Here is a 114967-nt window from a genome sequence, read left to right as displayed (position 1 = left end):
AGTCGACCTGGGTCAGGCCGTGGCTCCGGTTGGTGCCGCCGAGGACGGTCCCGACCGTGGCGGTGCCGGACTGGGTGGTCTTGTCCAGGCCGAGCTGCACCTTGCCCAGGTGCCGAGCCGCCGTCGCCGCGCTCCCGGTCACCTTCGCGAACGGAAGTGCGGTGGTGGGCGCGGAGACCTGCTGCACGAGGTAGGTCTTGCCCTTCTTCACCGGAACGGTGAGGATGCCCTGGCTGCCGGCGGCCGCCTTGTGCCCGTTCTTGCCGTCGACGACCTCCACCTGCTGACCCGGCCAGGGGTTCTTGACCCGCAGCGTGCCGGTGGCCCCGGCCTCGATCGCGGCGGTGACGAGACGGCCGTCCTGCACCTGGACGTCGACCTTGCCGTTGTCCCGGATGTAGACGCTGCCGCTGACGTTCCAGTCGCTCGGCCATGCCGGCGCGAAGCGGATGATGCCGTCGTAGTCCTGCGCGAGCGCCTCGTTGACCGCGGTCGCGACGCCGGACGCCTGCTCGATGTAGGGCTGGTAGCCGACGCTGTTGCCGAGGTCGGCGAACCCGTTCGGGTAGACCTGGTGGCCCTCGGTGATCGAGATCAGGTTGCTGCGCACCTCGGCGGGGTTCTGGAGCCGCGCCGCGTGGATCGCGTCCATCGTCCAGTCGTTGCCGCCCTTGTTGGGCCGGTGGGCGTAGCTGCGCTGCTCCAGCGCGAAGAGGTTCGCGTCCTGGTCGCTGATCGTGTTCCACGGCCACAGCGGCTCAAGCTCGATGTTCTCGCCGTTCCTGCGCGCCGCCGCGGGCTCGTAGGAGATCGCGATCATGTCGGTGCCGGTCGCGTCCGCGGCGGCCGTCTCGGCCGCGGTGTAGTGCGGGTTGAGCAGCTGCGTACGGGTGGCCTGGTCGGTCCGCGGGTACGGCGGGATCTGGGTGAGGGCCTTGCCGACCTGCTGCACGAGGGCGGCGTCGGCCTTCTTGTCGGTGCCGAGCTCCTTCGCGGCCTGCTGGATGATCGGGAAGAGCACGAGGTCGGCCGCGATGTCGGTGGTCGGGTCGTTGACCGACCACTGGGTCTCGTGCGCGTTGGCGTTCGCGTGCAGCAGGCCGTCCGCGCCCACCTTCTGGTACGCCAGCTGGAAGACCGCCGTGGACTTGATGAAGGGCCAGTACTTCTTCAGCATCTTGCGGTCGCCGGTGGCCTGGTACTGCTGCCACATGTACATCGCCACTTCGGGCCCGCTGGTGATGTTCAGCGCGTTCCAGTTCGGTGCGCTCGCCTGGCTGCAGCTGCCGTTGCCGTTGATCTCGATGCCGTTGCCGTTGAAGCGCATGGTCTCCGACACGCAGGAGCCGGGAAGCCCGCCCATCGCGAGCTTGGTCCACGCCTCGATGTCGGCCAGGTCGTCGGAGTACATGTCGAAGATCGGCGTGTTCAGCTGGTAGTTCCCCGAGCTCATGTTCGCCGAGATCTGGGTGCGCAGGTTCCACAGCCAGTACGCCGACGGCGTCCAGGTCTGGGTGTCCTTGTTCCAGGCGAACATGTCGGCCTCACCGGCCTGGCTGCCGGGGTAGATGCCCTCCTTCATGGACGCCGCCTCCTCGTAGAGGTAGAGCGTGCGCAGGTTCTCGATGTAGGCGGCGCTGCCGTCGGCCGAGTCCATCGTGACCAGGCCGGTGTGCTTCCAGAAGCGGTCCCACCACCGGTCCTGGGCCTTCATCAGCTTCGCCTCGCGCACGGTGGCGTCCTCGCCGATCAGCTCGGCCGCGGTCGCGGCGGCGTCGCCGCCGGTCCACCCGGGCGAGGCCACGACCACGCGGAACGTGCCGTCGGCGTGCGGCTTGAAGTTGACCTTCACCTGCGTGGGACTTGCGACCGTGGCCGTCACGTCCCGGCCGCCCGCGGTGATGGCGGCCAGCGAGCCGAACGTCTTCCCGCTGCCGATCGAGGGGTTTCCGTCCACCCAGGTCTCGGCGAGGGTGCCGATGCCACCGGACACCGCGGCGGCCGGCTTGCGGCCGGACCACAGGTTGATGGTGGCCGTCTGGGCGATGTCGGGGTTCGCGCCGGAGACCTCGACGATCAGCTCGTCCTTCTCCGCCGCCACCCACGCCTTCATCGACATGCCGCCGCCGGACTCGCGCAGCACGCCGTTTGTCAGGTCGAGCAGCCCGCTGAAGTCGGCGGCGTGCGTGATCACGGAAAGGCCCGGAATGTTGACCTGGCCGGGAGACTTGCGGTCCGGCATGGTGTCCGACCGGTTGAGCTGCGCGGTGAAACCGCCCGCCGCCCACGCGGCCGCGCCCAGCGAGCCGTTGCCCAGCGGCATGGACGCGATGGGGTCGGTGTTCGGCGATCCGAGCACGATGTCGGAACGGCTGACGACCCCGGCCGGGTCGAGCTGGAACTCCCCGTGCTGCCAGGCCGTGGTCGCCCCGGTCGCCGCCTCGGCCGTACCGGAGTTCACGGTGACGAGCCCCGCGAGCGCGGCGAGCATCGCCGACCAGAGCGAGAGGATGCGCCGGAGCGGGATGCGCCGGCGGCGGGGGGTGATCTGCACGATGCCCTCCAGGGCTGTACGAGCTTTTGAGCAGTGATCCGATGACTGGGTCGGATCTCGCGCGCTGCGGACTGACAAGTAGCCGGTTCTGGCTCGAGAAGCTCACCTAACATCGGACGAATGTCGTTCTAATCCATCCACAGAGCCGATGTAAAGACCCACGACACACAAACGTTTCAATTCGGGAACTCAGCCGTCACACGGACAAAGCACCCGCCCAGGTCAGCGCCCTCGGCGACCGATTCCCGATGTGGACGCGCAGTGCGCCGCCAAGCGTGATCATCCGTACACGTGGTGTGAGCGGGAGCTCCGGCGCGCCCCGGCGGCGGTCGCGACGCCGCCACTGGCGGTCACCGGTCGCGGCGCCGCCTCCATCGGCGACACCCGCTCGACTTCTGGGCGAAATCGGGCGATTCGGAGCAACGCCGTTCCCCAGCCGGAACCCGCCCGATATTGGAGTAAAAAACCTTTACAAATATCTTGTCACTAGCCGCGTGCGCGGGACCTGTTTCTACGTCCTGTTTCTACGTCCTGGCATTCGGGGCCGATTTAAAGGCCGATTTCGGGGCCGATTTTCGAGTTCCATGAGACCGACGCGCTGAGCACGGTCTGCGATTGCGGACGTCGACGCTCCTTTCCGGACCGCCCGCGTGGCATGAAACTCATCGCCGAAAGTCGAAATGCGAGAATCCGGGGCTCGTCCTCGCACGAAAGCCGAACATGCACGGCTTCTTTTCGAGATCCACGTTGCCGGAGGCCTCTCCCCGGATTTCACCGAACCGGCCCCACTCAAAGCGCATCTAATGAATATCTGCGCACACGAGCGTTCGTGGCGATCCCCGCAGGCGCGGCCATACACCTCCGCGGCTCCACTCGGACGGCCTGGACTGGGAGATCGGCGTAGTAATGGCGTAAAGATCGCAACTTTCGTGCGATCTCCGCCGTACGGTCGATGCGCCGCTTCTCTACGCCCGCGCCACTCCGACCGGTCCTAGCCCTGCGGCGGAAGGATCCCCCATGGGCAGCTACATCCCGCTCGCGATCGTCGGGGTCGTCGTGATCTGGCTCGTCACCGGCGTTCGGGTCATCAACCAGGCCGAGCGCGGCATCGTCTTCCGCTTCGGCAAGACGTTGCCGAAGGTGCGGCGGCCGGGGCTCACCCTCCTCGAGCCCCTGGCCGACGGTCTGCGACAGCTTCTACACGCCCAGGAGCCGGTGGAACGCGACTGATCCATGGCCGGGCCTTCCTTCGCCTCAGCGACGGCTCGCCCGGTGAAGTCGCAGGCAGTCAGGCCAGATCTTGCACGTCACGGAGGCCTTGCGCCGGCCGCACTATATGAGCGTATAGTGAGCTATCCGGTCAGGTAGCTGGCGATATATTTGTATAAGGAGGTCGAGTGGTGGGAGGCCCGATTGGCGATCCGGCGTTCGAGGACCTGACGGCTCGAGCGCGGATCAGGGACGCCGCGATCCGCCTGTTCGCCGAGCGAGGCATCGACGGCACGACGGTCCGCGACATCGCCCAGGAGGCAGGCGTGTCACCGGGCCTGCTTCGGCACCACTTCGGGTCCAAGGAGGCGTTGCGCGAGGTCTGCGACGCCTACGCGCTGGATCGGCTCGTCAAGATCAAGGAAGATCTGGTCTTCGAGGGCAAGGTGGCCACTCCGGGCTTCCTGCCGTCGGTCCATCCGACGATCGTGCTGCTGTACAGGTACCTCACCCGCGCCCTGCTCGACGGCTCGTCGGGCGCCGCGGCGATGTTCGACGACATGGTGACGCTGAGCGAGCAGTGGATCAGCAAGCACGCGCCGACCGTCACCGAGGACTACCGGGCCTACGCCGCGGTGTTCGTCGGCATGCAGTCCGGGATGCTCGCGATGCACGAGCACGTGTCCCGCGCGCTGGGCGTCGACATCTTCACCACTGAAGGGCACCTGCGCATGGCCGGCGCCCTGGCCGACTTCTACTCCCACCCGCTGCTCGATCCCGGGTTCGTCACGAAAGCCCGCGCGGCGATGGAGCCACTGCGGGCACCCAACCCCCCTACCGCCACGGGGACCGACCCCGGGGCCGAAGGAGCATGAGGACCATGGCCGAGGCGATCCACGTAGACGCACTGGTCAAAACATTCGGGCCCACCCGTGCACTCGATGGGCTCGACCTGGCCGTACGGACCGGGGAAGTGCACGGCTTCCTCGGTCCCAACGGCGCGGGGAAGTCCACCACCATCCGGATCCTGCTCGGACTGCTGCGCGCCGACTCCGGCTCGGCCCGGCTGCTCGGCGGCGATCCGCGGCGCGACGCCACGGAACTGCACCGCCGCCTCGCGTACGTGCCCGGCGACGTCACCCTCTGGCCCAACCTGTCCGGCGGCGAGGTCATCGACCTCCTCGGCCGGCTACGCGGCGGCCTCAACGTCAAGCGCCGAGACGAGCTGCTGGAGCGCTTCGACCTCGACCCGCGCAAAAAGGGCCGGGCCTACTCGAAGGGCAACCGGCAGAAGGTCGCCCTCGTCGCCGCCCTCGCCTCGGACGTCGACCTGCTCATTCTCGACGAGCCCACCTCCGGCCTCGACCCACTCATGGAAGAGGTCTTCCGCCAGGTGATCCGCGAGGAGCAGCAGCGCGACGGCCGCACCGTCCTGCTGTCCAGCCACATCCTCGCCGAGGTCGAAGCGCTCTGCGACCGGCTCACCATCATCCGCGACGGGCGGGCGGTCGAGACCGGCACGCTCGCCGACATGCGCCACCTGACTCGCACCTCGATCGAGGTCGACCTCGCCGGGCCCGCGCCCGGCTTGGACACGCTACCCGGCGTGCACGACCTGCGGACCCACAACGGGACCGTGCGCTTCGACGTCGACACCAGTGCTCTCGACGCGGTGCTGCGGCAGCTCACCACGGTGGGCATCCTGAGCCTGACCAGCCAGCCGCCGACCCTCGAGGAGCTGTTCCTGCGCCACTACGACCGGACTCAGGCCGACGGAAAGCCACAGACGAAGGTGACCCGATGAACTCGCTGACCGGCACGCGCGCCCTGGCGCGGCTGGCGCTGCGGCTCGACCGCGTCCGGCTGACCGTGTGGGTGCTCGGGCTCGCGGTGATGCCGATGGGGACCGCGGCCAATTACTTGAGCCTGTACCCGACCGACCAGGACCTGCGTGCGGTGAGTGCCGTGCTCGCCAACCCGTCGCTCGTCGCGCTGAGCGGCCCGCTGTTCGGCGTGTCGATCGGTGGGCTCACCGTGTGGAAGATCGGCGTGACCGAGTTCATCCTGGTCGGTCTGATGAGTCTGCTCACGGTCGTACGGCACACCCGGACCGAGGAGGAGTCCGGCCGGCTGGAGCTCATCGGCGCCACCGTGGTCGGTCGATATGCGCCGCTCACCGCCGCCCTGCTCGTCACCACCCTGGCGAACCTGGCCATCGCGGTGCTGATCGCCCTCGGGCTGCTGGCGACCGGGCTGCCGGCCGCCGGATCGCTCGCGTTCGGCCTCGCCACCGGCCTTGCCGGGATGCTGTTCGCCGCGGTCGCGGCCGCGAGCGCGCAGCTCACCCAGAGCGCCCGGGCGGCCAGCGCCCTCGCCGGCGCCGTCCTTGGCGGGACCTACCTGCTGCGTGCAGTGGGCGACACCGGGCCGACCTGGCTGAGCTGGCTGTCCCCGACCGGCTGGGCACTGCACCTGCGCCCGTACGCCGGAGAACGTTGGTGGGTGGCCGGGCTGTTCGTCGGTATCGCGGCCGTCTTCGCCACCGCCGGATACGCGCTCGTCGCGCGCCGGGACGTGGGCGCCGGTCTGCTACCGCAGCGGCTCGGGCCCGCCGAGTCCTCGCCCGCCCTGCGCAGCCCGCTCGCCCTGGCCTGGCGGCTGCATCGCGGCCTGCTCCTCGGCTGGACCATCGGGCTCGCGCTGACCGGGGCCGTCATGGGTGGCGCCGCCGCCGGCATCGGGGACCTGCAGTCGCCGAACCAGCAGCTGACCGACATCCTGACCCGGATGGGCGGGAACAGCGGCCTCACCGACGCGTTCCTGGCCGCGATCTTCGGCATCACCGGCATGGTCGCCGCCGCCTACACGGTGCAGGCGACACTGCGGCTGCGCCAAGAGGAGAGCAGCGGGCGGGTCGAGGCGCTGCTGGCCACGCCGGTCGGCCGGGTCCGCTGGGCGGCGAGCCACCTGACGTTCGCGCTCCTGGGCACGGCCCTGCTGCTGGCCGTGGCAGGCGTCGCCGGCGGTGTCGGGTACGGCATGCAGATCCACGACGTCGGCGGTCAGATCGGACGGCTGCTCGGCGCCGCGCTGGTGCAACTGCCGGCCACCTGGGTGCTGGCCGGGTTCGGCACCGCCCTGATCGGCCTGGCACCGAGGTTCAGCGCGCTGGCCTGGGCCGCGCTCATCGTGTCCGTCCTGCTCGTCGAGCTCGGCGCACTGTTCGGGCTGAGCCGGTGGATCGTCGACGCCACCCCGTTCGCGCACGTGCCGAAGCTGCCCGGCTCCGCGTTCACCGTGACGCCGATGTTGTGGCTCACCGCCGTCGCGCTCGCCCTGGGCGCGGTCGGCCTCGCGGGCCTGCACCGGAGGGACATGCCTGTGGCGTAAGCACGCCCAAGTCGAGGGCCGCGCGAGCTCGACCCGCGCGGCCCTCGAGCTGTGGCCGAGACGCCGCCTTCTTCACCGTCGGCGCTCAACTCGCCCAAGTCACCGGCACGACCGTCACGTACGTGCAGAATGGCACCCCGTGGTCATCGAATGCGCCTCGAGTCCCGGTCCCCGCACCTCAGGTGTTGATAACGACTCTTGGCGCAGGGGACGAACTCGCGGTCAGTGTTGGCATTGCTGTGGACCCGACTCCGGCCGTCACCCGCTTCACCAACTCCGCCAGCCTGCCGATACAGACGCTACTCACCCTCATGCCAGCCGAAGGCGCCCACGACCAGTCCGTTGCCGGTCCGGGGCAAGCCGTCGCTTACGCACAAGCACTACGCAACGCCGTGCGCGAGCAACTCGAAATGACGCCTGCCGACCACGTCCACCTCTTCCTTGCAGGCCCCGGCGGCCTCGCCCTGCTCCGTGGCCACCGATGGAACCGAGTCGCCCCAACCGTGGTTGACGAAGACCTCGGCCCCGGACGCGGCTATGTCGCCGCCTTCGCAGTCGCTGCATAGTTAGATTCGGTGTATGAGTGGCGATATCCCCGCACTGGTCGGTCAGGCCTGGCCGTACGTGAGTGCTGCCATCACCGCCTACGGGGCGGCGGTGCTGGCCAAGGCGCAAGACGAGGCGGTGGACGCCACGGTCGGATGGGGCCGCAGGATCCTGCGGCGCATCTTCGGGGCGGCGGAAGACGACTCCGGCGACGCGGAGCCACCGCGTCCCCTGACCGCGCTTGCGGCCGACCCGGACGACGGTGACTTGCAGGCCGCGTTACGGGTCGAGATCCGCAACGCCCTGGCGGCGGATCTGGTGCTGGCCGAGGAGATCCGCGCCATGCTCGCCCAGGCGGGCTCGACCACCACCACGACGGTGCGGGCGAGCCACGGAGGTGTGGCCGCCGGTCGGGACATCACCGGGCCGTTCACCACCGGGCCCAACTCGCCGATCACCATCACGCGGATTCACACGGAGGTCAGACCGGCCGGCGACGTCGACGGAGGAGAGACCCGCCCTTTTGAGCTTCCCCGGTCGGCGAAGTTCGTCGGCCGGGAGGATCAACTGTCGCGGATGGCGGACCTGCTCGACGCACCCGGCTTCGCGGATCCGGCCGCCGCACCGGTGATTCGTCTGGTGGTCCAGGGGATGGGCGGCATCGGCAAGTCCGAGCTGGTCCGCGTGTACGGCGCCCGGCATCGTGACCGCTATCGCCTGATGTGGTGGATCACCGCGGACGGCCCGGACGCCATCACGCGCGGGCTCGCCGCTCTGGCGGCGGCGCTTCATCCTCCGATCGCCCTGGTGCAGGACCTGGCGGAGCAGGCGCGATGGGCCGCCGCCTGGCTGCGGACGCATGACCGCTGGCTGCTCGCCTTCGACAACGTCGACGATCCCGGCAACGTGCGGGAGTGGGTGGACCTGCTGGCGCGGCCGGGCGGGCACATCGTGATCACGACCCGGCGTGACGTGTACTGGCCGGGCGCGCACGTCATCACGCTGAACGTGCTGAGCGAGGAAGCCGCCGCGGACCTGCTCATGACGGTCAGCGGGCGCACCGGTCCGGCTGACGCCGAGCACGCGGCGGAGATCGTCCGGGAGCTGGGCCGCCTGCCGGTGGCGGTCGAGCAGGCCGCCGCGTTCATTCGGATGGAGCGCACGACCAGCCTGGGCCGCTACCTGGCCGGGCTGCACGATCACCCCGAGGAGCACTATCGCAAACGCGAGGAAGGCACCACCGAGCAGCGGACGATGGCCCGTCTGTGGGATGCCCACCTCGCCGCCCTCCGCCGGCACGACCAGGATCGCGGCCTCGGCAGCGAGCATCTGCTGCGCGTGCTGGCCCACCTGGCGCCGGACAACGTGCCGTGGGCCGTCCTCGTCCAGCCCCCGGTGAACGACCTCGACGGCTCGTTGCGGCTGCTGGCCTCGTACAGCATGATCACACGATCCGGGGAGGACGCGGCCGAGACGGTGAGCACGCACCGGCTCTTCCAGTCGGTTATCCGAACCGGCCTGGACTACGACGACCCGCGCCGGCGGGCCGCCCGTGACGACGCGGTGGCCGCGGTGCTCTCGGCGGCGCCGCCTTACCCTGACACCGACCCAGGCGGGTGGCCGGCGTGGCGTGATCTCCTGCTGCACATCGACGCGCTCGAAGCCCATCACCCGCCAGATACGGAATCCGAGAACCTGAGCGCCCTGCTCAACATGGCCGCGCTCTACGCGTTCACGCAGGGCATGGTGGAGCTCGGCCATCGATACGCGCGGCGGGCGCTGTCCATCGCCGAGGTCGTGTACGGGCCGGACCACCCGACGCTCGCAGTCCGGCTGGGGAACCTGGCGATGAGCCTGTACGGCTTGGATCGATCGGCTGAGGCGGTGCCCCTGTTCGAACGCGCGCTGTCCATCACCGAGGCAGCCCTTGGGCCGGACCATCCGGACGTGGCGATCCGGCTGAGCAACCTGGCCGCGTGCTTCCTGGCACTGGACCGGCCGGACGAGGCGGTGCCCCTGTTCAAGCGTGCGATGACCATCACCGCGGCCGCGCAAGGGCTGGAGCACCCGATCATGGCGACCTTGCTGTCGAACCTGGCCTCCTGTTACCTGAGGCTGGACCGGCCCGCTGAGGCGGTACCCCTGCTGGAACTGGCGCTGGAGATCACCGAGATCTCCCTCGGGCCGGACCATCCGACCGTGGCGACGTCGCTGACGAACCTGGCGTCGAGTTTCCGGGCCCTGGACAGACCGGCCGAGGCGGTGCCGTTGGACGAGCGTGCGCTGGCTGTCACCGAGGCCGCGTACGGGCCCCACCATCCGTTCATGACGACCTCGCTGCTGAATCTCGCAAAGAGCCTGCACGCGCTGGACCGCTCCGACGAGGCGATCCCGCTGGAGGAGAAGGCCCTGGCGATCACCGAGGCCGCGCATGGGCCGGACCATCCCGATGTGGCGATCCGGTTGGGTGACCTGGCGTCGAGCTTGCTGGCGCTGGATCGGCCGGACGAGGCGATGCCCCTGTTCGAGCGGGCTCTGGCCATCACCGAGGCCGCGCATGGGCCGGACCATCCGGACGTGGCGATCTCGCTGGGCGAACTCGCGGCGTGCCAGCTCGCGCTGGACCGTCCGGCCGAGGCGATACCCCTGTTCGAGCGGGCCCTGGCCATCACCGAGGCCGCGCATGGGCCGGACCATCCGGACACCGTCTATCTGAGCGAGGAACTGCGGCGGTTGAAGCCGCACGATTAGCGCGGTGCTCCGCCGCCAGACCGCGGTGCTGCGCCCGGGCGGAATCGTGGCGCCGATCGAGTTCGACCTGTCGCGCGACCGGCTACTGGCCCACCACGCCGCTGGCCGCGCAGGTGATGGACTGTTCGCCGTCTTCGACCGGACAGGCACGCGGGGAGCGCAGCTCACTAACGCCACTGGCCGTTCGGTTGCTGCTCGACCCCCTACTACTGAGGGCGCTCTCGGGCCGCTAGTCCTCGACACCATCGACGAACCACCAACTGGCACGTTGCACCAGCTCCACTACCGCGGAGCGTTGAGGACCGTTGGCCCTTACCCGGAAGTGAATTTTGCGGGCTGCGCGAGCCACCCGCCCAAGAGAGCGCCGACTCAGTACCTGAAACGTTAAGCACGTTGCGTGCATCTGGTCACGGCCTCGGGTTGATGGGCGACGTGATCATTTCGGAGTCGTGCCGGGGGTGCAACTCGCGGCAAAATGGTGCGCCTTGTGCCAATGGTTTGACTCTTGAACGGATACGGCATGGCATCCACCGACGGAGCACGCTCTGTAGAACAGTGGCGGCGCTATCTCGTCGAGTACAGCGCCGACGTGTTGGGTGTCTCCGCTGACGACGAACTGCGCGAGGTCTCCGATCTGCAGCGGGCCGCCGGCTGGCTGGGCTTCGACGGCGCCGACGAGGGCCGGCTCGCCGCGGTCGAGCAGCATCTTGGCACTCGCCTGCCGCCCAGCTATCGGTCGTTCCTTGCTGCCTCAGACGGGTGGCTGCACATCGGTCCGTTCATGTGGGCGATGCGCCCGTCTCGTGACGTCGGCTGGCTGCGTGATGCCGATGCCGGACTGTGGGAGATTCTGCGGGAGCATGGGACGGATGAGGAGATCGCCCTCGTGGACCGCGCGTTGCTGGTCTCCGGGGATGGTGACGCCCAGTACTGGCTGCTCGATCCCGGCGATGTGTCCACCGGCGGCGAGTGGGCGGCCTACGTGTGGGCCAGTTGGTACCCCGGTTTTGGGGACCGGCATGAGTCGTTCGCCGTGCTGGTCGACGCCGAACGTCGGTCCTTTGAGATGCTCAGTGGCCGCGAGGGTCGTGCGGTGCATCCGGACGGTGCGGATGAGCTGATGGCCGCGGGCCGCGCGAGTGCCCTGCGGGGCGACCTCCACGCCGCCGCGGACGCTTTCGCGCGCGCCACCGTCAAAGGCTCGGGTGCCGGTGCGTACCTCTCCGTCATCCTGAACGCGTTCCTCGATCTGAACCACACTCACCACAAGATCCGCAACGACATCCTCGGCCACCCGCACGTGATCGAGGCGGTCGGTCTCGAACAGGTGCGCGCCGAGGCCGTGCCGCTGTTTCTCTACGGGCTGGCCCGCAGCGGATCCTCGGTTGCCCCGTATCTCCGGCTCCTCACCGGGATCCTGACCGACGGGGAGATCGAGCGCATCGGCGCGTTCGTCCCACCGCAGCTGCCCGAGCCACCAGATTTCCAGACGGCGCTGAACCAAGCCCGCACGCTCGCACGAGATGGCGCCACCGACCGGGCTTGGGCCGTCCTGGAAAGCGCCCTACCCCAGTGGCGCTCCGACTCCCCCTTCCGCATTGCCCCAGTCGTGCTGCTCACCGACCCGACACTGCGCGAACTGGTTACGCCCGAACGAGCCCGAACCATCGTCACCGTACCGCGCAGCAACGAAGCCTCCTGACCACTCTCGCTCGGCACGGTGGCTGGCGCACGGCTCGCGGCCGATCCGGATGCCGAGCAGGTCAGTGCCGCTTGGAAAGTATGTGCTCGGCAAGGCAGACGGGCCTTCTCGGTGAGTGGTCGGTCAAGGCAGAATCTCGACGTACCCGTCGCTTCCGTGCACGCGGATCCGCTGCCCATCGGGAATCAGCCGGGTGGCGTCCACCACACTGACGACAGCCGGCAGGCCGTACTCCCGTGCGATCACCGCGCCGTGTGTCATCAATCCTCCGACCTCCGTCACCAGGCCTGCGATGGCGACGAAGAGGGGCGTCCAGCTCGGGTCCGTGTGGGCCGTGACGAGGATGTCACCCGGTTCGAGGTCAGCCTGGGCCATGTCCAGGATGACGCGGGCGCGCCCTTCGATGGTCCCGGCGGAGACCGGTAGGCCGATCAGGGCGCCGGCCGGCACGTCGTCGCGTCGGTACGCCCCGGCTATGACCTCGCCGTCCGATGTCAGCACCCGGGGCGGCGTGAGCGCGTGGTACGACCGGAACGCGTCCTTGCGCTGCTGGATGAGCTGGTCATCCACCTGGTTCGAGCGCGCGACGTCGTGGAACTCCTGGAATGTGAGGTAGAAGACGTCCTCCTTCTCGAGGAGCACGTTGGCCTGCACGAGGCGCTCGGCCTCTTCCAGCAAGGCCTGCTTGTAGACGAAGTAGCGGCTGACGATGCTGTACTTCGGGTACTCCCGGTAGCCGATGAAGGTCCGGACCCGGTCGATCATCCGCTTGGTCTCGTCGGCCTTCTGCTCCCCGTCCGGTAGTACCCGCAGGCGTTCGAGCACCTCCTGCGCCTTCTTCTGCGCCTCCTGCCGTCCTTGCTCGAAGCGCCGCTTGGCGGCGCCCGGCTCGAAATTCCTGACGTTGTCGAGGATCACGGGCACGAGCGTGGTGGGGCGTTCGCGCCAACGCGGCCTCGTGATGTCGATCTCGCCGACGCAGCGCATGCCGTACCGGTCGAGGTAGGCCTCGATGGCGTCACGCGCTTCGGTCCCGCCCGCGAACTTCGGCAGCTCGTCCAGGAAGCCGTCGTCCTCGACGCCTTGCAGGAACGCCACCACCTCCGGATGCGGGCGGATCACGTCGGCGACGTCGAGCAGCGCCAGTCCCATCTCCGACGTGACGTTGCCGGGGGCGGACAGCGTGAGGGTGTCGGCCGCGTTCTTCTCGCCCAGCCATTCCTGCAGCCGGTCGTTGAGCCACCAGGTGGCCTCCATCCCCGCCATGATCGCCTGCATGCTCAATGGATCACCGAGGGCCCGCTTGTGCTCCTGGAAGGCCTCCAGCAGGAAGTCGAACAGCGCCGGTCCGGTCTTCGTCCGGATGTCGCGCCGCAGGGCGGCGATGGACACCTGGCTGCGCTCGATCAGCTCGGTGACGATGGCCGGATCGGTCTCGATCGGGGCGGACGCGCCGCCGACCGGCGGCCCGCCAGGGCCGGCCTCCGGGAGCGCCGGGACGAAGTCGTGGCGGTCGAGGACGGTCTCCAGCGCGTCCCTGGTCAGCGGATCGGATCTCCCCACCATCTCCAGGAAGCCGGCGCGGCCCGCGGGCGAGGCCAGGCGCGGGGTGGCGTCGACGAACAGCCTCCCGCCGGCCTCGTGCATCGGCGCCATGGCCGTCAGTTGCCACATGGAGAGCCCCAGTGGCTTCATGGGGTCGGTCATCATCTGCTGGTGACCGACGGAGAGGTAGATGTGGTTCTCCCGGTCGCGGGCCGCGGGGATGGGGAAAAGCGTGGTGATCGGCCGGCTCTGCACGATCTGGAAGTCATCGTCGGCCAGGCACCACTCGATGTCCTGCGGGCGGCCGAAATGCGCTTCGATCCGCCGCCCGAACTGCACGAGCCGCACGACCTGCGCATCCGTCAGCGCCGGCTGCTCCTGCCGCCGCGGGTCGATCGCCACTTCCCGCGTCCCGCCAGCCGGCAGGGCGTGGACGGCACGCTGTTTGGCGGCGACCGCCTTGGCGACGATTTCGCCGTCGCGCACCTTGAAGACGTCCGGGTTCACCTGGCCGGAGACCAGGGCCTCGCCGAGGCCGAAGCCGGCGTCCACGGTGGCGACCTTCCGGTTGCCCGTGACGGGGTCGGCCGTGAACAGGATGCCGGCCGCATCCGGGAAGACCATCTGCTGTACGACCACGGCCATGTGGACCGTACGGTGGTCGATGCCGTTCCGCAGGCGGTAGGTCACGGCCCGCTCGGTGAACAGCGACGCCCAGCACCGGCTGACGTGCTGGAGGATCGCCGCCGGCCCCACGACGTTCAGGTACGTGTCCTGCTGGCCGGCGAAGGACGCCATCGGCAGGTCCTCTGCCGTCGCGCTGGATCGCACGGCGTAGGCGGCTTGCTCGCCGAGCGCGCGGGTGATCGCCGCCGCCAGATCGCCCGGGATGGCGATCCCTTCAATGGTCTGGCGGATCTCCGCGCTGAGCGTGCGGATCGCCTCCCGGTCATCCGGGTTCAGGCGCCACAGCTGATCGAGCCGATCGTCGATCGACGGCGCCTCCGCCATGATCCGCCGGAAGGCGGCCGTCGTCACGCAAAAGCCGGCCGGCACGTGGATGCCTTCGATCCGCGAGAGCCCGCCCAGGTGCGCGGCCTTGCCGCCGACGACCGCGACCTGCGTCTCGTCAACCTCTTGAAAATCCAACACGTACTGCTCGATCATCGCGACACCTCCGAGGCGGCCGTGCTCCGTCGCCGCTGCACCTGGTCGTGCGGCGCGCACCCCCGGACCTTCGCGTCAAGCGTCCGCAACTGCACCGCCGATCTCATCGGCGGTTCGAGGTCGCCGCGTCCCCCCGACAACACACCCACGTCGTGGCCCCCGTTTCCTCGTCGGTGCCGTGTCCGGCCGCTGATTCTGCGGCAAGACCCGGGTCTTGCCGCAAGCCCCCCTGTGCGCTATACGTTGGAAGTGGTGAGGGGTGAGATCTCCTCGCCTTTGCTTTTGTCGTCCGCCGCGGGCTGAGATCCCCGGTCCTGCCGCTCACGCTCGGCCTGTACACCATCCTCGGGCCGATCCCGGTGATGATCGCCTCGGGCGGCTCGCCAGCCCTCCGATAGGAGCCGGCAGAACAGTCAAGAGCTAAGATTTCGGCGTCTCAGCTTCCATGATTGCCGAGGAGACACGTGACGAGCGTGGGCAGACGATCGGCGCTCTGGGCAATCTTCACGCTGGTTGTCGCGATGGCTGGAGCCGTCGTGCTGGTGCCGCGATTGTTGGGACCGGATTACGCGGGCACCGCCGACGAAGAGGTCATCTCGGTCGACGCTTCGACGCGTTCGGCACTCATGGAGGCGGCCGACCGCTTTCTTGAGGCGGACCCCCGCCTCAACGAGGGCGACCTTCTGGCCACTGATGAGCCCGGCTTGAATCCCCGGGTGTTCTGCCATGAGGACCTCATTGAGGTCCGCCGGAAAGATCCTCGGCTGTTGGTCGGCGTCATGACCTGGTGCGAGGAACTCGCCCGCCGCGGGAACAGGCTCGTCAGCGGTACCGGCTACGGCGTACCGCAACTCTTGACCATGGAATCGGTGAACGGACGCTTCATCGTGCAGGACGTCGACGAGCCAACCGACGGCGCATCGAACATATCCACCACCCGCGCGATGTTCTCGCCGGAAGGCGCGCCCCGGGCAATCGAGTTGGCGGGCGCCGGGTGGGACTCGGAAAACGGAATCTACGAGGAGGCGCGCAGAACTTTCGGCTTGCCGCCGGACGCCGAAGTCGTGAACCCCTGACCTGGCGTCGGTGAATTGCCGCAGGTTCGTCATGGCGCCGATCTCCGGCGAGATCCGCACCAGGTTGCTGGTCGATCGGTACGGAGCTCGTGGCAGTCCGCAGCGAAACCTCGATTATGCCGGTTGTGTTAATGGAGGCGAAGATTATCTTCTTGGAGAATGAGAAGCAGAGTTCCTGACGAGTGGGTTCGACAGGCCGAGGGGAACGCCGAGGGCGCGACGCGCGCCTTCGAGGAAGGCCGATTCGAACAAGCTCTTCGAATGGCCGACGAGGCGGTGCGGCTCTCTCAGAAGATCTGCAAACGCCAGCCCGGCATCGGCCTGTGGATCGACCAGCTCACCTCACGCCTGCGTACACGGGCCGAGGTCCGGGAGGCGCTCGGTCACCACCGCGCCGCCCTGTCGGACGCCCATGAGGCGATCGCGGCGCATGAAGCGGGCGGCAACCCGAAGTACCACCTGTTCGTGCCCGACCTGCACATCCTGCTCGCCGAACTGCACGCTGCCCTCGGCGAGCGGGAGCCTGCGCTCCGCCACAGCGGGGTGATCGAGCAGTTCCGCCAGGCGCTCGACTCCGGCGACGAGAACACCCATCTGATCACGGCCCGCACCCTGAACCGGTACGCCGCCGTCATGCTCCTTCTCGGCGATCACGAGCGCGCCGACGACGCCGCGCGGGAGTGCGTCGAGATACTGCGACCGCGCATCGGTCAGATCCGCCGGATCAGCGACATCGTCATCTTCGGCCGCATGGTCTACCACCTCGCGCAGAACACCGATCCGCTGGACGCCGAGGCCGCGGTGAAGCTGATACCGCTGCTGCAAGACGGGATCGACCAGATGGCCATGACCGTCTCCGTGTCTCCGCTGGCGTACGGCGACCCCGAACAGCGAGACCGCGGGTTGGCCGTACTCAACCTGCTGGAACGCCAGAGTCAGTTGCTCACCGTGTTGGGCGCACCGGGAGCCGCGGCCGTTTTCGAGCATCACTCCTACCACCTGATCGACGAGCCGGTGAGGACGTGGCCGGAGACACTTGCCGCGCTCCGAGCGGTCACGGACGAGGCGGTGCGCCTTCGCGCCGATCCGCCCGTGCTCGGTTCCTGACGGGCACCGACGGTGCCGCGCCAGAGCCGACGCCGCGCCCGAGCCACAGCCCGGAGGTGCTCCGAGGCGTACCGGTCACCGGTTGCTGACGGCCAGCCAGCCCAGCTTGGCCAGCCCGTCCGCGGACGGGCTGCCGGGCTCGGCCTGACCGACGACCAGAACATGACCGGGGGCACTGTTGATCGCGAACCCTTCGAAGTGAAGGGCGAGGTCGCCGACATCGTGGTGGTGCAGACGAATGGACTCATGTGTCCTGACATGGACGTCATGACGGGCCCACAGCTGTCGGAAGGTCGCGCTTCCACGTGACAGCTCCTCGACCAGTTCGAGCAGGAACGGATCGTCGCCACCCGCTCCCACCATGGCGCGAAGATGGGCCGCGTAGGCGTAGGCCTCCCGTTCCCAGTCGGCGGGGAAGAACTCCTGTGCCGCGGGGTTGAGGAACACCAGCCGCATCATGTTGTCGCTGTTCTCGAGCCACCCGCAGACAGCGGCGGACAGCGTGTTCCTGGCGAGCACGTCCCACCGGCGGTTCACGATGAACGCCGGCGTGTGCTCCCACCTGTCGACAAGTTGGAGCAAGTGGGAGCTGAGTTGGTCGGCCTGTCCCACCCGGTTGTGCCGGGACCTCCGGGCGCGAGCGAGTTCGTGCAGGTGATCGGTGGCGTCCGGGTCGAGTAGGAGGGCCTCGGCCAGGGCGTCGAGCACCTGATCCGACGGATGTCGTTCTCTGCCCTGCTCCAGCCGGGTGTAGTAGTCGGTGCTGACGCCGGCCAGCATCGCGACCTCGTCGCGGCGTAGCCCAGGCGTCCGGCGATGGTCCCCGACCTCCGGCAGGCCCACCTGATCGACGGTGGTGACCCGGCGCCGGGCACGGAGGAACTCGCCAAGGGAACTCCTCATGTTGGACACAGTAGGAAATCCCAGGTCAATGCCGAGCAAATGATGGCTCAGCCTTTGCGTATTTACGGGGCGCTCTCCGGCGTCGACGAACGGTCCGAACGGACCGCGATCACGGCGTCATGGCAGGCCAGCCGGAAACGACCGGGCGACGACGGCCGCGGCTTCGGCGAGCATCGACTCGACACATGCGATGGCCTCCTCGGAGGCGAGTCCCACGATCGCGGCGCGAGCCTCGGGCGAGGTCGCCAGCCGGACGATGCCGACGAGTTGGATCGCGTGCATGCGTTGCCGCGGTGTCGCCTCCGCACCGGCCTCGCGGGCCAGCTCCTCGGTGATCCGGTCCTCGAAGTCGGCCCACATCCGAAGCAGGCCCGACTGGAGCGCCACCGACCGGCCGTAGCCGCGGTGGAAGCCTTCCAGGCCCGGGGTGCCATCGCTGTCGCCGAGCGCCGCGATCAGCACTCCGGCCACCACGTCCGCCGCCGCCGTACCGGCCGGGCGGTTCGCCAGGCCTTCGAGGAGGGCTTCGATGAGCCGTTCGTCGGCGAAGGCGAGGTCCTCCTTCGACCGGAAGTAGACGAAGAGCGTCTTCACCGACACGTTCGCCGCGTCCGCGATCTCCGCCACCGTCACCGCGTCGAAACCGCGCTCCTCGAACAACCGCTCCGCGGCGTCGATCAACGACTGACGGGTCATCGCCTTCTTGCGTTCTCGCAGCGGCGGTTTCGTGTCGGTGGTCATCGCCACAGTCTATGACTGAAACACAGCTAGTTACGTTCCTCAGTCATGGTGATACTGGATTGACACCATTTAGGTGAGTGACTTACCTTTCACATCTACTCACCTGCATGGAGGACCCCACTGTGCCACCCCTGCTCACCCATCGCGCGATCATGGCGATCCTCGTCCCGCTGATGCTCGTGCTGTTCATCTCGAACCTTGACCAGACGATCGTCGCGACCGCCCTGCCGACCATCGGCAAGGAACTCGGCGGCACCGACCAGATCTCCTGGGTGGCGTCCGCGTATCTGCTCACCAGCGCCGTCACGACGCTGCTGTTCGGCAAGCTCGGCGACATGTTCGGCCGGAAGCGGATCTTCCTCGTCTCGATCGTGATCTTCCTGATCGGCTCGATCCTGGCCGCGGCCTCACGGAACATACTCTGGCTGATCATCTTCCGCGCCTTCCAGGGCATCGGCGGAGGAGGCCTGAACTCCCTGGTGATGGCGATCGTCGGCGACATCGTGCCGGCCCGGCAACGCTCCCGCTACCAGGCCTACACGGGCATCGTCGCCACTCTCGCGCTGATCGCCGGCCCGTTCCTCGGCGGCCTGTTCGCGGACGCGGTCTCCTGGCGGTGGATCTTCTACATCAACGTCCCGATCGGAGCATTCGCGATCATCATGATCGCCCTCCGCGTCCACCTGCCTCGGCGCACCGGCCCACGCGGCCGCGTAGACGTCGCGGGCGGCCTGCTCGCCGCGTTGGTGACCACAACGGTCCTGTTGTTCACCACCCTCGGCGGCCCCGGCCATTCCTTCGACTCGCCCGTGATCCTCAGCCTCGCCGGCGTCGGCGTCGCGGGCCTCGCCGCCTACCTCCTCGTCGAACGGCGGGCGTCGGAACCGATCACACCGCTCAGCCTGTTCCGATCGGGCATCTTCACCATCTCCTCGATCCAGTTCGGATTCGCCTCCCTGGTCCTGTTCGTCGCGATGCTGTACGTCCCGCTGTTCCTGCAGACCGTGCAGGGATATTCCGCGTTCGTGGCGGGCCTGTTCCTGATCCCGATGCTCCTCGGCCTCGTCGTCGCGACCGCGATCGCCGGGCCGTTCATCGCGAGAACCGGCCGATACAAGATCTTCCCGGTGATCGGGTCCGCGCTGGCGGGCGTGTCCATGTGGGCGGTCAGTCTCGGGGCTCAGGAAACCCCGGCGTGGGCGATCATCGTGCCGCTGACCCTCGCCGGCGCCGGAATGGGATTCATGATCCAGGTCGCCCTCCTCGCCGGGCAGAACGCCGTCGAGTATCGGCACCTGGGCACCGCGACCGGGGCGCTGAACTTCTTCAAGAGCATCGGCGGCGCGTTCGGCGCGGCGATCTTCGGCGCCATCCTCACAACCGCCATGGGCTCGCACCCCACTCCCCTGACGACCCTGCACGCGTTCCAGACGGTGTTCTTCTGGTCCGCCCCCTTCATGATCGCCTCCTTCGTCCTGGCCCTCGTCATGCCGGAGAAGCCGCTGTCGGAGGAAATGATCGAGGTCGCCGAGGGCAAGGTCGAGGTCCCCGAATACTGACCCACGTCGCCGGTCAGCGGCTCCCCAGTCGGTTACGAACCCCATCGGAAGGACTCCACCATGCCCACCGCACAAGCTCTGAACCAGCTCGAGATCGTCATCCTCGGCGCCGGCCCCGCCGGTCTCGCCGTCGCCCGGCTCCTGCACGTGCGGGGCGTGCGGACCCGGGTGCTCGAGCGAGACGCGGACCGGCTCGCGCGGACCCAGGGCGGGTCGCTGGACCTCGGCGAAGACAACGGGCTGCGGGCCCTCGCCGCCGCCGGGCTGACCGACGAGTTCGACAAGGCCGCCCGCCCGCAAGGGCAGCACACCAACTACTTCGACATCGAGGGGACGCTGCTGCTGTCGACCGACGAGTCCGACGAGGACGAGGCGCGGCCGGAGATCGACCGGCTCGAACTGCGCTCCCTACTCCTCGACTCGCTCCCGAGCGGAACGGTCGACTGGGGCGCGAACGTCACCTCCGTGGAGAAGACCGGGGAGCGCTGGCGGATCGTCCTCGAAAGCGGCGACACGATCGGCGCGGACCTGGTGATCGGCGCCGACGGCGTCAACTCCAGGGCCCGCCCGGCCATCACGGACGAGGCGCCCGCCTATACCGGTGTCGCCTTCATCGCCGGAGAGATCACCCGTCCGCTGCCCGGGTCCTACGCCGCCGAGGTCGTCGGAGAGGGCTCCGGCCTCGTCCTCGGATACGACAAGGCGTTCCTCTGCCAGCGCAACGGTGACGGCTCGATCCGCGTCTACTTCGCCCACCGGCGTACAGAGGACCCGAACCGCACCGCCGGAGCCGCGTTCAAGGATCCCGGCTTCATCCGCGGTGAACTGGACCGCGAATTCCAGCAGTGGTCCCCGCGAATGCGCGGCATCCTCGACGAGGTGGAGACCACGTTCATCTGGTGGCCCCTTTACACCGTTCCCGCGCGGCAGCGCTGGCGGCAGCACACGGGCCTGACCCTTATCGGCGACGCCGCGCACGTGATGCCTCCGTTCACGGGACAGGGCGTCAACATGGGCCTGCTCGACGCCCTCGAACTCGCCACGGCGCTCACCTCCGCCGAGCACGTCGACGTGGACGCGGCGATCAGCGCGTACGAGGGCTCGATGCTGGCCCGGATGGAAGAGGCGATCACCGCCACCAAGGCGGCCCAGGACATCCTGCTCTCTCCCGAAGGCCCAGGAGCTCTGCTCGCGATGGCCTCCGGTGGGGGCGACGGATGACGAGAGCCCCTTTCCAGTGCGGCACGCGACGCCTCTGGCCGCTTCATGCCTGCCTATTCTGATCGAAGTAGGACATCGAGATGGGAGCGCACTGATGGAATACGTTCGTTTGGGAACCTCGGGGCTGGAGGTTTCACAGGTGGTGCTCGGATGCATGAGCTTCGGCGATCCGGATCGGGGCACCCACAGCTGGTCATTCGGCCTCGACGAGGCCAGGCCCTTCGTCCAGCGGGCGATCGAGGCCGGCATCACCACCTTTGACACCGCCAACGTCTACTCGGCGGGGGCCAGTGAGGAGATCACCGGACGCCTGCTGGGTGAATTCGCCAAGCGCGACGAGGTGGTCATCGCCACGAAGGTCCACGGCCGGATGGGGCCTGGGCCGAAGGGCCGCGGCCTGTCGCGGGCCGCGATCCTCACCCAGGTCGACGAGAGCCTGCGGCGGCTGAACACGGACTACATCGATCTTTACCAGATCCACCGGTACGACCCGAATGTGCCGATCGAGGAGACGATGGAGGCGCTGCACGACCTCATCCGAGCCGGCAAGGTCCGCTACATCGGCGCCTCGTCGATGTGGACCTGGCAGTTCGCGCAGGCGCAGTACATCGCCGACCTCAACGGCTGGACCCGGTTCGTGTCGATGCAGGACCAGTACAACCTGCTCATGCGAGAAGAGGAGCGGGAGATGCTTCCGTTCTGTCTCGATCAGGGCGTCGGAGTGCTGCCGTGGAGCCCGCTGGCACGGGGACGTCTCACCCGTGACTGGGACGCCACGACGAATCGGAGCCAGAACGACGCGTTCGGCGGCAGGCTGTACCGGCAGGCGGAGGAGTCCGACCGGAGAATCGCCGACGCGGTCGGCGCCGTCGCCAAGGAGCGGGGAGTTCCCCGCGCCCAGGTCGCGCTGGCCTGGCTGCACCATCAACCGTCGGTCACGGCCCCCATCGTCGGCGTGACGAAGATCGAGCATCTCACCGATGCGATCGCCTCGGTCGACCTGCGGCTCGACGCCGACGAACTCGGCCGGCTCGAGGAGCACTACGTGCCCCACGCCCCTGAGGGCTTCTGACCTCATCCGAGCCTCCGCACGTCCGGTACGGCGAGCACGGCCAGGCCGGTGGTGATCTGCCAGATCGCCCCGAACCCCAGCACGGCCGCCGTCCCGGCCAGGGTGGCCACCGGCCCCGCCGCGGCCAGGCCGAGCGGCCCGAGGGCGAACGCCCCCACGGTGGTGAGGGAGGTGATCCGGGCCATGACCTCGGCCGGCATGTGCCGCTGGTTGGTGGTCGCGTAGAGCATCCCGCAGACCGCCGAGCCGATCCCGGCGCCGAACGCGGCACCGGCCACGGGCATCACCGGGAGGCCTGCGGCGATGGCGCCCGAGGGTAACGCCCAGCCCGCCGTGGCGATCGTCGCGACGACGAGCGGCCGGCGCGGGGTCCGGCCGCCCAGCGACGCCAGGCCGCCCACGACCGCGCCCGAGCCGTAGAACGCCATGATCAGCCCCCAGTCACGGGCGCCGCCGAGACGCTCGTGCGCCACGACCGGTCCGAGCACGAGGAACGGCGCCCACACGAGCAGGTTGAACAGCGTGAACTGCAACGTCGTCACCCACAACCAGGTCCTCGACCGGAACTGCGCCCAGCCTTCGAGCAACGCCGCCCCTCCCCCGCGCCCCGCCGGCCGGGAGGGCCGGTCCTGGACGCGCAGGGCGAGGAGAGCGACGGCGCTGACCACGTAGGTGAGCGCGTCGACCGCGACGACCGCGCCGGATCCGGCCGCCGCCACGGCGATCCCGGCGAGCGCCGGCCCCGCGACGGACGCCAGCGACCCGGCCATGCCGGCCAGCGCGTTGGCGTCGCGCAGCTTGCCCTCGTACGGCTCGCCCCCGGCCGCGATCTCCGGGATGAGCGCGCCGCGCGCGGGGGCGTAGAACGACTCGCCCGCTCCCCACATCGCGAGCAGCGCCACGAACGTCCAGACGGCGGGCCGTCCGGTCAGGAGCAGCACGGCCAGTACGGCCTGCACGGCGCAGCGCAGCACGTCGGAGGCGACCATGACCCGGCGGGGGCCGAACCGGTCGGCGACCGCGCCGCCCACGAGCATCAGGACCACCATGGGCACGATCCGCGCCGCCATCACGTAGCCGAGATCCGCCCCGGTCCCTCCACCGTCGAGCACGGCGAAGGTCACCGCGACCGTCGCCATCGACGATCCCAGCAACGACGCCGACTCCCCGATGAAGAACAGCCTCAGGTCGTGATGCGCCAGAGCGGCCAGCCGCCGTGTCCTCGCCATGTCTCATCACCCTGCGGGGTCGCGGGCGATCGTTCAAGATTTTCGGCTCAACAAGGTTGAGTCCCTTTACTGCATAGGGCTGTGGGCGCCTGAATGGCCGGTGGGAACTGGGGAGTTATACTCACCACGACTCCGCCGAGCTCGGCTGTTTACTGCGGAAAGAGTCACGGATGACGTCGCCCCCGGCCCCCGTCGAATACGCGGTGGCGGTCGAGCACTACCTCGCTGCGCTGCGCCTGAGTGAGGCGTCCCGCCGCGTCTACCGCATCGCCCTGGCCACGTGGGCGTGGGCGCTCGTCGCGAGAACGCCGCCGAACGGGAGGGCGCGCCGGGGGGCCGTCGCGCCGATCGTGCCCATGGCCCTGCTCGACGCCTCCGGCGCCGCGGGGCGGCTGGAAGACGCCCTCGTACGGCGGGCCGCCACGGCCGACCCGCGCACCGTCAGCAGGGAGTTGTCCATCCTGCGCGGCGCGATCTCCTGGTGGCGGACGCGCGGCTGGATCGACGCGGACCCGCTGGACGGGCTCCGCCCGCCTGCCATGCCGTCTTCCGCGCCCTCCACACTGACGCCGGAGCAGGTGGCAGAGGTCTTCGCCCTCCCGGCGCCGCTCCGCGAGCAGACATGCCGGCGCCTGCTGTACGAGACGACGGCCCCCATCGAGCGTGTGCTCGCCCTGAACGCCGACGACCTCGACCTGATCAGACGACGGGTGCGCAAAGAGCCGGGCATCCGCTGGCGAGCCGGCTCGGCCCGCTTGCTCCCCCTGCTCCTGGCGGGCCGTACGACGGGGCCGGTGTTCCTGGCGAGCCGGCGGGCGGCGGCGGGGACGGCGGCCCGCGACCGCTGCCCCGTCACCGGGCGGGGGCGGCTGTCCTACCGCCAGGCGGCCGAGCTCTTCGCCGAGGCCACCAGGCATCTCGACCCGGCGGGCCGCGGCTGGACCCTGCGGCGGCTCAGGGCGGCCGGCGCGTCGGCATAGCCGCACGTCAGATCCGTGGACTTCTTAACAGTGAGAGCCATTCTCAGACCCGGCTGTGAGCGCCGCCTGCCGCCTCCGCGCCCCAGGTGGTTCGAACAACCACGTCGCGTGTATCGCCACGAGTCCGTGGTGGATCGCAAGGCTCAGGCTCATCACCACGGCGGTCAGCACGATCGGGTAGCCCGCCGCCATGAACGCCTGGCCGTCTCCGCCCAGGCCCGACATCGGGCCGACGAGGAACCGGTGCAACAGAGCCAGCAGCGGCATGTGGATGACGTAGATCGGCAACGTTCGGCGTCCGAGGGCGGCGAGCGCGTCACCCACCGCCCGCCACCGGCTCAGTCGCGCGGCGGCGGTGATGCCGAAGGCCACCGCCGTGACGGACACGACCAGCCACACCCCGGCCCAGCGCTGGGCACCGGCTGCGGCCATGGCCGTCAGAGCCGCGGCGTACACGACGAAGGTCAGAATCAGGCGGCGGTTCGTCGCGGTCGCCGCCCACCGCTCGACGTAGGGCTTGAGGTACAGACCGCCGAGGAAGAACACCAGGTTCTGGTAGAAACCGCCACGGTCGCCCGGGGTGGCGAGCACGCCCGCCGCCGTGATCACGGACAGGACCGCGGCGGCGGCGAGTATCACCGGCCGCGGCACCTGTCGTACGGCCTTGGCGAACGCGAAATAGAGCGCGAGAGCATACAGGTACCACAGGTTGGAGGGGGTGATCGTGAGCTGTTCCACCAGATCGAGCACAGAATCGGCGTGGTCGGTGCGGAAATCCGGGACCGCGGCCAGGATCGCGGTATGGATGAGCAACCAGACGGCGTACAGGTAGGAGAATTCGGCGATCCGGGACCTGCCGAGCACCCGCCACGGTCGTTTCACAGCGTTCGCCGCGAATACTCCGGAGATGGTGAAGAACACCGGCATTCGGAGCGGCAGGAGTTGCTCGCCCAGCGTTCCCCACGCGCTGGGGACGGGCACCCCGATATGCCAGCTGATCTGCAGGTAGTGCTTGACGACGACGTGCCACAAAACCACGAGGACGATGCATACGCCCTTGGTGGCATCCGCCCACTGCCCGCGTTACCGGGTCGCATCTGCGCCGCGCCGCGCGCCACCGCGCCACGAGGGCAGCACCGGTACGGTCTGATCGGCCTGGCCGAGCGGGTCAGGACCCTCGGCGGCCGGATCGACGCCGGGCCCGGGATCGATCGCGGCTGGGTGGTCGACGCGGCGCTGCCGCTCAATCAGGAGGTGGCGCGGTGATTCGCGTGATGGTCGCCGACGATCAGGCGATGGTCCGGACCGGCTTCGGAATGATCATCGACAGCCAGCCGGACATGAAACTGGTCGGCGAGGCGGCGGACGGCGTGGCAGCGGTCGCCCTGGCCCGGCGACTCCGGCCGGACGTGGCGCTGCTGGACATCCGCATGCCCCGGATGGACGGTCTGGAGGCGCTCCGGCTGCTGGCGGGCAAGGGCGTCGCCGATCCGATCAAGGTGGTCGTGGTGACCACCTTCGACCTGGACGAATACGTGCACACAGCGCTGAGCACCGGTGCGTGCGGGTTCCTGCTGAAGGACTCCGGCCCGGCGTTGCTGGTGGAGGCGGTGCGGGCCGCGGTGTCCGGCGACGCCCTGATCAGTCCCTCGATCACGGTACGGCTGCTGCAGCACCTCAGTCCCCCCGCCCCGGCGCGCGACGACGCGGGCCTGTCGCCACGAGAGCTCGACGTGGTGAAGCTGGCCGCCCGGGGCCTGACCAACGCCGAGATCGCCGAGCGGCTGTTCATCGCCGTCGGCACCGTGAAGACGCATCTGGGCAGCGTGCACATGAAGCTGGGCGCCCGCAACCGGGTGGAGATCGCGGCGTGGGCGTGGGAGCGCCGACTCATCGACTGAGATCGCCCCGGTTGGAGTGCCTGCGCATGCGCGGATCGCACGGCATGGAGATCTCGCCATCGTGGGAGCGGGCCGTGCATTCATTGACATCACGAATATCAAAGTGATATCACTTTTTTGAACCCCGGTGCGGGCCCGTCGACGAAAGGGCGGCACACATGGACGACCAGGACCACGGCAGGGGCGGCCCAGCGCTGTCCGTCCACGGTCTGAGCAAGCGCTTCGGGAACCGCGTCGCCTTCGAGGACGTGTCGTTCGAGGTCGGCCGCGGCGAGGTCTTCGGGTTCCTCGGGCCCAACGGCGCGGGGAAAACGACGACGGTACGGACGCTCGGCACGCTCATCACGCCGACGTCGGGGTCGGCGGAGATCGCCGGCATCCCGCTCGTGCCGCAGAACGCGGAGCGGATCCGCCGGCGAATTTCGATCATGCCCGAGTCGCCGGGCCTGTACCTGCGCCTGAGCGTGGCGGAAAACCTCGAGTGTTTCGCCGACCTCTACCGGACACCCGACCCGCGCGAACGCATCGCGCGCGCACTCCGGACCGTCGACCTGGCCGATCGGGCAGATGACGTCTGCGCCTCGTTGTCCAAGGGCCTGCGTCAGCGTGTCGCATTGGCCAGGGCGCTGCTCAGCGACCCGCAGATACTCTTCCTCGACGAGCCGACCGCGGGCCTGGATCCGGTCGCCACCCGAGCCGTCCACGAGCTGATCGACCGGCTCCGCCGGCGGGGCGTGACCATCTTCCTCACCACGCATCGCCTGGAGGAGGCCGAGCGACTCTGCGACCGCGTCGCAATCTTGAACACCACGCTGCGGACGATCGGCCGGCCCGGCGAGTTGCGCGATCAACTGTTCGCCAAGTCCCTCACGGTCACCACCCTTGCCCCGCTGCCCGACCCCGATCACATCTTCGCCGACCTCCCGGCCGTCGACGGCTGGCACCCGGACGGCAGCTGCGGCTACATATTGGCGGTCAGCGACCCGGCGGTCGCCGCGCCGGCCGCCACCCGCGCCCTGGTGGGCGCCGGCGCCGACGTTCTGTCGATCAGCTCGTTGCACCACTCGCTCCAGGACGTCTACCTCGAACTGGTCGGCACCGACACCCCCGCCGACGAACAGGCGGGGCGCAGATGAGCATGAGCAGCAGGCGCATCCGGGCCATCGTCCGCAAAGAGCTGCGAGAGTACCGCCGCACGCCCTCCATCGTCGTGACGATGGCGATCATTCCACTGATCTTCCTCGTCCAGCCGCTCGTCGTGGTCTTAGGCCTGACCGCCTCTTCCGCAGGCCCGCTGGCGCACGAGCATGTCCTGCTGTATCTGCTGGGCATCCCGGCGCTCGTGCCCGTGCTGATCGCCGCGTACGCGGTGGCAGGCGAGCGCCAGCAGGGCACCCTCGAGCCGCTGCTCACCACACCGATACGCCGCGAGGAGCTTCTGCTGGGCAAGGCGCTGGCCTCGCTCCTCCCGTCGGCCGCGGTGGCGTACGCGGTCTATGCGGTCTTCATCGCCTGCGTCGAGCTCTTCGCGGATCCGGCCGTGGCCTCAGCGCTGCTGCAGTGGCCGCAGATCCTCGCTCAGGTGCTCTTCACGCCGCTGATCGCCACCTGGTCGATCTGGGCCGGCATGGGCATCTCCGCGAAGTTCACCGACGTCAGGGTCTCCCAGCAACTCGGCCTGCTCGCCGGTCTCCCGACGGTCGCGCTGACATCCCTCATCGCGTTCGACGTGATCCACCCGACGCCCGGCCGTGCCCTCGCCCTCGTGGCGGCGCTGCTGTTGCTCGACGGCCTCGGCTGGCGGATCGTCTCCGCGGTGTTCGACCGCGAACGGCTCATCACCGGCACCCGCTGACCGACAGGCCGGTCATCCGGGGGCCGCGCGATCAGCTCGCGGAGCCGCCGAGGGCCCGCAACGCGGCGGCGAGCAACTGGGAGCGGTCCGCCGCCGGCAGGCTGCCCCCGTTCGACGTGAGCAGGGCCAGCGTTCCGTTCTTCACGACCGCGTAGGCCGCCTGCGCCCGGACCTCACCCGGACGGCCCGGCCCGTCGCCTGCCAGGACGACGACGATTGCCTCGTTGATCTCACGCGAGCGGGTCACGAGGGCGCCACGGGCGGACTGCAACGAGGGGTCGTTGCCGATCACGTCCACCAGCCCGTGCAGCTCCACGGTCGTGTCGACCACCGCCGCGAGCAATTCAGCCGCCGGACGGTCCGCGCTGTCAGGACCGGCCAGCCGGGCGTACGCGTCGAGCGGCTCGGCCAGCAGCGCCTCGACGATCGCCGACTTCGACGGGGTCCGGTCCAGCGTGTACGCCTCACCCGACCGGCGGGAACCGGCCGTCCTGATGGAGATGATGCGCGTCGCCGACGGCAGGATCGCCGAACTCTGGGGCGTCACCACCCTGAAGTGGCGCTGAATCGGCCGCGCCGAACCCCTCGGGCCGATCAGCGCGCGGGGAGATCGGACATAAGCGCCATACCCCCCATACAGGTTGCCTCAGGCATTCACATATAGTTGCCCTCGGCAACCAGATGAAACCCACCCCATTGGCGTCTGAGAGCTGCCGACAGCTGTTTTCCCCGTACCGCCTCGCCGAGCCCCTCGATGACCCGACGAGGAGATCGCCGAACTCCCCGCCGCGCGCGCCTCCCGCACCCCACCGCGCGGCTCGGACAGTGAAAGGACTTAGATGACAACCGCAGTACCGGCCGAGGCGCGGGATCTGCATTCTGCTCCGATGTCGCACCGGCAGATCCTGGAGGCGCTGTCGGGACTGCTGCTCGGCCTGTTCGTGGCGATCCTGGCAGCGACCGTCGTGTCGAACGCACTGCCCACGATCATCGCCGATCTGCACGCGAGTGAGACCACCTACACCTGGGTGATCACCACGGACCTGCTCGCGACCACGATCTCCACGCCTCTGTGGGGCAAGCTCGCCGACCTGATCAGCAAGAAGTTACTCGTCCAGCTGAGCCTGATCATCTTCGTGGTCGGCTCGGCGATCGCGGGGCTCTCACAGGACCCCGGGATGCTCTTGGCGGCCCGGGTCGTCCAGGGCATCGGCGCCGGCGGTCTCACCGCCCTCACTCAGGTGATCATGGCGGTGATGATCTCGCCGCGTGAACGCGGCCGCTACTCGGGCTACCTCGGCGCGGTCTTCGCCCTCGCCACCATCGGCGGCCCGCTCATCGGCGGCGTGATCGTGGACACCTCCTGGCTGGGCTGGCGGTGGTGCTTCTACGTCGGCGTGCCGTTCGCCATCGTCGCGCTGATCGTCCTGCAGAGGACGCTCCGCCTCCCCGTGCACAAGCGGGAGGTCAAGATCGACTGGACCGGCGCGGTGCTGATCGTCGCCTCGGTGTCCCTGCTCCTGATCTGGGTCTCCTTCGCCGGGAACAAGTACGACTGGCTGTCCTGGCAGTCCGGCGTGATGGTCGGCGGCGCAGTGGTGCTGGCGCTGCTCTTCCTGCTCGTGGAGAGGAAGGCCCGAGAGCCGGTCGTGCCGCTGCGGCTGTTCCGCAAGAGCGCGATCAGCCTGGCCGTCGTGTCCAGCCTGCTGGTCGGTGTCGCCCTGTTCGGTGCGACCACCTTCCTCAGCCAGTACTTCCAGCTGGCGCGTGGTGAGACGCCGACGAAGGCGGGGCTCATGACCCTGCCGCTGATCCTCGGTCTTGCCGTGTCGTCGACCGCAGCCGGGCAGATCATCACCCGCACCGGCCGCTGGAAGATCTTCCTGGTCATCGGCGGCCTGTTCCTCACCGCCGGATTCGGGCTCATGGGAACGTTGCGGTACGACACCGACTACTGGCTCCTGGCCGTCTACATGGTCGCCATCGGCATCGGCGTCGGCCTGACCATGCAGAACCTCGTCCTGTCCGTCCAGAACCAGGTGAGCTCCGCGGACCTCGGGGCGGCCAGTTCGGTCGTCGCGTTCTTCCGTACGCTCGGCGGCGCGATCGGCGTCTCGGCTCTCGGAGCCGTGCTGGGCCACCGGATCACGGACTACCTGAACGAGGGCCTCACAAGGTTGGGGATCCACAACACTCTGAGCGAGGGTGCCGTTCCCCGGCTGTCCGCGCTGCCCGCCCCCATCCGGGCGGTGGTCCAGAGCGCGTACGGCCACGGCGTCGGCGACGTGTTCCTGTACGCGGCGCCGAGCGCGCTGCTGGCGCTGATCGCCATCCTCTTCATCAAGGAGGTCCCCCTCCGTAGCTCCGGTTCCGAGCAACTTCCCGCGGGCGCGGGCGCGGACGCGCCGGCGGCGAACGGCTCGGCGCCCGGCCGGCACGCGCACCGCGACACGCAGGAACTGGTGTCCGTCGGCGCCGGCGCCCAGGGAGGGCCCAACGGCCTGGCCGGCGCACCGGCAGAGGCCCGGACAGCGGCACAGCACGCGGCGTACGCCTCGGCGGGCGCCGGCGAAACCGGGGCCGGCAGCGGAATCCGCGGCTTCGTCCGCGGCGCGGACGGCACGCCGATGAGCCACGCCACCCTCACTCTGATCGATGTGCGGGGTCACCAACTCGGGCGCGCGGTCACCACGCCGGACGGCGGGTACAGCATGTGGACGCCCGGCAGTGGCACGTACGTCCTGATCGCCTCCGCCAGCGATTACGACCCTCAGGTCGCGACCGTCGTCGTGGGCGACCAGCCGCTGGACTTCGACCTGGTGCTCGCGGGCTCGGGGAAGCTCTCCGGGACCGTGCGCGACGCGGAGGGCGCGCCGGTGGCCCAGGCGATGGTCATCGTGACGGACGTGCGCGGCGAGGTGGTCACCACGGCGGTGACCGACTCGGACGGCGCCTTCGGCTTCGTGGGAGTCGTCGCGGGGACCTACACGCTCGCGGTCAGCGCCGCCGCGCACCGTCCGGCCGCGGTGCCGGTCGAGGTCGGGACCGGCCAGACGAGGCAGGACATCGAACTGCGGCCCGGCGCCCACGTCCGGGGCACGGTCCGGGGCAAGGGCGGCGGCGGCCCACTCGCCGACGCCAGGGTCACGCTGCTCGACTCCGGGGGCAACGTCGTCGGCACGGCGACGACCGGTGAGGACGGAGAGTACGCCTTCGCCGACCTCACGGATGGTCAGTACACCCTCATCGCCACCGGGTACCCGCCCGTGGCGAGCGCCCTCAACCTGACCGGGCAGGGCGACGACGAACACGATCTCGTGCTCGGACACCCCGAGTGACGCCGGGGCCGCGTCCCCGGAGAGGGAGCGGCCCTGCGGGGCCCTACGCCGCCACGGCCGGGAACGGAGCCTGGCGGCGAGGGGCGAGGAGAAGACCGGCCGGGCCCTCGACGGGCCGGCGAGGGGGGATGCCGGGCGGCCTCGGAAGAGGCGCCCGGCATGGCGGACGCCGCCCGACGAGCAGTGAAAGCAGGAACAGCATGTACACCAGCCCGCAGACCTCCGAGAGCGCGGGGCGGCGCGGCCTGCACGCCCTCTTGCGGACGAAAGACGGCTGGGCGGTACAGCACGCGGTCGTCACCGTGACCGACATGTCCGGCCATCAGGTCGTACGTGCCGAGGCGGACGACGACGGGGCGGTGCTGACCGGCCCTCTCGCGGCCGGCGTCTACACCGTCGTCGTCACCGCGGTCGGGTACTCCCCCATCGCCTCGACGGCGATCGCGACCGCCTCCGGCACCGCCGAGCTGGGCACCCTCGTACTCACGCGGCAGGGCGGCGTGGAGCTCCCGCCGCCCGGGGTGTGGACCATCGACCCGGCCCACTCCAAGGTGGCGGCGACCGCGCAACACCTCGGGCTGTCCAGCGTGCAGGGCCGGTTCGCCGACTTCTCCGGCCGGATCGACATCGGCCCGAGCGCCGACACGTCCAGCGTCGTGGCCGAGATCGACGCCGCGTCGATCAACACGGGCAACGGCACGCGTGACGACCACCTGCGCTCGGCGGACTTCCTCGACGTCGGGCCGCATCCGACGATCTCCTACCGGAGCACCGGGCTGTCCCCCGCGGGCCCGGATCGGTGGACGCTGCATGGTGTCCTGAACATGAGCGGCATCACCCGGCCGGTCGACCTCGATCTGAGCTACCTCGGCACGAGCCCCGATCCGTGGGGTGGCCTGCGAGCCGCGTTCCGTGCCGTCACCGAGTTGCGCCGCGAGGATTTCGCGATGAATTACAACCAGGTGGTGCAGGCGGGGATCTCACTGATCGGAGCCACTCTGAAGGTCGAGTTGGACATCCAGGCGGTCCAGGGGGAACTCCAGCCGCAGGCCTGATCGGTTCCGCGCCACGGGAACACGCCGGGTGCCCTGATACTGCTGAAGAAAGGCGGGTGACAGCGAGATGACCAAGACGACAGCGGTGGTCCCCGTCGAGGGGCGTGAAGCGTACTCGGCGGTCGAGCACCAGCTCGGCGTCCTGTTCCGGCGATCTCGCGCCCTGTCCGCCGAGATGAGGCGCGCGGTGCACCCCGAACTGGACGCCGGCGCGTACGGGCTGCTCGTCCGCATCCACGAGGCCGCTCCGGCACGTCCCAGCGACCTGGCCGCCTACTACGGCATCGGCAAGGCCACCATCAGCCGCCAGCTGAAGGTCCTCGAGATGCTCGGGCTGATCGAGCGCGCCCCCGATCCCGTCGACGGCCGCGCCCACTTCCTCGAACTCACCGACGAAGGACAGCAGAGACTCGACCGCGCGCGGAGGGCCCGCCAGGAGCGTTTCCGCGCGCTGCTCGACACCTGGCCGGAGGACGAGGTCCGGCTGCTGGCCGACATGTTGTCCCGTTTCAACGCCCTCACCGAAACCTTCTGAGACCGTCCGCCCGGAAAGCCGCGCCGCCGTCACCCGTTGTAGGCCGCGACGGCGCTGAAGAAGACGACCAGGGTCGCGCCCGTGGCCCCGCCGCCGGTCAGGACCGCACGAGCCCAGCCCGCGCCGGTACGCAGCGTGATGAACGCGGCCACACAGCCGAAGTTGACCGCGACCGACATTGCCAGAAGCAATACGAATACCTGAAGCACACTCACTGCCGGCGACCTCTCCTCGTCCGCATTTCCCCGCCTTGGGGTGACGCAGTCGAGCGTGGCCGTCCAACCCGGTGTCCAGCACCCCTTTGATGGGCTTTGGACAGCTTGCCCGCATCCGGCCAGGTCGTCGTCTTATCCTGCATGAGCGAAATGCCCGTCTGGACAGACGACAGGAGCGGCGATGGCCGGCGGTCCGTTCTTCGATGCCCTGCGGGCGGCCGGTGGAATTCGCGACGGGAAGCTGGAAGGCGAGCCCGCGGACAGGGAGCTGGCCCGGCGGGCGAAGGTCTCGCCGACCACGATCGGCCATTGGCTGGCCGGCCGACATTTCCCGCAACGATTCGACGTCCTCCGGAAGGTCATCGAGGGGCTCCGTTCCGAGGCCCACCGCCGAGGCGTGCTCGACGACGAGGTGGCGGACCTGCTGAACGTCGACCACTTGCACGACCTGCATGAAGTGGAGGCTCGGCGGCGAGCCGCCCTCACCGGCGAAAAGGTCACTGGGGCGCAGGCCCGTTCCATCCTCTCGGGGCAGGACGGCCGATCCCGCTCGCCGTGGCCTCATGGCGGTCTGCCGGACAAGGACGGAGATCTCGTAGGCCGGGAGCGGGAGGTCGGCGAACTCCTGAGCGTGCTGGACCCGGCCGGCGGCGGCCCTCCAGTGGCACTCGTCGCCGGGATGGCCGGGGTGGGCAAAAGCGCTCTGGTGACGGAAGTGGCGCACACGGCCGTGGCTAACGGCTGGTTCCCCGGCGGGACGCTGTTCGTGGACCTGTGCGGCTACGACCCCGACGAGTCGATGGACGGCGACCAGGCCGTCCGGATGGTGCTGCGTGACCTCAATGTGCCCGAGCAGGACACGCATCCCACTGCGAAAGCACGCCAGGCGCAGTATCGCTCGCGGCTGGCCGAGCGCGGCGGCCCCGTGCTCGTCGTGCTGGACGGCGCATCCTCCGACGGACAGGTACTGCCGCTGCTCCCAGGGCCGGGGGGCCACCGGGTGCTGGTGACCTCCAGGCACACGCTCGACAATCCGCGCAACGCCCTGCACGTCGATCTCGACGTACTGACCACCGCGGCCGCGGTGGAGCTCCTCGGCGGACCCGGCGCCGGCGACCGGGAGCAGGAGCGCCGGTTGGCCGAGCTCTGCGGGCACCTGCCGCTCGCCCTTCAGATCGTGGCGGCGTTGCTGAGATTCGACCGATCCCGCCCTCTGGCCGACCTGGCACGACAGCTCGCCGACGAGCACCGGCGCCTGGACACCCTGGAGTACCGCGACTCCCTGGTGCGCGGCGTCCGGGCCGCTCTCGCGTTGTCCTACGCGAAGCTGACGGACCCGCAGAAGCGCCTGCTGCGCCTGCTGGCGGTCAATCCCCGCCATTCGGTCGGCGAGATGAGGCGGTTCATCCCCGCCAACCCATATTTGTCCACCCCCGCGGTCATGGCGTTGGCCGCCGCCCCGCATCCAGAAGTCCGGGAAACGCTGCTCGCACTCAGGAGAGCGCACCTGCTCCAGCAGGTGGTGCGGGATCGTTCCCTGGAACGGGAGCACTGGCGCTTGCACGACCTGGTGCACCTGTTCACCGGAGAACAGGACATGGCGGGGGACGAACCAGACGCGGCAATCCTGCGACTCGGACGGTACTTCCTGTCTCATGAGTTCGTCCGCGGCATCGGGGCCCGGGTCCTGGTCGACGGCCGGCCTGCGGCCCGCGTCGAATGGGTGGACGAACTGGGTGACTACGCGATCTCCGGCGACGTACCAGCCGACCACGTTCCGCCGGGCTTCGAGTGGAACGCCGAACACCGCGTATGGGCGAACCACGACGGAGCCACCGCGTTACGCAAGGCATGGGCGATAGAAGAGGCCAAGGCGATCGGCGACCGGCAGGCCGAAGGCGTCGCCCTCGCCGAGTATGGGGTGCTGGTACTCCAGGAGGGAAGACTGGACACGGCCATCGACGCCCTCCAACGGTCGGTGAAGGCCCTGGGCGATACCGGCGATCAGAGTGGCGCACGAGACCGGGCCCTCATCGACCTCGCCATCGCCTTGGCCTCCAGCGGGCGATGGGAAGACGCTCAGATGCCCGTCCTCGCGATCGTCACGTCATCCGAGAGGACCGATGAACTGCGCGACCGCGCCGAGGCCGTCATCCAGGAGACCGGCGACCGCCACACCCAGGGCGCGATCCGCGCGGGCCTGGCGAACATACTGAGAATGAAGAAGCGTCCCGACGAGGCCATCCACGGACTGCACAAAGCGGCCGCCGTCTTCCGCGAGCTCGCCGACCGGCACTGCTGGGGCTACACGCTGGCCAATCTCGGCTGGGCACTGCACGAGACCTCCCGCCACCAGATCGGCGACGACTACCTGCGGCAGGCGGACAGAATCCTCAAGGAATGCGGCGGGCAGGAGTCAGCACGAGTCCTGCGCCTCTGAGAATCGTCCCGACGGCTGCCGACCCGGCGCCCGCTCCAGGCGGCTGACCTGCGTCAACCGGCCACGCGTCCCCTCACCCGCACCCCTGTGGGTGATTTATTCCCGAATGGGGTTACTGTCGGAATTAGACCCACCTGAGGAACCGACCAAGGGAGGGATCGATGGGTATCGGAAAGATCTTCCCAACGAACCTCGGCTCATCTGATTCAGAGAGCTGGGGCTGTTGCAGGCGACGTCGGCGGCGGCGCTGGCGTCGTTGGCGCAGGCGCTGGTGGTGGTGAGCACACCGGCACGACCGGATAGGAGCCGGCGGGTCACCCGTCGGCTCCCTTCCTTCACACGTTCTCCGGAAGACCCGCCAGGCGCGCACGCTCTTTCCGTCGCTCCCTTCGTCTCCATCCGTACGAGTTTTCGGCGGTTCTGGCCCTACACCCATGGCCTGCGCTGGCTGCTGGCCGTGAGCGTCGCCGCGGCGATCCTGGCCGCGGCCTGCGAGGTCGCCGCGATCCGGCTCTTCGGGCTCATCACCGACGAGGTCCTCAGCCGCCAGGACCTCGGCGCGTTCTGGACGCCCGCGATGGCCTGGCTCGGCCTCGCGGCCGTCGCCGGCGCGGCGTCGTTCGCCGGCGCCTACGGCGCAGCCGTCGTCGGGGAGCGCTTCCTGCTGCGACTGCGCGACAACGTGTTCGAACATCTCCAGACGCTGACTCCCGACTTCTTCGAGAACCGCCGGCTCGGCGACCTGATGGCCCGGCTGACCGACGACATCGAGGCCATCGAGGAACTCGTGGCCTCCGGCCTGATCCGGCTGATCACCGCGATGATCAGCGCGGTCTTCTTCGCCGCCGCCGCCATCTACATCAGGTGGGACCTCGCGCTGGTGACATTCGCGCTGGTGCCGGCGTTCCTCCTGATGGCCAAGGTGTTCGCGGCGCGCTTCAGGCATGCGGCCGCGCGTGAGCGCTACAGCAACGCCCTCATGAACAGCACCATCGAGGAGGCCCTGTCGAACCAGTCGCTCGTGCAGGGCTACAACCGCCAGGACGCCGAGGCCCGGCGCCTTCACGAGGCCGGCCGTGGGTGGCTGCTCGCCAATCTCTCCCAGGCGCGGTTGTCCTCCCTGTACGGCCCGGCCGCACAGGTGATCGAGACCTGCTGCCTGCTCGTGATCATCGGCGTCGGGGCGTGGGAGATCGCTGAGGGCAGGCTCACCATCGGCGGGCTGCTGGCCTTCGCCGCCTACCTGGCCTACCTGTATCCGGCGGTCCAGCAACTCGGGGAGATCGCGCTCACCGTCTCGGAGGCCGCCGCGGGCTCCGACCGCATCATGGAGGTGCTTCGGGCCCGTCCCGCCGTCAGCGACCGGCGTGACGCCCACCTCATCGCCCCCCGTTCCCGGGGCCACGTCGAGTTCCTCGACGTCGACTTCACCTATCCCACCAGGACCCGCCCGACGCTGAGCGGGCTGTCGTTCAGCGCCCTGCCCGGCGAGCTGATCGTGTGCACCGGCCCGAGCGGGGCGGGCAAGTCGACCGTCGCCAAGCTGCTGATGCGGTTCTACGACCCCACCGCGGGGCGCATCCTGCTCGACGGCACGGACATCCGCGATCTGCCGCGCCATGTGCTGCGCGACCGCATCACCCTTCTCCAGCAGGAGAACCTGCTCTTCTCCGGAACGGCGCGCGACAACATCGCCTACGGCCGGCCCGGAGCGGGCCAGGCCGAGATCGTGGAGGCCGCGGTCGCGGCCGGCGCGCACGACTTCATCCGGGCGCTTCCGCTCGGCTACGACACGCCCATCGGTCAGCGGGGGCGGCTGCTGTCCGGCGGCCAGCGGCAGCGGATCGCCATCGCCCGCGCGCTCCTGCGGGACGCTCCCGTGCTGGTCCTCGACGAGCCGATGACCGGGCTCGACGAGCCGACCGCGTTAAGGATCATGGAACCGCTCCGCAGGCTGATGACCGGGCGCACCACCATCCTCATCACCCACGACCTCCGCCTCGTGCCGGAGGCGGCCGAGAAGGTGGTGCTCGAACCCGGCCGGGACTCCGGACGAATCCGGCTCCGGATGTCCCGGCGGCGGGGCCCGTCATTGCGCAGTGCGTGAGCCCGCCGCCGGCTCGGCCGACCCGCACATGGGCGGCGTCGGCCGGATGGTCCTAGCGTCGATCCTTCAATGACTTCGGTGGTGTGGTCCGCGAGTCCAGCCAGGCGTCGATGAAGGCGGTGAAGTCCCGGCCGGTCTGCTCGTTGACGAAGGCCGTGAAGGAGGCCCGCGTCTGCTGGGTGTTCCGGTGGTCCTGCGCCCAGGCGCGGGCGAGCGCGAAGAACTTCTTGTCGCCCAGGGTGTTGTGCAACTGGCGGAGCATCGCCGCCGCGCAGATGTAGACGTTGCCCGCGGCGAACTCCGACGGCCTGGGGTGACCGGGCGGACCGAACTCCTTGCGCAGAGCCGCGTCGGACTGCCGGAACCAGCCGTCGAGGGAGGCGTCCGGGATCTTGTCCCTTTCGCTCTGGTAGAGGAACTGGGCGTACGTCGCCCAGCCCTCGTTCAGCCACACGTCCGTCCAGTCGGCCGGGGTGACGGTGTCGCCGAACCAGTGATGGGAGTACTCGTGCAGGACGTCCAACTCCAGTCCGTCCGCTCCCTCCTTGGCCACGGCGGACCCCAGAGTGATCATCTGCTGGGTCTCCATCCCGGAGTCGGAGTCCACCATGACGACGCCGCCGCTGGGGAAGGGATAGGGGCCGAACTTCTTCTCCAGCCAGGCCAGGTACTTCGGGGACTTCTTCAGAACGGGGAGGGCACGCTTGTCCCGCGGCAGGTACCAGTAGGTCAGCGGCAGCCCGTGCGGGCCTTTCGCGGCGGCCTTCTTGTACTTGCCGACGGCGAGCGTGGTCAGGTAGGACGCCACGGGATCGGTGCTCTGGTAGCGGAAGGTGTCGCCGTCCCGCCCCTTGGGGGAGCCACTGGCGATGCCGGACCAGCCCTTCGGCACCGTCACCGAGATGTCGTACAGCGCCTCGTCCGACGGCTGGTCGTTCGCCGGATACCAGGTGAAGGCCCCGAACGGCTCCTGCATCGTCCACAGACCGCCGTCCCGGTCGACGGTGAGCCCGAGCGGATGTGCGTCACTGCGCTTCGACGGCATCGGGGTCGTCATCGGCTTGCCGTGGTAGCCCACGACGAGGGTGAACGGCTTGTCCTCGGTGACGGGGGTCGCGACGGTGAGCTTCTCCTCGGTCACCTTGCCGGTGGCGGGGGCGTCGTCCACGGTCAGCGAGTCGATTTCGTAGGGCGTGAAGTCGAGGCTGAAGGACGCCGCGTCCTTCGTCGGCCGGACCTGCAGAGTGGCCGTGCCGGTCAGGACGCGCTTGGACGGCGACCAGTCGAGCGACAGGTCGTAATGCAACACGTCCAGGGCGTCGGTGCCCCGCTTCGGGTAGATCGGGTCGACGACGGGCGTGGAGCGCCCGGCGTTCCAGACGGCGTACTTGTCCTCGGCCGCCGCCGGCGACGCGGTGGCGGACACGACGGCACGGGGGGCGGGTTCGGGAGAGGTGGAGGTCTCGGCCGTACAGCCGGTCATCAGCAATACCGGCACGAGCGCGGCGTAAAGGAGGGGGCGATACACGGACGACAACCGTATAGCTCATGATCAAAGTACGAAACGCGTTATATCCACTTTCCGAAGACGCTGCGAAGGAGGGGCGCGGCGCATCCGCCGACGGAGAGCCCTTCGCCTTTGCGAAAGGCTCTCCCGTCCTCGCGAAAACGGACGAGCTCAGAAATTGATCATGTGCCCGGCCAGCCCGTGGACGGCCTCCTTGACCGCCTCCCCGAGCGTGGGGTGGGCGTGCACGTTGCGCGCAACCTCGTGCACCGTCAGATCCCATTGCTGGGCCAGCGTCAGCTCGGGCAGCAGTTCGGTCACGTCGGGCCCGATCAGGTGCGCGCCGATGATCTCGCCGTACGCCGCGTCGCTGAGGATCTTGACGAAGCCGGCGGTGTCGCCGAGGCCGTGGGCCTTGCCGTTCGCCGTGAACGGGAACTTCGCCACCTTGACGTCGAAGCCGCGCTCGCGCGCCTGAGCCTCGGTGTGGCCGAAACTCGCGATCTGCGGCTGGCAGTAGGTGGCCCGGGGGATCATGACGTAGTCGAGCTCCATCGTCTCGGCGTCCGCGATCGTCTCCGCCGCCACGATGCCCATGGACTCGGCCGCGTGCGCGAGCATGAGCTTGGCCGTCACGTCGCCGATCGCGAAGATGTGCGGCACGTTCGTACGGCAATGCCCGTCGATGTCGATGGCGCCCCGGTCGGTCAGGCGTACGCCGGTGTTGTCCAGCCCGTAGCCCTCGACCCGCGGCTGGAAGCCGATGGCCTGCAGCACCTTGTCGGCCTCGAGGATCTCCGACTGCCCGTCGCGTGAGACGGTGACCCTGACCTTGTCGCCCGACTCGTCGATCGCCTCGACCCGGGTCGAGGTCAGCACGTCGATGCCGAGCCTCTTGTAACGCCGCGCCAGCTCGGCGGAGACCTCCTCGTCCTCGAGCGGCACGAGGCGGTCGAGGAACTCGACGATCGTCACCTTCACGCCGTAACCGTTGAGCACGTACGCGAACTCGACGCCGATGGCGCCCGCACCCGCGATCACGATGCTCTCGGGGAGCTTCTCGCTGAGGATCTGCTCCTCGTACGTCACGACCCTCTCGCTCAGGGACGTGCCCGGTAGCAGCCGGGTGGTGGCGCCGGTGGCGATGATGCAGTGGCCGAACGTCACCGTCGTCGTGGTGCCGTCGGCGCCGTCCACGCGCAGGGTGTTCGGATCGGTGAAGGTGCCCCGCCCGTCGTATTCGGTGATGCCGTTCTTCTTCATCAGGAAGTGCACGCCCTTGACCCGGCCGTCGGCGACCTTGCGGCTGCGCCGGAAGGCCTCGCCGTAGTCGAAGGTGATCTCACCGTCGACCTGGATGCCGAACGTCTTGGCCTCACGGGACAGGAGGTTGACGAGTTCGGCGTTGCGCAGGAGGGCCTTGGAGGGGATGCACCCAACATTGAGGCACACGCCGCCCCAATAACGCTCTTCGATGACCGCCGTACGGAGCCCGAGCTGGGCCGCCCGGATCGCGGCGACGTACCCACCGGGTCCCGCGCCGAGGACCACGACGTCGTAATGATCGCTCATGTCCGGACCCTACGCTTCTCCGTCCCTCGCCCGGCGGCGGGGGTCCCGCCAGCAGGCGGAGACTCGGCCACACGAACGGGCGGATGGACGAGGCCACGTGCGTCTGGGACAGCAAGGACCGCCTGGTCGCACAGGCCACGCAGCCGGCGGCGATCCGCATGCCGATGTGAGCGGACACCGTCGACACGTAACCACGCTGCGAAGACCCCGGCCACGTCGCAGGGCAGTACTGCCGCCTTTGAACGGGTAGGCCGAGTCAGGCTTCGATTCTATTGTCGGGGCATGGATCTGCTGAGTGCCGCGGCCTCGGCCGCCGGGGTCGCCGCACTGGGGGTCGGCGCGTGGCAGCTTCGGGTGGCGGTGCTGGATCGTCGCGATGTCCGGCGCGCCGGAGGCGGACCACCACGTTCGCCGTCCGCCGATACCACTGGTGCGCTTCCAGTCGCGGCGCCGTACGGCCGTCTGCCGTCAGAGGTCCTGGGCCGCGACGGCCTCAAGGCGGAGCTGAGGAGCGTGCTGACGCGCAGGGGCAGGCGCGCTTCCCAGGTGTTGGTGCTGGCCGGGATGGGAGGAGTCGGCAAATCGACGCTGGCGCTGTGGCTGGCGGCGGAGTTCCGTCGGCGCGGGCGGCCCGTATGGTGGGTGAACGTCGCGGATTCGATGTCGTTGCGTGGCGGGATCGTGGAGATCCTCCGACGGCTGGGCGCGCCCGAATCACTTCTGCGGGACGTGAACGATGCCGCGCCGACCGCGGCCGACCGGTTCTGGACGTTCCTGGCCGAGCGCCCCGCCGGAAGCCGAAACGCTCTGCTGGTGTTCGACAACGCGGACGTGCCATCCGTCCTGGCCGCGGACGGTACGTCGACACCTGCGGATGGCGCGGGTTGGGTGCGGAAGGCGGCGGGATCCTCACCGTGGTGACCACGCGGGTAGGCGATCCGCAGGTCTGGGGCGGCGGGATGCGGGTGGTGCCGCTGAAGCTCCTTGACGACATCACGGCGGCAGCCGTACTTCGAAGAACCGCTCCGGGCATCCCCGATCCGGACGGGCGGCAGGCGGTGGAGCTTGCGCGGCGCCTTGGCGGGCTGCCCCTCGCGCTGCATCTGGCGGGGGTGTATCTGACTTCTCCGTTCGCGAGGTGGCACAGCTTCGCGGACTACCGGCGAGCGTTGGACAGCGGTCAGGCGGCGGTCACCGAATTGGATGCCGTGCGCTCCGACGCGTGGGCGACGGTCTCGCGCACCTGGGAGCTTGCCCTGGACGCGCTCGCGGAACAGGGCGTGGACCGGGCGAGGGAGGTGCTGTATCTGCTGGCCTGCTTCGCGCCGACCACGCCGATTCCCATGGCCATGCTCGCCTCGTCGGTGAGCGAGCAGATCTTGCGCGCTCTCGCCGAAATGGCGTTGATCGACGCCGTTCCGGTGCCGGGTGGCCTGCCCGACCTCACGCTTCATCCGGTGGTGGCCGACACCTGCCGGGCGCGGATGACGACGGACATCTCGATTCCGGAGCTCGCCGTACGGTTGGTCGGCACCACTGCCGAGGCGCTGGAGATCGAACGTCCCGCCGACTGGCCGCACTGGGAGAAGCTGATCCCGCATGTGGAGGCACTGCTCACCTGGGCGGCCCCTCATCTCGGCACCCCGGCGCTGCTGAGCCTGTCGCAGGTCGCGGGTCGCGCGCACTACTCGCTGTGGCTGATCGGGAACAGGGAGGGCGCGGGTGGTGAGGGGATAGCGCGCTTGCTCCTCGCCGCGGCGTCCAGGCTCGGGGACCTGCATCCCGAAGCGATCGAGGCCCGCCACGTTCTCGGTGTCACACTGGTCGCCCGAGGCCGGAACCGCGAAGCGGAAGACCTGTTCCGTGCCGTCCTTGAGGACCGGCGGAGCGTGCTGGGCGATGGCGATCCGCGCACGCTTCTCACCAGAGACCAGCTCATCGGGGCCATCATGGCTCAGGGGCGCTACGGCGAGGCCGAACAGATGTACCGCGATCTGATCGCCGACCAGGAGGCGTTTCTGGGCCCCGAACACACCGACACGTTGACGACCATCGTCGATCTCGCCTGGTCGGTCGGAATGCGCGGAGACGCCGAACAGGCCGCCGACCTTTGCCGCCGAGCCCTGGAGGTCGACCGCCGCGTCCTGGGCGACGAACATCCCAGAACGCTCGACGCCTGGGCGGATCTGGCGCATTGGACCAACGAGGGCGGCGCGCACCAGGACGCCGAAGCATTGTCCGCCCAAGTCGTGAACACCTTGTCTCGCGTGCTGGGTGCCGACCATCCACTGACGCTGACAAGCAGGGCGACCCTGGCCCGCACGCTCGCGGCACTGGGCCGCCCATCACCGGCCGAGAGCATGCTGCGTGACGTTCTGGCCACCATGGACCGGGTCCTCGGCGCCACCGACGCCCGGCTGCTCACCACCCGCCGCGATCTCGCCAACGTGCTCGCCGCCCAGGGCCGCACTCACCAGGCCGAACGGATCTATCGTCAGGTGCTGGACCTCCAGCGGCAGCACCTCGGACCTGCCCACCCGGAGACGCTGAAGACGAGCCGTTCGATCGCCCTCCATACGTGATGAACGGGCGCAAGCAGATCTCGGCCACACGAACGGGGTCGGCGTCGCTCAGGTGTCACAGATCGGAGCCCTGCCCGGTCTTCTGTGAGGACGAAGACGCGCGGCGACAGGAGCAAGATCTTGCCATCAGCAGGCATCAGAGTCCGGATCCGGATGAGCGCGCGTGCGATCGACGAGCCACACCGCGTCTCAAGCCAGCTCGAGTTGCTCTTCGACCTCACCTTCGTGGTCGCGATCGCGGCCGTCACCGCCCAGTTCGGACACGATATCGCCGACGGTCACGCCCTGGCCGGGCTCGTCCCGTTCCTCCAGGTCTTCTTCGCGATCTGGTGGGCGTGGATGAACTTCACCTGGTTCGCCTCGTCCTACGACACCGACGACGCCGCCTACCGGCTGCTGACCATGGTGCAGATGGCGGGCGTGCTGGTCCTCGCCGCCGGCGTGCCGGCCGCGGCCGACCACTCCGACTATCGCGCGGTCACGTTCGGCTACATCATCATGAGGATCGGGCTCGTCGCCCAATGGCTGCGGGCCGGCGCCGACGACGCGGCGAGCCGGCGCACCGCACTGCGCTACGCCGCCGGGATCAGCCTCATGCAGGCCGCCTGGGCACTCCGCCTCGTCCTTTCAGAAACGGGCGCCCTGCCGCCATCGGCTCAAGTACCGTTCTTCGCCTGCCTGGTCGCCTTGGAACTCGCGGTGCCACGCTGGGCCGAACGGACCAGACCCACCAACTGGCACCCGCACCACATCGCCGAGCGCTACGGCCTGTTCACGATCATCCTGCTGGGCGAGAGCGTCCTCGCCGCGACAAGGAGCGTCGAAGGAGCGATCAAGGCGGACGAGGTCAGCGGCTCTCTCGTCCTCATCGCCGTCTCCGGTCTCGCCCTGCTGTTCGCCCTCTGGTGGCTGTACTTCCTCGCACCGGCCGGCGACGGTCTCAGCGTCCGTCGCCATCGTTCCTACCTGTGGGGATACGGCCATTACGGCCTCTTCGCGGCCCTCGCGGCCCTCGGCGCCGGCCTTGAGGTCGCGGTCGAGCAGACCGGACACGACCTCAACACATCACCCCTCGCCGTCTGCTACGCCGTCGCGATCCCTGTCGGCGTGTTCCTCATCCTGCTCTGGATGGTCCACGCGTCGATCCTGGCGAAGCCCGTCATCCATCCCGCGGTGATTCTGGGCTGCGTCACCGTCATCCTGCTGTTGCCGCTCGGGACGTCGCGGACCGGAGTGCCCGCCGCGGTCGCGGCGATCGCCGTCGTCTGCGCCCTGGCGATCATCGTCACCGTCGCTCCGAAACCCCGGGCCCGGCGCGCAGCAGCTCTCGCCGAATGAATCCTGGATCACCGTGCCGTTTTGCCGCAGCCCGTGCGACTCCCCGATTCGGGGCGTGTGATCGCCCGCCATCCCCTGAGCTGCACGGAAACACCATCCGCGAAATGTCTACCAAATGTAGCATTTAGTTACTTAAAGGAATCTAATCCATAAACCCTGACATATGCTTGAACGCCGTACCTGTCCGTAACTGAGCGATCACAGTGATGATCTACCAATCCCCTGCCGATCCACGTATTCGATGAGGCGTACATCCAGGGACTCGGGAGCGTCATCACTCCGGGGGAAAACGATGAACGCCTGGCCCATCCCGGGATACCGGGAAGAACGCGTGCTCGGGTCCGGAAGGAGCGGCCAGGTCGTCCTCGCCACGTACACGGAGACCGGCGTCCCTGTCGCGATCAAATATCTGAGCGACGAGCTCAGCTCCGACTCCCGCTTCCGCCTCGCGTTCCGCGACCAGGTCCGCCGGATGATCGAACTCGGCGATCCGCACATCGTGCACTGCTACGGGCTTGTCGAGAGCCCTCTCGGCGCCGCCGTCGTCATGGAGTTCGTGGACGGCGTGTCGCTCCGCGAGATCCTCGACGAGTACGGTTCCACCAGCCCGGAGGCGGCGCTGGCCATACTGAAGAGCTCGCTGCTCGGGTTGTCCACCGCGCACGGCGCCGGCATCGTCCATCGCGACGGCAAACCCGGGAACGTCCTCGTCCAGGCCGACGGGTTCAGCAAGCTGACCGATTTCGGCATCGCCACCGTCATGGACGGCGGCCCGGGCATGCTCGCGGGCACCCCGCCCTACATGGCGCCCGAGCAGTGGAACGGTGCGCCTGCCGGCCCCGCGACCGACATCTACGCGGCGACGTGCGTCTTCTTCGAGTGCCTCACCGGGCGCGAACCGTACCGAGCGGACCACCCGGCGGCCCTCCCCCACCTGCACCAGAGCGCGGCGATCCCCGTGGAGGCCGTGCCGGGCTCGGTCAGGAACCTGGTGAGCCGGGGGCTGGCCAAGAATCCGGCGGACCGCCCCGTGACCGCCGGGGCGTTCATCGGCGAACTGGAGACGACGGCGCTCGGAGCGTACGGGCCGGAGTGGGAGCGTCGCGGCCGGCGTCACCTCGCTGAACTGGCCGCCCCTCTGGCCCCGGGCTTACCCCTGGCAACGCCGGCGCCACGGACGATCACCACCCCCGCGCGGACCAGGCGGAAGCGGTCACTGCGCCACGGGCCGCGGGTCCTGATCGGAGCCGGGGCGCTCGCGGTGGCCGTGACAGCGGTGGCCGTGCTCGCCGTCGATCGCCATGACGCGACCATTTCCGACGCCTCCGCGCCGCAGACGACCTCGCCTGGCACTCACCATGCCTCTCCGACACCGACCCGGACACCGACCCCGAGTCCCACCCCGAGCCGTACACGCGCACCGGCCCCCGTCGCGGTCAAGGTGAGCGACCTGACCATCGCCGGCTTCGACGGGCGCACCGCCACGATCCGGGCGAGGACGTCGACGCCGAAGAGCGTCACCCTCACCGTGCGCTTCGCCGAGGGGGCGTCCGCGTCCACGCTCACGGCGGGCCGTACGACGACGTTCGTCCTCACGGGCTCCACCGCCTACAACCGGGCGATCGACGGGGGGTTCGCCACGCCGAGCTGCGGCGAGACCGTATACCGGCAGGTCACGGTGTCGACGACCACGAAGACGTCCGTTGGGGCGCGGAGCGAGGTCGTCGCGGTGAAGGGCGACCCGTGCACGCCGCCCACTGTGTCGATCTCCTCCTGGAACGGCAGCACTCTCTCGGTCAGGGTCAGGAACGTCACGCCGGACCCCGTCACGCTGACGGCCACCTTCCGCCAGACGATCACCGTGGGCCCGAAGACCGTGGAACGCACCTCCAAACGGCGGGTCGAACTGTCAGGCCACTCGGTGTACGACCAGAAGCTCAGAGTGCGGTTCAAGACCCCCCAGTGCGGATACGCGGACGTCCGAAAGGTCACGGTGAAGGTCGGTTCCGCTCTCGGCACGGCCGAGGACTCCGCAAGGGCCGTACACAAGGGCGCCTCCTGCGCCGAACCGGCCCCGACCACGGAACCCCACACCGGCAGGCCTCCGCGTGGCCCGTCCGGCGAACCCGGCCACATGCCGAACGCCGAGTCCGGCCACAAGCCGGGCACCAAGTCGGGCACCAGGCCGAGCGCCAGGCCCCGCGGCGACGCCAAGGCCAAGCAGGACACCACTTCCAAGCAAGGCGCCGCGTCCAGCGTGCCTTCGCAGGCCCGCAACCGCGGGTAGCGCCAGTGAGCCAGTAGATCGCCGGCGTGAGTCGCCGCGTCCATCGCACCGGCGCACAGTCCCCCGTAGTGGAACCCCGCTGCCGCGACCGGGCGGCCATGTGGTCCACTGACAGGGGGAGTGGAATGAGTGCGAGACGCCGACTCTCGATCACCACACGCGTCACTCTGTTCACCGGTGTCGTGGCCACTGTGCTGTCCGCGCTGCTGGCCACCGTTGTCATGGTCGCGATTGAGCGTTACGCCGTCGAGTCCGCCACCGAGGAGATCACCGCGGCGGGAGCGCGCGTGGCCATCCAGTTGGAGCAGGGGCGGCTGCAATACCCCCTCGCGACCCTCCCACTGCGGAGCATCCAGGTCGTCGACTCACGCCGCCATGTCGTCGCCTCGACTCCGGACCTGCGAGGGAGGCCGCCCATCGCGGCGTTCACCCCAGAAGGGAGGAACGCCTCCACGTCCGTCGTCTGCGGAGGAGTCCACTCCGGCAGATGCGACCTCGTGGTCGCACAGCGCGTCCATCGCCGCGGCGAGCGATGGATCGTCTACGCCGCCTCACCCGCGGTCCCCTTCTGGGTGGACCCGCGACTGGCCACGCTGGTCGGCGGCTTGGCGGCCTTGCTGGCCGTGATCGTCACCTGCCTCGGCCGTCGGACGGTCGTCGCCTCCCTACGACCCGTGACCGCGATCCGGAGCGAACTCGACCAGATCAACGCGGCCAGCTCCGGACGCCGTGTTCCCGTGCCTCCCACCGACGACGAGATCCACGAGCTCGCGGAGAGCGTCAACCACACGCTGTGCCGGCTGCACGTGGCGCTGCGGGAGCTGCGGACCGCGCTGGACCGGCAGCGCCAGATGGTCGCCGACGTCTCCCATGACCTGCGGACTCCTGTCACCGCCATGCGCGCGGAGGTCGAAGACGCTCTGCTCGCGCCCGACGAGACCAGCGTGACGGCGCTCGGCGCAGCCGTCATGCCCCGCCTCGATCGCCTGCAGGCGATCGCGCAGAACCTGGTGACCATCACGCAGCTCGAATCGGGGATGGCGGGCGCCCACGAGCCCGTCGACCTGTCCGAACTCGTCGCCGCGGAGCTGTGCTCCCGGCCGCCGGCCAAGCGGATCGACACCTCGATCGACCCCGGCGTGGTCGTGCTGGGCGACAGGTCACGGCTGGCACGCCTGTTCACCAACCTCATCGACAACGCCGAGCGGCACGCCCAGATCGCGCTCAGAGTCTCCGTACGGCAGGAGCCGAGCGCCTCCCTCGATGATCCAGGCTTCCCGCACGGCGTCGCGGTCATGGAAGTGATCGATGACGGCCCGGGCATCGATCCGGACAAACGTGAGCTGGTGTTCCAGAGGTTCACCCGGCTGGACCCCCCACGCACCACGTCCGCCGGAGGGGCCGGGCTCGGACTGACGATCGCCCGGCAGATCGCGGAGGCCGGCGGCGGGACCCTCGGGATCGAGGACAGCCTGTGCGGCGCGCGGTTCGTTCTCCGGCTCCCGGCCGCATCGCCGCCGGGAGGGCCGTCTGACTTCTGATCATCCGATCCGACCGACGCGTTCCTGCCCAACATGCTTCCGTACCGCGTCGGCACACCCGCCTCGTTCGGGTTCGCGGGGTGGAACGGCCGCACCCTGACCGACAACGCCCCGGACGTGATGTTCTCCTTCGCCGGCAACACGCCGGTCAGCATCGGGATCACCAAGGAGTCCGTCACAGGGAAGCCGTCACGGACCTTCCCTTATGTGCCCGCCGTGGCATAAACGGCAGCGTGGGCAAGCGATCTTGCCCGGCCTCACGTGCGCCGGGGTACGGCTATCGCCCGCCCGCGTCAGGCGTCGTCGTCGAGGCGGGCATGGAGGTGCATGTCGTCCCAGCCATCGGCATGGCGGGCCTCGCCCCGTTTCGTACCCTCTACGGCGAAGCCGGCGTGGTGGGCGACCCTGCAGGACGCGACGTTCGCCGTCGAGTGGCACAACTCGACGCGGTGCAGCCGGAGCGTTTCGAAGCACCACGCGCTGAGCGCTGACAACGCTCGCGGGGCGATGCGTCGACCGCGCGCTCCGGGCAGTACCCAGTACGACACCTCGGCCAGGCCTTCGAAAAGATCGATCCGACGCAGGCTGATCTGCCCGGCGACGTCCCCCGCGTCGAGTACGGCCCACCCGGCACCGGTCTCACCGCGCCACCGGCCCGGCCAGGCACCTATCCAATCGCGGGCCTCGTCTTCGGTCATCGATCGGCAGTGCCAGCGCTGAATGGCAGGATCGGCGTAGCCCGCCACGACAGCCGGATGATCCGACACCTGCCAGGGCCGGAGCACTACGCCGTTCAAACGGATCTCGGGCTGCGTCAGCGCCGCCATCGAGCCGGGAGGCAGAGCGGGCGTGGCAAGTAACGGCACATTCCGACTCTAAGGCACGCCACGATGCCCGTCCCGATGATGTTCGGCCGAAGGCCCCCCGCCGCCCGGGTGGACGGCGGGGAACCGAGATGGACTACGGCCGGGTCACCGTCCGGGGCACGTTGTAGCCCTCCAGTCGCAGAGCGGGCCGGTCGGAGGGCAGCGCCGCGGCGGGCCAGGAGAGGGTGACGGCCCGCGGCTCGCCGGGTAGCAGCCACAGGTAGTTGTCGCCGTACAGGGTCGGCAGCACCCGCCCGCCGGTCCGGTCGTCCAGGAGCGACAGCCGTACCATCGCCGCGACCGCCGAGCCGCGGTTGACGACCGTCGCGGTGAGCGAGCGGCGCGTCCCCGTCCTGGTCACCCGCGCGGCGTCGGCCGACACCTTCACCTGCGGGGCCTCATTGAGCGCCCTCATGTGGGCGGCCTCCCGATACCGCCAGTAGACGTTCTCCGACAGCACACGGCCCCGGCCGTCCTCCAGTGTCAGCCGGAGGAGATGGAAGTCCGGCATGCCGGGTGTCCACCCCGCCGTGAACGCCTTCTCCGTGGCCGACGGCTGGACGTCGACCTTCATCCGCTGAGGGGCACCGAGCCGACGTCCGCCGAGGTCGAACGCGGCCGCCGTCACCGTCACGCCGGTGAGCGCCCGCGGAGTGTGGTTGACGGCGATGACCTGCCAGTCATCCGGGTCGGCCTGGACGTGGACCGGCTCGCACGCCTTGCGGGCGCCGAAGTAGGCGCCGTTGACGTCGAAGTCGTAGTCGTAGGTCTGCCAGACCGTGCTGTGCCAGGCCGGGTGGGACATCCAGAGCATGAGGCCGCTGGCGTCCTGCCACAGGTGAGCGTTCCACGCCTCGAACATGGCGCGGTGGTTCTCGTAGTTCACGAACTGGGCCTTGCGTGTGAAGTCGTCCAGCCCGGTGGCCGTGCCGAGGCGGGTCTCGATGGCGGCCTGGTAGTTCTGCGGCGCCTGGTTCCCCCTGGTGCTCCAGTCGTGGTAGTTCCACGCTCCGCCGATCGGCCACTCGGGCTCCCCACCGACGAGGTTGCGCATGCTCTCGGCCGTGGACACCACCGGCATGCCGATCTCGGTGTGGAAGCCGAAGACGCCGCCGTACGTGGACGGCGAGTGGTAGCGGTCCGGCTCGATCCAGCCGTACGGGCCGCCGCCGCTGACGATGCCCCCGGCCGAGTTGTTCTGGTACAGCACGGCGGGCGCCTCCGCCTGGACCGCCTCGCGCATGCCCTTGTCGATCGGCGCGGGCGGATTGCCCTCGTTGGCCCCGCACCACACGACGACGCTGGGATGGATGCGGTAGCGGCGCACGGTGTCGCGCGCCAGGTCGAGGAACGCCTGGTGGTCCGGCGGGTCCATGGCCCACGCGTTGGGGAAGTCGTTCCACACGAGCAGGCCGTGCTCGTCGCAAGAGGCGTAGAACTCCTCCCGGTTGCTGCTGCCCACCCAGTTGCGGATCATGGTGAAGTTCATGTCGCGGTGCATCCGCACGGCGGCGTCCATGCGCTCGGGGGGCATGCGGCGCAGCAGTTCGTCCCAGCCCCAGTTGCCGCCCCGGCAGAACACCCGGACACCATTGACGCTGATCTTCAACGGGACCGTGATGTTGTCGACGGATTTCACGTCAGTCCAGGTCTCGCCGTCGTCGGACACCTGGATGACGTACGTCTTCGCGTAGGCCTGCTCCCACACGATGACGACCCGGTCGAAGGTCACGGCCGAGCCGAGGTCGACGCCGACCCACTGGTCGTCCTCGAACGCCGACGACCACCGCGTGTTCGGGTCGCCGTCGGTGACGTTGCCGGGCTGGTTCCACGACTCGTCCACTGTCGAGGCGGTGGCCGTCTTGTGCAGGGCCAGGTCGGTGCCCGGCACGGCGCTGTCGATGACCGACAGGCTCCACATCGACGACCCCCAACTGCTGGCCCGGGTCAGGCATCTGATCCTGATGTGCCGTGCCGTACGGGCGGGGAAGTCCACGGTCTGCAGGCTCGCCGAGGCCCGGTTGAACGGCAGCGGCACGGCGCCGTTGTCCACCGACTTCGCGTCGGTCCACGTGTCGCCGTCCCGGGAGACCTGGATGACGTACGTCTTGGCGTAGGCCTGCTCCCAGGACAGGTCGATCCGGTCGAAGGCGACGACGGACCCGAGGTCGACGCTGATCCACTGGTCGTCCTCGAACGCCGACGACCAGCGCGTGTCCGGGTCTCCGTCGGTGGCGTTACCGGGCTGGTGAGACGTCTCGTCCACGGTGGAGGCGGTGGCCGTCTTGTGTAAGGCCAGGTCGGTGCTCGGCACGGCGCCCTCGAAGATCGACAGGCTCCACAGGGAACTCCCCCAGTTCGTGGCCCGGGTCAGGCACCTGACCCGCACGTGCCGCGCCTCCTGCGGCCCCAGGTCCACCGACTGGGTGTACGCGTCGCCGCCTTCGCCGCCGAAGGACAGCGGCACCTCGTACTCGTAGCCGAACTGGCGGATGCCGAACCGGGTGGTGCGCCGGTCGCTCTCCACGCCGTCGGCCGAGGCGACGAGGGTCAGGTCGTGCAGGGCGGGCTCGCCGTATCCGTTGGGCCACCACAGCTCGGGGTCGCGCAGGCGCAGCCGGCCGTACGCGTCGGGGGTGAAGGTGACGTCGACTGTCTGACCTGCGGGAACGGTGACCGTCTGGGAGACGTGGACATCGTCGAACGAGGCGGACACCGTCACCCGCCTGTCCGACGTGTCGGCGTTGCGCACCGGGACGACGATCGTCACCTCGGCGGTGCCGGTGTCCGGCAGGCCGGGGAGCCTGGTGTCCACGCGGGGGTCGCCGATGACCGCGTGGCCGGTCGAGCGGAGCCGTACGTGGTTCCAGATGCCCGCGGCGCGGTCGCGCACCGCCGGCATCCAGTCCCAGCCGGAGGAGGCCAGGTAGGTCGGCGAGTTGCGGTTCATCATCGTGGCGCCGGCGTCCACCCACGACAGGCCGGCCGGTCCCTTGTCGGCGGGGCTGCCGGGGAAGGGCATCGGGGTGATCTTCACGGCCAGGGCCTGCTCGCCGTCGGCGGCCAGCAGTTCCGTGACGTCGTGCGCGGACCGGGCGAAGGGATAGGTCATCGTCCCGATCTGCCGGCCGTTCAGCCAGATGTCGGCCGTGTGGTTGATGCCGTCGAACTCCAGCCAGACGTGGCGGCCGGGGCCCGTGCGCAGGCCGTGGGGCAGGCGGAAGTCACGCCGGTACCACCACGAGTGCCGGGACAGGGCCTCGGGGACATGGAGGTTGTTGAACCCGGACACCGGGTCGGGCAGGTGGCCCTGCTCCACGAGCGAGGCCAGAACGGTGCCGGGGACGGTCGCCGGCAACCAGCGGCGGGTGTCCACGCCCGGACGGGACAGGTCGGCGCCCTGGCCGCCGGCCCGCTCGTCCATGGTCAGCGTCCAGCCCGACTCCAGCGGCACCGTGCCGTCGGCCGCGACCCGCAGCGCGGGCGCCTTGTGATGGTGGGTCCCCCAGTCGGTCCAGCCGGTGGCAGAAGGCCGGGGTGTGAGGGGCTTGCCGTACACCTCGAAGCCGTTCAGCCCGAGGGGGTTGGCGGTGGAGCGCCTGCTGACGGTCATCCGCACCCAGCGCGCGACGACCGGGGTGGCCAGGCCGATCTCCACGACGCCGCCGGTCCCGGAGGTGGCGCGGTGGACGGTGGTCCACGACCGGTCGTCCCGCGACGTCTCGACCGTGAAGTCCACCGCGCAGCTGGACAGGATCTCCTGGCCGGTCGTGCTGTCGCGCGGGTTGCCGCCACTGGAGGGCACGAAGACCGGATCGTCCGCCGTGGCCTCGAAGGTCAGGCGGAGGGACTCGACCCGGCAGTCCGCCTGCAGATCAACGGAGATCCACTGCGGGTCGCCGTCGGCGGCCCGCCATCCGCTGCCCCGCACGCCGGTGGAGGTGAGCCCGTCCACCGCGAACTCGGCCGGGGTGGGGGCGTAGTCGGTGGACGACACGGCGACGGGCCGGTAGACGGCGAGGTCCCCCGACGCGGCCTCCGCCGTTTGCGACGCGGCGGCGGCGCTCCGCGCGGGGAGCGCGGCGCCGACGCCGAAACCGGCCAGGAGGGCGGCGCCCGTGGTGAGAACCGATCGTCGGGAGGGGGAAGGCGACTGATCTGACATGACCTAAACGTCCACTTTCAGGTGGTCCGAAAATCCTCAACGGGAGTATCACGCATGAGATCGCCTGCGGACGATCTTACTGGTGATTGTTAGGCATTTGTAAGGACATATCAGGATTTGTTGACTGCCGTCAGCCCGACGCCCTCGACCGGCGGCACGGCCGGCCTCGGGCGACAGCGTCAGGGCGACGGCATCAGGGCAACAGGGACTTGGCGATGTAGGCGACGATGACCTTGTTGCCGTCGACCGCCTCGGCGACGACGAAGTCGACCGCGATGCTGCACAGCGCGTAGGCGTCGGCGGTCGTCAGCGCACCTTCGGTGGCCTCGACGAGATAGCCCACGGCTTCCTTGACGGCGATCCGCAGTGCGACGTCGAGGTCGGCGTCGATGCCCATGCACCAGAAGTACTCGTCGCTCTCCGCGCGCGGCCACTCCAGGCTCGCACCCTTGCGGACGACGAACTGAGCGGTGAGCGACATCGAGTGCTCGACGGCGGTCTGGTCGACTTCGCCGTGGCCCTGCGCGCCGTGCGTGTCGCCCGTGTAGAACATGCCGCCCGGTTGGAAGACCGGCAGGTACAGCGTCGTACCGGCGACGAGGTCGCGGAAGTCCAGGTTGCCGCCCCACCGGTCCGGCGGGTTGGCGGAGACGAAGCCGGCCGACGTGGGCGGGGCGACTGCCATGATCCCCGCGAACGGCTTGAACGGGATCTTGATGCCGTGCCCGAACGAGTAATGCCGGCCCGAGGGGTCCAGCTGGAGCAGGCGGGTCGACGCAGTGTCCAGCAGATCGCCGCAGACTCCTGCGCCGGGGCCGGTGCCGTTCACGCCGTACGGCACGCGCGGAGAGACGTCCAGGATGCGGATCTCCAGCACGTCTCCTGGTTCGGCGCCCCGCACATGGACCGGGCCGGTGAGAATGTGGCCGCTGGAGCCGGCCGGGCGAGGGTTCTTCGCGATCTCCGCCAGCTCGGGCAGCACCTGGTCGGCGGGCACGCCCAACATCTCGAAGTAGGCGACCGGCCCCTCGGCGGCGGACACGCCGGCCTGGTTCACCGCGTCGATCCTGACGACCGTGCCGGAGTCCACCGTCAGCACCGGCGCCCGGTCGGTGGGAAAGTAGCCCCAGATCGCGGTCTCCTGGGTGGTCTCGAGCACGACGGGCTCCGCAACGGCGGGGCGGCCGGGCCGCTCAGTCGGCGTCGCGGACGACTCGGGCGGTCTCACGTCAGTCGGCCTCCAGGAGAAGGGGAAAGTCGCCGGCAGGTTTACCACGTCCCGCGTCACCGTCGACTTCGACGCCCACGTCGGAGCATGACCGCAGGACGATGTCGGGCGTCTGCCGCCCGAGCCGGACGATGCCGTTGTTCCGGAAGCGGATGCCGTCCGTGCTCTTCGCGTCGAGCGCGGGCACGCCGTCGAGCACGAATCGGTTCTCCTCCACGACCACACCACTGTGGACCGGATGCCCGGGGTCGGATCGGGTGTTCGTCGGATCGAGGAAGATCGCCGGCCCGCCCGGTTCGATGAACTCGTTGCCGCGTATCGTCAGGTCGCGCACCGGCCCGGACTCCCACCACTCGTCGGCGTCGCAGGAGACGTAGATTCCGGCCATCCCGGTGCGCTCGAAACGGTTCTCCTCGATCAGCACCGCGCGCCGGGTGGTCACGAGCACCCCCCGCGTGGGGACGTTGCGGAAGATGTTGCGTGCGATCCGCACGGTCGGTGTCCGGGTGACGTTCTCCACCGCGGTCCGCCCGGCGAGATCGTCCGGAAGCTCCGCGTCGACGGTCACGACGATGGTGCGCAGCGGCTGATCGTGGGCGCGACCGCTCGGCTGCCGCACAGTGCGTACCGTGGCCGACGCGATCGCCTGGAGTGTGGCGCGATCGACGAGCTCGATCCGGTCACCGGGCGAGAACTGGGGAAAGCCCGCCGTCTCCGGGTGGGGGTAGTCCAGTTCGAGGGTGCGGCGGTCCGGCTGACCGGTGACCCGCAGGTAGGTGCCGTGGATGTTGATCGGATCGTCGTGCGGCCCGTCGAAGAGGCAGTCGCGCACGACCGCCTCTCCGGAGCAACCGGAGAACTGGACGAAGTCGGCGAAGCCGGCGCTGTGCCGGCCGCTGTCCGGCGGAGTCTGGAATTCGCACCCCTCGACGGAGACGTCCCGGCTTGTCTGGGCGACCACGCCGAACCCGTGGAGGAAGCGGAACCGCAACCGCGACAGAGTCACATCGGAGCTGTCGAGCACGAGCCCGCCGGGGTGGTCGCGGGTCGTCGATCGCATCGAGTAGACGAGTCCCAGGTCGGCCGGTTCCTCGGCGTGCTCGTAGTCGATCCTGACGTCGCGCTCCCCCACCGGCCTGATCGACCGGACCCGGTCGAAGAGGGGGTTGGGGCCGCGCGACGTCCGCCCGCGGACGGGATCGTGGATCTGGGTGTACTCGAGCGCGTCCCGCCCTGACCAGGCGACCGCGCCGGAGGCGAGCGTCTCCCCGTGCCAGCGGATCGACGCGCCTTCGACGGAGAAGAGCGTGGCCGCGGGCACCCGGATCAGCCGGTAGGCCCGGCCCGCCGCGACGCCCGCGTCCGCGACGGTGGCGTCGACGACCGTCGGCACCGCGAAGTCGAACTCGAGGCCCTCGACGCGTACCCGCCGCGAGTCGATGACCGCGAAGGTCGTCTGGAGCCCGTGCAGGACGAGACGGGCGCCCTCCCCCGAGATGACGAGATCGTCCGTCGCCTCCACGAGAAGCGCGATCGCCTTGACGCTGTGCCGCGGGTCGTCTCCCACCGTGTTGGAGACGTACAGCTCACGGCGCTGCGCGTCGTCCGGCCACAGGTGATAGTCGCCCGGCGGGAAACGGAGCACCACCGGGCCGGCGACGTCGCCCGCCGCGCGCAGCGCCGCCCGGACCCCGGGCGCGGCGTCGACGTGGCTGCCGGGGAGCACCCCGAAGTCGGTGACGTCGAACAGTGTCGGCATGTGTGCGTCAGGCCTCCGCCCGGGTTCGCGCTTCGCGCCGGCGGACAACTCGCGCCCAGCCGGCCGTCACCGGGCGGAGCGGCATCGGCTCCGCTCCGCGTCCGGCGCCGGCCGGCTGGGCGCGGTGTCACTGGCCGGCCTTGTACTTGTCGTAGGCCTGCTGGTTCAGCTCCAGGTACCGCTTCAGACCGACGCCGTCGAGACCCTGGACGAAGGCGTCCCAGTCGGTGTCGATGTTCTTGGACCCGGTGATGAAGGCCAGCTGGCCCTGGGCGACGTAGCTCTCGAGGTTGGTCTTCAGCGTCGCCATCTCGCCGCTGACGCTCGGGTCGATCCAGACCGAGACGGTCGGGAAGAACTGCGCCTTGTCCTCGTGACCCTCATACAGCTTGGTCGCCTCGAACAAGCGCCGCTCGTATCCGTCCTCGGAGTAGATGTCCTTCGGCGTCACCTGGGCGTTGCGGTAGTCGAGGGTCAGGTTGTACTGCGCCATCGCGTCCCACGAGAGGTTCTTGGGCGCCTCCGAACCCGGGGTGCGCTTGTAGAGCGGCTTGATCGATTCGTCCAGCGCGATGTCGTCGGGTCCCGGCTTGTTCCAGCCCACGCCCTCCGGACCCATCACCGCGGTCTCGGTGCCCTCGGTCGTGTAGATGTAGTCGAGCATCTTGATCGCCGCGACCTGGGCCTCCTTGCTGGCCTTGTTGGTCAGCATGAAGGTGAAGGTGCTGGAGCTCGGGTAGTTCAGACCGCTGTAGTTCTTACCGGACGGCCCGGTCAGCGGCGGGGCGGCGTCGTACTGCTTGTCGCGCCCGTCCTTGGAGCCCAGCTGCACGAAGATGCCCGGGTGCAGGAGCGGCGCCGAGCCGACCATGACCGCGTCGGGGTTGTTGCCGGTCGCCTGGAGCGCCTCGGCGTTCTGCGTGAACGCCGCCTTGTCGATCAGGCCGTCCTTGACCAGCGAGTTGATGTACTTCAGGCCGTCGCGCCACTCCGGCGTGATCACCGGGGTGGTGACCTGGCTGCCGTTGAGGGTGAGCAGCCCGACCCCGCCGTTGTTCGCGCCGGCCGGCGGGTAGGCGAACGCGCCCATCAGATACTCGATCAGGTGGCTGTCCTGAACGTCCGTGGTCATCGGGATCTCGTCGGCCTTGCCGTTGCCGTTCGGGTCCTTGGTCTTGAACGCCTCAAGGACGGCGCGCAGCTCATCGGTGGTCTTCGGCATCTGCAGGTTGAGCTTCTTCAACCATGTCGTGTTGATCCACAGCTTGTCCGGATAGCTGCAGTGGAAGCAGTCCGACCACTGGGGCAACGCGTAGATGTGCCCGTCGGGGGCGGTCGACATCTCCTTGAGCGTCTTGTTGGAGTCCAGCGCCTTCTGGATGTTCGGCGCGTTGTCCTTGATCAGTTGTTCCAGCGGGACGGCGACGCCCTGCTTGCCCAGCTTCAGCACCTCGGCCTGGGAGAACCCGTCCACCCAGGGGATCAACATGAACAGGTCCGGGTAGTCGCCGCTGGCGAGCGCGATCTGCCGCTTCTCCTTGGCCGGCCCCGCGTCGAACGTGGTGGTCTGCCAGCGGAACTGGATCTTGAACTTGTCACTCATCAACTTCGTGACCGGGTTGGTGTCCAGGTTCGTGTCCGCGTCGGCGGGTGCGAGGGTGTCGATGATGACCTTGCCGCCCGCGCCGAGCTCCGGCTTGCTGGAGTCGTCCTCGCCGGAACTGCAGCCCGCGACACCCAGCGCCGCGGCGATCGCCACAGCGGCGACTTTCCTGCTTGCGTGTATTTTCATGGTTCCTTCCAATCGGGGGGAATTGCTAGCCCTTGACGGCGCCGACCATCACGCCCTTGTTGAAGTGGCGGGCGACGAAGGGGTAGATGATCAGCACGGGCAGACTCGAGACGACGATGAGGGCGTATTTCAGGACGTTGGCGAGCTGTTGCTGCTGGAGCTGCTGGGCCACGTCCGCGACGCCGACGTTGCGCTGGTTGAGGATGAGGACGTTCCTGAGCACGATCTGCAACGGGAAGAGATCCTGATCCTTGAGATAGACCAGGGCGTCGAAGTAGGTGTTCCACTGGAAGATCACGTACATCAGCGCGAGGACGGCCAGCAGCGGCTTCGACAGCGGCAGAACCACCGACCGGAGGTAGCGGAGCTCGCTCGCCCCGTCCAGCATGGCGGCCTCGTGCAGGTCTTCCGGGATCGAGTTGGCGAAGAACGTGCGAGCGATGATCACCTGCCAGACGCCGATGGCGTTGGGGATCAGCAGCGCCCAGCGGGTGTTCAGCATGCCGAGGTCCTGGACCACCATGTACGTCGGGATCAGGCCGCCCGAGAACAGCATGGTGAAGATCAGGACCGTCATCAGCACGTTGCGCCCGAAGAACCTCTTGCGCGACAGCGGGTAGGCGATGGCGACGGTCAGCGTGACGCTGATCAGGGTGCCGCAGACGGCGTAGATCAGCGAGTTGTAGTACCCCCGCAGGATCTGCGGGTTGCTCAGTGCGACCTTGTAGGCGCGCACCGAGAAGTCGACCGGCCAGAAGGTCACCTTGCCCGCGGAGACGGCGCTCGCGCTGCTGAAGGAGTTGGCGACGATGTAGATCAGCGGCAGCAGCACCAGCGCGAGGATCACCACCAGCATGACCGTGACGGTGATCACGAACACCCGGTCGCGGAACGGCTCGCGGATCCGCTCCTTCGCCGCCTGCTTGCGCCGCAGCTTGGACGTCGGCGACGTCGTCAGCGCGCTCATCCCCACAACCCCTTCCCGGTGATCCGCTTGGCGGCGAAGTTGACGAACAGCAGCAGGCAGAGATTGACTACCGAGTTGAACAGACCGACGGCGGTCGCCATGCTGAAGTCCGCGTTGACCAGGCCGGTCTTGTAGACGTAGGTCGCGATGATCTCCGACTGCGCGAGGTTCAGGTCGTTCTGCAGCAGGAAGGCCTTCTCGAACCCGATCGCCATCATGTTCCCCACGCCGAGGATCAGGATGATCACTGCGGTGGGCATGATTCCCGGCAGGTCGACGTTCCGGATCCGCTGCCAACGGCTGGCGCCGTCGATCTTGGCCGCCTCGTGCAGTGCCGGATCGATGCCGGCGAGAGCGGCCATGTAGATGACCGCGGAGTAGCCCGTGGTCTGCCAGACATCGGACCACACGTAGATGTGCCGGAAGTAGTCCGGGTCGCCGAGGAAGTCGACCGCCGGGATCCCGAACAGGCCGAGCGCGTCGTTCACGATGCCCAGCCGTGGCGACAGGATGAGGATCGTCATCGACACCGCCACGACGGTGGAGATGAAGTAGGGCGCGTAGGTGAGCAGCTGCACCGTGCGCTTGAACAGGCCGCCCCGGATCTCGTTGAGCGCGATGGCCAAAATGATCGGGATCGGGAAACTGGCCAGCACCAGGTAGAACGCCAGGATGAAGGTGTTCTTCAGCAGCGTGCCGAAGACCGGGTTGCTGAAGAACAGCTCGAAGTTCTTGAACCCGACCCAGTCGCTGCCCCAGACCCCCTTGATGACGTTGTAGTCCTTGAAGGCGATGACGGCGTTGCTGATCGGGATGTACTTGAAGATGACGAAGTACGCCACCGGCACGATCACCAGGAGATACAGCTGCCAGTTCAGCCGCCAGGACCGCCGGGCCTCGGCCAGTTGGCGACTCCAATGGCGCGCGAGCGCGTTCCGGGGCCCGCGAGGCTCGACCGGCGGCTCGGTCGCGCGAACCGGCGGGTTCGAGCGCTTGGTGGTGATCTCCATCAACCCACCCGCTGGTCGTCGGCGGAGTCGAGGTGCGTCTCGACGCCGACATCGGGCCGGACCGCCGGCCGGACCCGGCCATTCATGATCGCCGGTCCGGTGCGGGTGATGGCGCCCAACTGCGGGATGTGCCCGGCATGGCTGCCGTTCGACACAGCGCACGCCGGCACGTGCAGCTCCATCAGGAAATGGGGTGACGTCACGTCACACCTCCTGGTTGAGGGGGTGGGGTGGTACCTGGTGCGCTATGGCCGGCCGGTGGCCGGATCGGGGTCGGTGGGCTAGGGGACGAACGACTCGATGCTCACGGCAGCCGCTCCGCGTATCCGCTCCTCGAAGAGGAACGGGCGTACGGACGCGGCCGACTCATGCAGGTGACAGCGTCGATGAGCGCGCGGCCCTGGCGACGACGGCGGAGGACAGCCCGAGCCGTCGCGCGGGACTCACCCGACTGAGGTGGTCCTTGGGTCAGCACAGCCATAACACCCACCACTGCCGCCGGTGCCACACGAGCGGGGCCGTGCCGTTCCCGGGAAACATAGGCGAAACGTAGGAGCAATATTTAACTTCGTCAAGTATTGATTTCCGCTCAGCGCCGGCCCTACGCTCAGCGGCACCCGGCGGCCTGTCGGCCCGCAGAACCGAGGGACCCGATGCCCACGTGCTGTTCGACCCCGATCACCACCCGTGGCGGCCCCGCGGCCCGGCCACCGTGCCGTCGGTGGAGGGCGGGGCCTACTTCGGCCCGCCCCCTGTGGTCATGGCCGGCCGGTGGTACGCCGGGCGACGGGGAGACGGAGCACAAAGCGTGCTCCGGGGCCGGCGGCGTCCTCCACGTGCAGGGTTCCGTTGTGCGCGTGAGCGATGTCGCGGGCGATGGCCAGGCCGAGGCCGGCGCCGCCGCGGCGCCTGCAGCGGGCACTGTCGAGCCGGAAGAAGCGTTCGAAGACCCGTTCCCGATCCGGGGCGGGGATGCCCGGCCCGTCGTCGGTGACGATGAGTTCGGCCGTGGATCCATGCCGGCGAACCTGGATCTGGATCGCCTGCCGGGCGTATCGGCGGGCGTTTTCCAGCAGATTGGCCACCAGCCTGTCCAGGAGTGTGGGCGCCGCATCGACGATGACCGGGTCCGCAGCCCGTAACCCGACCTCCGGGCCCGCGGCCGACGCGACGGCGTGGACGCGGGCCACGGCGGAAAGGTCGACCGGCTGGTGCCGTACCCACACGCCTTCCGCGATCTGCGCGAGCAGGGAAAGATCGGCGACGATCGCTTCGAGCCGGTCGACGCTGCGCAGCGCCGCGTCGAGGACCCGTGGCAACTCGGCCTGGCCGGGATTCAGCCGGGCCTCCTCGAGCTCGGCCCTGAGCCCGGCGAGGGGCGTGCGCATTTCATGAGAGGCGGCGGCGAACCAGCGCTGGGCCGGATCCCTCTCAGGGGGCAGGCCCGCACCAGCTGCGTTCATGTCCACTCTCTCGGAAGGGTTCCGGCCGTCAGCGGCACCGGCCCGTTCGAACAAGATGCGACCCGGGCACCTCAGGGGTTCCGCCACCCCGCCAGGTCCAGGCCGCACAGCCGGCGCCGGGAGCCGTTCCCGGCATGTCGTCATGGACCCATCCTGCGTCCACTCGGCGCCGTCCCGCCATGACCGGCTTGCTCCCTGCTGGTAGGCGAAACCTCCTACAGAACTACGCTGGATGGATGGAGCTCCGCCAGCTGCGCTACTTCGTCGCGGTGGCCGAGGAGCTGAACTTCGGCCGCGCCGCGGCCCGGTTGCGCATCGCGGGCCCGTCGCTCTCCCAGCAGATCAAGGTGCTGGAGCGCGATCTGGGCGTACGTCTGTTCGATCGGGACCGTCGCTCGGTCGCGCTGACCTCCTCCGGACAGGCCCTGCTCGCCCCCGCCCGGGCGCTGCTTGATCAGGCCGACCAGATGCGCCGCTCCGCGGCCGGCCTGGCCACCACCGAGCCGGTCCGGCTCGGCTACATCGGCTGGCTGCCGCCCGACCTGACCACCCGCGTGTCCGGCGTCGCGCAACTGCACGTCGAGGCCTGGGTCATGCCGTCGCACATCCAAGTCGGCCGGGTCGCCGACGGCATCATCGACCTGGCCATCTGCGCGGTGCAGACCGACGCCCTGGCCGCTCACGGCCTCGAGGCACGGCTGGTCGGCGCGGACCGGCTCCTGGCGATCTCCACCTGCGCGGGCACCTCCGCCGTGCGGGCCAAGGACACCGTCGTGCTGGTGGACGCCGACACCGCCGCCTGGGGCTCCTGGAACCGCTACGCCGAGGCGTTCGCCCGGGACACCGGCGCCCGCGTCGTGCGCATCGACGACGGCGGCATCACCGGCCGGGCCTTCTTCGACCACGTACGCCGGCTCCGCGTCCCCGTCATCAACTCGGCCAAGGGCCAGACCACACAGTTGCCCCCCGACCTTCACCCGCGCAGGGTGGTCGACCCGGCACCGTACTGGGCCTGGGCCCTCGTCTCCCGGCGCGACGAGACCCGTACGGCCGTGCGGGCCACCGTCGAGGCACTGACCCACGACGTCGGCGGCCTCAGTCTGGACGCCGACAGGGCCTGGCTGCCGCCCGGCGACCCGTTCAGCGCCGCCGGGCCGACTGGCCCGAATCCTTCGGATACGGCGACGACGGCGTGACCGTCTCGTGCCGCCGCACGCCTGTGACCGGTTTCATGGCACCCACCGGGGCCCGGCCCCGCCCGCGGACTCGGTCGCGATGTGCTCGTCATCCGAGCATGGCGGGAAGGGCCGGTCTTCGGTGAGGCGCCGAATCAGCCGGTGATGCTGGCCTCTCCGGTCTCGATGTGGCCGACGAACCGCTGCGACCAGGCTGCGTCGCAGTTGGCCGTGACCGTCACGTCGTACCAGCCGCTGCTTTCCTTCAGCGGGTTCACCGTCCACTCCTCCTCGCTGTGAGGAGCGACCCGCACGGTGTGCGGCTTGCCCGAAATGTAGTGGTTGTGCGTGATCGTGAACGTCACGTGCGACTTCCCGCGGTTGCTCAGCCGCAGCGTCAGCTCCGGCTTCGTGGTCGCCTTGCCGTCGTAGTAGTCCGCCTCGACGACGAGGTCCTTGCCCGCGGTGGTGACGTCGCCGACGAACCGGCGCAGGAACCGGTTCGGCCCGGTGACGGTGATGTCGTACGCGCTGTCGTCGGCGGACGCGCCCACGGCGCCGGTCCCGGCCGCCGTCGCGTGGGCCGCGACGGTGTACTGGCCCGGGAACGCGGCCGGGTACTGCGCGAGCGTCGGGATCGCGGCCCGGTTGTTGTAGACGGCGAAGTGGCTCGCCTTGGTCGCGAACGGAGCCACGTTGCTGAACTTCAGGTTCGCCACGACGCCGGACGTCCCGCTGGTGAACCCGGCCAGGTTGGCGTTCGGCTGGTACGGCAGCGGGCGCGCCCGCCTGGTGCCCGCCTCCTGAGTCGGCATCGTGTTGTCGCCCGGCAGCGGGGTGTACCGAGTCTCCGGGATGAGCGCCCCGGTGGCCGGAAGGAGCGGCATGCCGTAAACCGGCTTGTCGAAGTCGAAGGCGTTCGTGAGGTCGCCGCAGACCTTGCGCCGCCAGTCGCTGATGTTGGGCGAGATGGCCGGCTTGCCGAGCGCGGAGGTCCACTTCTCCATGAACTGGATGACCGATGTGTGGTCGGAGACCTCCGAGGTCACCCAACCGCCGCGCGTCCAGGGCGAGATGAGGATGAGCGGCACGCGGAAGCCGAGTCCGACGGGGAGCGGAGCCGTGACACCGTACGCGGCCATGGTGCCGGAGACGAACTCGTCCTCCTCGCCCGGCGCCGGCATGGGCGGCGGGACGTGGTCGAACTGGCCGTCGTTCTCGTCGTAGTTGATGATGACCAGGGTCGAGTTGAACACGTCCGGGTCGGCGTTGAGGGCCTCGAGGACGCCGCGGAGGAAGTACGCACCGTTGCTCGGCGCCGTGACCGGGTGCTCGGAGAAGAACTGGTTGTTCACGACCCAGTTCACCTGCGGCAGCGTGCCGCCCAGCACATCGGCGCGGATCGCGGCGATGAGGTTGTCGGCGTTGCCCGACAGCCCGGTGATCGGCTCGGGGACGTTCTTCACGCCGTTGTCGTAGAAGACGTTGCCCGGAGCGGCGGTCCCGCCCTGGGTGGGGTCGAGCTTGGCGAAGGTGTTGAAGTACTCCAAGCCGTTGTCGCCGTAGTCGTCGGCGCACTGGTAGACCCGCCAGCTGACACCCGCCGTCTGGAGCGTCTCGGCGTAGGACTCCCAAGGCAGGAACTTGCCGCGCTCGTCGCCGCCGTCGCTGGCGGTGAAGGTGCCGTGCTTCTTGTTCGCGTTGATCGAGCCGCTCCACAGGTAGGTGCGGTTGGGCCCGGTCGCGCTGAGCACGGAGCAGTGGTACGCGTCGCCGACCGTGTACGCGTCAGCGAGGGCGTAGTGGAACGGCAGGTCGCGACGGTCCATGTAACCCAGCGTGGTCGGGCCGCCCTTGGAGTAGTACCAGCCCGTCATCAGCCCGCCGTACCAGGCGCCGTGCTGGTCGGTCCAGCCGTGGCTGGTGCCGCCGTAGTTGGCGGCGCCGAGCTCGGGGCTCGGCGGCGTCGCTCCATTCCAGGTCTTCGCTCCGCTCAGCCGCCACGGGTACTGCGTGGCTGCCCCGGCGGTCAGCGGGGTTACCGGCTGCTCCCAGACGGTCTTGCCACCCGGCAGCGTGATGGTGGAGCGGTCACCGAAACCGCGGACTCCCTTGAGGGCGCCGAAGTAGTGATCGAAGCTCCGGTTCTCCTGCATGATCACGACGACATGCTTGATGTCACGGATGTCACCGTGCGCATGCCCGTGCCCATGGCCGTGCTCGTGGCCGTCATGGCCGTGATCATCGCCGTGGTCATGGCCGGAAGATGCGGAAGCGCTCGCACCGGGCAAGGCGGCGCCGGCGGCGGCCGCTCCAGTGACGGCAGCGGCGGTGCCGAGGAAATTTCTGCGGGACAGCTTGGACATGCTCAAGACCTCCGAGTGCAAAGACGTGCGACTCGATCCTGGCCTCGGGATCTTGACCCCAAGCGACGGGAAGTCGAAGCTGTAATTGCCGGTTGCGCAAGACCAGGGGGACAAATGCGCCGAATTCCGGCAGATGGCCGTGGCGGCGAACACCGGCCGAACGCCCGACGTCACCGTCAAGTGAGCAGTTTTGGAGAAGCGCCGGTCACCGGGCCACGCATAGCCTGACCGCCATGGACATCACCACTCACTAGACCCTCCTCCCGCATGACGACCCGGACGCCTCCCTTACCTTCCATCGCGACGCCCTCGGCCGTGAGGTGCGCAACGACGCCGGATACGGCGGGATGCGCCGGATCGGGACCGGCCCGGCACGTCGATTTCCGGGCCTCCCTTTCATCGTCGATCTCGGCGACACACACCGGGTCGCTGCGACCCACTACTTCAGGAGTGACCATGACCGGCTCTTCCACTCAGGGGATCAAGACCGTGCTGCATCCCGTGTCCGACCTGGCGGCGGCCAAGGCGGTGTACGCCGCCCTGCTCGGCGTACCGCCGCAGACCGACGAGTCCTACTACGTCGGCTTCGAGGCCGAGGGCCAGCACATCGGACTGGTGCCGAGTGGTGGACCGCAGGGCATGACCTCACCGGTGGCCTACTGGCACGTGCCGGACATCGAGGCGAAGCTGGCCGAGGTGACCGCCGCGGGGGCCACCGTGAAGGAGCCCGCGCACGACGTCGGCGGCGGCCGCCTGGTGGCCACCGTCACCGACCCCGACGGCAACGTCCTCGGGCTGCTTCAGGACCGCTGAGCGCCGGCCCCCGCCGGGACCGCCGATCGGGTAGACAGTGGACCGTTGCCTCGACCGCGCCGACGAAGGAAACCAGACATACTGCTCGAAGCCGGTCGGATCAAGCCAGGCGACGCCGATGGAGGCCGCGAAAGCGGGCCCGCCCAACAGATGGAGAGACGATGAGCATGGCCACGAGCGCGGACACGCAGTCGTCTGCGCCGCACGTTGCCGACAGCCACGATCTGATCCGCGTGCACGGCGCACGCGAGAACAACCTCAAGGACGTCAGCGTCGAGATCCCGAAGCGCCGGCTGACGGTGTTCACCGGCGTCTCCGGCTCGGGCAAGAGCTCTCTGGTGTTCGGCACGATCGCCGCGGAGTCGCAGCGGATGATCAACGAGACGTACAGCACCTTCGTACAGGGCTTCATGCCGACGCTGGCGCGGCCCGAGGTCGACGTACTCGACGGGCTGACGACCGCGATCATCGTCGATCAGGAGCGGATGGGCGCCGACCCCCGCTCCACGGTCGGTACCGCCACTGACACCAACGCGATGTTACGGATCGTTTTCAGCCGGCTCGGGCAGCCGCACATCGGCTCGCCCAAGGCGTTCTCCTTCAACGTCGCCTCGATCAGTGGAGCAGGCGCGGTCACAATGGAGCGCGGCGGCCAGACCGTGAAGGAGCGGCGCAGCTTCAGCATCACCGGCGGCATGTGTCTGCGCTGCGAAGGCCGGGGCTCGGTCACCGACTTCGACCTGACCCAGTTCTACGACGACAGCAAGTCGCTCAACGAGGGTGCGTTCACGATCCCCGGCTACAGCATGGACGGCTGGTACGGCCGCATCTTCAGCGGCTGCGGCTTCTTCGACCCGGACAAGCCGATCAGCAAGTTCACGAAGAAGGAACTCCACGACCTGCTCCACAAGGAGCCGACCAAGATCAAGGTCGACGGCATCAACCTGACCTACGAGGGCCTGATCCCGAAGATCCAGAAGTCGATGCTCTCCAAGGACGTCGACTCGCTGCAGCCGCACATCCGCGCGTTCGTGGAGCGGGCGGTCACCTTCACCGTCTGCCCCGAGTGCGACGGCACCCGGCTCAGTGAGGGGGCCCGCTCATCGAAGATCAAGGGGATCAGCATCGCCGACGCCTGCTCGATGCAGATCAGCGATCTCGCCGTGTGGGTCCGCGACCTCGACGAGCCGTCAGTGGCGCCGCTGCTGGCCAAGCTGGCGCACACCCTCGACTCGTTCGTGGAGATCGGGCTGGGCTACCTCTCGCTCGACCGGCCGGCGGGCACGCTGTCGGGCGGGGAGGCGCAGCGCACCAAGATGATCCGCCACCTCGGGTCCTCGCTCACCGACGTCACCTACGTCTTCGACGAGCCCACCATCGGACTGCACCCCCATGACATCCAGCGGATGAACGGCCTGCTGCTGCGGCTGCGGGACAAGGGCAACACGGTGCTCGTCGTGGAGCACAAGCCGGAGACGATCGCGATCGCCGACCACGTCGTCGACCTCGGCCCCGGCGCCGGCACCGCCGGCGGCGAGGTGGTGTTCGAGGGCACCGTCGGCGGGCTGCGGGCCGGCGGCACGCTGACCGGGCGGCACCTGGACGACCGGGCCTCCTTGAAGCCGTCGGCGCGGACACCGTCGGGAGTGCTGGAGGTGCGCGGCGCCGACGCTCACAACCTGCGGGACGTCGACGTCGACATACCGCTCGGCGTGCTGGTGGTGGTGACCGGCGTGGCCGGATCGGGAAAGAGCTCGCTGATCCACGGCTCGGTGTCGGGGCGGGACGGAGTGGTGTCAGTCGACCAGGGCGCGATCCGCGGATCTCGACGGAGCAACCCGGCGACGTACACCGGACTGCTCGACCCGATCCGCAAGGCGTTCGCGAAGGCCAACGGCGTGAAGCCGGCGCTGTTCAGCGCCAACTCCGAAGGTGCCTGCGCCGGCTGCAACGGCGCCGGCGTCATCTACACCGACCTGGCGATGATGGCCGGCGTCGCCACCACCTGCGAGGAGTGCGAGGGCAAGCGGTTCCAGGCCGAGGTCCTGGAGTACAAGTTCGGCGGGAAGGACATCAGCGAGGTGCTCTCGATGCCGGTCATCGAGGCCGAGGCGTTCTTCGGCGACGGCGAGGCGAAGACGCCGGCGGCGCACAAGATCCTCACCCGGCTCGCCGACGTCGGCCTCGGCTACCTCAGCCTCGGCCAGCCGCTCACCACGCTGTCCGGCGGCGAGCGGCAGCGGCTCAAGCTGGCCACCCACATGACCGAGAAGGGCGGCGTCTACGTCCTCGACGAGCCGACCGCCGGCCTGCACCTCGCCGACGTCGAACAGCTGCTCGGCCTGCTCGACCGGCTCGTCGACTCCGGCAAGTCGGTCATCGTCATCGAGCACCACCAGGCGGTCATGGCGCACGCCGACTGGATCATCGACCTCGGCCCCGGCGCCGGCCACGACGGCGGCCGGATCGTCTTCGAGGGAACGGCCGCCGACCTCGTCGCCGCCCGCTCCACCGTCACCGGCGAGCATCTCGCGGCCTACGTCGGCGCCTGACCGCGGCCCTCCCGGCCTCGTCGACGGCGGGAGGGTTCGCTCCTTTCCTCACTTCAGTCGACTTCGCTCGCTTCGACGATGGGCAGGTCGTAGGTGCGGCGGACACTGTTCCCCATCCGGCGGATATCGGTGCCGTAGACGTGCAGGGACACGCCGACCGACGAGCCCGGGTTGGTGACGCGGTGGATGTCGCCGGGAGGGGCGAAGCCGCTCACCGTCCCCGCCTGGTGGGTGCGGGTACCGGTCGGCAGCAGGGTCCGGCCGCTTTCGTCGAGGCTGAACCGCTCCTCGTGCTCGGCGCCGGCGACGACCGCGACGGCACACCAGGTCGTGTGGTCGTGGACGCTGGTCGCCTGCCCGGGCTGGAAGATGATCGCGACGACGGAGAAGCTGCCGTCGGGCTCGACATGAAGTACCTGGCTCCGGTCACTCCCCCGGCGTGCCCGGGCCGGGACCTCCCGCAGAACCTCGTCGGCCGGGGGGAGCTTCCCGCTCAGATCGGCGACCACGGCGTCGACCACGGCCTGCCAGTCGGCCGGGACCCGGGTCGCGGCGCGGATCGCGGCGTACATCGGTTCCAGTGAGGAGAGCGATTCCGGACCGGTCGCGGTGGCACGAGCAGTGGTCTGCATGGCTTGCCCCAGGTGTCCTCGTGGTCGGTTGATGCGACAGTAGGCCGGGCAGGCGGCTCTGTGTAAGGTCCGGTTCCATGGCAGTTGAGTGGTCCGGTTCGACCCCGGAGGTCTTCATCCGGCTGGATCGCCAGAGCCCCGAGACGCTGGGCTCGCAGATGCGGAACGCCCTGAGAACAGCGGTCCGCGAGGGACGGCTGCACATGGGTGAGCGGCTGCCCTCGTCCCGAAGGCTCGCGGCGGACCTCGGCGTCTCCCGCGGCCTGGTGCAGGCGACCTACGAGCAACTGGAGGCCGAGGGTTACCTGCAGGCCTTCGGCGGCTCGGCGACGCGGGTCGCGTTCAGCCCGCAGGCGACCCGCGTCCCATCACCGAAGCCCCCGCCCGCCGCCAGGATGGAGATCGACTTCGCGCCGGGACGCCCCGACCTGAACAGCTTCCCGGCGCGCGACTGGTTGTGGGCATGTGGGGAGGCCACCCGGACGGCCTCCGCCCGTGACATGGGGTACGACGATCCGCAGGGCTCGATCAGGCTGCGCCGGGTCATCGCGTCGTACCTGCAACGTGTTCGCGGAGCGTTCGCAGACGCGGACGACCTGGTGATCTGCAGCGGCTTCACCCAAGGAACCGCCCTGACCCTGGCCGCACTGCGAGACGCGGGCGTCACCTCGGTCGCCGTCGAGGACCCGGGTCACCTGGACATGCCCGTCCTCGTCCGCCGGGCGGGCCTGAACCCGGTCTTCGTCCCCGTCGACGACCGGGGCCTGGTCGTCGACGAACTCGCCAGGACGAAGGCGACCGCGGTCATCGTCACGCCGGCCCACCAGACCCCGACCGGTGTGGTCCTCACCCCAGAGCGGCGGCTGGCACTGTTGCAGTGGGCCGAGCAGGTGGGCGGAGTGGTGATCGAGGACGACTACGACTCGGAGTTCCGCTACGACAAGCAGCCCGTCGGATCACTCCAGGGCCTCGCGGCGGATCGCGTCGTGAGTGTCGGATCGGTCAGCAAGTCTCTCGCTCCCGCGATCAGACTTGGGTGGGTGTCGGCTCCTCGGCACCTGAGTGCACGGATCGCCGAGGAGAAGCACCGGTGCGACCGCGGCTCTCCTGCCCTCGACCAGCTCGCCCTGGCCCGGCTGATCGAGTCGGGCCGGTTCGATCGCCATCTGCGCCGCATGCGCGGCGTCTACGCCGCGCGGCGCGGTGAACTGGTCGAAGCGATCGGCGAGCACGCTCCCGGCCTCGAGCTGACGGGGCTCGCCGCCGGCTTCCACGCCGTCGCCCACCTCCCCAGGGGAGCCGACGAGGCGGAGATCGTCCACGCCGCGGCCCGGCGCTCGGTCGGGCTGCAGGGGCTCGGCCGATACCGATCGCCGTACGGCGAGGGCCCGCCGGGGATCGTGTTCGGTTTCGGAGACGTCAACGAGGACGCGATCAGACGCGGGATCGCCGCCATCGGCGACCTGCTGCGGCAGGGATGAGACGCGCGGCGGCATCGGCGTCTCGGACCCGACGGCTGGTTCGCCGGGTTCGAAGTCCCTCCAGCAGGGCCGGCAGGTCAGGGCACCAGGTAGGTGCTGTCCCGGGCGTCGGTGACGGCCATGTGACCGGGTGCGTGGCCGATGGCGAACGGCGGCCGTGACCGCATGACCGCGGCCTGAGGTGTCACCCCACAGGCCCAGAAGACCGGCAGCTCACCGGCGCGCACCTCCACCGCGTCCCCGAAGTCCGGCCGGTCGAGGTCCGCGATGCCCAGCACGGCTGGATCGCCCACATGCACCGGGGCGCCGTGGACGGCCGGGTAACGCGAGGTGATCCGGACGGCGGACGGCACCAGCCCGGCGGGGATCGGGCGCATCGACACCACGAGGGGACCGGACAGCTCGCCCGCCGGGCGGCACGGGCGGTCCGTCCGGTACATGGGCACGTTCGTCCCCGCCTCGATGTGGCGCACCGGCACGCCGGCCTCCAGCAGCGCCGCCTCGAAGGTGAAGCTGCAGCCGATGAGGAAGCAGACGAGGTCGTCGCGCCAGTAGGACGTCACGTCGGCGACCTCGGCGACCTGCTCGCCGTGCCGGTAGACACGGTAGGCGGGCAGGTCGGTGCGCAGATCGCCGTCGAAGATCGACGCGAAGGTCTCCCCCGGCTCGGTGACGTCCAGCACCGGGCACGACCGCGGGTTGCGCTGCGCGAACAACAGGAAGTCGTACGCCCGGTCTCTCGGCAACGCGATCAGGTTGGCCTGGGTCCATCCCGCGGCCCAACCCGAGGTGGGCGTGACGAGCCCCGCGCGAAACAACTCCCGCGCCTTCCGGGGGCTCAGCCGAGCGTGACCCGCCGGTATCCGCGCCATCCGAATCTCCTTGGATCGCCGTCCCTGCAGACGTCTTGCCCACGGGAGCCGGGTCGCATCGCCGTCCTCGTCGTACGCCCCGTCCTCCCGGCCGCGGAGCAGGGCGCCCGCCTCAGGTTTCCGGGTCGCAACAAGATCTTCACCTGGCGTTTCCCGGCTCCTACCAAGGCGGCTCGTCGCACCTACAGCGTCGAACCTGGCCTCCAGCTTGTCGCTGGATGTAAGCGGCACGTGTAGACGACGCCGCCCGTTTCATGTCAGTAAGACCTGACATTTCGTCATTCCTTCTGTCTTGCGACCGTCCTTGTGGCTCATCCCCCTGGACCCGAGCACACCCCCGGCTCGGGCCTGGAGACAGAAGGAGACGACTCGTGCGTCGAGTCACAACTGCCGTCCTCGCCGTCCTCGCCGCTTTTGCCATCACGCTGACCCTGGGCGTCGGTCCGGCGAGCGCCACCCCTCCCGGGATCCCCTCCGCGGCCACCGCGGCTTCGGAGCTGGCCTCGCTCACCGTCGCCGCCGAATCCCACGCCTCCACCTACGACCGCGCCCTGTTCCCCCACTGGATCACCCAGTCCGGCGCCTGTGACACTCGCGAGCAGGTGCTCAAGCGAGACGGCACGAATGTCGTCACCAACTCCAGCTGCTCCGCCACGTCTGGCAGCTGGCGCTCGCCCTACGACGGTGCGACCTGGACCGCCGCGTCCGACGTCGACATCGACCACATGGTGCCGCTCGCGGAGGCCTGGCGGTCCGGCGCCTGGGCCTGGACCACCGCGCGGCGGCAGGCGTTCGCCAACGACCTGTCCAGGCCGCAGCTGTGGGCTGTCACAGACAACGTCAACCAGTCCAAGGGCGACCAGGACCCCTCCACGTGGAAGCCCTCGGTGACCTCGTTCCGCTGCACGTACGCCCGGGCGTGGATCGGCGTCAAGTACTACTACGGGCTGACCTTGCAGAGCAGCGAGAAGTCCGCGTTGAGCAGCATGCTCGGCGGCTGCTGACCCCACCCCGGGCAGCCGGCGCGAGCCAGGAGAACAGGTGGCTTGCGCCGGCCCTCCCGATAATCGAGGAGCGCTTCCACTCAGGCGCTACGCGCACCCCGCGACAGCCGGCGCCGACCATCCGGACCTCACCGGTCGGGAAGATCGCGCGCCGTCGCCGCCGACTGGTCAGCGGCCGAGCGCGGCGCCCAACCGGCGAATCACCTCGGCGTCGCCCGCATCGCCGGCATCGCTGGACGGCATGTGCTCCGTGATGGCGGCTCCGACCACGTTGTCCAGGCGGGCGACCAGATCGATCAGCCGTTGTGGCGGCACCCCGTCCGGTTCGGGGTAGCCGATCGAGCCGAATTCAGCGGGATCGAGGACGTCCAGATCGACGTGGACGTACACAGGACCGGTGAGACCGTCGAGCACCTTTTCGAAGTCTTCGACGCCGTGGCGCCGAATTCCGGCCTTCTCGATGTACTCGTGTTCCGCCCGGCCGCCTGCCCGTTCTCCCGCGATTATCACCTGCTCCGGCGCCAACGGCTGCTCCGGCGTGAGCAGTGCCGGCCCTTCGCCGAGCAGCGTACGCAGCACCATCCCGTGGAACGAGCCCGACGGCAATGTCTGCGGGGTGTACAGGTCCGGGTGCGCGTCGATCCACAGGACAGTCAGCCGGTCGCCGTGCCGTACGCGGGCGGCGGCGATCGGCGCCAGGTCCACCCCGCAGTCGCCGCCCACGGTGACCACCAGATCGTCGATGCCGGCCAGGGCCTTCTGAGTCAGCCGCAGGTTCTCCACGAGCACGTCGAGCGCGCTCACCCCGGCGTCGGGTTTCCCACCCGTGTCGAGAACCGGGACGGTGACCCGGGCGTCGGCCGGAACCAGCTCGGCGGTAAGTCTGGCGCCAGCCGCGAGCCGCGGCGAAACTCCCAGCCCTGATCCTTGCCACTGTGGTACGCAGAGCACTGTGGTCATGCGGCGACTGTACGAGCCGCGACTCTCACACCGCCAGCAGGTTTCCGGCGTCGACGACAGACGACGACGTCGGCACGCCGAATCGGCGTTCACCACGATTGTCACCAGATGGAGCAAAGGGTCGGGCTCGAACATTTAGGTCAAACGATGCTTCGAACGAGGTTTCGTACCCCGCCGGCGGAGCAGGGCCCCGACAGAGACGCACCACCGGCCTGCCGGGCCTGGCAGTCCAGTGAGGGACCTCAGTACGCCGTCGACCAGCAGGCCGCGGATCGTCGGGATGTGGGCGACGAGACCGTGAGCGGAGTGAGGGGAGAACGAAATGAACGCCTTTTATGCGATCCTCGCGGCCGCGGGCCTCGTCATGGTGGGGCTGACGACGAGCGTTCGCGTCATCACACAGTTCGAACGGGGGGTCGTCTTCCGATTCGGGCGCGTGATACCCGCGATCCGCGGGCCGGGACTCGCGCTGCTCGTGCCGGTCGCCGACCGCCTGCAGAAGGTCAACATGCAGATCATCACGATGCCGGTGCCCGCCCAGGACGGCATCACCCGCGACAACGTGACGGTCCGCGTCGACGCCGTCGTCTATTTCAGGGTCGTCGATCCGGTACGCGTGTCCGTCGACGTACAGGACTACGTGTCCGCCATCGGCCAGGTCGCGCAGACCTCGCTGCGTTCGATCATCGGCAAGAGCGACCTGGACGACCTGTTGTCCAACAGGGAGCAACTCAACTCGGGCCTGGAACTGATGATCGACAGTCCGGCGCTGGGCTGGGGCGTGCACATCGACCGGGTGGAGATCAAGGATGTGGCGCTGCCCGAGTCGATGAAACGGTCGATGTCGCGCCAGGCCGAGGCCGAGCGTGAGCGGCGGGCCCGCATCATCACCGCCGACGGCGAACTGCAGGCCTCAACGAGGCTCAGCCAGGCCGCCGAAGCGATGGCGGAGCACCCGGCCGCGCTGCAACTGCGCCTGCTCCAGACCGTCGTCGAGGTCGCTGCCGAGAAGAACTCGACGCTCGTGCTGCCCTTCCCCGTGGAACTGCTCCGGTTCCTGGAAAGGGCGACACTCTCCGAGACCGACCGGCCGGCCGAAACCGCGGTCACACCGTCCGGCCCGGCGTCCTCCGCGGACGACGACCTCTCGATTCCGCGCACGCCACACATCCCGGACCTCCGGGACATCGATCAGCCGGCGCCGTTCGGCGGACGATCCACCAGGTAGGCCGTCCCCGGCGTCGCCCGGCGTCACCCAGAGGATCTTCAGAGGCGGGGGACGGCGTGGTCAGTCGCGGGCGTGTGCGTCGAGGATGTGGGCGACGGCCTCGGTCACCTGCTCGGCGAACTCGATGTTCAGCCATTCGTCGGGCACGTGCATGTTCGAGTCCGCCCCCAGCGCGCCGGTGACGACGAACTGCGCGTTCGGATAGCGCCTGCTGAGCATCTCCATGAACGGGATCCCGCCGCCGATACCGATTCTGCGGCACGGCTCGCCGAAAACCTGATCGCCGATCTCCTCCAGCGCCGCGGCCAGCCAGGGCGCGGTCACCGGGGCCTGCCAGCCGTTCAGCAGCAGGAAGTCGCCCACCTCGACCTGGGCGCCGTACGGCACCTCGCTCGTGAGGGTCTTCACCAGCGCGGCTCGCGCGACCTCGGCGTCGACCGTCGGCGGCGTACGGAAGCTCAGCCGCAGGGACGTCGACGCGCGCAGCACGGCTCCCGCCACCGCGGGGTCGGGGAGCCCGGCAGCGCCGATCACCGACAGCGTCGGCCGCCAGGTGTTGTTGAGAATGAGTTCGACGTCATCGTCCGAGGCCGCTCGCATCCCCTCGACCAGTCGATACCGGCGCTCGGCGGCTCCCGGCTCCAGCGCGGCGAGTGCCTCGGCCTCGGCCCGCCGCTCCTCGGGGATGGGCACGTTCATCTCGGGGACGGTGACCTCGCCGGTCACGGGGTCCTCCACCCGGTCGAGCAACTGGCGCATGACACGGAAGGAACTCGGCACGATGCCGCTGGCGAGACCGGAGTGCGCGGACGTCTCGAGGACCCGCACCGTGACGGTCGCCTGGACCACGCCACGCAGGCTCTCGGTCAGCCACATCCGCTCGTAGTCGCCGCCGCCACCGTCCAGACAGACCACCAGGGACACCTCACCGAGGCGGTCGGACAGATGCTCCAGGTACGCGGGCAGGTCCGGGCTGCCGGACTCCTCACCGGTCTCCAGCAGCAGGACCGCCCGGGCGTGCCGGCCACCCGCCGCCTGGATGGCGGTCAGCGCGGTCGTCGCCGCGTAGCCCGAGTACCCGTCGTCGACCGCGCCGCGACCGTAGAGCCGTCCATCACGCAGCACCGCCTGCCACGGGCCCAGCCCGTCCGACCAGTCGCCGAGCGGGGGCTGCTTGTCGAGGTGACCGTAGAGCACCACGGTGCCGCGTGCCGTGGCGCCGGCGGTCGCGGGCACGTCCGCGAGAAGCAGCGGGGCGTGGCCGTCGAGCTGGACGACTTCGCACTGGGCGCCGGGCAGGCCACGCGACGCGATCCAGTCTCGCATGTGGTCGGCGGCGGCTCGCAGATGGCCGTTCCGCTCCCAGTCGGCGTCGTACGCGGGCGACAACGCGGGTATCTCAACCAGCCCGGAGAGGCTGGACAGCACGTCTTCGTCCCAGCTCTTGATGACCGCTTCATGAACGCTGCCAGAATCCATAGCCGAAATCATGGCACCCGATGCCGACCAAGGCTCCGCCGGGCGCAATGCACTGAGAAGTCCTCAGACAGTGATCGGTGACCGGCTGACAGCGCGACGATCAAGCCGATCGCGGCGAGGCCGGCGCCGACCAGAGCGCAGGACGTCCATCCCCATCCCGAGGCGATCGCCACGCCGCCCAGCCAGACCCCGCCCGCGTTGGCGAGATTGAACGCCGAGTGGTTGGAGGCCGACGCCAGCGTGGGCGCGTCGGAGGCGAAGCGGATGACCATGGTCTGCAGGGGCGCGGTCATGAGGAAGCCGGCGGCGCCGAGCAGGACGACCATGACCATCGCCGCCCAGGTGATGTGGGCGGTGAAGAAGAAGGCGACCAGCACGACGGCGAGGCCGCCGAGGCCGGCGTACGCGGTGGGCCAGGGGGCGCGGTCGGTCAGCGGCCCGGCGGCGGCCACGCCGATGGTCATGCCGACGCCGCACAGGGCGAGCACCCACATGACCGAGGACTCCTCCAGCCCCATCACATGCGTGGTGAGGGAGGCGAGGTAGGCGTAGGTCGCGAACACTCCGGCGAAGCCGAAGACCGCGGTGGCAGACCGGAGATGACACGTCCGGCCACCAGCCAGCCGAAGTTCGGCGCGAGCGCGGAGAGCAGGCTGCCGACGACGAAGACGCACATCACCATGACCAGCAGATGCTTACGCGACATCCGTACGCCGACGACGGCGAGCAGCGGCGCGCCGACGACGACGCCGATCGCGTACGCGGAGACGAGATTGCCGGCGGCGGGCACCGAGGTGTGCAGGTCCGCCGCCACGTTGGGCAGCAGGCCCATGATGACGAACTCGGTGGTCCCGATTCCGAAGGCGCTGATCGCCAGCGCGAGGAGTGCCAGAGGCATGGACGAGCCTTTCGGCGTGAACGGTGTGAGAAGAGGGGCGCGACATTCGTGACCGGGCCTGGAGGCGGACGTGCTCCGACGCCTTCGGCGTTCGGGACCGGTCCGGCGAGGGTCGCCGGGTCAGCCCATGCCGAGGCGCCCTCCGGCGACTTCCAGGACCACTCCCGTGATGTAGCCGGCGCGTTCTGACGCGAGGAAGACGACGGCTTCCGCGATCTCCTCGGGCTCGGCGATGCGGCCCATGGCGGTGGTCGCCGCGATCGTCTTGAGGGTGGCGGCGTCCATGTCGTCGGTCCCCGGTGTGCGGGTGGGGCCGGGTGCCACGGCGTTGACGCGCACGCCCTTGTCGGCGTACTCGGCGGCCCAGACCTCGGTCAACTGCTCCAGGGCGGCCTTGGAGGCTGAGTACATGCCGGTGCCCTTGGTCACCACCGCGGCGGCCAGGGTGCTGACGTTGACGATGGATCCGCGGCCGCGCCGGACCATGCCGGGGGCGAGAGCGCGCACAAGCAGATAGGGAGCCTTGGTGTTGAGGTCCATGTGCAGGTCGAACAGCTCGTCGGTCATCTCCGACGTGGGCAGGAACCTGTAGATGCCCGCGTTGTTGATCAGGATGTCGACCTCACCCGCTTCCTCGGCCAGGCGCAGCACGTCGTTGCCGTCGGTGAGGTCCGCCTGAATGAAGCGGGCCGTCCCTCCGCCGGCCTCTATCGCGGCGACGACCTCGGCTCCGCGCCGGGGATCGCGGCCGTGCACCACGACCTCGGCGCCCTCCCGCGCCAACTGGACGGCTACGGCCCGGCCGATGCCTGCGGTGGCACCGGTGACGAGTGCGGTGAGTCCGGACAGTTCCATGTCGTTTCCAATCAGGGGTGAGTCGAGTGGCGCTCGGCTCACGTGGCGATGTCCCCTCGCGCGGGGCTGCACCGTCGGCGCCGGATCACCGCTGGAAGCGGACTCGCCGGCCGTCGGCACAGGCCGCGGTGCGTGCCGTATATGACGAAGGACCCTTCATCATCTATTGCACCTGGACCATTGATGGAAGCATCGGTCCGCTCTCATTGGAATGTCAATTCCAGTCGATGACCTGCGGCGATTCACCTGCGGTGGACGACGGTGGGCCGAGCCGCACATGCGGCCCAGGACAAAGATCAGGCGCCGAAGCTGCGGATGTATGCGAGGACCGCATCCAACGCGGCGGCCAGGTGCTCGGGATCGCGATGGATCTGTGTCAGCAGGACGCCGCCCTGTAGCGCCGCGAGCAGCGCCGCAGCCAGCCGGTCCGGGTCGGCGTCCGGGCGCAGTTCGCCACGCTCGCGCATGCTGTGCAGGCCGGAGCGGATCGGCTCCAGCCACCGCGTGAAGGCCGCCGCCAGGTACTCCCGGGCTTCAGGGCTGGACTCGACCAACTCGCCGGCGAGCGCGCCCAGCTCACAACCCCCGGCACAGCCGTGCTCGATCTGCAGGGCGATCCGCTGGTCGCGCCAGCTCTGCAGGGCGGCGAAGCTGTCCAAGTGATCCAAGTAGGGCTGCTGGCGTTCGAGGGTGGCATCGGTCTGGTAGGTGATGACGGCGCGAACCAGGCCCCGTTTGTCGCCGAAGTAGTGATAGACCTGCGAGGCGCTCACGCCCGCGGTCTCCATGACGTCCTCCATGGTGGTGCGTGCGGCGCCACGCTCGGCCATCAAGTCGGCGGCGGCCTGGAGGATGCGGTCCTTCGTGGCCCGCCCCTGCGCGGTCAGCCGCGGTGCCGACGCCGGCTTTCGGAGGGTCCGGGCCATGGAGGCCACGTTACGCGCCCGGCCGGCGCCGTACGGAGCCGCCGTTCCCCACCGATGCCTTCATAATTGAAGGACCCTGCATTCATGCGACGTAGAGTGACCGGCAGGAAGCGATGGAAGGCAGGTGAGACAGCGGACATGACCCAGCAACCCGTTGCCCGGACACCGCGCTCGGCGCAGCCCCGCGGACCGCAGGAGGCGGCGCCGGGCACGCTCAGCTTCCACCTCAAGCGCGCGGAGCAGGCGATGATCGCCCGCAAGGCCAAGGCGGTGCGCGCTCTGGACCTGACCGAACCCCAGTGCAAGGTCCTCGGTTACCTCGCGGACGGTGCCGCCAAGTCCTGCACCCAGCTTTCCCGAGAAGCGCTGGTCACCTCCCAGACCATGACCGGCATCGTGAAGAACCTCGAGAGCAAGGGGCTGGTCACGCGCCATGCCTCCCCCGACCACAGCCGCGTGATGCTGGTATCCCTGACCGCCACCGGTGCCGAGCGCGCCGCCGCCGCCGGCGACCTGTCTCGAAGCGTTGAAACCAGCCTGCGCCAAGCGGTGACAGAAGAGGACTACGCCCAGTTGCTCCGATTGCTCAACCGTGTCGCCGAAATCGCCCCCGGGCTCCCCCTCGACGCCTGACACCGACCTCACAGTTCGGCGCGGCGCCTCGTCGCCGTCCACGGCCGGATCTTCTCGGGGTTGCGTACTGCCCAGATGTGCTTGATCCGGTCGCCGGCGACGGCGAACGCCGCGACCACCACGGTGACGCCATCTCGCTGAGCCACCAGACCGGGCTGACCGTTGACCGTACGCTCCAGGATCGTCATGTCGGGCGCCCAGCCGGCGAGGGCGACGGCGTAGCGCGCGACCTGCTCGGCGCCTTCGATCGGGCGGAGCACGGCGCTGACCAGGCCGCCGCCGTCGGCGATCACCGTGGCGTCGGGGTCGAGGAGGCCGATGAGGGCGTCGATGTCCTTGGCCTCCCATGCCTGCTTGAAGTCCCTGACGATGTCGGCCTGCCGGGCTGCCGGAGTCGCGGGATCCTGTGCGGCGCGAATGCGACGACGGGCCGAGGAGGCCAACTGGCGGCATGCCGCCGGCGTACGGCCGACGATCTCGGCCACTTCGGCGAAGGAGTGGCAGAAGACGTCGTGCAGGATGAGCGCGACGCGCTCGGCCGGGGTCATCGATTCGAGCACGACGAGGAAGGCCATGGTGATCGACTCGTCCAGGGTGACCCGGTCGGCCGGGTCGGCCGTGGTGCCGTCCGGCTGCCCGTTGATCCACCCGGCACGGTCGGGCAGCGGCTCCGGAATCCATTCGCCCACGTAGCGCTCCCGCCGGGCCCGCGCCGAGCCGAGCAGATCGAAGCAGATGTGACTGGCGACCTTCGTCAACCAGGCGCCGGGGACTTCGATTGCCTCCTGCTGTTGCGGGGACATGACGTACCAGCGGGCGTAGGTCTCTTGTACGACATCCTCAGCGTCGGCCAGGGAGCCGAGGAGCCGGTACGCGAGATTGATCAGCTGACGCCGCTCGCTCATGATCGCGCTCAGGCTCGGATCGGGCCGGCCGTGTCCCGGCTCGGATGCGGTGGTCATGGTGTCGGCGACTCCCTTGGTCGAATCCTGCCCTCACTTGTTCGACGAGACACCACACCGAACTGTGAGGTGGCGCGTCGCCTCACATTCCCAGCGGTTGTGTCGTCGGGCTACCGAGGCGTCGTCCAGCGCAGGAAAGAAGACGAACAGGCTCAGGAATGGGGAGGGCGACCGTGACCCGGCCGGGTGGCCGGCAGGGCCAGCACGGCTCGGGCGAACGCGTCCCCTCGTTCGCCGTAGCCGGTGAACATGTCCAGCGAAGCGGCGGCCGGAGCCAGCAACACGGTGTCCCCGGAGGCGGCGAGGCGGGCGGCTTCGGTGACGACACGCTCCATCACCCCGCTCTCTCGGTCAGCCACCTCGACGATGGGAACATTAGGGGCAAATCGCTCAAGAGCCTCACGAATGCGCTCGCGGTCCACCCCCAGCAGCACCGCGCCGCGCAGCCGTGACGCGGCCTGCCGGACCAGATCGTCCACCTCGGCCCCCTTGAGCTGTCCCCCCGCGATCCACACGACCGAACGGTAGGCGGCCAGCGAGGCCGCCGCGGCGTGCGGGTTCGTGGCCTTGGAGTCGTCCACGTAGTCGACTCCGTCGATGCCGGCCACATGTGCGATCCGATGTGGATCGGGGACGTGGCCGGCCAGGCCCTGCCGCACCGCGGTGGCCGGAATCCCGTGTGCGCGGGCCAGCGCGGCGGCGGCCAGCGCATTGGACACGTTGTGCGGGGCGGGCGACCGAATGTCGGCCAGCGTGGCGAGTTCCTCCGCTTCGTACGCCGAGCCGGCTGTGAACGCCCGGTCCACCAGCACGTCATCCACCACGCCCAGTCGCCCTGGACGCGGCGACCCCATGGTGAAGCCCACCCTCCGGGCACCGGAGTACGGCTCCGCGAGCCGGACCGGCCATGGGTCGTCGGCATTGAAGACGAGCACCGGGGCGCTCGCGAAGACCCGCCCCTTGGCCTGCGCGTAGGCGTCCATCGACCCGTGCCAGTCGAGATGGTCGGGCGCCACGTTGAGCACCGCCGCGGCCCTCGGCGCCAGGCTGGACGACCAGTGCAGCTGGAAACTGGACAACTCCACCGCGAGTACGTCGTACGGGCCGTCGACGGCCTCGATCACAGGCGTGCCGACGTTCCCGACGGCGAGCGCCCTGTGGCCCGCGGCGGCGAGCATGGCGGTCAGCATGCGGACCGTCGTGGTCTTTCCGTTGGTGCCGGTCAGCGCCAGCCAGGGCGCGGCGCCGCTGGAGCGCAGCCGCCAGGCCAGCTCGACTTCGCCGATCACTTCGATGCCGGCCCCGGTCGCGGCGGTGAGCGCGGGGTGGTCGGGTCGCCAGCCCGGCGAGGTGACCACAAGCGATACACCCTCGGGCAGGCGCGGAGGCCCGAACCTGACCCGTACGCCGAGCCCGGCGAGGTCCGCCGCGGCGGCGCGTTGCGCCTCGCCGTCCCGCGACTCCAGCACGATCACCTCACATCCGGCCTCGGCCAGACGGCGCGCGGCGGCCCGCCCGGAGATCCCGAGACCGGCCACGCAAACCAGGCCGGCCGTCCCACCGTCGGCGAGGACCCCCTCCATGTCGGTCCTTTCACTTCTTCGGTCGATGTCGGCTCCCGGTGACCGGCGAACCTCGCCGCTCCGCCACCGGGGCACGCCAGCCTAGGACCCCGTCGTCGGTCCTGTTCCGCCATGCCACCGCACGGAAAAGGCCGGCTCCGACCCGAAATGCGAGCGCAGCGGCGGTATCCCGGCCGAGGAGCCTCACCAGGTGATACTCCGCCGATACACAATGAAGCGGACATTGATGTGCCATTCGGACACGGCTGGTACCTCCGATGCGCACAGTGGCTGATGTGCGCAACAACCGCGTACCGGTCATCTGGAGAGCAGCCGGAAGTCCGCGTGGCCGCGGGCTCCCCGTCATCGACCCGGCACCGACCCGGCACCGACCCGGCACCGACCCGGCACCGACCCGGCACCGACCCGGCACCGAAGCCGGGCGACGTGTCGCAGACACCGCTTCCCGGCCGACCGTCACCGCACCCTGTAAGGATCCGCCTCGTATGACCGTGCCCGCGATCGAATTCAAGCCGGCCTCCCGTCCGCTCTCGGCAGAGCGGAGAGAGGAAGTCCTCACCAGTCCCGGCTTCGGCCACCACTTCACGGACCACATGGTGACGATCACGTGGACTGAAGGCGCCGGCTGGCACCCCGCCCGGCTCGTGCCCTACGGACCGCTGCCGATCGATCCGGCGAATTTGACGCTGCACTACGCCCAGACCGTCTTCGAAGGACTGAAGGTCCATCGAAGGCCCGACGGCGGTCTGGCGGCCTTCCGGCCGGAGGAGAACGCCAGACGCTTCCAGGCGTCCGCCCATCGCATGGCCATGCCTGAACTGCCGGTGGAGACCTTCATCGCGGCCTGCGAAGCACTCGTCAGGCAGGACCGGGCGTGGGTGCCCTCGCGCCCCGGGCATTCCCTGTACCTGCGGCCGTTCATGTTCGCCACCGAATCGGGGCTGGGCGTCAGGGCCGCGCGGGAGTTCCTCTTCGTCGTGATCGCCTCACCGACGGACGGCTACTTCGCCGGCGAAATCCGGCCTCTGTCGGTCTGGGTGGCCGAGGAATACGTACGGGCCGTTCCCGGTGGCACCGGGGCCGCCAAGACGGGAGCCAACTACGCCGCCTCTCTCATGGGTCAGGCACAGGCCGTCGCGCAGGGTTGCGACCAGGTGGTCTGGCTGGACGCCCTGGAGCGGCGCTGGGTGGAGGAGATGGGCGCGATGAACCTGTTCTTCGTCCACGGGGAACGGATCGTCACTCCCGAACTGACCGGCTCCCTGCTGCCGGGCATCACCCGCGCCTCGCTCCTGACCCTCGCCCGCGACCTCGGCTACGAGGCGGAGGAGGCTCGGATCTCCCTCCACGACTGGCGGCGCGACAGCGCGGACGGATCGCTCACCGAGGTGTTCGCCTGCGGCACGGCCGCAGGCGTCGCCCCCGTCGGGTCGGTGAAGACCGCTCTCACCCAGTGGACCGTCGGCGACGGGCGACCCGGCAAGGTGACCATGCGCCTGCGCGAGGCGTTGGGGGAAATCCAGTCGGGCGCGGCGGCCGACACCCGCGGATGGATGCGCGAAATGGCCAAGGCGGGCCACCCCGGCAGACCGGCCGACCGCTGATGCTTCCCCGCCGGACCACGCATCCGCGTGCTGCCCGGCTCTTCCCCGGCTCATCCCTTTCCTCAAGGAGACTCCCCATGTCCCCCGGCGTTCCCGCCCTTCCCCCGAACCTGCGCCGGCCGCACTTCATCGGCATCGGCGGTGCCGGGATGTCGGGCATCGCGAAGATACTCGACCGACGCGGCGCTCGAGTGACGGGCAGCGACGCGCACGAGTCCGACTCCGCCGAAGCCTTGCGCGGCCACGGTGTCCCCGTCCGGACCGGGCACGACGCCGCGAACCTCCCGGCGGACGCGTCCAGTGTGGTCGTCTCCAGCGCCATCCCCGCCGACAACCCCGAACTGTGCCGGGCCACGGAGCTCGACATTCCCGTCGTGCACCGCTCCCAGGCCCTGGCCGCCTTGATGGAGGGCCACCGGGCGATCGCGGTCGCCGGCACCCACGGCAAGACGACCACCACGTCGATGCTGGCCGTTGCGCTCACCGTGATGGGCGTCGATCCGTCCTACGCCATCGGCGCCGATCTCGGCGTACCCGGCTCCAACGCCCATCAGGGCGCCGGCGAGATATTCGTCGCCGAGGCCGACGAGAGCGACCGCAGCTTCCAGATCTACACGCCCGAGGTCGCGGTCGTGCTGAACGTGGAGTTCGAGCACCACGCGAACTACGCCTCACTGGAGGAGATCTACGAGTCCTTCGAGGCCTTCACCGACCGGATCACCTCGACCGGGTCACTGGTGATCTCCGCTGATCACGAAGGCGCCCGGGAACTGACCCGGCGGCTCGCCGGTCGCGGCGGCCCGCGGACCCTGACATTCGGCGAGTCCCCCGAGGCCGACGTCCGCATCCTCGGCATCGTCCCGCAGGGCACGACCAGCCGGGTCACCGTTCTGGTCGGCGGCGAGCGGCTCACTTTCACGGTCTCGGTGCCCGGCCGCCACTACGCCTACGACGCGGTCGCCGCGCTGGCCGCCGGACACGCCTTCGGCCTGCCGGCTCACGAACTCGCCCCGGCCCTCGCCGCCTACACCGGTGCCAAGCGCCGTCTGGAACCGAAGGGCGAGGTCGCCGGCGTCAAGGTCGTCGACACCTACGCCCACCACCCGACCGAGATGGCGGCCGACCTGGAGGCGCTGCGCGAAACCATGGGCAGGTCACGCCTCCTCGTCGTCTACCAGCCCCACCTGTTCTCCCGCACCCTGCACCTGGGCGCCGCCATGGGCGAGGTGCTGGCCCTGGCCGACGCCTCGGTGGTCCTCGACATCTATCCCGCCCGTGAGCAGCCCATCCCCGGTGTCACCAGCGATCTGGTCGTCGACGCGGCCAAGGCGGCAGGGGCCCACGTGACCCCGGTGCACGACATGGCGAGCGCTCCCTCCGTCATCGCCAAGATGGCGAGGCCCCATGACGTCGTCGTCACGATGGGCGGCGGCGACGTCACAACCCTGGGCCCGGAGATCCTCGCCGAGCTGAGCAGGACCGGCGCCGACGATGGCCACCTGTCATGGTGACCGCGGCCGGAAACCTGCCGCGCCTGCCCCTGAGCCGCTCGATCAGGTTCAACGTCTCCCCCATCAGGCTGCTGGTGGACCGGGGGGTCCGCAACAGGACCTATCCCGGTGCCGTGTGGGCTGTGGGTGATGCCGAGGGCCTGTACGACTCCGGGGCGGTGGGTGTGCCGGATCCCGCCCTCCCCGATGTGCCCATGCGGCTCGACACCGTCTTCGACGTCGCCAGCCTCACCAAGATCCTCGTCACCTGGTCGTCCGTCGGCGCCCTGTGGGAGACGGACCGACTCGACATCGATGCCCCGCTCGGCGCTTACTGGCCCGAGGTCACGGGCCACCCGGTGGGCGGCCTCACCGCTCGCCACCTGCTGACCCACACCGCCGGCCTCCCTCTGCGGGCGCAGCTCAAGCACCTCTACGGCACCGACCGAATGGACATCCGCGAGGGTGTGCTGCACGAAGCGCTCCGCCGTCCGCCCGGCCAGGCCGTCGAGTACACCGACCGGGCCGCCATCATCCTCGGTTTCCTCGCTGAGCATCTCACCGGCGGACGGCTCGACGAGCTCGCCGCCGTCCAGACCTGGCGGCCGCTCGGCATGGCCACCACCCGCTACGGCCCGCTGGACCCCGAGGGCCGGGCCCGGTGCGCCCCGACCGAGGTCGACCCGGATACCGGCGTCCACGCCAGAGGGTCCGTGCACGACTTCTCCGCCCGGCTGCTGGGCGCCTCGTGCGGCAGCGCCGGCGTCTTCTCCGCCGCGGAGGACTTGGGGGTCTTCCTCCGACATGTGCTCGGCGGCGCGACGGGCGCCGCGGGGCCGGGATTCGGGTCAGCCTGGACTTCGCTCTCTCTGCGGGTTCAGACCGGTGGCCTGCGGCCTGTACGGGGACTGTTCTGGCAGCTCGCCCCCGGCACCGACCCTGCCGAGGACACCTGGGTGCACTACGGCTTCACCGGCGTCGGCATGTGGGTCTGCCCCCGACTCGGCCGCTGGGCGGTCCTGCTGACGAACAAGGTGTACTACACCCGCGACAAACAGCCCCTCACCGATGTCCGCGACTGTTTCCGCAGACTCGTCTTCGGCTGACTGTCCACTTGAATCATCCTGAACCGGCGCAGTCCTGATCACAGGGGCCGGTTCTGGAGCGGGCTCTGCTCCGCGGTCCACGAGGTGAGGATGCGCAGGGCGTCGTGCGATGGGGATCCGGGCTCGGCGGTGAGGACCATCAGGCGTTGTCCCGAGCCGTCCGGGCTGCTCCAGGTGTCGCAGTCGAGCGTGAGGTCACCGACCAGCCGATGACGGTAGAGCTTGGTGCCGTAACCGGAGCTGGTGACCCGGTGCTCGGCCCACCAGGTGCGGAAGTCGGCGTCCTGGACGGACAGTTCGCCGACGAGGCGGGCCAGCTCGGAGTCGTCGGGATCTGCCGCGGCCTCCATGCGGAGGGCGGCTACGGCATCGCGGGCGTCGTGCTCCCACTGCAGGTGCATGCCCCGGATGATCGGGTTCGTGAACAGCAGCCACAGGTAGTTGCGCCGACCTGCCGGGATCTGGGCGAAATCGGCGTACAGGGCCGCGGCGGCTGAGTTCCACGCCAGGATGTCGAGCCGTTTGCCCAGGACGACGGCGGGGGTCTCGGTGAGCTGTTCGAGCAGGCGCCGCATGGCGGGCCGTACACGCTGGGCGGGCCGGCGGCGACGTGGCCGCGCATCGGCCCTGCCCGCGAGCTCGTACAGGTACCTCTGCTGGTCGTCATCGAGACGCAGCGCTCGGGCGAGGGTGGCCAGCACCGTTGTCGAGGCCCGCACGCGGCCCTGCTCCAGCCGCGTGTAGTAGTCGACGCTGATCGCCGCGAGCTGCGCGACCTCCTCGCGGCGCAGCCCCGCGACCTTGCGCGGGGAGTCCGTCCCGGGCAGGCCGACGTCCTGCGGCGCCAGCTGTGCCCGGCGCGCCTTCAGGAAGCCGCCGAACTCGCCGGGACCGGGCGCTGAGGTCATGCCGACCATTCTTCCCACCATCGACGGGCAGGTGGGAGGGCACGTTCTTTCCCAGGCAAAAACGTGCGGCTTTTGCGCCATCGGCATCGGGGCCACGGTGGAGACACATCCCACGACATGGCGAAACGGAGAATCTCGTGACCAAGACCGATGTCACCTTCGACAGCGCCGGCATCGCACTAGCCGGCCACCTCTACGTCCCCGACGGCCCGGCACAGGGTCCGCGTCCGGCGATCGTCGTCGGCCACCCCGGCAGCGGGGTCAAGGAGCAGGCAGCCGGACTCTACGCACGGCGCCTCGCGGAAAGGGGCTTCATCACGCTCGCCTTCGACGCGGCCTACCAGGGCGAGAGCGGCGGCGAGCCCCGCGGCCTGGAGGATCCCGCCCACCGCGTCGAGGACCTCAAGGCGGCCGTCTCCTTCCTCACCACCCGCACCGAGGTCGATGCCGACCGCATCGGCGCGCTCGGCATCTGCGCCTCCGGCGGCTACGTGCTCCCGGCCACGGCCGGCGACCACCGCATCAAGGCCGTCGGCACCGTCAGCGCCGTCGACATCGCCCGCCACTTCCGCCTGGGACCCGACGGGACCCAGGATCCGGCCGTGTTCCAGGGCATGCTGGACGCCGCCGCCCAGGCCCGCACCGCGCGGGCGCGTGGTGAGAAGCCGACGGTCATGCCACTGTTCCCCGACACCGTCGAGCAGGCCCGCGCGCTCGGCGGCGACTACGGCGCCGAGGGCTTCGAGTACTACTGCACGCCCCGTGCCCAGCACCCTCGCTCTGCCAAGTTCCTGGACTGGACCAGCATCGACAAGATGGCGACCTTCGACGCCTTCGCTCCGATCCCGCTGATCGGATCACGCCCGCTGCTCATGATCGTCGGAACCCGGGCCGTCACCTCCTGGTTGACCGTCGAGGCCTTCCAGCGCGCCATCGGCCCCAAGCAGATCCACTGGATCGACGGCGCCAGCCACAACGACCTCTACGACAAGAAGCAGTACGTGGATCCCGCAGTCGAAACGCTCACCGGCTTCTTCACCGAGAACCTCGGCACGGTCGGTTCGCCGGCCCACGCGAGGTGAGCCGAGCCATCCGAGATCCTGTGCGGCTCTTCAACGGTCCACATGGTCGTCATCGTCGCTCGTCGATGTCGGTACCGGCGCTCACGTGAGCCCAGGCGTCCACGGAAGCGCGGTCGGCGTCGAGGACGCCGCGGAACGTGTCGACCGCGTCCGCGCCGAGCAGGAGAAGAGCCGGCGGTTCCGGTGACCGGACGGCGATGATGATCGCCTGTGCCGCCTTGGCGGGGTCGCCGGGCTGGGTGCCGTGGACGGTGTCGTTCTCCTTGCGGCGCCTGCCTGCGGTCTCGGCGTAGTCCGCGATGGCCTCGGCGGACTGAGTGAGCGAACGGCCGGCGAAGTCGGTGCGGAACGCACCCGGCTCAACGGCCAGGGCGGTGATCCCCAGCGGCGCCAGTTCCTTGCGCAGCGACCCGGTCATGCCCTCGAGCGCCGCCTTCGCCGCCGCGTAGTACCCGGAGCCGGCGGGTGTCATCCGAGCGCCGATCGAGGAGATGTTCACGATGGCGCCGGAGCGCCGGGCACGCATCCCGGGCAGGACGGCCTTGATCATGGCCACGGCGCCGAAGAAGTTGGTGGCGAACAGGCGTCGCACGTCCGCGTCGTCGCCTTCCTCGACGGCGGCGCGGTACCCGTAACCGGCGTTGTTCACGAGCACGTCGACGGCACCGAAGCGCTCCTCGGCGCGGCGCACCACTTCCTCGACCTGGGGCTGTTCCGTCACATCGAGGGTGAGAGCGAGAGCGGTCTCAGGGTGGGCGGCGGCGAGATCCTGCACCCTCGACACGTCTCGGGCGGTGACGACGGCGTTGTCGCCGCGGGCGAGCACGGCTTCGGCGAGGGCTCTGCCAAGGCCGGTCGAGCATCCAGTGATCAGCCAGGTGGACATGGTGATCGGTTCCCTTCTTGCCATATCAGGACGTATCCCGCATCATGCCTGGTGGGTTCCGGCCGCCCCGACATGGCCGGGCCCGAGGGGACCGGGGCTCCAGTGCCGAGAGGAAGGGAGCGGACCGCTACCCGGCAACACGTCTCGAGGAGACCGCGATGTCGCATCGCCCCCCGTCCCGAGAAGCCGGCATCGGTTCGGAGTCCCCGAACCTCGACTTCACGGGCACCACGCCGTACGAGGATTATGTCCAAGCCGACGTCCTCACCCACCTGCAGCACCCCCTCTCCGACGACCCCGGTGAGATGGTGTTCCTGGTCACCACCCAGGTCATGGAGTTGTGGTTCACCGTGATCGTCCACGAGTGGGAGACCGCCTGCCGCGCGCTGCGCGAGGATCGGCTGCCCGTCGCGATGGACGCGCTCAAGCGCAGCGGGCGTGAACTGGAGGCGCTGAACGCCTCCTGGCGGCCGCTGTCACAGCTCACCCCCGCCGAGTTCAACGCGTACCGGTCCGCGCTCGGCGAGGGCTCCGGATTCCAGTCCGCGATGTACCGGCGGCTGGAGTTCCTGCTCGGCGAGAAGTCGTCGTCCATGCTGGTGCCGCACCGAGGCGCGCCGCGTGTCCACGCGGAACTGGAGAAGGCGCTCCTCCAGCCGAGCCTGTACGACGAGGTGCTGCATCTCCTCGCCCGGCGCGGTCACGCCGTCCCCCGAGCCGTGCTGGACAGGGATCTGTCACAGCGCTACGAGCCCTCGGCCGAGGTCGAGGCGGCATGGACGGAGATCTATTCCGGTGACCGGGACGCCGACCTGGCACGGCTCGGCGAGGCGCTGACGGACGTCGGCGAACTCGTGTGGCGCTGGCGCAACGACCACCTCGTGGCGACCAGGCGCGCGATGGGCGCCAAGACCGGAACGGGCGGCTCGGCGGGCGTGGCCTGGCTCGAGAGACGGGCCGCGAAGAACGTGTTCCCCGAGTTGTGGACGGCGCGCAGCCATGTCTGATCTCGTACATCTCTTCAGCCTCTCGGAGAAGGCCCGCGAACTCAACGAAGCGGACGGGCTGCGCGCCAAGCGCGCCGAGTTCGTCCTCGACGACGACGACACCGTCTACCTGGACGGCAACTCGCTGGGCGCGCTGGTGGGCGCGGTGCGGATGGCCGGCGCGGAACGCGACGACGTTCCCCACTGACGGCTACATCGCGGAGTCCGCCGCGCGGATGACGGGCCGACGTCTGGTCGCCGTCGATCCGGGCGAACTCCGGACCGCCTTCGGCCCTCGCACCGCCGCCGCCCTCGTCAACCACGTCGACTACCGCAGCGGGCGGCTGCATGACCTGCCCGGTGTGACGGCCGCGGCGCACGCCGCGGGCGCCCTGGTGGTCTGGGACCTGTGCCACAGCGCGGGCGCGCTGCCGGTGGGGCTCGACGCGCACGGCGTCGACCTCGCGGTCGGCTGCACCTACAAGTACCTCAACGGAGGTCCCGGCTCGCCCGCCTTCCTGTACGTGCGCCGGGACCTGCAGCCCGGCTTCGACTCGCCGCTTCCCGGGTGGAACTCGCACCGGGACCCCTTCGGCATGTCATCGCGGTACGAGGCCGCGGACGGCGCGCCGCGCGGCCGGGTGGGCACCCCCGACATCCTCTCGATGCTCGCTCTGGAGGCGGCACTCGAGGTGTGGGACGAGGTGCCGATCGCGGCCGTACGGGACAAGAGCCTGGCCCTGACCGACTTCTTCCTCGAGTGCGTCGCGGCGTACGTGCCCGCGGGACGAGTCGAGTCGATCACCCCGGTCCGGCACGCGGAGCGGGGCAGCCAGGTCGCGCTGCGCTGCGCCGGCGCGGGTGAGGTGATGGGCTCGCTGATCGCCCGTGGGGTCGTCGGCGACTTCCGGCCTCCCGATGTGCTGCGCTTCGGATTCACGCCGCTGTACGTGTCGTTCGCGGACGTGGAGCGGGCGGCGCGGGTGCTGGCCGAGGTGATCTCATCCCGTTGACCGGCGGCGCGACACGTCGCGATTCGCAACCCCCAGGCGAAGGAGAGATCGCGCACATGACCCGAGCGGGAACGCGAGCGGTGGCCGGGGACGACGCGGCGCGAGATGCCGCCGAGCAGGAGTCGGCCTTCTCTCATCCCTTCGTGGAACCGGATGCCACCGCCTCCTACGGCGACCATGCCGATCAGGTCGTCGATTTCTACGCCCCCCGCGTGGATCTCGGCGAGGTGAAGGCGCCCCTCGTCGTCGTCCTGCACGGAGGCGCCTGGCGTGCCGCCTACGACAGGCGGCACGTCGCCCCCTTCGCGGCCTTTCTCGCCGGTCGCGCTTTCGCGGTCGCCTCGGTCGAGTACCGGCGGGGCGGCGCGGAGCCGGGCACGGCGGGCCGCTGGCCGCAGACCCTCGACGACGTGGCCGCGGCCATGGACGCGCTGCCCGGCCTGGTGGCGGACGCACTCCCTCAGGCGGACCCGCGCCGCCCGATCGTGGTCGGGCATTCGGCCGGCGGGCACCTCGCGCTGTGGGCGGCGGCCCGCCACAGGCTGCCGGAGGACTCCCCCTGGCGGCGTCCCGAACCCTCCGTCGGAGGGGTCGTCGCGCTCGCGCCGATCGCCGATTTCACCAAGGCCGGCGAACTGTCCGTGTGCGCCGGCGCCGCGCTTCAGTTCCTCGGCGGGCCCGAACGGTTCGAGGAGCGGCGCCCATCCGCGGATCCCGCGGCGCTGCTCCCCACCGGAGTCCCCACCACCGTCGTCCAGGGCGACGCCGACATCGTCGTCCCGGCCGAGGTCGCCGAATCCTTCGTGCGCGCGGCCGCCGGGGCCGGTGAGACGGTTCGCCTGACCCAGGTGGCCGACGCCGGGCACTTCCCGCTGATCGATCCGGCGGCGGACGCCTGCCTCCTGGTCGCGGAGGAGATCGCGCGCCTGGTGGCGACGGCACAGACGAGCGGTACGGCAGGGCTCGGGCGGCCTTCGCTGACTTTTCGCTGACTTCGATCGACCGCTGACGACCTGCCGTCCGGAGCCCAGGCCGGACGGGACCTCAACGGGATGGTCACCGTCCACTGGACGTCGCTCAGCCCTCCAGGCTGCCGATCGCCTCGGCCAGCCACTTCCGCTCCTCCGCTCCGGTGGCGCGGGCGATGCGCAGCATGCCCTGCCGGAAGAGATCCGGCGCCTCCTCGGCCCGCACCGGCTCACCGTCGCGGTAGAAGAAGCTTGCCGGGGTGTCGAGGAAGGCCTGACGGCGGCGGAGGACGGCGGCCTGCTCGGCGCGGTCGGGGAGGTGGCCGAGAAACGCGAGCAGGGTGAAGAAGCGCTGTCCATCGGTGATTTCCGGATCTTTGGGGTGCCGCAGCCTGGCCAGTAGTTCGATGCGGCCCGCCTCGGTGAGGGACAGGATTCGGCGGGGTGCGGCACCGCTTCCGGGCTCGGTGCGCTGTTCCACCAGGCCCGCCTTCACCAGTCGGGCGATGGCCGGATACAGAGCACCGTCACTCACTGGACGGATGTGCCCGCTGAGGCCCTGGATACGGGACTTCAACTCGTAGCCGTGCAGGGGCTCTCCGTAGAGGAAACCCAGAATCGACAGCTCCAGCATGCACCGAGCCCCTTTCTACGCCCGACGGCGCGCTTGCCCACCTCGCGTCGCCATGCTATCTCTTTTCGCTGTACCTCTAATCGAGGTACAGCGAAAAGAGGAGGTGCTGTCATGGGCGCAGCGGAACACCGTCGCAGGCTGGTGTCGCTCGCGTATCCGGTCTACTTCGAGCTTCTCGCGGGGGTCGCAGCCGGGATCATCAACATGGTCTGGGTGGTCCGGCTCGGCGGGGACGCCGTCGCCGCCGTAGCCGTGGCCACCAACGTCGAGAACCTGTTACTCGGCGTCATCCTCGTCGCCGGCTCCGGCACGACCGTTCTGGTCGCACGCGCCAGGGGCGCGGAGGATCCGGCGGCGACACGCTCCGCCGTACGCGGCGGCTGGACCCTCTGGGCGCTCGTCACACCTGTTGTCGCCATAGGCGGATACCTGTGCCGCGAGCCACTCGCCCGGCTAGTGCTCGGGGGCGGCGACGGCGACTCTCCGCCCCTCGCCGCCGACTACTTCTCGATCGCCCTGCCCGGGATCGCGGTGTTCTTCGCGACCAACGTCGTCGACGGCATTCTCAAGGGCTTGGGCGACACCCGTACCCCGATGAGGCTTGCGGTGCTCGCGAACGGACTCATTCTGGTGCTCGACCCGTTGTTCATCTTGAGGTTCGGCCTCGGGGTGCGCGGGGCGGCGATCGCCACGGTTTCGGGCCGGACGGTCGCGCTCGCCTGCGGTTTCGTGGCGCTGCGCCGCAACGGCGCACTGCGGCGTGCGACCGGGGCGGTCTCGCCCCGGGCCGGGTCGCTCGGCGCCGATGCCCGCCGGACGGCTGCGACCGGGCTGCCCATGTCGGCCGACTTCGCCGCACGGATGACGGGGGCGCTCGCGCTCGTCGCGATCGTCGCCCGGATCGGCGTCAGCGAGGTCGCCGCGTACGGGATCGCGACCAAAGCGATGTACGTCGCGACCATGGCCTTCTACGCGGTCCGCCAAGCGGCCGCCATACACACCGCCCATCTGCTCGGGGCCGGACGCGACGAGCGGCGGGTCATCGGGCGCCAGGCACTGCTCCTCGCCGGGACGTTGGGTCTCACGGCCATGTCGGCACTGCTTGCCGCCGGACCGTGGATCATGCGCGCCTTCGGCTCCGAGGGCGAGGTGGCCGAGGCGGGGGCGCTCTATCTGCGCTGCCTGGGGCCGTACTTGGTGCTTCTCGCCTGCTTCATCGCGCTGGGCGGGGTGTTCGAGGGCAGCGGCGACAGCCCCGCCCTTGCCCGGATCACCACGTGCGGGGTGGTGCTTCAGCTGGCGCTCGCGTACGGCCTGTCCGGATGGGGCCTGCCGGGCGTCTGTGCGGCCATGGCGCTGTCCACGGCGCCGCAGTGTGCGGCCATCGCCAGGATGTACCGGCGTACGGAACATCCTGGACCCGCGACGGCGGGCGAGCTGATCCAGCCCGCCCGCGCGCAGGACCCGACCGGCTTGCGACCGCTCGTGGTACCGGTTGCGGCCGTCACCGACCGACCGGGCTCTTCGACCGCGCCGTGACCTGGCGGCGGGCTCTCATGCCGCCGGAGCGCGGCCGGAGCACACGGGCCAGGACGCCTGGCGACAACAGGTGCTGCGGAGGGGCCTGGAGGTTGGCGACGCTCAGGAAGGCGTGCCCGACCACAGGGTCCGCCTCCGCGGCCGCGTGGAGCCGCGTGAGGTAGCCGTTGAGCAACTTCACCCGCAGGGAGCGGCGGCCCTCGACCGATGGGAACCTCAGATCGCCGCCGACCGAGATGTCCCACGGCACATCGATGATCCGCGCGGCGCGCCCGAAGAATCGGCCGGCCAGGCCGTCGTGTCCCCCGTCCGCCAGGCATTCGCGCAGGGCGACGGCCTCGCAGGCGGCGACGGTCATGCCTTGCCCGTAGCTGGGGTTGAACTGGCACAGGGCGTCGCCGAACACCACGTATCCCTCGGGGAAGTCACGCAGCCGCTCGTAGCGGCGCCGGATGCTCACCGGGATGCGCATCAGACGGGGCGCCCCCAGAGGTTCCAGGCGCTCCAGAAGGTGGTGCAGGTCCTGGACCGGGAGCCGGGCGGCGAACCGGTGGTATCCGTCCGGGTCGACCGGGGGAACGTCGTCGCCCATGCCGTACAACGTGACCAGCCAGCGGTCACCCTCAGCGCTGAGCGCGACCCCGCCCCTCGGAACGGCCGCGCTGTGCCCCACGATGAGGGCGACGACGTCGGCGTCGCCAGGCCGGCGCCGATACTCTCGCGAGACGTACACCAGCCGGGAGTCGACCCGTTCCTCCGGCGCGGTCTCATACCCCAGCCTGCGCATCCACTCGGCTCCGCGGTTGCCCCGGCCCGTGGCGTTCACCACGAGGTCCGCCGGCATGTCCTCCGGCCGGTGGTCCGCGCACAGCAGGCGCACTCCGGTGACTGCGCCGGGTTCGGCATGGTCTCCGGCGGCGATCAACTCGACCACCTCGCAGCGCTCGCGGATCACCACGCCGGGAAGGGCCGCGACCCGGGACCGCAGAGACCATTCGAGTTGCGGTCGGCTCACCGTCAGGCCCCGCATTCGTGAGGGCGCCGGGTGAAGCCTCCGGCCGTCGTTGTACCAGCGGACGTCGTTTTGGATGTCGCACGGGACGGCTTCCGCGGCGACCAGGTCGGCCGTTAGCCGTGGGAAGAGATCCTCGAGGATCTCGCAACCCCGGGACAGCAGACCATGCGCGTGAAGGCCCTGCGGCACGCCCCGCCGCGGGATGCCCTGACCGGGCAGTGCGTCACGGTCGATCACCGTGACCCGATCGAACGTCTCGCTGAGCACCCGGGCCGCCAGCAGCCCGCCGATGCCCGCTCCGACGACGACGGCGTGCCCGGTGAGCCGGGCGCTGATGTCTTTCATGGTGGCCTCGCCCTCTCCTCGGATCAGCCCCACTGGGAGGGGTCGCCCGCCACTGACCACTGGGATGGGTCGCCATCGGCGGCGTGGGCGGCGGTCGCGCCCAGGCCGATCAGGAGCCCCAGTGCGATTCCGGACATCGCCACGGTGCGGATCATTCGCTTGATCACGGTTCACCTCGTTGTCAGGCCGCCCGTGCAAGGCGGCGTCGGGTTGACGACAACGAGGCTGCGCGCGGGCGCTTGGCGGTCACTGGGAATCGACTTGGGCCCGTGGGTGCGCCCGCCCGCCGGCGACCCCGACCAGCCGTCCCGACCAGCGCGATCGGTTCGTGCGGACGGCCAGCATCAGATGCGACGTAAGAATCAGATGCGACGTCCGAATCAGCGGGACGGGATCAGACCGGCCAGCAGGACGCTCGCCTCCTGCCGGGACAGGGCGCGTCCGCGGGCCGCACAGCGGTCGTACTCGTCCGGCGCAAGCGCCTCGCGTACGGCGGCGGCCTCGCGCGGGCCGTCCAGCGGGTCCATCAGCTCCGGGGAGACGCCGGCCCGCGCACCGATGGCCTCCACCGCGCCCATCAGCACGGCTGCGTGCTCGGCCCGTCCGGTCAGCGCGAGGGCGCGGGCGGCGCTGTGCACGGTCACCAGCCAGAAGGAGATGTCACCGTAACGCTCCATGGCGGCGAGGATGTCCCCCGCGATGGCGAGTGCCCGCAAGCCGTCCCCGCGGTCCGAGGCGGTCTTCATGTCGCACCACGCCGCCCCGTCCGCGACCCAGTCGTGGCCACTCGCGTGGGCTGCGGCGATCGCCTCCTGGAATACGGCGTCGGCGCCCGGCAGGTCCCCCAGGGCCCGCAACACCATGCCCTGGACCATGAGGGTCTCGGCCTCCAGCCAGTCCTGGCCGCTGCGCCGGGCCATCTCGACCGCCGTACGGGCGAGTGCCGCCGCGTCGACGGGCGCTCTGGCCAGCAGGCCCAAATAGGCGGCGTAGACGGTCGCGACGGCCTCGGTCACCAGGTCGCCGGCCTCGCCGGCCTCCTCGACCGCCGTCCGCGCGGCCCGGTGGGCCTGTGCCGTCTGCCCGGCGAGATAGCCGAGTGAGGCGACGGCGAACCGGGCACGCGCCCGCGTGCCCGGTTCGGCCCGCGGGGCGGCCGCGAACGCCTCGGACAGCCAGGCGAGTCCCTCCCCGACATGGCCCATGCGGAACCAGAACCAGGAGAGTGCGCCGCCCAGACGCAACGCGTAGTCGCCGTCGTCCTCTGCCAGCGCGGAGGCGAAAGCGGCCCGGAACTGCGGCTGGTCCCGGCTCAGCCCGTCCAGCAACACCGCCCCCTGCGGGCCCCGCAGGTGGCGTTCGGCGCTCTCGGCCCGAACCAGTGCCCACGCGCGGTGGCGCTTCTCGGCCCCGGCCAGCTCGTCGGGCGAGAGGTTGCCCAGGGCGTAGTGGCGCAGAGTCTCCAGCATCCGGTAACGGCGCGGCGCCGTTCCAGGTTCGGCGGTGACCAGCGATTTGCGGACCAGTGCGGAAAGCGGCGCCAGCACGGAGGCGGCTCCTCCGACCGCGGCGGCCGCCTCGAGGTCGAAGCCAGCGTCGAGCACACCGAGCCGGTAGAAAAGCCGGCGTTCCGCCGGCTGCAGCAGCTGGTCGCTCCAGGCGACGGTGTCCAGCAGCGTGCGATGGCGGTCCGGCCGCCCGGCCGACCCGCCCACCAGCAGGGTGAATCGGTCCCCCAGGGCATCGGCGATCTGGCCGACGGACAGCGTCCGGCATTGTGCGGCGGCGAGCTCGATGGCCAAGGGGATGCCGTCGAGCCCCGCGCATAAACGAGCGATCTTCTCTCTGTCGCCCGGCGCAGGCGCCCAGCCGGGCTGCGCGGCAGCCGTACGGCGAACAAAGAGTTCCGCGGCGTCCGTGGCGGCGTCCAATGGCGGTACTTCGTAGATGATTTCACCCGTGATGTCCAGGGATTCACGGCTGGTGGCCAGAATCCGTACGCGGCCGCAGCGCGTCAGCAGAGTGTGAACGAGCGTGGCAGCGTAGACCAGCAGGTGCTCGCAGTTGTCCAGGATGATCAGCAGGTCGCGGTCGGCGAGCATTCCGGCCAGCTGGTCGGGGGACGACGTGGCGGGCAGGCCCAGGGCCGCGGCGACGGTGGCGGTGAGCAATTCGGCCGTGTGCAAACCTGCCAGTTCCACGAGCCAGGGCCCGTCGGCGTCGGCGCGGGAGCGTGCGGCCTCCAGGGCCAGGCGGGTCTTCCCGACCCCGCCCGGGCCGGTGAGCGTGACCAGCCGGTGCCCGTCGAGCAGACCGGCGACAGCCGCGAGGTCGCCGCCCCGGCCGACGAAGCTGGACAGCGCGAACGGCAGGTTGCCCGAACGCGGTGCCGGAGCCGTGGTCTGCGGTTCGGGGGCGGGCAGACGGCTCTTCTCCGCAGGTGCCGGGGCCAGCTGCGGATCCTGGGCGAGCACGGCCGCCTCCAGGTCGCGCAGTCCACGTCCGGGGTCGATGCCGAGTTCGTCGGCCAGCCGTCTGCGCACGGCCCGAAGCGCGGCCAGCGCGTCAGCCTGTCGTCCGGACCTGTAGAGCGCCATGGTGAGCAGTTCCCAGCCGCGTTCCCTCAGCGGCTGCTCCGCCACCAGCGCTTCCAACTCGCCCACGGCTGCGGTGTGCTGCCCGGACGCGATGACGGCGGCGAGCCGGTCCTCGTGCACCGCGGCCCGCAGATCCTCCAGCCGGGTGGCGTCGGGCACTACGAAGGAGGCTCCACTGACGTCGGCGTACGCCGGTCCCCGCCACAGCGCGAGCGCTTCTCCGAGCAGCTCGACGGCGGTTTCCGGTTCGCCGCCCTCCAGCGCGCGCCGGCCACGCGCGGCCAGATCGGTGAAGCGCTCGGCGTCGACGGCGGCCGGGGCCGCCCGGAGCGCGTATCCGGGCCCCTCGAACACAAGTAGCCGGGCCGGAGCACGGGGGGCCCGCTCCGGCTCCAGCGCTCCGCGCAGATCGGCGATGTATCCGTGGAGAGTCGTCATGGAGGGCGGCGATGAGCCCTCCCACACGTCGGAGAGGATCCGCTCTGCCGAGACGACCCTCCCTCGCGCGATCAGCAACCGCGCCAGCACCGCCCGCTGACGGAGCCCGCCCAGCGCTGCCGGTCGGCCGCGCAGCTCGGCTCGGAGCGATCCGAGCACTCCGAACCGAACGCCTTCGGCCACCGGCGACCTCCGCCCGTAGTCGGCCGACCATGAGGTCAGCCGGGTCACCGTCGATGATCCGACAGTTCGAGGAGCACTTCCAGGTGTGGACCGTACCTTCTGATCCCGCGTCTCGCCGTCGCCAACGGGCATCTTGATCAAAGTCTGATCAATCGCACCGAATCGCTTAAATCCGCAACGACACACCGCATCTATCCGGCAAAATCTTGCAAAAACTCCGCATTATCAGTACATTCGGCCCGCGTGCGTGTAAACCCTGCTGCGGAGGAGCGTGGATGACCGACTCGTCAACGGTGCTGATCGATGCGCGGGGGCTGACGAAGGTCTACGGCAAGCCCGGGGACAAGGCGGGGTTCACGGCCGTTGACGGGATCGACTTCCAGGTGCGCCGGGGGGAGGCCTTCGGGGTGCTCGGCGCGAACGGAGCCGGCAAGTCGTCGACCATGCGCATGATCGCGTGTGTGTCTCCGGCCACGGCCGGAAGCCTGCGCATCCTCGGTTACGACAGCGGTGCCGACGGGGCCAAGATCCGGGCGCGACTCGGCGTCGTGCCACAGGACGACACGATCGACACCGAGCTGACCGTCCGCGAGAACCTGCTGATCTACGGCCGCTATTTCGGGCTGTCGTGGAAGGTCCTGCGCGAGCGGAGCACCCGCCTGCTGGAGTTCACCCGCCTGTCCGAGAAGGCCGAGGACGCGGTCGCGACCCTGTCGGGTGGCATGCGGCGGCGGCTCACCATCGCCCGCGCGCTCATCAACGAGCCTGAGATCGTGCTGCTCGACGAACCCACGACCGGGCTCGACCCCCAGGCCCGCCACCTGCTCTGGGAGCGGCTGTTCCAGCTCAAGCAGGAGGGCGTGACCCTGTTGCTCACCACGCATTACATGGACGAGGCCGAGCAATTATGCGACAGGCTGGTGGTGATGGACGCCGGGAAGATCGTCGCCGAAGGCGCACCTGCCGAGCTGATCGCCCGCTACACCCTGCGTGAGGTGCTGGAGTTGCGGTTCGCCCCGGGTGAGCGGCAGATAATGACCGACAAGTGCCGCGGCCTCGCCGAGCGCATGGAGGAACTACCGGACCGGCTGCTGCTCTCCACCGACAACGGCGAAGAGACGCTGAGCGCGGTGCACCGGCAGGGCGTCCAGCCGCTGACGGCGCTGGTCCGGCGATCCAGTCTGGAGGACGTCTTCCTCACCCTGACCGGCCGTTCCCTTCTCGACTGATCCCCCAGCGACCGCCCTGAGGAGACATGCACACACTGGCCAGGGCGTTCTCAGCGCCGGCGTTCCGCGAGCTCGGCTACTGGCTGTTCCGCTACCGCCGCACATGGCGCGGCTCGATCGTGATCAGCATCGGCAACCCGCTGCTCTTTCTGACCGCGCTCGGGCTCGGGCTGGGCACGCTGGTCGACCGCGAGAACAGCGCGTACCTGCACGGCCATTCGTACCTGACGTTCATCCTGCCGGGCATACTGATCGCCGGCGTCATGCAGATCGCCTTCCTCGAGGCGTCCGGTCCCGTCATGCAGAGCGCCCTGCCGCGTGGCAGCTACCGCGCCGCCGCCTCGACTCCGTTGGAACCGACGGGCATCCTCTACGGGCACCTGATGTACTGGACCCTCCGAGCCACGCAGAACGCAGTTCTGTTCACCTGCGTGAGCCTGCTCTTCGGCACGGTGGATCCGGCCAGGGCGCCGTTGCTCGTGCTGGTCGCGGTGCTGGTCGCGATCGCCTTCGCCGCCCCGGCGGCAGCCTGGGCGGTGACCGTGACCCGCCCCTCCCAGATCAATGTGATGTTCCGGTTCGTGGTCCTGCCGCTCTACATGTTCTCCGGCACGTTCTTCCCGATCGAGCAGTTGCCGGTCTCGCTGCAGTGGGTGGCCTGGGCGACGCCTCTGTGGCATGGCGTCGACCTCGGCCGCACGGTCGCGTTGGGCACGGCCACGCCGTACGGCGTGCTGATCCACATCGGCTACCTGAGCGTGATGGTCGCCGTCGGCCTGTACCTGGCCCGCCGCACCTACCGCCGCAAGCTGTACGTCTGAGAAGGAGGAGGCTTCGTGACGGCGATGCCCACCGGCGTGCCCGCCGAGATCCCCCTGCGCCCCGGCCGCGCATGGACGATGGTCGAGCGCAACCTGATGATCTACCGCCACACCTGGCCGGTCCTGCTCGCCGAGATCTTCGAACCCATGCTGTACCTGCTGGCGTTCGGCGTGGGCGTCGGTCTGCTCGTGGGCCGTGTGCCGGGCCTGGACGCGTCGATCTCCTATCCGCAGTTCGTGGCCCCGGCGCTGCTCGCCACCGCCGCGATGAACGGGGCGATGAATGAGACCACGTTCAACATGTACGGCAAGCTCACCACCGACAAGACATACGAGTCGATCCTCACCACGCCCATGTCGGTTCGCTCTGTGGCGCTGGGCGAGGTGCTCTGGGCGCTCGTGCGCGGGGCCATCGTCGCCACCGTGTTCCTGGTCGTCGTGAGCATCTTCGGCCTGGCCGATCTGCCGGAGGCGCTACTGGTCATTCCGAGCGCCCTGCTCATCGGCTTCGCCTTCGCCGCGGTCGGGCTCCTCACGGTGACGTTCCTGCGGAGCTGGCAGGACTTCCAGCTGATCCAACTGGTGATGCTGCCCATGTTCCTGTTCGCGACCACCTTCTTCCCGCTGGAGGTCTACCCGCGTCCGGTCCAGGTGTTCGTGGAGGTCCTTCCGCTCTACCACAGCATCGAGTTGGTCCGGGCGGCCTTCCTCGGCACCGGCGGCGGTTACCCCGCCGTCGCCGTGATCTATCTCGTCGTGCTCGGCATCGTGGCACTGGCCGTCGCCGTACGCCGGCTGGAAGGCACGTTGCGCCCCTGATCCTTCCGGCATCGCAGCCGCATGTCGCTCACCTGTCGGCGAATGTCCAGCGGGGCTGACCTGCGCGGAGCCGGATGAGGAAGTAGAGCGGCAGCGCTATCGGTGACAGCAAGACCGTGAGCACCAGCACCGGCGCCATGACCAGCGGATGCACCTTTCGTTCGCGGCTGTCGAGATACATCCACCGCCCGAGGAACAGGTCCCAGGCGATGATCTGCGCCCACAGCGCGGTCAGCGCCTCGGGCCTGGTCAGCAAGCTCTGCAGCCCTTCCAGCGAGGGCCTCGTCACCACTGGCCAGAAGTCGCCGAGCAGGGGTACGAGCAGGATCAGTTCGACGGCCACCGCGGGCAGCACGATGAGTGGTGAGCCGGCCACCCGGCGGGTGCCCCGCCACGTGGGTACAAAGATCATCAGGGCCCAGAACGGTGCGGCCACGTAGAAGCTCAGGTCGAACAGCAACGAGGTCATGAGGCGGGCTGTCTCCTTGGGGAGAGCGCAGCCGCGGCCGCGCCGAATGCGATGACGGCGGCGACGCCCAGGAGAGCCAGGGTCACGGCGTCGGGATGGACCAGTGACTGGCCGCGCAGGGCCTGCCACAACACCAGGAGGAACAGGTAGCCGTAGACGCCGCCGGCGATCAGCACGAGGCGCAGCCGCACCTCCTCGCGGCGCAGGACGGCGAAGCGCACGGACAGGGCCGCGAGGAGCAGCGCGAACAGAGGCAGCAGTTGCAGGGCGTGCATGCCCACGAAATGCGGTACGCGCAGGTCGCCACCGATGGTGCTCCAGCCCACCACTGGCAGCCCCGGGCCGCCGTCGGCGACGCCCACACTGTGGGCGCCGGCGAAGTCCTCGGCCCATGTCTGTCCGGGTACCCCGGTCACCATCAGGCCGCCGGAGGCGACGCCGAGCGTGGAGATGACGAGGCCGAGCCGTACCGCCCAGGTGCTCACGCGGTCGGCCTGGCGATCGACGATCACGAAGACCGCGGCGACCAGGTTGGCGAGCATGAGCACGCCGATCGTGACGCCCATGGCGATCCAGATCGACCCGTCGAGCGAGGTCGCCTCGTTGAAGTGGCTGTGGCGGCCCCGGGCGGCCTGGAAAACGATGAGAGCCACCTCGGCGAACGCGGCCACGACCAGGGCGGTCCCCATCCACCAGCTCACCCGCCCGGCCCGGTGGCGGAGCGACAGCAACCAGGCCCAGGTGAACGAGTACAGGGCGAAGGAGATCGCGAACTTCATCGGCTTGATCCAGATCGGGAGGCCGTCGAGCGTGCGGCCGTCCACGAAGACGAGGACCAGGAAGACGGGGGTGAGGACCGCCATGGTGGCGGAGAGGAAAAGGAGAGGGCGGTGCCATCGCAGCATGGGGGGCCTCCGAAAGGAGTGGATAGTTGAACTACTCACTATCGATAGTGCGACTTCCTACTATTCATAGCTAAGCTATCCACAGACAGCAAGAGGGGACGTAAGAGTGCGCATAGCGGAGTTGAGTGAGACAACAGGCATCCCGGCCCCGACGATCAAGTACTACATACGGGAAGGCCTTGTCGCTCCAGGCCAGCCGACCGGACGGAACCAGGCCAAATACACCGAGGAGCATGTGCGCCGGCTCAAGCTGGTGCGGGCCCTGGTCGAATACGGCGGGCTGTCCCTCGCGGCCATCCGCGACCTGATCGCACAGGTCGACAATCCGGACCTTCAAACGTTCGACCTGCTCGGTGCGGCGCAGAAGACCGTGACCCAGCAGAAGGACCCGCGGCCCGGGCCCTACAAGGACAGCGCCGAGCGCCGCCTGCACGACCTCCTCGCCAAGCGCGGCTGGCGGATCAGGACCGGCGACCCCGCGTACCACACAGCCGTCGGGGTCTTGGCCGCCCTTGACGAGATCGGCCGTCAGGACATGCTCGACGTCCTCGACGATTACGCCGAGGCCGCCGAGCGGATCGCCGAGATCGACGTGAGTCTGGTCGGCGACGTGAGCGACCGCGACCGCGCCGTAGAGATCGTCGTCATCGGCACCTCGGTGGGCGACACTCTGATCGCCATGCTTCGCCGGCTGGCGCAGGCCACCGTCGGCGAGCGGCTCTACACCTAGGAGAACGGGTCGGCGTCAGGTTCGGGGGCCGCCGCTCGGATCATCAGTTGCTGGCGCTGAGCGCGCGCAGCTTGGCCAGAGTGTCGCCCGATGGGCTGCCCGGCTCCGCCTCACCGACGAAGATGTACAGGCCGGGGGCGCTTTCGAGGCGCACCGTCTCATTCCACAAGGTGATCTCGCCGACTTCGCCGCGGCGCACCCGTACGAATCCCTGGCCCCTGAGCCGTACGTCGTGCCGAGCCCAGAGTCGGCGAAAGTCCTCGCTTTCGCGCGAGAGCTCGTCGACCAGCTCGCGAACGTTCGGGTCGTCGTGGTCCGCTCCCGCCACGGCACGAAGGTGTGCCACGTTGATGGCAGCCTCCTGTTCCCAGTCCATCCAGAACTCGCGCGCCGCAGGGTTGAGGAAGGTCAGCCTGATCAGGTTGTCGGTGTGCTCGAACCCCGCCAGGAGAGCCGCGGCCACCCGGTTCTTCGCCAGAATGTCCAACCGGTGGTTCACCACGAACACCGACGCGTCATCCAATTTCTCGATGAACCGCAGCACGCGCAGGTCGACCTGATCGTTGACCTGATCGGCCGGGGAGGCGCCCCTTTGCCTTCGTGCTCGCGGCTGCGCAAGCCTGTACAGGTGGTCGGTGGCATCGGGGCCGAGTTGAAAGGCCTGCGCCAGGCCGGCGAGCACTTGAGCCGACGGGTTGTGTTCCCGTCCCTGTTCCAGCCGGGTGTAGTAGTCGGTGCTCAGGCCGGCCAGCATCGCGATCTCCTCGCGGCGTAACCCCGGAGTCCGGCGACGGCCGCCTCCATGTGTCAACCCCGCCTGATCAACGCTCGTGAGCTGGCGCCGAGCGCGAAGGAACTCGCCCAGAGATCTGCTCATGTCGAGCATGTTAGGAAACACCAGGTCAAAGACACGCAAAGGAGAGGATGGACAGGAAGTCGGTGCTCAACCGTCCGCCTCAGGGCTGACGCGCCCCCGAAGGGCGTCCGTCGCCGGATTTCCGCGCGCGGGCCTCGGCCGCGAAGAAGTCACGCTGCAAGTCCTCCGGAAACTCATACGTGGACGCGCGGCTCGGGGGTAGGCGACCAGACATGACTGTGACCAGATTCCAAGACCTGCCCGTGGCCGACCGCGCCCGCGAGTGGGACGGTGACGCGGCGGACAAGAGGGTCCGGGCCTGGGCCGAGGCGAAGGACGCTCCCAACGCGGCCTACCGGGATGCCCACGTCTGGTACGACGGTGACGCCGCGGACAACTTCACCGCCTACAAGTTCCTGATCGCCGACGTCGTCGGCGGCGATCTCAAGGTCGTGCCCAGAGCGGTGATGTCGGCGGGCGGGATAGTCGACGGCGCGCGCGGAGGGGTCGACATCCCCAAGCAGGAGATGCCCCGGGTGAAGGCGCATCTGGCGAAGTACTACGCCAAGTTCGGGGACACCGCCCCCTGGGAGCGATGAGCCGCCCACCCCGCAAACCGACGCAAACCGGCCATGACCTATCCGCGGCCTCGGGGGCGGCGCACCGGCCCGGGGCCTCGGCGTGAAACGCGGAGCCCTTCACCAGGTCTTCGTCAAGCGCTCTCTTTGTTCTCAAGGCCGACGGCGTCGCGCAGTTCGTTGACGTCGGTGTGCAGCGGCTTCTCGTCATGATCCTCACTCACTTGCTTCATGAGGTCGGCCAGTGCGTCGGCGATGGCGTTGAGCTTGTGCTGAATGGCGGCATCGGCTCGGCTCTGCGTGTTCTGCAACAGGGCTACCAAGAGGAAGGTGACGATCGTGGTGGCCGTATTGATGATCAGCTGCCACGTGTCGAGGCTGCCGATGATGAAGAAGGACGGCGCCCAGACCAGGACCAGGAGCACGCACATCACGAAGAAGGTGCCTCTGGAGACGTATTTCGAGGCTGCACCGGCGAATCGGTCGAACGCGGACAGGTGACGGCTGACGTCGGACGGCATCGTGGGAGTGGAACCCTCAGCAATGGACACCGTGGCCCTCCTCATTCGCTGAGATCACGGGGCCCGTCACCTGCCCTGAAAGGCCGTCGGAAAACAAGCCGTCGTGGACGGAGAAGCCCCTCGATCCCCACCCATCTCACGAGCCTGAGCGCACGACATAGGGTGCTTATGAGGGGTTGACCTGCAAGTTCGACCCGCGACGGAGGTGAGTCGCATGGAAGTCTTCGAAGCCTCGACCGAACATCGTCCACCATTCACGATCATCAGGGCGTGTGGAGAGCTCGACATAGCCGCTGAACCCGCCTTCCAGAAACAGGTCGAAGCGGTTCTCGAGCAGGCGCCGCAGCGCCTCGTCTTCGACCTCAGCGAGCTCCGTTTCCTCGACAGCGCCGGCATACGCGTGATCCTCGACGTGTACCGGCGCCTGGGAATGGGTGAGAGGGTCGTCCTGTGTGGGCTCTCCCCGCGTCTTCAGCGGATATTCTCCGTTATCGGAGTGACTGGCCGAGTAGGCGGAATGACCACGTACGCCTCCCTGGAAGATGCCCTCAAGTACGGCTGACAGAAGAAGCCATCCTGATCGGTGCCGATCTAGGCGACCTGCGGATGTTATGAGGTCATGTGTGAGGGCAGCGGAGGGCCATGGCTACACTCCTCTGGCTCATCGCCGTCGTACTCGTGATCGCCGGGATCTACGTCATCCTGGCCCGCCGGGACATCCTCTGGGGGATCGTCCTCATCGTCCTCGGGTTCCTCGTCGGCCCCGGAGGCGTCAGCATCTTCAATCCATAGAAATCACCCTGACAACGGACTAACGGCGGCCGGCGTCAGCCGGCCGCCGTCCTGCTCGTTTTCACCCGGCCCGCCGCACCGCGGTCCGCCCGATGCCTTCGGCAAGCGGCCCTGCCACTGGCGCGAGACCGCACTGCGCGGAGGCAGCCGAACCTACATGGCCGAACTGCGGTCCAGCGACCTCGCCGAACCCGGAATCGTTCGACGTCGTCGAGGGCGCTCGTTCGCATACGCGTACGCCGACCGCCGTCCGGTGGAAGAGCAGCGCACGCTGAAGAGAATCAAGGACTTGGCGTTGCCTCCCGCTTGACGGCAGGTGACGCTCAGAGCCCGGGGCCATGCGCCGGGTCCAGAAGATCGATCAGGCGAATCATGCGGGGTGGCATGACGGTCAGTCGAGCTGAGCCGTCGCGGCATAAGCGGAGCAGCATGCGCAGTCCGGCGAGGTCGACGAAGTCGAGCTGGGCGGAGTCGATGGCTAGAACGTTCTCCCCCGGTGCGGCTTGTGTCAGGGTCTTGGCGACCGCCGGGGCGTTGCTGGCGTCGAGCTCGCCGATCAGCTGGATGAGGCCCGTGCACGGGCTGTAGGTGATGCGGAGATGGCGATCGAGATAGAGCACAGCGTCGACTTGCTCGGCGGCCATCCGGCCGCCTGGTGTGGTGTCTTCGGGGTTTGTCGTCACGGATGCCCCTGAGCCGGTCGCTGACGGTTGTGTTCCACATTCGGCTTCGCCGCGGGCTCCGCGAACCGGCCCGGACAGACTGACGCTGCACGACAGGCATGTGACCCCTGCCGCTTCCACGGCCCACATGCTCGCTGACTTCGGCGGCCCAACTCTAACACCAGAACGAATATATGCGAAAGATATTTCCGGTATAGTTCTTCTGGTAGTGGCGGTCGGGGTATTGTGTCCGTTCCACAAGTTCCGGGCCTCTGCTGGATGGCCGAGAGGTGTGAAATGGCCGCGGATAGCGTCGACGCCCGTACCTCCTCGTGGACCTTTCTGACCCATCACGCCCGGGTCCTGCTGGAGATCGCTCGCGACCCGGAATCACGACTTCGAGACATCGCGGATGCCATCGGCATCACCGAGCGTGCGGTCCAGGGCATCGTGACCGACCTGCGTGAGGCCGGTTATCTGACACGCTCCAAGGTGGGGCGCCGCAACCACTACAGGATCAATCCCGACCAGCGCTTCCGCTATCCGACTGAGGCGGATCTGCCCATCGGCGTCCTCCTGGACATGTTCTCCGAGCACGACATGGCGACGAGGCCGTTGTCGCCGTCCACGACGACCTGATCGTCGCAACGGCGCCGGCCTCCGCGCCCACCTTCGCGGAGGGGGCATGGGAGCCTCAATCCTTGACAGCTCAGATGCGGACATCTCCCTTGAGGGTCTCTTGGATTGAGCGAGACGCAGAAGTGGGCAGTGCATACCTACGCTGATCTGCGTAGTAGCTCGCTTTCGGCAGCCCACCAGGGGTCAATTTGATCAAGAATGTGCTCGTCGTGATGCTGGCCATCGTGACAGGGTTCGTCACCTACGGCCTGGTGGCCGGTCATCGTGAGCTGGCACGACGCCGGGGCCGCGCGGGGACGCCATAGATGGCGCCCGTGGTGTCAGCGGTCATGCCCGATGCTGCCTGACCAGGGCATTCGCCGGGGGTGAGACCTGGGTCCTGGGTGTGCCAGGGCCACCATGGCGGCGGCTTTCCGGCATACCGTGATGCGATGGACCGTGCTTCTCGGTAAGTACCGCGCCTCGCTGCGAGCTCACGACCCCCGGCGATATGGACGACGCTCCGTCCCTCCAGAGGAAGGACTGTGCCGGGAAGAGTTGGCGATGCCGAAGGAAGAATGGTGACGCCAGTGCCTCCCCTGCACTCGATACGAGCGCGCTACACGATGTTCGCGACGGCGCTGTCGCTGATACTCCTGATGACGATCGGTCTCAGCCTCGACTTGGCGATCCGGTACAGGGTCCAGGACGACCGCTTCTTCGAGGCCGAGCGAGTCGCCGCCCGGTGGAGTGCGGCCTTGCGCAACGGCGCCCTTCCGAATCCGATCCCCGCCTCCGCGGGTGTCGACCTCATCCAGTTGATCGACGTCCACGGCACGGTCGTGGACTCCAGTCCGGAGGCTGCGAACAAGCCGCCGGTGAGCATGCACCGCCCTCCGGCCGACGACCGGCTCCAGAAGCGGACCGAGTGCTCGCAGGATCGATGCCTCATACTCATGGCCAACCGAGTCACTCCCGCGGCGGACTCTCCAGTGGTCTACGCCGGAACGGTCGAGCCGTCCATTCTGGCGACTCACCGCCTGGAATACCTCATCGCCGCGGGCGCACTCCTCATCGTGGGCTCGGCGGCCTGGACGACGTGGTGGGCGGTGGGCCGGACGCTACGCCCCGTCGCGGTCATCCGAGCGCGGATGGCCGAGATCACAGTGAGCGACTTGAGCCTTCGGGTGCCCATGCCCCCGGGTAAGGACGAGATCGCGCTGCTCGCCCACACCGCCAATCGAACCCTGGCCCGGCTGGAAGGGGCGGTGGAGCAGCAACGTCAGTTCGCCTCCACCACCTCCCATGAGCTCAGAGCACCGATAGCCGGCCTGCGCACGCAACTGGAGGAGGCCCTGCTCTACCCGGAAGACGCCGATCTCCGCGGCACCGTACGGGGAGCGCTGGCGGCCTGTGACCGGCTCGAGGCGATCGTCGACGACCTGTTGCTGATGGCCCGTCTGCGCGCCGCCGACCCGGCGCCGCACGAGTCGATCGAGCTCGGTGCTCTCGTGACAGAGGAGGCGGCTCAAGCCCATGGTGTGCCGGTGAACGTCTACGCGCCCTCCGAGGTATGGGTGCGCGGCTCTCGGATCCAGCTGATCCGCGTCGTGGACAACCTCCTGAGCAACGCGCGGCGGCACGCCGACACCTGCGTCGAGATTTCCGTCGAATCCGCGGACGGCCAGGCCGTCGTGGCCGTGGTCGACGATGGCGCCGGCATCGCACCGGCCGACCGCGAGCGCGTCTTCGAACGATTCATCCGCCTGGAAGAAGGGCGTCGGCGTGACTCCGGCGGCAGCGGGCTGGGTCTTGCGATCTCCCTCGATATCGCCCGCGCCCACCGCGGAACCCTTCGGATCGAGGACTCGCCGCGAGGTGCCCGGTTCGTGCTTCGGCTGCCGCTGCTGAACGACGGCCCAAGTGACGGGTGACGACGCTCGAGTCGGCCAGACGGTCGTTCGCCCATGAACGCCGACCGGTTCGCCGGGATCGCGGCTACTTCCATCCGGAGCAGTACGTCTTGTCGTTCCGGCTGGAGCACACGTCCCACTGCACGTCCTTCGCGGGACCGCCGACCGAGAACTCGAAGTCCTTGTACTGCCCGTTCGAGACTTCGACGTACGGATCGGGCTGGGCGTAGTGGAGCTTCCAGACTCCGCCCACGTCGACTCTGTAGGCGACCCGCAGCCAGGAATGAGACTCGTACTGCTTGGTGTCCTGCAACCTGCCGCTCGCGGTACCCGCCGTCCCATTCCAGGAAACAGACCCGCGAGCCCATGCGTAGTTGGTGCTGACGTCCAGGGTCGAACTGCCGGAAGGCGGAGGCGGCGGCGTTCGCGCCGGTGATCCCGGCTGCTGCGGCGAGACCGACACGGCAGGCGAGGAATGCCTGGCCTTGGCCTTGGTCGACTCGGGTGATGCGGTCGATCCGGCCGGTGCGGTCTTCCGGGACGACGCGGTCGGCTTACGCGAAGGCGGGGCTGTAGGTGCGGCACTCGTGCCGGAAGGCGCCGCGACCGAGGTGGACGGCACCGCGCCGACCGCGGTGTTGCCGTCATCCGGTGGCCCGACGACCGCGAACCCGATCCCGACGCCCACGCCGACGAGCACCACGCCGGCCGCGGCCACTCTCCTGCTCCGGCCACGTGATCGCCCCGGAGACGTCGGCTCAGAGGCGACACCCGGCCGGGGAACGGCGGCAAGCGGAGAAACCCCGCCGTCAGCGGTGGGCCCCGCGGAGACGGGCGCGCCGACAAGCGGGGGCTGTGCCAGTTCTGCTGAGGCGTCGCGGAGCCGCCGTACCAGAGTCGCCGCGGTCGGCCGCCCGGCCGGATCAGGTTCAAGGCAGGCGGTGACCAGGGACCACAGCACGTCGGGCACGTTTTCAGCGCGCCGCGGCGCCCCCGGCTCAACGTCCGTCTGCGATCCGAGCAGATGAGCCAGCAGCATGCCCGTCGCACGTACATCGTCGGGTCCGCCGGTCCGTCCGGCCGGCATCCCGGCTTCGACGATCACAGGACGCGCGTGTCCATCCGTCGTCTCCACCCGCACCCCGGCATCGAGGGGTCCATGCGCCTTTCCCTCTGCGTGCAGTACGGCCAGTTGCTCGGCCAGGTCGGCGGCGAACAGAGCGGCCTGCCGAGGTGCCAGCGGGGTATGCGACCGCAGATAGCCGCGCAGGTAGAACCCGGTCACTCCACGTTCGGTCGCCGGCGCGGCCGGATTGACGGCGTCGGCGTCGGCGTCGCGACCCGGCTCGTGAAGGGGCGTCGGCCCGGCGGGAGGAGTCGCGGAGTCCTCAGGGGCGTGCCGTGGCGATTGAGACCTGGTGGTGAGCCTGGCCAGCAACTCCTGAACGGTGGGACGGGCGTCGGGGTCCTTGGCCAGGCAGGAGAGCACCAGTGGCCGCAACGGATCGGGCACGCCGCCGACCTCTGGCTCGCCGGTCATGATCCCGTGGATCACCGCCGACGGTGTGGCCCCCGGAAAGGCGCGGTGACCGGTCGCGGCGTACACCATGGTGACGGCCCAGCTGAACACATCGGAGGCCGGGCTGGCGGTGCGTCCGTCGAACTGCTCGGGGGCCATGTAGGCGGGAGTGCCCACGATCCCCGACCGAGTGGTGGCCTGGTCCAGCAGCCGGGCGATGCCGAAGTCGATGACCACCGGCCCCTCGGGGCCCATGATGACATTGGCCGGTTTGAAATCGCGGTGCACGATTCCCGCCCGGTGGATCGCTTCCAGCGCGGTCAGCGTGGCGACCGCCAAGCGTTCCAGGCCGCTGCCGGTTCGTGGCCCATCGCTTTGGATCAGGTCATGAAGGGAAGGGCCGGGGATGTATTCGCTGACGATGTAGGGACGCTCACGGAACACCCCCATGTCGATGACCGTGGCGGTACAGAATGTCGCCACCTGACCGGCGATGTCCATTTCCCGGGCGAACCTGCGGCGCTCGTCGTCGTCGGCGGCCATCCGAGCGTGCAGCACCTTGATGACCACGTGGGTCCCTGTGGGCGACTCGGCCTGGTACACCGTGCCCTGCCCGCCCTCACCGACGACGCCGACGAGCCGATAGGTGCCGATCCGCTCCGGCTGCTCCGGTTCGAGGAGGCGCGAACTGGACAATCGCCGATCCTTTCGATGGCTCTCGCGACAATTCAGCCACTATCCGGACCTGTCGCAGATAAAGGGACCTTGAGCATCGAAAAGACTATCCATGTGTCGCCGGCGGGGGGACAGTCTTGTGGACCTTGGTCACCGTGTTCCAGGTACGGCAGGACCTCGGCGGCGACCAGCTCCAAACCCGGACGGTTCCGGATTTGGAGCTGGTGGACAAGTGGTCGCCCTCAGGCGGGCCCTTTCTCTCGGTGGGCCGGCGAGGCACTACGCCTGGATGAGGCCGAGTTGCCGCAGCTGTGAGTAGACGTCGACGACTCCCCAGATGTCGGTGACCTGGCCGTCGGCGAAGCGGGCGATGAAGATCTCGTTGTAGGTGACGGATTTGCCGGTCGCGGGCATGCCCCGGTATTCACCGGAGTTGGTCCCGGTGACCGTCTGCCGAGCGACGATCTTGTCTCCCTCGGCGATCAGGTCCTCCCCCGTTACGTGAATGTCGGGGAACGCGCGCAGGAGGATCTCCCATACGCGCTTTTGTGCCTGCACCGCGGTCACGTCGGTCCGCTCCGCCGTGTGGAACCGCCCGTCCGGGTGAATGAACTCGTCGATCGCCTTCGAGATGACCCCCAGATCGCCGCTGTTGACGGCGTCGTGGAAGCGGCGGTACGTCTCCTTGTTGCGTGTTTCCTGAGCTGTAGACATGTCGGCTCTCCCTAGATCGAGATGATGCGGTCACAGCCGCCCGCCCACGACGGGACTTCCTGGCGGTGAAACCGGCGTCTCGGTAGTTACCGACGAGATAGCCCCTCGGATTGTGATGCCGCCGCGTCTGCCGTCGTGGGCGGCCTCGATCTCGACCTTGCCGGCGGCGTCCCACAGACGATCGATCGGGCGACCTCTACCTGAGCACACCATCACCAAGGCTTGGACTCGCTCCAGGCAGGTGTTCGAAATGCCTGGGCATGGTACCGAGACGACTCCGCCCAGCCCGGCCGAGACACCGCGCCGAGGTGAGCTGTTTCCGGCGGTGACCGGTGCGCGGCGGGTCGGAGTAGCAGGATGGGAGAGTCGTCATGATCCGAGTACGGTTTGTCAGCAGTCTCCTGGCTGCCGGCATGGTGACCGCGGCCCCGGCATGCGGTGTCACGGAAGACCGCACGACCGGCAGCAAGGTGCCGGTCGCCGACAAGGTGCCGGTCGCCGCCATGGTCACGCAGCCACCCTCCGAGACACTGTCGCCCCAGTTCGAGCAGGCGCTTCCCAATGTCAAGGGCAAGACGTTCACCTCGGCGATCGTGGACTTCCCGCCCGCTGCACGCGCTGTCCCGCATCGGCACGGCAAAGCCTTCGTTTACGCGTACGTGCTCGAGGGCACGGTGCGCAGCCAGCTCGGTGGCGAGCCGGTGCGTACTTACCACCGAGGCGAGAACTGGGTCGAGGAGCCGGGAGCGCACCATGTGCTCACGGAGAACGCCAGCCGGACAAGACCGGCAAAACTGCTGGTCATCTTCATCTCCGACACGGGAGACCAGCTCAAGATCGATGATCCGCCACGTTAGGGCGTACTGGGGAATCGGGCTCGAATCGGCCGTCGCGGCCGAGACGATGAGCGGCGAGGTCGAAAGATGATCGAGTCGGCGGTCGCCGATCGTTCACCATCGGTTAACCATATCTGTACCGATATGGCCAGTTTCGTGCGAGAGTATCCCGTGGAATGCAACTTTCCAGCCACGAGGTATCTAGTGTCCGAGTTTCTTACCGCGATGCTGGCCAAGGCCGTCGTAATGATGCTGGAGGCGCTGCTCATGCGCCTGATCCAGTCGTTCGTGACGTCCGGATTCCGCATCGGCTTCCCGCAGGCGGCCTGAGGCTCCACGCCTCGGCCCCCGGCCAGAGACCTGGCCGGGCCCGGAATCCGTCCAGGCCCGGTTCACAAGTCATTCCACAGTCATCCACGGGGGCACATGCGCCCCGTCGCCGCCGAGGTCAGCTCTTGAAGGCGTCCTTGGCCTTGCCCGCGGCATCCTTGGCCTTGCCTGCGGCGTCCTTCACCTTCTCGCCGGCCTGCTTGGTCCGGCCCTTGCTCTTGTCGGCCCGGCCCTCGGCCTCGAGATCTTCGTTGCCGGTGGCCCGGCCCGCCATCTCCTTGGCCTTCCCCGCGGCCTCCTGAGCCTTGTTGTGGATCTTGTCTCCTGCACCCATCGGTCATCCCTCCCGGGTCGTTCGACTGAAGGACCACCTTCCCCTGCCCATGGGCTCAAACCCCGCACGTCAGCCGCCCGATAACCATCATTCCGCCACATCGGCGCCTCGTTGCCTTCCAGGCTCATCAGCTGCGACATGGTCACCGATCGCGGCGC

General features: G+C 69.2%; 100 protein-coding genes (1 of these 100 cut by a window edge). 56 read left to right on the top strand and 44 right to left on the bottom strand.

What is annotated here, in order from left to right; genetic code table 11:
• Positions 1 to 2554, bottom strand: the 5' portion of a protein-coding gene (locus Psi02_RS23000) for an Ig-like domain-containing protein (protein ID WP_203977444.1). 1427 nt of this gene lie to the left of the window's left edge; 2554 of the gene's 3981 nt are visible here — the first part of the coding sequence; the start codon lies at positions 2552 to 2554; the stop codon falls past the left edge of the window.
• A 1017-nt stretch (positions 2555 to 3571) separates the two neighbouring features.
• On the opposite strand from Psi02_RS23000, the gene Psi02_RS22995 reads away from it, so the two are divergent.
• The 7 genes from Psi02_RS22995 (at position 3572) to Psi02_RS22965 (ending at position 12152) form a co-directional block, all read left to right on the top strand.
• Positions 3572 to 3784 (top strand): hypothetical protein, encoded by a 213-nt coding sequence (locus Psi02_RS22995; RefSeq protein WP_203977442.1) that lies wholly within the window; start codon positions 3572 to 3574, stop codon positions 3782 to 3784.
• Between the two features lie 170 nt (positions 3785 to 3954).
• On the top strand, positions 3955 to 4638 hold the full coding sequence (locus Psi02_RS40765) for a TetR/AcrR family transcriptional regulator (RefSeq protein ID WP_275415234.1): 684 nt from the start codon (positions 3955 to 3957) through the stop codon (positions 4636 to 4638).
• A gap of 5 nt (positions 4639 to 4643) precedes the next feature.
• The gene (locus Psi02_RS22985; protein ID WP_203977440.1) at positions 4644 to 5567 is read left to right on the top strand and encodes an ABC transporter ATP-binding protein; all 924 of its coding nucleotides are present in this window, start codon (positions 4644 to 4646) and stop codon (positions 5565 to 5567) included.
• Positions 5564 to 7153 (top strand): ABC transporter permease, encoded by a 1590-nt coding sequence (locus Psi02_RS22980; RefSeq protein WP_203977438.1) that lies wholly within the window; start codon positions 5564 to 5566, stop codon positions 7151 to 7153. The genes Psi02_RS22985 and Psi02_RS22980 overlap by 4 nt, the downstream gene beginning before the upstream one ends.
• A complete protein-coding gene (locus Psi02_RS41115; RefSeq protein WP_203977436.1) occupies positions 7075 to 7719 on the top strand; it encodes an SAVED domain-containing protein in 645 nt (214 codons plus the stop codon). Before Psi02_RS22980 ends, Psi02_RS41115 begins: the two co-directional genes overlap by 79 nt.
• Before the next feature lie 13 nt (positions 7720 to 7732).
• Positions 7733 to 10450, top strand: a complete 2718-nt coding sequence (locus tag Psi02_RS22970; protein ID WP_203977434.1) for a tetratricopeptide repeat protein — start codon at positions 7733 to 7735, stop codon at positions 10448 to 10450.
• A gap of 520 nt (positions 10451 to 10970) precedes the next feature.
• On the top strand, positions 10971 to 12152 hold the full coding sequence (locus Psi02_RS22965; protein WP_203977432.1) for an SMI1/KNR4 family protein: 1182 nt from the start codon (positions 10971 to 10973) through the stop codon (positions 12150 to 12152).
• A gap of 123 nt (positions 12153 to 12275) precedes the next feature.
• On the opposite strand, the gene rph is transcribed toward Psi02_RS22965, so the two are convergent.
• Positions 12276 to 14864 (bottom strand): rifamycin-inactivating phosphotransferase, encoded by a 2589-nt coding sequence (gene rph / locus Psi02_RS22960; protein ID WP_203977430.1) that lies wholly within the window; start codon positions 14862 to 14864, stop codon positions 12276 to 12278.
• A 464-nt stretch (positions 14865 to 15328) separates the two neighbouring features.
• Between rph and Psi02_RS22955 the strand changes: the two genes are divergently transcribed.
• Both Psi02_RS22955 and Psi02_RS22950 read left to right on the top strand, forming a co-directional pair.
• Positions 15329 to 15940: a hypothetical protein gene (locus Psi02_RS22955; RefSeq protein ID WP_203977428.1), complete on the top strand. Its 612-nt coding sequence runs from the start codon at positions 15329 to 15331 to the stop codon at positions 15938 to 15940.
• A 159-nt stretch (positions 15941 to 16099) separates the two neighbouring features.
• Positions 16100 to 17047, top strand: a complete 948-nt coding sequence (locus Psi02_RS22950) for a tetratricopeptide repeat protein (RefSeq protein WP_203977426.1) — start codon at positions 16100 to 16102, stop codon at positions 17045 to 17047.
• Positions 17048 to 17122: 75 nt separating this feature from the next.
• Here Psi02_RS22950 and Psi02_RS22945 read toward each other — a convergent pair whose 3' ends face one another.
• Positions 17123 to 17950: a helix-turn-helix domain-containing protein gene (locus Psi02_RS22945; protein WP_203977424.1), complete on the bottom strand. Its 828-nt coding sequence runs from the start codon at positions 17948 to 17950 to the stop codon at positions 17123 to 17125.
• A 117-nt stretch (positions 17951 to 18067) separates the two neighbouring features.
• The gene (locus tag Psi02_RS22940) at positions 18068 to 18691 is read right to left on the bottom strand and encodes a TetR/AcrR family transcriptional regulator (RefSeq protein WP_203977422.1); all 624 of its coding nucleotides are present in this window, start codon (positions 18689 to 18691) and stop codon (positions 18068 to 18070) included.
• 107 nt (positions 18692 to 18798) lie between these two features.
• On the opposite strand from Psi02_RS22940, the gene Psi02_RS22935 reads away from it, so the two are divergent.
• The 3 genes from Psi02_RS22935 (at position 18799) to Psi02_RS22925 (ending at position 22543) form a co-directional block, all read left to right on the top strand.
• Positions 18799 to 20250 carry an MDR family MFS transporter gene (locus Psi02_RS22935; RefSeq protein ID WP_203977420.1) on the top strand — a complete coding sequence of 484 codons (1452 nt, stop codon included), beginning with the start codon at positions 18799 to 18801 and terminating at the stop codon, positions 20248 to 20250.
• A gap of 60 nt (positions 20251 to 20310) precedes the next feature.
• Positions 20311 to 21471, top strand: coding sequence for an FAD-dependent oxidoreductase (locus Psi02_RS22930; RefSeq protein WP_203977418.1), 1161 nt, complete (start codon positions 20311 to 20313; stop codon positions 21469 to 21471).
• A 94-nt stretch (positions 21472 to 21565) separates the two neighbouring features.
• Positions 21566 to 22543 carry an aldo/keto reductase gene (locus tag Psi02_RS22925; RefSeq protein WP_203977416.1) on the top strand — a complete coding sequence of 326 codons (978 nt, stop codon included), beginning with the start codon at positions 21566 to 21568 and terminating at the stop codon, positions 22541 to 22543.
• 2 nt (positions 22544 to 22545) lie between these two features.
• Here Psi02_RS22925 and Psi02_RS22920 read toward each other — a convergent pair whose 3' ends face one another.
• Positions 22546 to 23772 (bottom strand): MFS transporter, encoded by a 1227-nt coding sequence (locus Psi02_RS22920; protein ID WP_203977414.1) that lies wholly within the window; start codon positions 23770 to 23772, stop codon positions 22546 to 22548.
• A gap of 170 nt (positions 23773 to 23942) precedes the next feature.
• On the opposite strand from Psi02_RS22920, the gene Psi02_RS22915 reads away from it, so the two are divergent.
• Positions 23943 to 24752 (top strand): site-specific recombinase, encoded by an 810-nt coding sequence (locus Psi02_RS22915; RefSeq protein ID WP_203977412.1) that lies wholly within the window; start codon positions 23943 to 23945, stop codon positions 24750 to 24752.
• Positions 24753 to 24776: 24 nt separating this feature from the next.
• Here the strand turns inward: Psi02_RS22915 and Psi02_RS22910 are convergent, their stop codons facing one another.
• Entirely contained in the window at positions 24777 to 25790 is a 1014-nt protein-coding gene (locus Psi02_RS22910; RefSeq protein ID WP_203977410.1) for an acyltransferase family protein, read from the bottom strand.
• Between Psi02_RS22910 and Psi02_RS22905 the strand changes: the two genes are divergently transcribed.
• From Psi02_RS22905 to Psi02_RS22890, 4 genes are all read left to right on the top strand, one after another.
• A complete protein-coding gene (locus Psi02_RS22905; protein ID WP_203977408.1) occupies positions 25761 to 26018 on the top strand; it encodes an ATP-binding protein in 258 nt (85 codons plus the stop codon). The genes Psi02_RS22910 and Psi02_RS22905 overlap by 30 nt on opposite strands.
• An 8-nt stretch (positions 26019 to 26026) precedes the next feature.
• Positions 26027 to 26653 carry a response regulator gene (locus Psi02_RS22900; RefSeq protein ID WP_203977604.1) on the top strand — a complete coding sequence of 209 codons (627 nt, stop codon included), beginning with the start codon at positions 26027 to 26029 and terminating at the stop codon, positions 26651 to 26653.
• 158 nt (positions 26654 to 26811) lie between these two features.
• Positions 26812 to 27789 (top strand): ABC transporter ATP-binding protein, encoded by a 978-nt coding sequence (locus Psi02_RS22895; RefSeq protein ID WP_203977391.1) that lies wholly within the window; start codon positions 26812 to 26814, stop codon positions 27787 to 27789.
• The gene (locus Psi02_RS22890) at positions 27786 to 28508 is read left to right on the top strand and encodes an ABC transporter permease subunit (protein WP_203977389.1); all 723 of its coding nucleotides are present in this window, start codon (positions 27786 to 27788) and stop codon (positions 28506 to 28508) included. Before Psi02_RS22895 ends, Psi02_RS22890 begins: the two co-directional genes overlap by 4 nt.
• Before the next feature lie 31 nt (positions 28509 to 28539).
• Here the strand turns inward: Psi02_RS22890 and Psi02_RS22885 are convergent, their stop codons facing one another.
• On the bottom strand, positions 28540 to 29055 hold the full coding sequence (locus Psi02_RS22885) for a hypothetical protein (RefSeq protein ID WP_203977387.1): 516 nt from the start codon (positions 29053 to 29055) through the stop codon (positions 28540 to 28542).
• A 340-nt stretch (positions 29056 to 29395) separates the two neighbouring features.
• Between Psi02_RS22885 and Psi02_RS22880 the strand changes: the two genes are divergently transcribed.
• The 3 genes from Psi02_RS22880 to Psi02_RS22870 all read left to right on the top strand — a co-directional run bounded on the left by Psi02_RS22880 (position 29396) and on the right by Psi02_RS22870 (position 33436).
• Complete coding sequence (locus Psi02_RS22880) at positions 29396 to 31846, top strand: MFS transporter (RefSeq protein ID WP_239095085.1); 2451 nt, start codon at positions 29396 to 29398, stop codon at positions 31844 to 31846.
• A gap of 200 nt (positions 31847 to 32046) precedes the next feature.
• Positions 32047 to 32901 (top strand): YceI family protein, encoded by an 855-nt coding sequence (locus tag Psi02_RS22875; RefSeq protein ID WP_203977383.1) that lies wholly within the window; start codon positions 32047 to 32049, stop codon positions 32899 to 32901.
• A gap of 67 nt (positions 32902 to 32968) precedes the next feature.
• Positions 32969 to 33436 (top strand): MarR family winged helix-turn-helix transcriptional regulator, encoded by a 468-nt coding sequence (locus tag Psi02_RS22870; protein ID WP_203977382.1) that lies wholly within the window; start codon positions 32969 to 32971, stop codon positions 33434 to 33436.
• Between the two features lie 29 nt (positions 33437 to 33465).
• Here Psi02_RS22870 and Psi02_RS22865 read toward each other — a convergent pair whose 3' ends face one another.
• Positions 33466 to 33615, bottom strand: coding sequence for a hypothetical protein (locus Psi02_RS22865; RefSeq protein ID WP_203977380.1), 150 nt, complete (start codon positions 33613 to 33615; stop codon positions 33466 to 33468).
• 217 nt (positions 33616 to 33832) lie between these two features.
• Between Psi02_RS22865 and Psi02_RS22860 the strand changes: the two genes are divergently transcribed.
• Together Psi02_RS22860 and Psi02_RS22855 are read left to right on the top strand one after the other, a co-directional pair.
• Positions 33833 to 36091 carry an ATP-binding protein gene (locus Psi02_RS22860; protein ID WP_203977378.1) on the top strand — a complete coding sequence of 753 codons (2259 nt, stop codon included), beginning with the start codon at positions 33833 to 33835 and terminating at the stop codon, positions 36089 to 36091.
• 223 nt (positions 36092 to 36314) lie between these two features.
• Positions 36315 to 38198 carry an ABC transporter ATP-binding protein gene (locus tag Psi02_RS22855; protein WP_203977376.1) on the top strand — a complete coding sequence of 628 codons (1884 nt, stop codon included), beginning with the start codon at positions 36315 to 36317 and terminating at the stop codon, positions 38196 to 38198.
• A 52-nt stretch (positions 38199 to 38250) separates the two neighbouring features.
• On the opposite strand, the gene Psi02_RS22850 is transcribed toward Psi02_RS22855, so the two are convergent.
• Both Psi02_RS22850 and lpdA read right to left on the bottom strand, forming a co-directional pair.
• Positions 38251 to 39726, bottom strand: coding sequence for a M1 family metallopeptidase (locus Psi02_RS22850; protein WP_203977373.1), 1476 nt, complete (start codon positions 39724 to 39726; stop codon positions 38251 to 38253).
• Between the two features lie 150 nt (positions 39727 to 39876).
• On the bottom strand, positions 39877 to 41277 hold the full coding sequence (lpdA, locus tag Psi02_RS22845) for a dihydrolipoyl dehydrogenase (protein ID WP_203977371.1): 1401 nt from the start codon (positions 41275 to 41277) through the stop codon (positions 39877 to 39879).
• 282 nt (positions 41278 to 41559) lie between these two features.
• Here lpdA and Psi02_RS22840 point away from each other — a divergent pair, with 282 nt between their 5' ends.
• From Psi02_RS22840 to Psi02_RS22815, 6 genes are all read left to right on the top strand, one after another.
• Complete coding sequence (locus Psi02_RS22840) at positions 41560 to 42198, top strand: AAA family ATPase (RefSeq protein WP_203977369.1); 639 nt, start codon at positions 41560 to 41562, stop codon at positions 42196 to 42198.
• Positions 42195 to 43859 (top strand): tetratricopeptide repeat protein, encoded by a 1665-nt coding sequence (locus tag Psi02_RS22835; protein WP_203977367.1) that lies wholly within the window; start codon positions 42195 to 42197, stop codon positions 43857 to 43859. Before Psi02_RS22840 ends, Psi02_RS22835 begins: the two co-directional genes overlap by 4 nt.
• Before the next feature lie 153 nt (positions 43860 to 44012).
• Positions 44013 to 45197 (top strand): low temperature requirement protein A, encoded by a 1185-nt coding sequence (locus Psi02_RS22830; RefSeq protein ID WP_239095084.1) that lies wholly within the window; start codon positions 44013 to 44015, stop codon positions 45195 to 45197.
• A gap of 292 nt (positions 45198 to 45489) precedes the next feature.
• A complete protein-coding gene (locus tag Psi02_RS22825; RefSeq protein ID WP_203977363.1) occupies positions 45490 to 47484 on the top strand; it encodes a serine/threonine-protein kinase in 1995 nt (664 codons plus the stop codon).
• 125 nt (positions 47485 to 47609) lie between these two features.
• Positions 47610 to 49025, top strand: coding sequence for a sensor histidine kinase (locus Psi02_RS22820; RefSeq protein ID WP_203977361.1), 1416 nt, complete (start codon positions 47610 to 47612; stop codon positions 49023 to 49025).
• A gap of 33 nt (positions 49026 to 49058) precedes the next feature.
• Positions 49059 to 49250, top strand: coding sequence for a hypothetical protein (locus Psi02_RS22815; protein ID WP_203977359.1), 192 nt, complete (start codon positions 49059 to 49061; stop codon positions 49248 to 49250).
• 68 nt (positions 49251 to 49318) lie between these two features.
• Here the strand turns inward: Psi02_RS22815 and Psi02_RS22810 are convergent, their stop codons facing one another.
• From Psi02_RS22810 to Psi02_RS22770, 9 genes are all read right to left on the bottom strand, one after another.
• The gene (locus Psi02_RS22810) at positions 49319 to 49891 is read right to left on the bottom strand and encodes a GNAT family N-acetyltransferase (protein WP_239095083.1); all 573 of its coding nucleotides are present in this window, start codon (positions 49889 to 49891) and stop codon (positions 49319 to 49321) included.
• Positions 49892 to 49985: 94 nt separating this feature from the next.
• Positions 49986 to 54056 carry a discoidin domain-containing protein gene (locus Psi02_RS22805; protein ID WP_203977357.1) on the bottom strand — a complete coding sequence of 1357 codons (4071 nt, stop codon included), beginning with the start codon at positions 54054 to 54056 and terminating at the stop codon, positions 49986 to 49988.
• A 193-nt stretch (positions 54057 to 54249) separates the two neighbouring features.
• Positions 54250 to 55284, bottom strand: coding sequence for an acetamidase/formamidase family protein (locus Psi02_RS22800; RefSeq protein ID WP_203977355.1), 1035 nt, complete (start codon positions 55282 to 55284; stop codon positions 54250 to 54252).
• Between the two features lies 1 nt (position 55285).
• Positions 55286 to 57043 carry a right-handed parallel beta-helix repeat-containing protein gene (locus tag Psi02_RS22795; protein WP_203977353.1) on the bottom strand — a complete coding sequence of 586 codons (1758 nt, stop codon included), beginning with the start codon at positions 57041 to 57043 and terminating at the stop codon, positions 55286 to 55288.
• Positions 57044 to 57170: 127 nt separating this feature from the next.
• Entirely contained in the window at positions 57171 to 58835 is a 1665-nt protein-coding gene (locus tag Psi02_RS22790) for a type 2 periplasmic-binding domain-containing protein (RefSeq protein WP_203977350.1), read from the bottom strand.
• A 25-nt stretch (positions 58836 to 58860) separates the two neighbouring features.
• The gene (locus tag Psi02_RS22785; protein ID WP_203977342.1) at positions 58861 to 59802 is read right to left on the bottom strand and encodes a carbohydrate ABC transporter permease; all 942 of its coding nucleotides are present in this window, start codon (positions 59800 to 59802) and stop codon (positions 58861 to 58863) included.
• Complete coding sequence (locus Psi02_RS22780; protein ID WP_203977340.1) at positions 59799 to 60812, bottom strand: ABC transporter permease; 1014 nt, start codon at positions 60810 to 60812, stop codon at positions 59799 to 59801. The genes Psi02_RS22785 and Psi02_RS22780 overlap by 4 nt, the downstream gene beginning before the upstream one ends.
• Positions 60812 to 61015, bottom strand: a complete 204-nt coding sequence (locus tag Psi02_RS22775; RefSeq protein WP_203977338.1) for a hypothetical protein — start codon at positions 61013 to 61015, stop codon at positions 60812 to 60814. Before Psi02_RS22775 ends, Psi02_RS22780 begins: the two co-directional genes overlap by 1 nt.
• Positions 61016 to 61570: 555 nt before the next feature.
• Positions 61571 to 62275: a sensor histidine kinase gene (locus Psi02_RS22770; protein ID WP_203977336.1), complete on the bottom strand. Its 705-nt coding sequence runs from the start codon at positions 62273 to 62275 to the stop codon at positions 61571 to 61573.
• Between the two features lie 236 nt (positions 62276 to 62511).
• On the opposite strand from Psi02_RS22770, the gene Psi02_RS40760 reads away from it, so the two are divergent.
• Positions 62512 to 63471 carry a LysR family transcriptional regulator gene (locus Psi02_RS40760; protein ID WP_203977335.1) on the top strand — a complete coding sequence of 320 codons (960 nt, stop codon included), beginning with the start codon at positions 62512 to 62514 and terminating at the stop codon, positions 63469 to 63471.
• 134 nt (positions 63472 to 63605) lie between these two features.
• On the opposite strand, the gene Psi02_RS22760 is transcribed toward Psi02_RS40760, so the two are convergent.
• Positions 63606 to 65816, bottom strand: coding sequence for a phosphocholine-specific phospholipase C (locus tag Psi02_RS22760; protein WP_203977333.1), 2211 nt, complete (start codon positions 65814 to 65816; stop codon positions 63606 to 63608).
• Positions 65817 to 66272: 456 nt separating this feature from the next.
• On the opposite strand from Psi02_RS22760, the gene Psi02_RS22755 reads away from it, so the two are divergent.
• Together Psi02_RS22755 and Psi02_RS22750 are read left to right on the top strand one after the other, a co-directional pair.
• A complete protein-coding gene (locus Psi02_RS22755) occupies positions 66273 to 66629 on the top strand; it encodes a VOC family protein (protein ID WP_203977331.1) in 357 nt (118 codons plus the stop codon).
• Between the two features lie 161 nt (positions 66630 to 66790).
• Entirely contained in the window at positions 66791 to 69181 is a 2391-nt protein-coding gene (locus Psi02_RS22750; RefSeq protein ID WP_203977329.1) for an ATP-binding cassette domain-containing protein, read from the top strand.
• 53 nt (positions 69182 to 69234) lie between these two features.
• Here the strand turns inward: Psi02_RS22750 and Psi02_RS22745 are convergent, their stop codons facing one another.
• A complete protein-coding gene (locus Psi02_RS22745) occupies positions 69235 to 69813 on the bottom strand; it encodes a cysteine dioxygenase family protein (RefSeq protein ID WP_239095082.1) in 579 nt (192 codons plus the stop codon).
• A 77-nt stretch (positions 69814 to 69890) separates the two neighbouring features.
• Between Psi02_RS22745 and pdxR the strand changes: the two genes are divergently transcribed.
• On the top strand, positions 69891 to 71294 hold the full coding sequence (gene pdxR, locus Psi02_RS22740; RefSeq protein WP_203977327.1) for a MocR-like pyridoxine biosynthesis transcription factor PdxR: 1404 nt from the start codon (positions 69891 to 69893) through the stop codon (positions 71292 to 71294).
• 77 nt (positions 71295 to 71371) lie between these two features.
• Here pdxR and Psi02_RS22735 read toward each other — a convergent pair whose 3' ends face one another.
• Positions 71372 to 72166, bottom strand: coding sequence for a putative hydro-lyase (locus Psi02_RS22735; protein WP_203977325.1), 795 nt, complete (start codon positions 72164 to 72166; stop codon positions 71372 to 71374).
• A 371-nt stretch (positions 72167 to 72537) separates the two neighbouring features.
• Between Psi02_RS22735 and Psi02_RS22730 the strand changes: the two genes are divergently transcribed.
• The gene (locus tag Psi02_RS22730; RefSeq protein ID WP_239095081.1) at positions 72538 to 73170 is read left to right on the top strand and encodes a GmrSD restriction endonuclease domain-containing protein; all 633 of its coding nucleotides are present in this window, start codon (positions 72538 to 72540) and stop codon (positions 73168 to 73170) included.
• Positions 73171 to 73338: 168 nt separating this feature from the next.
• Here the strand turns inward: Psi02_RS22730 and Psi02_RS22725 are convergent, their stop codons facing one another.
• Positions 73339 to 74130: an arginase family protein gene (locus tag Psi02_RS22725; protein WP_203977321.1), complete on the bottom strand. Its 792-nt coding sequence runs from the start codon at positions 74128 to 74130 to the stop codon at positions 73339 to 73341.
• Between the two features lie 322 nt (positions 74131 to 74452).
• Here Psi02_RS22725 and Psi02_RS22720 point away from each other — a divergent pair, with 322 nt between their 5' ends.
• The gene (locus Psi02_RS22720; RefSeq protein ID WP_203977319.1) at positions 74453 to 75358 is read left to right on the top strand and encodes a slipin family protein; all 906 of its coding nucleotides are present in this window, start codon (positions 74453 to 74455) and stop codon (positions 75356 to 75358) included.
• A 60-nt stretch (positions 75359 to 75418) separates the two neighbouring features.
• Here the strand turns inward: Psi02_RS22720 and Psi02_RS22715 are convergent, their stop codons facing one another.
• The 5 genes from Psi02_RS22715 to Psi02_RS22700 all read right to left on the bottom strand — a co-directional run bounded on the left by Psi02_RS22715 (position 75419) and on the right by Psi02_RS22700 (position 79516).
• On the bottom strand, positions 75419 to 76837 hold the full coding sequence (locus Psi02_RS22715; protein WP_203977317.1) for a M20/M25/M40 family metallo-hydrolase: 1419 nt from the start codon (positions 76835 to 76837) through the stop codon (positions 75419 to 75421).
• Between the two features lie 8 nt (positions 76838 to 76845).
• Entirely contained in the window at positions 76846 to 77400 is a 555-nt protein-coding gene (locus tag Psi02_RS40180; protein WP_239095080.1) for an MFS transporter, read from the bottom strand.
• Positions 77355 to 77735, bottom strand: coding sequence for an MFS transporter (locus Psi02_RS40175; RefSeq protein WP_239095079.1), 381 nt, complete (start codon positions 77733 to 77735; stop codon positions 77355 to 77357). The genes Psi02_RS40180 and Psi02_RS40175 overlap by 46 nt, the downstream gene beginning before the upstream one ends.
• A gap of 120 nt (positions 77736 to 77855) precedes the next feature.
• Positions 77856 to 78590 (bottom strand): SDR family NAD(P)-dependent oxidoreductase, encoded by a 735-nt coding sequence (locus tag Psi02_RS22705; protein WP_203977315.1) that lies wholly within the window; start codon positions 78588 to 78590, stop codon positions 77856 to 77858.
• 296 nt (positions 78591 to 78886) lie between these two features.
• Positions 78887 to 79516, bottom strand: coding sequence for a TetR/AcrR family transcriptional regulator (locus Psi02_RS22700; protein ID WP_203977313.1), 630 nt, complete (start codon positions 79514 to 79516; stop codon positions 78887 to 78889).
• A gap of 138 nt (positions 79517 to 79654) precedes the next feature.
• On the opposite strand from Psi02_RS22700, the gene Psi02_RS22695 reads away from it, so the two are divergent.
• A complete protein-coding gene (locus tag Psi02_RS22695; RefSeq protein ID WP_203977310.1) occupies positions 79655 to 80149 on the top strand; it encodes a MarR family winged helix-turn-helix transcriptional regulator in 495 nt (164 codons plus the stop codon).
• 8 nt (positions 80150 to 80157) lie between these two features.
• Here Psi02_RS22695 and sigJ read toward each other — a convergent pair whose 3' ends face one another.
• The gene (gene sigJ, locus Psi02_RS22690) at positions 80158 to 81111 is read right to left on the bottom strand and encodes an RNA polymerase sigma factor SigJ (protein WP_203977308.1); all 954 of its coding nucleotides are present in this window, start codon (positions 81109 to 81111) and stop codon (positions 80158 to 80160) included.
• A 152-nt stretch (positions 81112 to 81263) separates the two neighbouring features.
• Entirely contained in the window at positions 81264 to 82694 is a 1431-nt protein-coding gene (murD, locus tag Psi02_RS22685; protein WP_203977307.1) for a UDP-N-acetylmuramoyl-L-alanine--D-glutamate ligase, read from the bottom strand.
• 485 nt (positions 82695 to 83179) lie between these two features.
• On the opposite strand from murD, the gene Psi02_RS22680 reads away from it, so the two are divergent.
• The 3 genes from Psi02_RS22680 (at position 83180) to Psi02_RS22670 (ending at position 86894) form a co-directional block, all read left to right on the top strand.
• Positions 83180 to 84298 (top strand): branched-chain amino acid aminotransferase, encoded by a 1119-nt coding sequence (locus Psi02_RS22680; RefSeq protein ID WP_203977305.1) that lies wholly within the window; start codon positions 83180 to 83182, stop codon positions 84296 to 84298.
• A 77-nt stretch (positions 84299 to 84375) separates the two neighbouring features.
• Positions 84376 to 85809 (top strand): UDP-N-acetylmuramate--L-alanine ligase, encoded by a 1434-nt coding sequence (murC, locus tag Psi02_RS22675; RefSeq protein ID WP_203977303.1) that lies wholly within the window; start codon positions 84376 to 84378, stop codon positions 85807 to 85809.
• Complete coding sequence (locus Psi02_RS22670; RefSeq protein WP_203977301.1) at positions 85803 to 86894, top strand: serine hydrolase domain-containing protein; 1092 nt, start codon at positions 85803 to 85805, stop codon at positions 86892 to 86894. Before murC ends, Psi02_RS22670 begins: the two co-directional genes overlap by 7 nt.
• Positions 86895 to 86932: 38 nt before the next feature.
• On the opposite strand, the gene Psi02_RS22665 is transcribed toward Psi02_RS22670, so the two are convergent.
• On the bottom strand, positions 86933 to 87802 hold the full coding sequence (locus Psi02_RS22665; protein WP_203977299.1) for a helix-turn-helix domain-containing protein: 870 nt from the start codon (positions 87800 to 87802) through the stop codon (positions 86933 to 86935).
• A 137-nt stretch (positions 87803 to 87939) separates the two neighbouring features.
• Between Psi02_RS22665 and Psi02_RS22660 the strand changes: the two genes are divergently transcribed.
• Positions 87940 to 88884 carry an alpha/beta hydrolase gene (locus Psi02_RS22660; protein ID WP_203977297.1) on the top strand — a complete coding sequence of 315 codons (945 nt, stop codon included), beginning with the start codon at positions 87940 to 87942 and terminating at the stop codon, positions 88882 to 88884.
• Between the two features lie 49 nt (positions 88885 to 88933).
• On the opposite strand, the gene Psi02_RS22655 is transcribed toward Psi02_RS22660, so the two are convergent.
• Positions 88934 to 89770: an oxidoreductase gene (locus tag Psi02_RS22655; protein WP_203977295.1), complete on the bottom strand. Its 837-nt coding sequence runs from the start codon at positions 89768 to 89770 to the stop codon at positions 88934 to 88936.
• Positions 89771 to 89928: 158 nt separating this feature from the next.
• Here Psi02_RS22655 and Psi02_RS22650 point away from each other — a divergent pair, with 158 nt between their 5' ends.
• From Psi02_RS22650 to Psi02_RS22640, 4 genes are read left to right on the top strand one after another with little or no spacing between them, the layout of a single operon-like run.
• Complete coding sequence (locus Psi02_RS22650; RefSeq protein ID WP_203977293.1) at positions 89929 to 90777, top strand: tryptophan 2,3-dioxygenase family protein; 849 nt, start codon at positions 89929 to 89931, stop codon at positions 90775 to 90777.
• Positions 90770 to 90964 (top strand): hypothetical protein, encoded by a 195-nt coding sequence (locus tag Psi02_RS40170; protein WP_239095077.1) that lies wholly within the window; start codon positions 90770 to 90772, stop codon positions 90962 to 90964. Before Psi02_RS22650 ends, Psi02_RS40170 begins: the two co-directional genes overlap by 8 nt.
• 28 nt (positions 90965 to 90992) lie before the next feature.
• A complete protein-coding gene (locus Psi02_RS22645) occupies positions 90993 to 91769 on the top strand; it encodes an aminotransferase class V-fold PLP-dependent enzyme (RefSeq protein WP_239095076.1) in 777 nt (258 codons plus the stop codon).
• Between the two features lie 56 nt (positions 91770 to 91825).
• Positions 91826 to 92761 (top strand): alpha/beta hydrolase family protein, encoded by a 936-nt coding sequence (locus tag Psi02_RS22640; protein ID WP_203977291.1) that lies wholly within the window; start codon positions 91826 to 91828, stop codon positions 92759 to 92761.
• 85 nt (positions 92762 to 92846) lie between these two features.
• Here the strand turns inward: Psi02_RS22640 and Psi02_RS22635 are convergent, their stop codons facing one another.
• Entirely contained in the window at positions 92847 to 93371 is a 525-nt protein-coding gene (locus Psi02_RS22635; protein WP_203977289.1) for a PadR family transcriptional regulator, read from the bottom strand.
• Between the two features lie 111 nt (positions 93372 to 93482).
• On the opposite strand from Psi02_RS22635, the gene Psi02_RS22630 reads away from it, so the two are divergent.
• Positions 93483 to 94910 carry an MATE family efflux transporter gene (locus Psi02_RS22630; protein WP_203977287.1) on the top strand — a complete coding sequence of 476 codons (1428 nt, stop codon included), beginning with the start codon at positions 93483 to 93485 and terminating at the stop codon, positions 94908 to 94910.
• Here Psi02_RS22630 and Psi02_RS22625 read toward each other — a convergent pair.
• The 3 genes from Psi02_RS22625 to Psi02_RS22615 form a co-directional block, all read right to left on the bottom strand.
• Entirely contained in the window at positions 94876 to 96270 is a 1395-nt protein-coding gene (locus tag Psi02_RS22625) for an NAD(P)/FAD-dependent oxidoreductase (protein ID WP_203977285.1), read from the bottom strand. The genes Psi02_RS22630 and Psi02_RS22625 overlap by 35 nt on opposite strands.
• A 23-nt stretch (positions 96271 to 96293) precedes the next feature.
• Positions 96294 to 96437 carry a hypothetical protein gene (locus Psi02_RS22620; protein WP_203977283.1) on the bottom strand — a complete coding sequence of 48 codons (144 nt, stop codon included), beginning with the start codon at positions 96435 to 96437 and terminating at the stop codon, positions 96294 to 96296.
• Between the two features lie 213 nt (positions 96438 to 96650).
• Positions 96651 to 99488, bottom strand: a complete 2838-nt coding sequence (locus Psi02_RS22615) for an AfsR/SARP family transcriptional regulator (RefSeq protein ID WP_203977281.1) — start codon at positions 99486 to 99488, stop codon at positions 96651 to 96653.
• Positions 99489 to 99763: 275 nt separating this feature from the next.
• On the opposite strand from Psi02_RS22615, the gene Psi02_RS22610 reads away from it, so the two are divergent.
• From Psi02_RS22610 to Psi02_RS22600, 3 genes are read left to right on the top strand one after another with little or no spacing between them, the layout of a single operon-like run.
• On the top strand, positions 99764 to 100717 hold the full coding sequence (locus Psi02_RS22610; RefSeq protein WP_203977279.1) for an ABC transporter ATP-binding protein: 954 nt from the start codon (positions 99764 to 99766) through the stop codon (positions 100715 to 100717).
• Positions 100718 to 100743: 26 nt separating this feature from the next.
• The gene (locus Psi02_RS22605) at positions 100744 to 101538 is read left to right on the top strand and encodes an ABC transporter permease (protein WP_203977277.1); all 795 of its coding nucleotides are present in this window, start codon (positions 100744 to 100746) and stop codon (positions 101536 to 101538) included.
• A 24-nt stretch (positions 101539 to 101562) separates the two neighbouring features.
• Positions 101563 to 102357, top strand: coding sequence for an ABC transporter permease (locus Psi02_RS22600; protein WP_239095095.1), 795 nt, complete (start codon positions 101563 to 101565; stop codon positions 102355 to 102357).
• A gap of 28 nt (positions 102358 to 102385) precedes the next feature.
• On the opposite strand, the gene Psi02_RS22595 is transcribed toward Psi02_RS22600, so the two are convergent.
• Positions 102386 to 102826 carry an ABA4-like family protein gene (locus tag Psi02_RS22595; protein ID WP_203977273.1) on the bottom strand — a complete coding sequence of 147 codons (441 nt, stop codon included), beginning with the start codon at positions 102824 to 102826 and terminating at the stop codon, positions 102386 to 102388.
• On the bottom strand, positions 102823 to 103731 hold the full coding sequence (locus Psi02_RS22590) for a hypothetical protein (protein WP_203977271.1): 909 nt from the start codon (positions 103729 to 103731) through the stop codon (positions 102823 to 102825). Before Psi02_RS22590 ends, Psi02_RS22595 begins: the two co-directional genes overlap by 4 nt.
• Before the next feature lie 121 nt (positions 103732 to 103852).
• On the opposite strand from Psi02_RS22590, the gene Psi02_RS22585 reads away from it, so the two are divergent.
• Positions 103853 to 104461, top strand: a complete 609-nt coding sequence (locus Psi02_RS22585) for a MerR family transcriptional regulator (protein ID WP_203977269.1) — start codon at positions 103853 to 103855, stop codon at positions 104459 to 104461.
• Between the two features lie 43 nt (positions 104462 to 104504).
• On the opposite strand, the gene Psi02_RS22580 is transcribed toward Psi02_RS22585, so the two are convergent.
• Positions 104505 to 105338, bottom strand: a complete 834-nt coding sequence (locus tag Psi02_RS22580) for a helix-turn-helix domain-containing protein (RefSeq protein WP_203977267.1) — start codon at positions 105336 to 105338, stop codon at positions 104505 to 104507.
• Between the two features lie 212 nt (positions 105339 to 105550).
• Here Psi02_RS22580 and Psi02_RS22575 point away from each other — a divergent pair, with 212 nt between their 5' ends.
• Positions 105551 to 105916: a hypothetical protein gene (locus tag Psi02_RS22575; protein ID WP_203977265.1), complete on the top strand. Its 366-nt coding sequence runs from the start codon at positions 105551 to 105553 to the stop codon at positions 105914 to 105916.
• A 113-nt stretch (positions 105917 to 106029) separates the two neighbouring features.
• Here Psi02_RS22575 and Psi02_RS22570 read toward each other — a convergent pair whose 3' ends face one another.
• The gene (locus Psi02_RS22570; protein ID WP_239095075.1) at positions 106030 to 106416 is read right to left on the bottom strand and encodes a low affinity iron permease family protein; all 387 of its coding nucleotides are present in this window, start codon (positions 106414 to 106416) and stop codon (positions 106030 to 106032) included.
• Between the two features lie 214 nt (positions 106417 to 106630).
• On the opposite strand from Psi02_RS22570, the gene Psi02_RS22565 reads away from it, so the two are divergent.
• The 3 genes from Psi02_RS22565 to Psi02_RS41110 all read left to right on the top strand — a co-directional run bounded on the left by Psi02_RS22565 (position 106631) and on the right by Psi02_RS41110 (position 107518).
• A complete protein-coding gene (locus Psi02_RS22565; RefSeq protein WP_203977261.1) occupies positions 106631 to 106978 on the top strand; it encodes an STAS domain-containing protein in 348 nt (115 codons plus the stop codon).
• A gap of 80 nt (positions 106979 to 107058) precedes the next feature.
• Positions 107059 to 107208 (top strand): GPGG-motif small membrane protein, encoded by a 150-nt coding sequence (locus Psi02_RS22560; RefSeq protein ID WP_203885462.1) that lies wholly within the window; start codon positions 107059 to 107061, stop codon positions 107206 to 107208.
• Positions 107209 to 107365: 157 nt separating this feature from the next.
• A complete protein-coding gene (locus tag Psi02_RS41110) occupies positions 107366 to 107518 on the top strand; it encodes a DNA topoisomerase IB-related protein (RefSeq protein WP_373317661.1) in 153 nt (50 codons plus the stop codon).
• A gap of 13 nt (positions 107519 to 107531) precedes the next feature.
• Here Psi02_RS41110 and Psi02_RS22555 read toward each other — a convergent pair whose 3' ends face one another.
• Positions 107532 to 107852, bottom strand: coding sequence for an STAS domain-containing protein (locus Psi02_RS22555; protein ID WP_203977259.1), 321 nt, complete (start codon positions 107850 to 107852; stop codon positions 107532 to 107534).
• A gap of 315 nt (positions 107853 to 108167) precedes the next feature.
• Here Psi02_RS22555 and Psi02_RS22550 point away from each other — a divergent pair, with 315 nt between their 5' ends.
• Entirely contained in the window at positions 108168 to 108509 is a 342-nt protein-coding gene (locus Psi02_RS22550) for a helix-turn-helix transcriptional regulator (protein ID WP_203977257.1), read from the top strand.
• 560 nt (positions 108510 to 109069) lie between these two features.
• Positions 109070 to 110422 (top strand): HAMP domain-containing sensor histidine kinase, encoded by a 1353-nt coding sequence (locus Psi02_RS22545; RefSeq protein ID WP_239095074.1) that lies wholly within the window; start codon positions 109070 to 109072, stop codon positions 110420 to 110422.
• Between the two features lie 64 nt (positions 110423 to 110486).
• Here Psi02_RS22545 and Psi02_RS22540 read toward each other — a convergent pair whose 3' ends face one another.
• Together Psi02_RS22540 and Psi02_RS22535 are read right to left on the bottom strand one after the other, a co-directional pair.
• Positions 110487 to 112616 carry a serine/threonine protein kinase gene (locus Psi02_RS22540; protein WP_203977253.1) on the bottom strand — a complete coding sequence of 710 codons (2130 nt, stop codon included), beginning with the start codon at positions 112614 to 112616 and terminating at the stop codon, positions 110487 to 110489.
• Between the two features lie 258 nt (positions 112617 to 112874).
• Entirely contained in the window at positions 112875 to 113309 is a 435-nt protein-coding gene (locus Psi02_RS22535; protein WP_203977251.1) for an ester cyclase, read from the bottom strand.
• Between the two features lie 371 nt (positions 113310 to 113680).
• Between Psi02_RS22535 and Psi02_RS22530 the strand changes: the two genes are divergently transcribed.
• A complete protein-coding gene (locus tag Psi02_RS22530) occupies positions 113681 to 114166 on the top strand; it encodes a cupin domain-containing protein (protein ID WP_203977249.1) in 486 nt (161 codons plus the stop codon).
• 183 nt (positions 114167 to 114349) lie between these two features.
• Positions 114350 to 114475 (top strand): hypothetical protein, encoded by a 126-nt coding sequence (locus Psi02_RS40755; RefSeq protein ID WP_275415230.1) that lies wholly within the window; start codon positions 114350 to 114352, stop codon positions 114473 to 114475.
• A 118-nt stretch (positions 114476 to 114593) separates the two neighbouring features.
• Here Psi02_RS40755 and Psi02_RS22525 read toward each other — a convergent pair whose 3' ends face one another.
• Positions 114594 to 114809, bottom strand: coding sequence for a CsbD family protein (locus Psi02_RS22525; RefSeq protein WP_203977247.1), 216 nt, complete (start codon positions 114807 to 114809; stop codon positions 114594 to 114596).
• Between the last annotated feature and the right edge of the window lie 158 nt (positions 114810 to 114967).

The organism is Planotetraspora silvatica (genome assembly GCF_016863315.1).
In the GTDB taxonomy this organism is placed as follows: Bacteria; Actinomycetota; Actinomycetes; order Streptosporangiales; family Streptosporangiaceae; genus Planotetraspora; species Planotetraspora silvatica.
Note: the sequence above shows the minus strand (reverse complement) of the source record. Positions and strands in the feature narration are given on the sequence as shown.

Bases quoted from the DNA above. Each gene is read 5' to 3' on its own strand.
- Psi02_RS22595 (WP_203977273.1), bottom strand. From the start codon at position 102,826: ATGACCTCGTTGCTGTTCGACCTGAGCTTCTACGTGGCCGCACCGTTC.
- Psi02_RS22785 (WP_203977342.1), bottom strand. From the start codon at position 59,802: ATGAGCGCGCTGACGACGTCGCCGACGTCCAAGCTGCGGCGCAAGCAG.
- Psi02_RS22895 (WP_203977391.1), top strand. From the start codon at position 26,812: ATGGACGACCAGGACCACGGCAGGGGCGGCCCAGCGCTGTCCGTCCAC.
- Psi02_RS22805 (WP_203977357.1), bottom strand. From the start codon at position 54,056: ATGTCAGATCAGTCGCCTTCCCCCTCCCGACGATCGGTTCTCACCACG.
- Psi02_RS22635 (WP_203977289.1), bottom strand. From the start codon at position 93,371: ATGCTGGAGCTGTCGATTCTGGGTTTCCTCTACGGAGAGCCCCTGCAC.
- Psi02_RS22630 (WP_203977287.1), top strand. From the start codon at position 93,483: ATGGGCGCAGCGGAACACCGTCGCAGGCTGGTGTCGCTCGCGTATCCG.
- Psi02_RS22940 (WP_203977422.1), bottom strand. From the start codon at position 18,691: ATGACCACCGACACGAAACCGCCGCTGCGAGAACGCAAGAAGGCGATG.
- Psi02_RS22815 (WP_203977359.1), top strand. From the start codon at position 49,059: ATGCTTCCGTACCGCGTCGGCACACCCGCCTCGTTCGGGTTCGCGGGG.
- Psi02_RS22525 (WP_203977247.1), bottom strand. From the start codon at position 114,809: ATGGGTGCAGGAGACAAGATCCACAACAAGGCTCAGGAGGCCGCGGGG.
- Psi02_RS22590 (WP_203977271.1), bottom strand. From the start codon at position 103,731: ATGCTGCGATGGCACCGCCCTCTCCTTTTCCTCTCCGCCACCATGGCG.
- sigJ (WP_203977308.1), bottom strand. From the start codon at position 81,111: ATGACCACCGCATCCGAGCCGGGACACGGCCGGCCCGATCCGAGCCTG.
- Psi02_RS41110 (WP_373317661.1), top strand. From the start codon at position 107,366: ATGGCCGAACTGCGGTCCAGCGACCTCGCCGAACCCGGAATCGTTCGA.
- Psi02_RS22915 (WP_203977412.1), top strand. From the start codon at position 23,943: ATGACGTCGCCCCCGGCCCCCGTCGAATACGCGGTGGCGGTCGAGCAC.
- Psi02_RS22920 (WP_203977414.1), bottom strand. From the start codon at position 23,772: ATGGCGAGGACACGGCGGCTGGCCGCTCTGGCGCATCACGACCTGAGG.
- Psi02_RS22665 (WP_203977299.1), bottom strand. From the start codon at position 87,802: ATGACCTCAGCGCCCGGTCCCGGCGAGTTCGGCGGCTTCCTGAAGGCG.
- Psi02_RS22750 (WP_203977329.1), top strand. From the start codon at position 66,791: ATGAGCATGGCCACGAGCGCGGACACGCAGTCGTCTGCGCCGCACGTT.
- Psi02_RS22930 (WP_203977418.1), top strand. From the start codon at position 20,311: ATGCCCACCGCACAAGCTCTGAACCAGCTCGAGATCGTCATCCTCGGC.
- Psi02_RS22700 (WP_203977313.1), bottom strand. From the start codon at position 79,516: ATGGCCCGGACCCTCCGAAAGCCGGCGTCGGCACCGCGGCTGACCGCG.
- Psi02_RS22560 (WP_203885462.1), top strand. From the start codon at position 107,059: ATGGCTACACTCCTCTGGCTCATCGCCGTCGTACTCGTGATCGCCGGG.
- Psi02_RS40760 (WP_203977335.1), top strand. From the start codon at position 62,512: ATGGAGCTCCGCCAGCTGCGCTACTTCGTCGCGGTGGCCGAGGAGCTG.
- Psi02_RS22875 (WP_203977383.1), top strand. From the start codon at position 32,047: ATGTACACCAGCCCGCAGACCTCCGAGAGCGCGGGGCGGCGCGGCCTG.
- Psi02_RS22985 (WP_203977440.1), top strand. From the start codon at position 4,644: ATGGCCGAGGCGATCCACGTAGACGCACTGGTCAAAACATTCGGGCCC.
- Psi02_RS22610 (WP_203977279.1), top strand. From the start codon at position 99,764: ATGACCGACTCGTCAACGGTGCTGATCGATGCGCGGGGGCTGACGAAG.
- Psi02_RS22780 (WP_203977340.1), bottom strand. From the start codon at position 60,812: ATGGAGATCACCACCAAGCGCTCGAACCCGCCGGTTCGCGCGACCGAG.
- Psi02_RS40175 (WP_239095079.1), bottom strand. From the start codon at position 77,735: ATGCCTCTGGCACTCCTCGCGCTGGCGATCAGCGCCTTCGGAATCGGG.
- Psi02_RS22705 (WP_203977315.1), bottom strand. From the start codon at position 78,590: ATGGAACTGTCCGGACTCACCGCACTCGTCACCGGTGCCACCGCAGGC.
- Psi02_RS22535 (WP_203977251.1), bottom strand. From the start codon at position 113,309: ATGTCTACAGCTCAGGAAACACGCAACAAGGAGACGTACCGCCGCTTC.
- Psi02_RS22965 (WP_203977432.1), top strand. From the start codon at position 10,971: ATGGCATCCACCGACGGAGCACGCTCTGTAGAACAGTGGCGGCGCTAT.
- Psi02_RS22865 (WP_203977380.1), bottom strand. From the start codon at position 33,615: ATGTCGGTCGCGGTCAACTTCGGCTGTGTGGCCGCGTTCATCACGCTG.
- Psi02_RS22995 (WP_203977442.1), top strand. From the start codon at position 3,572: ATGGGCAGCTACATCCCGCTCGCGATCGTCGGGGTCGTCGTGATCTGG.
- murC (WP_203977303.1), top strand. From the start codon at position 84,376: ATGTCCCCCGGCGTTCCCGCCCTTCCCCCGAACCTGCGCCGGCCGCAC.
- Psi02_RS22830 (WP_239095084.1), top strand. From the start codon at position 44,013: ATGAGCGCGCGTGCGATCGACGAGCCACACCGCGTCTCAAGCCAGCTC.
- Psi02_RS22970 (WP_203977434.1), top strand. From the start codon at position 7,733: ATGAGTGGCGATATCCCCGCACTGGTCGGTCAGGCCTGGCCGTACGTG.
- Psi02_RS22945 (WP_203977424.1), bottom strand. From the start codon at position 17,950: ATGAGGAGTTCCCTTGGCGAGTTCCTCCGTGCCCGGCGCCGGGTCACC.
- Psi02_RS40170 (WP_239095077.1), top strand. From the start codon at position 90,770: ATGTCTGATCTCGTACATCTCTTCAGCCTCTCGGAGAAGGCCCGCGAA.
- murD (WP_203977307.1), bottom strand. From the start codon at position 82,694: ATGGAGGGGGTCCTCGCCGACGGTGGGACGGCCGGCCTGGTTTGCGTG.
- Psi02_RS22600 (WP_239095095.1), top strand. From the start codon at position 101,563: ATGCCCACCGGCGTGCCCGCCGAGATCCCCCTGCGCCCCGGCCGCGCA.
- Psi02_RS22695 (WP_203977310.1), top strand. From the start codon at position 79,655: ATGACCCAGCAACCCGTTGCCCGGACACCGCGCTCGGCGCAGCCCCGC.
- pdxR (WP_203977327.1), top strand. From the start codon at position 69,891: ATGGCAGTTGAGTGGTCCGGTTCGACCCCGGAGGTCTTCATCCGGCTG.
- Psi02_RS22725 (WP_203977321.1), bottom strand. From the start codon at position 74,130: ATGACCACAGTGCTCTGCGTACCACAGTGGCAAGGATCAGGGCTGGGA.
- Psi02_RS22580 (WP_203977267.1), bottom strand. From the start codon at position 105,338: ATGAGCAGATCTCTGGGCGAGTTCCTTCGCGCTCGGCGCCAGCTCACG.
- Psi02_RS22770 (WP_203977336.1), bottom strand. From the start codon at position 62,275: ATGAACGCAGCTGGTGCGGGCCTGCCCCCTGAGAGGGATCCGGCCCAG.
- Psi02_RS22570 (WP_239095075.1), bottom strand. From the start codon at position 106,416: ATGCCGTCCGACGTCAGCCGTCACCTGTCCGCGTTCGACCGATTCGCC.
- Psi02_RS22680 (WP_203977305.1), top strand. From the start codon at position 83,180: ATGACCGTGCCCGCGATCGAATTCAAGCCGGCCTCCCGTCCGCTCTCG.
- Psi02_RS22950 (WP_203977426.1), top strand. From the start codon at position 16,100: ATGAGAAGCAGAGTTCCTGACGAGTGGGTTCGACAGGCCGAGGGGAAC.
- Psi02_RS22760 (WP_203977333.1), bottom strand. From the start codon at position 65,816: ATGTCCAAGCTGTCCCGCAGAAATTTCCTCGGCACCGCCGCTGCCGTC.
- rph (WP_203977430.1), bottom strand. From the start codon at position 14,864: ATGATCGAGCAGTACGTGTTGGATTTTCAAGAGGTTGACGAGACGCAG.
- Psi02_RS22935 (WP_203977420.1), top strand. From the start codon at position 18,799: ATGGAGGACCCCACTGTGCCACCCCTGCTCACCCATCGCGCGATCATG.
- Psi02_RS22900 (WP_203977604.1), top strand. From the start codon at position 26,027: ATGGTCGCCGACGATCAGGCGATGGTCCGGACCGGCTTCGGAATGATC.
- Psi02_RS22860 (WP_203977378.1), top strand. From the start codon at position 33,833: ATGGCCGGCGGTCCGTTCTTCGATGCCCTGCGGGCGGCCGGTGGAATT.
- Psi02_RS22565 (WP_203977261.1), top strand. From the start codon at position 106,631: ATGGAAGTCTTCGAAGCCTCGACCGAACATCGTCCACCATTCACGATC.
- Psi02_RS22530 (WP_203977249.1), top strand. From the start codon at position 113,681: ATGATCCGAGTACGGTTTGTCAGCAGTCTCCTGGCTGCCGGCATGGTG.
- Psi02_RS22840 (WP_203977369.1), top strand. From the start codon at position 41,560: ATGGATCTGCTGAGTGCCGCGGCCTCGGCCGCCGGGGTCGCCGCACTG.
- Psi02_RS22795 (WP_203977353.1), bottom strand. From the start codon at position 57,043: ATGCCGACACTGTTCGACGTCACCGACTTCGGGGTGCTCCCCGGCAGC.
- Psi02_RS22880 (WP_239095085.1), top strand. From the start codon at position 29,396: ATGTCGCACCGGCAGATCCTGGAGGCGCTGTCGGGACTGCTGCTCGGC.
- Psi02_RS22575 (WP_203977265.1), top strand. From the start codon at position 105,551: ATGACTGTGACCAGATTCCAAGACCTGCCCGTGGCCGACCGCGCCCGC.
- Psi02_RS22825 (WP_203977363.1), top strand. From the start codon at position 45,490: ATGAACGCCTGGCCCATCCCGGGATACCGGGAAGAACGCGTGCTCGGG.
- Psi02_RS22820 (WP_203977361.1), top strand. From the start codon at position 47,610: ATGAGTGCGAGACGCCGACTCTCGATCACCACACGCGTCACTCTGTTC.
- Psi02_RS22655 (WP_203977295.1), bottom strand. From the start codon at position 89,770: ATGTCCACCTGGCTGATCACTGGATGCTCGACCGGCCTTGGCAGAGCC.
- Psi02_RS22720 (WP_203977319.1), top strand. From the start codon at position 74,453: ATGAACGCCTTTTATGCGATCCTCGCGGCCGCGGGCCTCGTCATGGTG.
- Psi02_RS22715 (WP_203977317.1), bottom strand. From the start codon at position 76,837: ATGGATTCTGGCAGCGTTCATGAAGCGGTCATCAAGAGCTGGGACGAA.
- Psi02_RS22645 (WP_239095076.1), top strand. From the start codon at position 90,993: ATGACGGGCCGACGTCTGGTCGCCGTCGATCCGGGCGAACTCCGGACC.
- Psi02_RS22790 (WP_203977350.1), bottom strand. From the start codon at position 58,835: ATGAAAATACACGCAAGCAGGAAAGTCGCCGCTGTGGCGATCGCCGCG.
- Psi02_RS22640 (WP_203977291.1), top strand. From the start codon at position 91,826: ATGACCCGAGCGGGAACGCGAGCGGTGGCCGGGGACGACGCGGCGCGA.
- lpdA (WP_203977371.1), bottom strand. From the start codon at position 41,277: ATGAGCGATCATTACGACGTCGTGGTCCTCGGCGCGGGACCCGGTGGG.
- Psi02_RS22550 (WP_203977257.1), top strand. From the start codon at position 108,168: ATGGCCGCGGATAGCGTCGACGCCCGTACCTCCTCGTGGACCTTTCTG.
- Psi02_RS22755 (WP_203977331.1), top strand. From the start codon at position 66,273: ATGACCGGCTCTTCCACTCAGGGGATCAAGACCGTGCTGCATCCCGTG.
- Psi02_RS22980 (WP_203977438.1), top strand. From the start codon at position 5,564: ATGAACTCGCTGACCGGCACGCGCGCCCTGGCGCGGCTGGCGCTGCGG.
- Psi02_RS22650 (WP_203977293.1), top strand. From the start codon at position 89,929: ATGTCGCATCGCCCCCCGTCCCGAGAAGCCGGCATCGGTTCGGAGTCC.
- Psi02_RS22555 (WP_203977259.1), bottom strand. From the start codon at position 107,852: ATGGCCGCCGAGCAAGTCGACGCTGTGCTCTATCTCGATCGCCATCTC.
- Psi02_RS22925 (WP_203977416.1), top strand. From the start codon at position 21,566: ATGGAATACGTTCGTTTGGGAACCTCGGGGCTGGAGGTTTCACAGGTG.
- Psi02_RS22870 (WP_203977382.1), top strand. From the start codon at position 32,969: ATGACCAAGACGACAGCGGTGGTCCCCGTCGAGGGGCGTGAAGCGTAC.
- Psi02_RS22605 (WP_203977277.1), top strand. From the start codon at position 100,744: ATGCACACACTGGCCAGGGCGTTCTCAGCGCCGGCGTTCCGCGAGCTC.
- Psi02_RS22625 (WP_203977285.1), bottom strand. From the start codon at position 96,270: ATGAAAGACATCAGCGCCCGGCTCACCGGGCACGCCGTCGTCGTCGGA.
- Psi02_RS22745 (WP_239095082.1), bottom strand. From the start codon at position 69,813: ATGCAGACCACTGCTCGTGCCACCGCGACCGGTCCGGAATCGCTCTCC.
- Psi02_RS22670 (WP_203977301.1), top strand. From the start codon at position 85,803: ATGGTGACCGCGGCCGGAAACCTGCCGCGCCTGCCCCTGAGCCGCTCG.
- Psi02_RS22890 (WP_203977389.1), top strand. From the start codon at position 27,786: ATGAGCATGAGCAGCAGGCGCATCCGGGCCATCGTCCGCAAAGAGCTG.
- Psi02_RS22735 (WP_203977325.1), bottom strand. From the start codon at position 72,166: ATGGCGCGGATACCGGCGGGTCACGCTCGGCTGAGCCCCCGGAAGGCG.